Genomic DNA, 98,472 nt, shown 5'->3' on the forward strand with positions numbered 1-98,472 from the left:
ACGCCCGGTTACATTCCGAACCCGGAAGCTAAGCCTTACAGCGCCGATGGTACTGCAGGGGGGACCCTGTGGGAGAGTAGGACGCCGCCGAACAAATCATGAGAAAACCCCCGGCCGGGGATACCGGTTCGGGGGTTTTCTGCATTTCGGGGCGCTTGATTCGAGGAGCCCTCCGGGGGAGAGCCCCTCGAATTACAGACGTCCTGCCGTCTTCAGGGCCAGGTATGCATCTGCCAGTGCTGGTGCCAGTTCGTCCGGTGTCTCGTCGACGACCGTGACTCCATGACGGCGGAGCTGCTCGGCGGTGCGGTGGCGTTCGCTCTGGGCCTGTGCGGCGGCTGCAGCCTCGTACACCGCCTCGGTGTTTCCACGAGCCGTCGCCATGCGGGCGACATACGGATCCGCCACGGATGCCACCAGAATCGTGTGGCGTTGGGTGAGCTGAGAGAGGACGGGCAGCAGGCCTTCTTCTACTGGTGCCGCATCGAGGCTCGTTAGCAGGACGATCAGGGAGCGGCGGGGAGCCGTACGGAGAGCGGTGGCTGTGAGGCCTCGGGCGTCCAGTTCGACTAGTTCGGGTTCGAGTGTTGCCATTGCGTTGACAAGGGATGGGAGGACGTCGCGTGCCGTCCTGCCCTGGACGAGGGCGCGTACCCGGCGGTCGTATGCGAGCAGGTCTACGCGGTCGCCGGCGCGGGATGCGAGTGCCGCCAGGAGCAGGGCGGCGTCCATGGAGGCGTCGAGGCGTGGGGCGTCGCCCACGCGGCCTGCTGAGGTTCGGCCTGTGTCGAGGACGACGAGGATGTGGCGGTCGCGTTCGGGGCGCCAGGTGCGTACGGCGACCGTGGACTGGCGGGCCGTTGCGCGCCAGTCGATGGATCGGGTGTCGTCGCCAGGGACGTATTCGCGCAGGCTGTCGAATTCTGTTCCTTCGCCGCGTGTGAGCACGCTTGTGCGGCCGTCGAGTTCGCGTAGGCGGGCGAGTTTCGAGGGGAGGTGCTTGCGGCTGGTGAAGGGCGGCAGGACGCGTACCGTCCAGGGGACTTTGTGGGTGCCCTGGCGGGAGAACAGACCGAGGGGGCCGTAGGAGCGGACTGTCACGCGGTCCGCCTGGCGGTCGCCGCGGCGGGTGGGGCGTAGGCGGGTGGTGACGCGGCGGCGTTCGCCGGCGGGGATTGTGAGGCGGTGGCGGGAGGCTGCCACCTCGGTGCCGGGCTCCCAGCTGCTCGGCGGCCAGGCATCGCGCAGGCGGGCCCGGAGGAGGCGGTGGGACGGGTTGGTGACCGTGAGGGTTACGTCCGCGGTCTCGCCCAGGCGTGCGGTCGTGTCGCCGGAGCGGGTCAGGCCGAGGCGTCGTACCGGTGCTGCGAGGGCGAAGTCGCAGGCGCAGGCCACGGCCAGGGGGGCGTTCACGGCGAGGATGCCCGTCCAGCTGGGGTCCCAGATGCCGACGGGGAGGGAGCCCAGAGCCGCGAGGAGCGCGGCACGTCCGGTGAGCGCCATCAGCGGGGGACGGGGACGTGGGCGAGGATCGCGTTGATGACGGAGTCGGCCGTGACGCCTTCCATCTCTGCCTCGGGGCGGAGTTGTACGCGGTGGCGGAGGGTGGGGAGGGCCAAGGCCTTGACGTCGTCGGGAATGACGTAGTCGCGGCCCGTGAGCCATGCCCACGCGCGCGAGGTGGCCAGGAGGGCGGTGGCGCCGCGTGGGGAGACGCCTAGGGTGAGGGACGGGGACTCACGGGTGGCTCGGCAGATGTCGACCACGTAGGCCGTGATTTCGGGGGAGATCGTGGTCTTGGCGACTGCGGCGCGGGCGGCTTCCAGATCGGCGGGGCCTGCGACCGGGCGCAGGCCGGCGGCGTGGAGGTCGCGTGGGTTGAAGCCCTCGGCGTGGCGGGTGAGGACGTTGATCTCGTCCTGGCGGGAGGGGAGAGGGATCGTCAGTTTGAGGAGGAAGCGGTCCAGTTGGGCTTCGGGCAGGGGGTACGTGCCCTCGTACTCGACGGGGTTCTGCGTCGCGGCGACCAGGAACGGGTCCGGGAGGGGGCGCGGGGTGCCGTCGACCGTGACCTGGCGTTCCTCCATGGCTTCCAGGAGGGACGACTGGGTCTTCGGCGGGGTGCGGTTGATCTCGTCCGCGAGGAGGAGGTTGGTGAAGACCGGGCCCTGCTGGAAGGAGAACTCGGCGGTGTGGGTGTCGTAGACCAGGGAGCCTGTCACATCGCTCGGCATCAGGTCGGGAGTGAACTGGACGCGCTTGGTCTCCAGTTCGAGTGCGGATGCGAGGGCGCGGACGAGCAACGTTTTGGCGACCCCAGGGACTCCTTCAAGTAGTACGTGTCCGCGGCAGAGGAGGGCGACGACGAGGCCGGTCACGGCGGGATCCTGGCCGACCACGGCTTTGGCGATCTCGGCGCGCAGGGCTTCCAGGGAGGCGCGGGCCTTGCCCGGGTCCCCGGTGTACCCGGCGTTGTCAGTGGTCGGGTCCATCATGGACGGCGTACCTCTCTTTCGAGGGCGTCGAGTTGGTCGGCGAGGGCGATGAGGGCCGCGTCGTCGCCGGGCGGCGGGCCGAAGAGGAGCGCGTGCAGGGATTGTCCGTCGCCATGCAGGTGGGCGGACAACGCGGGGAGCAGGGCCTCGGGCGCGTGCGCCTGGGCGACGGGGACGCCTACGAGGGGGGCGAGGCGGGTGCGGGTGGTGGAGCGAAGAGCGGTGGCCGCGCGGTCGCGGGCGTTCGCCTTGCGGTAGAGGCGGGCGCGGCCTTCGACGGTTTCGGAGGCGCGGATCGCCACGGGGAGTCTTTCGGGCACGAGGGGGCCCAGTCGGCGTGCCCGCCACAGGGCGGCGAGGGCTGCCGCGATGAAGAGCTGCAGTGTGCCCCAGAGCCAGCCGGCGGGGAGCAGGTCGAAGAGGCCCTTTTCGTCGTCGGTGGCTGCGGTGTCGGAGAGCGAGGGGAGGTACCAGACCAAATGGGGGCGGGAGCCGAGGAGTTGGAGGGCGAGCGAGGCGTTGCCATGCTTGTCGAGACGGTCGTTGAAGAGGATGTCGGGCGCGCCGATGACGACGGTGTCGCCGTCCCCGGAGGTCTCCGGGATGCGCAGCAGGGTGGCGAGGCGCTGGCTGGGGTAGCACTCGTCGGCGTCGAGGTGTGTGGTGGTGTACCGGATTCCGCCCGTGTCGGCGCTGCCCGCGCGCCGGGCGTCGGCCAGCGCGCACTTGGGGGAGAGCGTCGAGTCGAAGCTGGTCGCGGGGTCCGAGGTGACGCCGGGGGCGAGCCTTTCGACGGACCAGCTGCCGGGGGCGACGAGCATGGTGCGTCCGCCGGAGCCGTCGACCGCCGAGTGCAGTCGGGTCTGTTGACGGTGCGTCAACCGGTCCGGGACGGCGACCAGGAGGGTGGTGTCGGGGGCTGCTGCGGCGCGCGCCTCGTCCAGGGTGGTGACCACACGCGTGGACACACCACGGTCGGCGAGGAGTTCGGCGACGGCGCGGCTGCCGTAGGGGTCGACGGATCGCGGGTCGAGTTCGCCGTGTCGGCTGTCGGAGCGGATCACGGCGATGGCGACGGCCCCGACCAGGAGAAGGACGACGGCGAGGACGATGCCTCGTGCACGGGTCCACACCTGGCGTGCGGTGGGCGAGGCCGAGGTGGACGGGAGCATGGCCTCCGTGGTCATTCGGCGGCTCCCTGGCGGGCGTTGTGGGCCGTGCTGGGGGTACTGCTCGCGAGCTGCGGTTTGGTGCGCTCGAGCTCTCGGTCGAGTTCGGCGATGCGGCGATACGACTGCTCGGTCGCCCTGCGGCCGCCGTACGTCACGTCGTCGAAGTCGCGGGCCGCGGTGCGCAGTCGGTCCGTGTGGGAGGGGAGTGCGCGGCCCGCTTCTGCGGCGGCCTCGTCCGCGGTGCGGCCGGGGCGGACGTCGAGAAGTGCGCGCTCCTCGAGGGAGCGGACGATGGCGCGCATGTGTTCCTGGACGGCCTGGTTCCAGTGGCCCTGGGCTGCGTGTGCCTCGGCGGCCGCGCGGTGTTCGGCGGCGCTGCGGGGACGGTCGTCGAACAGGGCCGCGGACGAGGTGGGTTGGCGGCGGGGTGTGCCCAGGCGCCACCAGAGTGCGCCGAGTACTGCGAGGACGGCCAGGATGACGACGACGAGGCCGAGTGTCCCCCCGGGTGTCGCGGCCGCGGCTGAGCCGAACAGTTTGTCCACCCAGTCCCAGAATGCGTTCAGGGCGCGTTCCAGCCAGCTGGGGTCGTTCTCGTGGTACATGCGCTTGGACAGCTCGCGGCGGGCTGCTTCCCGCGCTGGATCACGCGGGATCGTCACCGGCGGCTCGTCGCCGGAGCGCGCCAGCGACAGTACGGATGTGTCGCCGACGCGCAGGAGGGCCCGTACGGCAGATTCGGCAGCGTGCGGCAATCCCGGCACCGCTGTCAGAACTCCCCCCGTTGTGCTCACCGCATCAGCCTCCGGAGCCGGCGCTGGTGCCGTAGCCCTGGACACCGGCGGCGCGGGCCAGTTCGAGATCGAGGGCCTCGCGGCGGATGCGCTGGTCGATGTAAAGGAGCACGGTGACGCCGGCATTGATCGGGAACGTGATCATGGAGCCGATCACCGAGCCGATGCCGCTGATGATGAGGAAGGTCCAACCGAGGTCGCCGCCACCGCTGTTCAGGAAGCCGGTGAAGCCCTCACCGCCGAACGCTGCGGCGAGGAAGGTGAAGGGGATGACGATGATCGCCGAGATGATGTTCGCGATGATTCCGGCGAGCAACTGGATACCGAAGACACGCCACCACGAACCGCGGACGAGCTTCGTGGACCGGCTCATCGACTTCACGACGCCCTGCTTTTCCAGCATCAGCGCCGGCGAGGCCAGGGAGAAGCGGATCATCAGCCACAGCGCGACGATGCCTGCACCGATGCCGCCCAGCACGGCGAGCGCGATGCCCGGGCCGGTGCTTCCGAACACGGCCACGAGGATGCCGGGCAGCACGCCCACGAGGATGATTCCGGCGGTGATGAGGGGGAGCAGGCAGATCAGGCCGAACAGCTTCACGACCTGAGGGCGGGAGTCGCGCCAGGCCTCGCCGGCCGTCACCGGCTTGCCGAGGACGGCGCGGCTGGTGACGGTGGTGAGCAGCGCGGTCGCGGCGACGGTGGCGATCAGGGTGATCACGGCGACGGCGCCGGAGCTGGCCATGACTTCGCCGAAGGCGCGGGCCAGTTCGCTCGCGGTGGCGCTCGGATCCTCGAGGGCCGCGGTGCTGGCGTCGTTCAGCACAAGGCCCTGCAGCAGGATGACGAGGACCTCCGTGACCACCGCGACGGTCAGGGAGATGCCCAGGACTGTGCGCCAGTACGTGCGCATGGTGGAGACGGCGCCGTCGAGGATCTCGCCCACGCCGAGCGGGCGGAGCGGGATGACACCGGGCTTGGCCGCGGGCGGGGGACCGCCCCAGGCGCCTCCCCAGCCGCCGTAGGGGCCGTAACCGCCATGTCCGCCGTATCCGCCGCCCTGGCCTCCGTAACCACCGGGGCCGCCAGGGGGTTGGCCACTGCCCCAGCCCGGGCCGGGCGGTGGGGGCGGCGGGGCCTGGCCGGGGCTCGGCGGGCCGGTGGGTGCGGACCACTGGCCGGCCGGCGGCTGCTCCTTGGACCACTTCGTGCCTGGGCCGTGCGGATCCGCACCCGGCTGGTCGGCGGGCTGCGCGGGGCCGGGCCGGTCGGCGGGTTCGGCAGGGCCGGACGCGCCGGGCTCCTGCCCGTCGGACGGGGCAGATCCGGGCGAGGCCCAGCCCGGAGTGTCTTTCATCGTCGCTCCTTCACGGTGCCCGTCCGCGGTCGCGGCGGCAGGTTGGCAGCCATCGTGCCATGGGGTGGTCGCCCAGGTACCGGCCGCGGTATGGGCAGCACACCTTCAATTGTCCGCCGGGTAAGGGGCAGACTGATCGCATGGCTGATCAGCACGCGCAATCCGGCGAGGACAGCAGGCCGACCGAGATACCGGCGATCCGCTGGGAGGAGCCACCCGAAGGCCCCGTACTGGTGCTTCTCGACCAGACGAGGCTGCCGGCAGAGGAGGTCGAACTGGTCTGTACGGACGCACCCGCCCTGGTGGATGCGATCCGGTCGCTCGCCGTGCGTGGGGCACCGCTGCTCGGCATCGCGGGAGCGTACGGCGTCGCGCTCGCCGCCGCGCGCGGCTTCGACGTGGACGACGCGGCAACTGCGCTGTCGGGGGCCCGGCCCACCGCGGTGAACCTTGCCGTCGGTGTGCGTCGGGCGCAGTCGGCCTACCGGGCCGAGTTCGCCAAGAACGGCGACCCCGAGCGGGCGGCAGCGGCGGCGTTGACCGCGGCGCGGGCGCTGCACAAGGAAGACGCCGAGGCCAGCGCTCGTATGGCCGAGCGTGGACTGGCACTGCTTGACGAGCTGTTGCCCGGCGGTGGGCACCGGATCCTCACGCACTGCAACACCGGGTCGCTGGTGTCGGGCGGTGAAGGGACGGCGTTCGCGGTGGCGCTCGCGGCGCACCGGACGGGCAGGCTGCGGCGGCTGTGGGTGGACGAAACGCGTCCGTTGCTGCAAGGCGCCCGCCTGACGGCTTATGAGGCGGCGCGCAGCGGCATGGCGTACACCTTGCTCACGGACAACGCGGCGGGCTCGCTCTTCGCGGCCGGCGAGGTGGATGCGGTGCTGATCGGGGCGGACCGCATCGCGGCCGACGGTTCGGTGGCGAACAAGGTGGGGAGCTATCCGCTCGCGGTGCTTGCGCGGTACCACCATGTGCCGTTCATCGTGGTGGCACCGGTGACGACGGTGGATTTGGACACTCCGGACGGGGCGTCCATCGAGGTCGAGCAGCGCCCTGGACATGAGGTGACCGAGGTCACGGCACCTCAGGTGCCGGTGGCGGGAGCGGAAGCAGGGGGCGGGGTTCCGGTGGCACCCCTGGGCACCCAGGCGTACAACCCGGCGTTCGACGTGACTCCGCCCGAGCTGGTGACGGCGATCGTCACGGAAGAGGGCGCCGTTTCGCCCGTGACGGCTGAGGCTCTTGCGGAGCTGTGTGCCAGGTCGCGCCAGGTGACGATTGGCTAAGGGATGATGTCGGCTCGATCGACGACAACGGCCCCTCCACCTGCGGCCATTCACGGGGCGAGGGGCCGTGATGTCCAACGGCGACATCATCGAGTGTTGTGGGCCAGGCCGAGGAGCTCGCCGTCCGCGCGTACGCTCCGGTCGCCCGTGGGTGACGGTGAGTGGACGATCACGCGAATCGGGCCGGACACGCCTTGAGGATCATCCGGGATGTACGGCTCCGCACCCCGACCCGTCATTCGAGGATCCCCAGTTCGGTGTCCGGACGGCAGAAGGCGCACGCCTCCAGTTGGGCGTCCGTCAGGGCCAGGCGGGCCTCGTGCGCGCTCACCGGGTGTGTCATGTAGGTGGTCATCGTGCAGTCGTCCAGGTGGACCGCGGCCTCCTGCGGGCCCGTCGGAGTTCGGCGCTGCTCGATCATGAACCCCGTCGTTGCCCGCTCGCTGCGGGTCAGCGCAGGCCCCGAGGCCGGCCGCGCTGCCGTCGGGGCTCGCGTTGACGGGCCAAGCTTGGCAGGGTTTCGGTTCTCGGCCACGGCGAGGGCGCGTCGTACGGTCTCGACCTGAAGGCGCAGGTACGTGACCACGGTCTCTTCCTCGGCGAGCTGGTTTTCGAGGTACCCCAGGATCGCCCGCAGGCGGGGAGGATCTGGGGGTAGCTCGCTCACATGTTCGATTCAAACACCACGGCTCTGCCCCGTCGAGGCAGGGGGTATGCGCTCGCGCCCGGCGCCCTGACTCAGGGGCAATGGAATGCACCGCTTGAGGGCTCCGGCGGACGCGAGCGCGTCTGAACAAGGGCGCCGGCGCTCGGTACTGTCGCGGCCCGGCGAAGAGCCGCAGGGCCGACCGAACGGTCAGCCGACCCCTACCCTGGGTAGCTGACATCCGTTACTGACATCGACGTCGCGGGACAGGGGCAGACAGTGACGGCCCAGTACGACTATCGTCACGGCCCAGTGACCATGCTCACCTGCACCTTCACCACTGTTATGAGAATGGGATGATGTCGTTTATGAAGGGACGAGTCCTTGTCGTCGACGACGACACCGCACTGGCCGAGATGCTCGGCATCGTGCTGCGTGGTGAAGGTTTTGAGCCGTCTTTTGTAGCCGACGGGGACAAGGCGCTGGCTGCGTTTCGGGAGGCCAAGCCTGATCTCGTGCTGCTCGATCTGATGCTGCCGGGGCGGGACGGTATCGAGGTGTGCCGGCTGATCAGGGCCGAGTCGGGTGTGCCGATCGTGATGCTCACGGCCAAGAGCGACACCGTCGATGTGGTGGTCGGGCTGGAGTCCGGGGCCGACGACTACATCGTGAAGCCGTTCAAGCCGAAGGAGCTTGTCGCCAGGATCCGGGCGCGGCTGAGGCGGTCGGAGGAGCCTGCACCGGAGCAGCTTGCCATCGGGGATCTGGTCATTGACGTGGCCGGTCACTCCGTCAAGCGGGACGGGCAGTCGATTGCGCTGACGCCGCTCGAGTTCGATCTGCTGGTGGCTCTTGCGCGCAAGCCCTGGCAGGTGTTCACGCGTGAGGTGCTGCTGGAGCAGGTGTGGGGTTACCGGCATGCTGCGGACACCCGACTTGTGAATGTTCACGTGCAGCGGTTGCGCTCCAAGGTCGAGAAGGACCCCGAGCGGCCGGAGATCGTGGTGACCGTGCGGGGTGTCGGTTATAAGGCAGGACCGAGCTGAGATGACTGGTGACAGTGCCGCTTCGGCGAACGGGTCGGCAGGGGCCCGCGCGGGGCGGCCTGTCGGCCGGAAGACGGCGGGTGGCCGCTGGGGGCGCCTGCTGGAGGGCGGGTTGCTGCAGGGCGGGGTCCAGGGCAGTCCGGTGCTGCGGTTGTTCATGCGCTGGGTGCGGCGGCCGCTGCTGCCCGTCATGCGGCTGTGGCGGCGGAATATTCAGCTCAAGGTCGTCGTCACGACCTTGTTGATGTCGCTGGGTGTTGTGCTGCTGCTCGGGTTCGTCGTGATCGGACAGGTGCGCAACGGGCTGCTGGACGCCAAGGTGAAGGCCTCGCAGAGCCAGGCCACGGGCGGCTTCGCGGTCGCCAAGCAGAAGGCCGACGAAGCGGCCGCCGGGACCAGCGACGACGGCATCACGGTGGACGGCCGTCCCTCGCAGAACGTCATCCAGTGGATGAGTGACCTCGTGTCCTCGCTGTCCAGCGGCGGCCAGGGCGCCTTCGACGTGGTGACCCTGCCGGCGGGCGAGGACAGCGGCGGCGGGCGTGGACCGCGTGCCTCCGGGGACGTCGACCCCTCCGCCAGTGTCCCCGAGGACCTGCGCGCGCAGATCAACGAAAGCACGGCGGCCGCCCAGAGCTACACCCGCATCATCTACAGCAACGACAAGGACTCCCAGCCCGCGCTGGTCATCGGCAAGCAGGTCAACGACCCCAACGGCGACCCGTACCAGCTCTACTACCTCTTCCCGCTCACGCAGGAGGAGAAGTCGCTGAGTCTGGTCAAGGGCACGCTCGCGACCGCCGGACTCTTCGTCGTCGTACTCCTCGGGGCCATCGCCTGGCTCGTGGTGCGGCAGGTCGTCACGCCCGTGCGGATGGCTGCCGGGATCGCCGAGCGGCTGTCCGCCGGGCGGCTGCAGGAACGTATGAAGGTCACCGGCGAGGACGACATCGCGCGGCTCGGCGAGGCCTTCAACAAGATGGCGCAGAACCTGCAGCTGAAGATCCAGCAACTGGAGGACCTGTCGCGGATGCAGCGGCGGTTCGTGTCGGACGTGTCGCACGAGCTGCGGACGCCGCTGACGACCGTACGCATGGCCGCGGACGTCATCCACGAGGCGCGCGAGGACTTCGACCCGATCACCGCGCGGTCGGCGGAGCTCCTTGCCGACCAGCTGGACCGGTTCGAGTCGCTGCTCGCTGACCTGCTGGAGATCAGCCGGTTCGACGCGGGCGCGGCGGCGCTGGAGGCGGAGCCGATAGACCTCAGGGAGGTCGTACGGCGGGTCGTCAGCGGGGCCGAGCCGCTCGCCGAGCGCAAGGGCACACACATACGCGTGCTCGGCGACCAGCAGCCCGTCGTCGCCGAGGCGGATGCCCGGCGTGTGGAGCGGGTGCTGCGCAACCTGGTCGTCAACGCCGTGGAGCACGGCGAGGGCAAGGACGTCGTCGTCAAGCTCGCCGCGGCGGGCGGGGCGGTCGCGGTCGCCGTGCGCGACTACGGTGTCGGGCTCAAGCCCGGCGAGGCCACGCGCGTGTTCAGCCGCTTCTGGCGGGCCGACCCGGCACGCGCGCGCACCACGGGCGGTACGGGCCTCGGGCTCTCCATCGCTCTGGAGGACGCGCGGCTGCACGGCGGCTGGCTGCAGGCGTGGGGCGAGCCGGGCGGCGGTTCGCAGTTCCGGCTGACGCTGCCGCGGACCGCGGACGAGCCGCTGCGGGGCTCGCCGATACCGCTGGAGCCCAAGGACTCGCGGCGCAACCGTGGACTCAATGACGCCGGGCTGCCGCGCGGAGGCGGGGAGAAGGTCGCCACCGTGCCCGCACAGCCGGCGGGGGACCAGATACCGCAGATAGCCCAGAGGCTGAACGGTGCGACCCCCACCGCCGACCCGACGGCGCTGCCCGGCAGCGGCGCGCGCGTCGTGCCGCGGCCCACCTCGGGCGCGTGGCGACAGGACGAGACGCCCACCGAGGGCGGGGCGGGGAGCGGGACCTCGAGCCCGGAGACCGGGTCGGAGGACTCGAACAAGCATGGGGAGGCATTTCGTGGGCGCTGACCGCGAGGGGTGCGCGCGGCGCAGACCGGTGCGCGCGGCGGCGTACGGCGCATGTGGTGTCGTACTGCTGGCAGGGTGCGCCTCGATGCCCGACAGCGGAGATCTGCGCGGCGTCGACTCCACTCCGCGCCAGGACACCCAGGTGCGGGTCTTCGCCATGCCGCCCCGGGAGGACGCCCAGCCCACCGAGATCGTGTCGGGCTTCCTGGAGGCGCTGACCAGCGACGACCCGAACTACTCGACAGCCCGTCAGTATCTGACGGGTACGGCGTCGAAGACGTGGAAGCCGGGGCTGGCCACCACGGTCCTCGCGGACGGACCGGGCACCGAGCAGGACCACTCGGGCGGTAGGGAGGACCCCGGCAACGTGTCCTTCACGCTGACCGGTGCCAGGGTCGCGCGAGTGGACGCGCAGCAGTCGTACGCGCCTGCCAGCGGGCACTACACCGCGCTGGTGCACCTCACGAAGGACAAGAAGACCAAGCAGTGGCGCATCGACAGCCTTCCGCAGGGCGTCGTCATGGGGAAGTCGGACTTCCAGCGCAACTACATGTCGGTCAACAAGTACTACTTCGCCTCGAACGCCGCGGCGGGTACGACGACCCAGACGGCGGCCGTCGCCGATCCCGTGTATGTGCGTCGGCGGGTGGACCCCATGACACAGATGGTGCGTTCCCTGCTCAACGGGCCCACGAACTGGCTCGATCCCGTGGTGCGGACGAGTTTTCCCACCGGTACGGCGCTGAAGAAGGGCGTCGCTCCGCTGACGCCCGACGACCAGAACAAACTGACCGTGCCGTTGAACGAGAGTGCCGCCCGGGTCGGGCAGACCCAATGCACCGAGATGGCGTCTCAGCTGCTGTTCACGCTGCAGAACCTCACCCCGGCAGTGGACGAGGTCGAGCTGCAGTCCGGCAGCAAGCGGTTGTGCTCGCTCAACGAGGCCCGGGCCGACGATGCCGTAGCCCGAGGTTCGGTGGAGTCTCCCACCTACCTGTACTTCATCGACAGCAAGCACCGGCTCGTACGGATGGGCGTCCGCAACAGGGGCACCAGTGTCGAGCCGGTGCCCGGTGCGCTCGGCGAGGGCGCCAAGGAGCTGCGCTCGGTGGCCGTGTCGCGCGACGAGGACACCGCGGCCGGAGTCGCCGGCGAAGGCAGGGACCTGTACGTCGCGTCGCTGGTGTCGGGCGGTTCGCTCGGGGACCCCGTGCTGACCAGTCAGGGCAAGACGGCGCAGGACCGGCTGACGGCACCCAGCTGGGACGCCCACGGCGACCTCTGGGTCGCCGACCGCAACCCCGACGACCCCCGGCTGCTCCTGCTGGAAGAGGGCAAGGGCGAGCCGCTGGTGGTGCGGACTCCGGGCCTGGACGGCCGCGTCCAGGAGGTGCGGGTGGCCGCCGACGGGGTGCGGGTGGCACTCGTGGTGGCGAAGGGCGACAAGACGTCCCTGCTCATCGGGCGGATCGAGCGGCGGCAGGAGTCGGGTGAGGACCGGCCGACCGTGTCGGTGCTGGAACTGCGGTCCGCGACACCGGAGTTGGAGGACGTCACGACCATGTCATGGGCCGGGGACAGCCGGCTCGTGGTGGTCGGGCGCGAGCAGGGCGGCGTACAGACCATGCGGTACGTCCAGGTCGACGGCTCCACGCCGGAGGGGCCGGCGCCCGCGGCGCTCAGCGGGGTCAAGGAGATCACCGCGGCCGAGTCCGACGGGCTGCCGCTGGTGGCCTACTCGGAGGACGGGATCGTACGGCTGCCGACCGGGGCCCAGTGGCAGAAGGTGGTCGCGGACGGGGTGGCGCCGGTCTATCCGGGGTGAGTCCCGGGCAGGTCCTTTTGTCCGGGTGAGCCCCGCGGACGAGTTGTCCACAGGGAGTCCTCCAGAGTTTTCCACAGGGGTGGCCGGCGGGCTCGGGCGTTGGCACAGTGGTGGGCATGCGGGGGTGGTGGCAGGACCTCACCGACCTGGTGCTGCCGGCCGAGTGCGGAGGCTGCGGGAGGCCTCGCACGGTGCTCTGCCCTGAGTGCCGTGCCGCCCTGAGCGGGGCCGCACCGAGCCGGGTGCGACCGGTGCCGGAGCCGTCCGGGCTGCCCGTGGTGCACGCGGCCGCCCGGTACGCCGACGAGGTGCGGGCCGTGCTGCTGGCCCACAAGGAACGGGGCGCACTGGCCCTCGCAGCACCGCTGGGCGGGGCCCTGGCGGGGGCTGTGCGGGCCGGGTTGCAGGACCCCCGGGCACTGGGCCACGGGGGTGTGTCGGCGGGGCTCAGGGACGCGCAGAGCCGCCCGGTTGCGGGCGGGGATGGGCCGGTGCTGCTTGTTCCCGTACCATCCGCGCGGGCGGCGGTCCGGGCGCGAGGACACGATCCGGCGCGCCGGATCGCGCTTGCCGCTGCGGGCGAGTTGCGGCGGTCCGGGATCGCGGCGCAGGTGCTCTCCGTGCTGCGCCAGCGACGCGCCGTGGCCGACCAGGCGGGGCTCAACTCCCGGCAGCGGATGGACAATCTCGCGGGCGCGCTTGCGGTGGCACCCGGCGGGGCAAGGCTGCTTCATGGCGGACGGATCGTGCTCGTCGACGACCTGATGACGACCGGTGCGTCCCTGTCGGAGGCGGCTCGTGCCGTGCGGTCGGCGACCGCGGAGCAGGAGACGGGAGCGTACGGGAGGAGGGCAGAAGAGGGCGTCGCGTATCGGCGGATGTCGGGGCCGGAATCGTACGGCGAGCCAACTACGGCCGTGTACGCGGCAACTGCTCGGGAAGGCACAGAGGAACCGATGGCTGGATCAGCGGACGAAGGGACCGGCCGTATGCACGTCGTGCCGGGAACGGCGGGTGCGGGACGCGCCGGTGACCTGATCTGCGCAGCCGTGGTCGCAGCGTCGCCGGATGCGTTCGAAATAAACCGGAACTGACTGCGAACTTGCATCGTTGCAGGTAATGAGAGGGTCAATTCACCTGAACGGAGGTACGCCGCGGTAGAGGGTGACGACATCCGTCCAGGCGAGATATGTTCGGTTGTGAGGGAAAGGCGCAGGCCATACCCTCTCGTATCCGAATGCCGAGCTGCGGGTTTCTCACTATCACCCGCGCCGGTGGAGTGGAGATCTTGCCCGCGGGGGAGGAGGTGGAAGTCACCGAGTCCGAGGTTCCGGAGCACCGGAGCCTGGTGCAAAAGGGAGATGCTCCGCAGCGAGGCGGAGCGATCCGGGAACGGAGTTCTGCGTGGACATCGTCGTCAAGGGCCGCAAGACCGAGGTGCCCGAGCGGTTCCGCAAGCACGTGGCCGAGAAGCTGAAGCTGGAGAAGATCCAGAAGCTCGATGGCAAGGTGATCAGCCTCGACGTCGAGGTGTCCAAGGAGCCCAACCCCCGACAGGCCGACCGTTGCGACCGAGTGGAGATCACGCTCCGCTCCCGCGGTCCGGTGATCCGGGCGGAGGCAGCGGCCAGCGATCCGTACGCGGCGCTCGACCTGGCGGCGGAGAAGCTGGATGCCCGGCTGCGCAAGCAGCACGACAAGCGGTTCTCGCGGCGCGGCTCGCGCCGGATCTCGGCTGCCGAGGTCCCCGACCACGTCCCGGGCGCGGCGACACTCAACGGGAACGGCCACCCGGTCCACGAGGAAGAGCCGGACGGCGTACCCACCAAGAAGATCGGCTCGCTGGAAGTGAAGGGTGAAGGCCCCCTCATCGTCCGCGAGAAGACCCACGTCGCCTCCCCGATGACTCTCGACCAGGCCCTCTACGAGATGGAACTGGTCGGCCATGACTTCTATCTCTTCGTCGACTCCGAGACGAAGGAACCGAGTGTCGTCTACCGGCGGCACGCCTACGACTACGGCGTCATTCACCTCAGCACCGACCCGATGGTCGCGCAGGCGCAGTCTCCCGCGCCGGGCGGCACGCTGGGCGGCTGACGCACGCGACTGACGGATGAGCCTGTGCCCCTGGAGCGCCTGTGCGCCCCCAGGGGCACCGGTGTGCGGCCAGTTCGTGCCCTGCTCTGTCACCGCGTTGTCGTCCGGGCATGGAATCATGGCCGCAATGGCCCAACCGGTGGGCCGTTGCCTTGGGTTGGAGATGGCGCAGCACCACAGGCCACAGCCTTCAGGGGGAGGAACGATGGCGGACAGCTTCGGACCGATGCAGGACGGGGATGCCGACGGCGGCGTCGTCGGCATGGGCCCGGACGCGGGCACTCCACGCAAGGAGCCGATCAGAGTCCTTGTCGTGGACGACCACGCCCTCTTCCGCCGTGGCCTGGAGATCGTGCTCGCGGCCGAGGAGGACATCCAGGTCGTCGGGGAGGCCGGGGACGGCGCGGAGGCCGTCGACAAGGCCGCCGACCTGCTGCCGGACATCGTCCTGATGGACGTCCGGATGCCCAAGCGGGGCGGGATCGAGGCGTGCACCTCCATCAAGGAGGTCGCCCCCAGCGCGAAGATCATCATGCTGACGATCAGCGACGAGGAGGCCGACCTCTACGACGCGATCAAGGCGGGCGCGACCGGTTATCTCCTCAAGGAGATCTCCACGGACGAGGTGGCCACCGCCATTCGCGCCGTCGCCGACGGGCAGTCGCAGATCAGTCCTTCCATGGCGTCGAAGCTGCTCACCGAATTCAAGTCGATGATCCAGCGCACGGACGAGCGCCGGCTGGTGCCGGCGCCGCGGCTGACCGACCGCGAGCTGGAGGTCCTCAAGCTCGTCGCCACGGGAATGAACAACCGGGACATCGCCAAGGAGTTGTTCATCTCCGAGAACACCGTGAAGAACCACGTGCGCAACATCCTGGAGAAGCTGCAGCTGCACTCCAGGATGGAGGCCGTGGTGTACGCGATGCGGGAGAAGATCCTCGAGATCCGCTGAGCGCGACGTCGGTCAGCGGAGGGCGGCGATCAGTGCTCGGGTCACCTCCTTGGTGAGCGGTTCGTGCAGCTCCGGGGCGTCCACGCGCTCCACACGTACGCTCGTGCAGTTCACCCAGCTCGCCGCCTCGACCAGCGCCTCCGCCACGGCCGGGACGACCTTCGCGCCGTCCAGGGTGACCTGCTTGGCGACCAGGGTGCTGCCCTCGCGGGCCGGGTCCACACGGCCGACCAGGCGGCCGCCGGCGAGGACCGGCATCGCGAAGTAGCCGTAGACCCGCTTCGGCTTGGGGACGTAGGCCTCCAGGCGGTGGGTGAAGCCGAAGATCCGCTCCGTGCGCGCCCGCTCCCAGATCAGGGAGTCGAAGGGGGACAGCAGCGTGGTGCGGTGGCGGCCGCGCGGTGGCGTCTTTAGGGCCGCCGGGTCGGCCCAGGCCGGCTTGCCCCAACCCTCGACCGTCACCGGGACCAGGCCCGAGTCGGCGATCACCGCATCGACCTGTTCGCCCTTGAGGCGGTGGTAGTCGGCGATGTCCGCGCGTGTGCCGACGCCCAGGGACTGGCCCGCCAGGCGGACGAGACGGCGCAGGCACTCGGTGTCGTCCAGCTCGTCGTGCAGCAGCGCGTCCGGGATCGCGCGCTCGGCGAGGTCGTAGACCCGCTTCCAGCCGCGGCGCTCCACGCACACCACCTCGCCGTACATCAGCGCGCGCTCGACGGCGACCTTGGCGCCGGACCAGTCCCACCACTCGCTGGTGCGCTTCGCGCCGCCCAACTCGGTGGCCGTGAGCGGGCCTTCGGCGCGGAGCTGCTTGATGACCTGGTCGTAGGCGCCGTCGGGGAGCTCGTGGTTCCAGTGCGGGCGGCCTCGGTAGGCGCGGCGGCGGAAGGCGAAGTGCGGCCACTCCTCGACGGGCAGGATGCATGCCGCGTGGGACCAGTACTCGAAGGCGTGCGTCTCCGTCCAGTAGGCGTCCTCGACCGTCCTGCGTCCCACCGAGCCGAGGCGGGCGTACGGGATGAGCTCGTGGGAGCGGGCGAGGACCGAGATCGTGTCGAGCTGGACCGCGCCGAGGTGGCGCAGGACACCGCGGACACCGCCCTTGCGGTCGGGAGCGCCGAGGAAACCCTGGGCGCGGAGGGCGATGCGGCGGGCCTCGTCCGCCGAGAGGTCGGTGGTGGGACGCGGGGTCGTCATGGTCCGCACGATAGAACGTGCCACTGACAATGCGAGTTGACCTGCGGATTCGCAGTTAGGCGCCCGGAGTTGGGGCAGGAGCCGGAAGATACGGCGCCGTCGACGGCAGCTCCAGGTCCGAGGGCAGGAGCGAGCCCACCCAGCAGTCCCGCCGTACGCCCTTGTTGTTGATCGCGGAGCGCAGTGTGCCCTCGATGACGAAGCCCGCCCGCTCCGCCACGGCACGGGAGCCGTGGTTGCCCACCTCGGCGCGCCATTCGACGCGGTCGATCGACAGATGGATGAAGGCCCACCGCGAGGCGGCGAGGACGGCCTCGGTGGTGTAGCCGTGACCGCGGTGCTCCTTGGTGCCCCAGAAGCCGACCTCGGCCGAGCCCAGGGAACGCATGGTGAAGCTGAGCATGCCCACCAACTCCTCCCCTTCGGGGAGGAAGACGCCGAAGGTGAACATGGAGCCGGCCGCCCAGCCGTCGGGGACCAACTGCTCCGTGAAGCTCTGCGCGTGCTCGGGGAGATAGGGCGCGGGGATCGTCGTCCAGCGCTGGATGTCGGAGTCCTGGGCGGCGGCGTACACGGCGTCGGTGTCCTCGGGGCCGACCGTGCGCAGAAGGAGGCGGGCGGTCGTGAGCGTCACGGGTTCCATCGGCCGATTCTCCTTGGCATGTCGGACGGCACGCCATGTTTTTGCCGTGTGTGAGCGCGTGATCACAATTCGCGTAATTCGTCGGCGGTGTGCGGCACCATCCGCGGGGCCCGACCGTTGTCCCCTTTGAAGAAGATTTGAAGCGGTGTGCGAAGCAGTCGGTGGTCGTCGTCCCGGCAGGCCTCCCGGCTTGGCGGTGTCCTCGCATACGATGGCCGTTGCTCAGTAAGTCAAATGGAAACCGACCGTCCCAGGCCCGACCGGCAAGGAGACCAACCCCCGTGTCCGTCCTCTCGAAGATCATGCGTGCAGGCGAAGGCAAAATCCTGCGCAAGCTGCACCGCATCGCGGACCAGGTCAACTCCATCGAAGAGGACTTCGTCGACCTCTCCGACGCCGAGCTGCGGGCCCTCACCGATGAGTACAAGCAGCGCTACGCCGACGGCGAGAGTCTGGACGACCTGCTCCCCGAGGCGTTCGCCACCGTGCGCGAGGCGGCCAAGCGCGTCCTCGGACAGCGTCACTACGACGTCCAGATGATGGGTGGCGCGGCCCTGCACCTCGGTTATGTCGCCGAGATGAAGACCGGTGAGGGCAAGACCCTGGTCGGCACCCTGCCGGCGTATCTGAACGCCCTTTCCGGAGACGGCGTTCACCTCATCACGGTCAACGACTACCTGGCCGAGCGCGACTCCGAAATGATGGGCCGCGTCCACAAGTTCCTGGGTCTGAGCGTCGGCTGCATCCTCGCCAACATGACGCCGGCCGAGCGCCGCCAGCAGTACGAGTGCGACATCACGTACGGCACGAACAACGAGTTCGGCTTCGACTACCTCCGCGACAACATGGCGTGGTCGAAGGACGAACTGGTGCAGCGCGGCCACAACTTCGCCATCGTCGACGAGGTCGACTCCATCCTGGTCGACGAGGCCCGTACGCCGCTGATCATCTCCGGCCCGGCCGACCAGGCCACCAAGTGGTACGGCGACTTCGCCAAGCTGGTCACGCGCCTGAAGAAGGGCGAGGCGGGCAACCCGCTCAAGGGCGTCGAGGAGACCGGCGACTACGACGTAGACGAGAAGAAGCGCACGGTCGCCATCCACGAGTCCGGCGTCAGCAAGGTCGAGGACTGGCTGGGCATCGACAACCTCTACGAGTCGGTCAACACGCCGCTGGTGGGCTACCTGAACAACGCCATCAAGGCCAAGGAGCTCTTCAAGAAGGACAAGGACTACGTCGTCATCGACGGCGAAGTCATGATCGTCGACGAGCACACCGGCCGTATCCTCGCCGGCCGCCGCTACAACGAGGGCATGCACCAGGCGATCGAGGCGAAGGAAGGGGTGGACATCAAGGACGAGAACCAGACGCTCGCCACGATCACCCTGCAGAACTTCTTCCGCCTCTACGGCAAGCTCTCCGGCATGACCGGTACGGCGATGACCGAGGCCGCCGAGTTCCACCAGATCTACAAGCTCGGCGTCGTCCCGATCCCGACCAACAAGCCGATGATCCGCAAGGACCAGTCGGACCTGATCTACCGCACCGAGGTGGCCAAGTTCGAGGCGGTCGTCGACGACATCGCCGAGAAGCACGAGAAGGGCCAGCCGATCCTCGTCGGTACGACGTCGGTCGAGAAGTCCGAATACCTCTCGCAGCAGCTCTCCAAGCGCGGTATCCAGCACGAGGTGCTGAACGCGAAGCAGCACGACCGTGAGGCGACGATCGTCGCCCAGGCCGGCCGCAAGGGCGCCGTGACCGTGGCCACCAACATGGCCGGCCGTGGTACGGACATCAAGCTCGGCGGCAACCCCGACGACCTCGCCGAGGCCGAGCTGCGCCAGCGCGGCCTCGACCCCGAGGAGCACATCGAGGAGTGGGCCCAGTTCCTGCCCGCCGCCCTGGAGCGTGCCGAGAAGGCGGTGAAGGCGGAGTTCGAGGAGGTCAAGGACCTCGGCGGGCTCTACGTCCTGGGCACCGAGCGGCACGAGTCGCGCCGTATCGACAACCAGCTGCGCGGTCGTTCCGGCCGTCAGGGCGACCCCGGTGAGTCCCGCTTCTACCTCTCGCTCGGCGACGACCTGATGCGGCTCTTCAAGGCCCAGATGGTCGAGCGCGTGATGTCGATGGCGAACGTCCCGGACGATGTGCCGATCGAGAACAAGATGGTCACGCGCGCGATCGCGTCCGCCCAGTCGCAGGTCGAGCAGCAGAACTTCGAGACCCGCAAGAACGTGCTGAAGTACGACGAGGTCCTCAACCGCCAGCGCGAGGTCATCTACGGCGAGCGGCGCCGCGTCCTGGAGGGCGAGGACCTGCAGGAGCAGGTCGTGCACTTCATGGACGACACGATCGACGCGTACATCGCGGCGGAGACCGCCGAGGGCTTCGCGGAGGACTGGGACCTCGACCGGCTGTGGGGCGCCTTCAAGCAGCTGTACCCGGTGAAGATCACCATCGAGGAGCTGGAGGAGGCGGCCGGCGACCGGGCCGGTCTGACCGCCGAGTTCATCTCCGAGTCCATCAAGGACGACATCCACGAGCAGTACGAGTCCCGTGAGGCACAGCTCGGCTCCGAGATCATGCGTGAGCTGGAGCGCCGGGTCGTGCTGTCGGTCCTGGACCGCAAGTGGCGCGAGCACCTCTACGAGATGGACTACCTCCAGGAGGGCATCGGCCTGCGCGCGATGGCGCAGAAGGACCCGCTGGTCGAGTACCAGCGCGAGGGCTTCGACATGTTCACCGCCATGATGGAGGGCATCAAGGAGGAGTCCGTCGGCTACCTGTTCAACCTGGAGGTCCAGGTCGAGCAGCAGGTCGAGGAGGTCCCCGTCGAGGACGCCGAGCCGGTCGACCTGGGCAAGCAGGACGCGGTGCCGGCGCAGGCGGGTGCGCGTCCGGAGATCCGCGCCAAGGGGCTGGACGCCCCGCAGCGCCGGAACCTCCACTTCTCCGCGCCGACCGTGGACGGCGAGGGCGGCACCATCGAGGGCGACTTCGTGGGTGACGACGAGCCGGTGCGCTCCGAGGCCGACGGCCTCACGCGCGCGGAGCGGCGCAAGCAGTCCCGGAGCGGGCGCCGCCGCAAGAAGTAAGCGGCCGCGCGGAGGCACGTGACGGTGCCTGCGGCGCCCGTAGCGGATCGAAGGGCCGGGTCACCGAGGGTGGCCCGGCCCTTCGGCATGTGCGGCCGGGAAGCTAGTCGTCGGAGGGGCGTGGCGGGCGGGCGCCGCCCAGTTCCACCGCGGTGCAGCGCCAGCGGAGGTCGTGGCCGCGTTCCAGGCGGAAGGCCATGGCGCGCAGCTGGTCGCCGGCGCCGATGCGGGCGAAGGCCTCGACGGCTCCGGGGCGCGGGACGCAGTAGCCGATGTCGCGGACGACCGGGCGGGCGCCGCGGGTGCGCAGGGGCCCGCGCTCGGCGAGCCAGGCCAGTTCGTCGTAGGCCCGGCCCACGGTGTGCCGGAGCATCGAGTGGACGGGGCGCTGACCGCTCAGGACCGCGACCAGGAGGTCGGCGAAGACGTCGGTGGGGCGGGGCTGCGGGACGTGCGCGCGGGGCGTCTGAGAGGGAGCGGGCGGGCTGGTCCGGAGGTCGCCGGCGGCCCCGGCCGCCTGGGTCGGGACGACCGCACTCCGGGCGGTGACCACAGCCGCAGCACCCTCGGCCGAAGCGGCGGGAACCGTCGGCGGCCGGTTGTCGGCGGGCCTCGTGACCGTCGGGACCCCGCTGCCCCGGGACCCCGGCGGGCGGCCGCCGCCCGGAGCCCTGCGGGCCGGAGTGCCGCCCGGGGTGCGGGGCGGGGCACCGCCGGGGCGGCGGGAGTCGCGGCGGGCCGGAGGACGGCTGCTCGGCTGGTGCTGCGCCCTGGTCATGACCTTGTGCATCGCGTGTCCCCGTTCGGTCGGCCCGGCGATACCGGGCAGTAACTTGGCGATGGGGATCTTGTACGGGGCCGTGGGCAGGGGCGGCAAGCAAGCGAGGACCCGGGGCGGGGAGGCCGGAACGTTCACCTATCAGGTGGTGGAGTAGGCCTGTGACCTGGGGATCACGGGGGTGCCGCGGGTGAATTCCCGGGTCCGGGGTTGACGCCTCCGGGCCCCGGGGCAGGGACTCGAAAGGGGACGCCGCACGTATCCTGAAGGCCCTCCGGGAGCCGCGGCAGCGCCCCGGCCACCGACCACGAAAGCGGCCAGCCATGCGTGTCTACGTCCCCCTGACCCTCTCCGGTCTCGCCGAGGCGTACAAGACGGGAGAGCTGGGGACCGGGCCGCTCCTCGCGTACGCCGTCACGCCCGCGCTGCGCGAGTGGTACCTCTCCGACGACATCGAGGAGCTGGAGTACGCGGCCCTGAACCGCGCCGCCCTGGCCTCGCTGCGGCTGCTGGCCGCGGACCCCGGCGCGGTACGGCGCCGGGTCGTGGTCGCCGTCGACGTGCCCGACCGCGCGGCCACCGCCGACCCCGACCGGGGGCTCGACCCGGCCGCGCTCGGCGAGGTGCGGGTGACCGGGACCGTACGGCTGGGCAAGGCCGCCGCGGTGCACGTCGACCTCGACGACGCGGAGGCGGACGTGGCCGCCGCGGCCGGGGCGCTCGAGGCGGCGGACCGCGGGGACGACGACGCGCAGTTCCTGGTGGACGGGGCGGAGGACCACGAGCTGCTCTGGTACGCGACGCAGGAGATCCCCAACCTGGTCGGGCTTGAGGACTGAACCCGTGCCGCCCCTGCTCCTGCCCGCTCAATGTCCTGCTGACCTGCGGTTCTCTTGATTGTCAGTGGCGGCGGGTACGTTTTTGGCATGGGGAAGCAGACAGGGGCGCACATCGTCTGGGACTGGAACGGCACGCTGTTCCACGACAACGACGCGATCATCGGGGCGACGAACGCGGCGTTCGCCGAGCTGGGCCTGGCGCCGATCACGATGGAGCAGTACCGCACGCTGTACTGCGTGCCGGTGCCGAAGTTCTACGAGCGGCTGCTCGGGCGGCTGCCGACGGACGCCGAGTGGGAGGTCATGGACGAGACCTTCCACCGGTACTACGCCGAGCACCGGGTGATGTGCGGGCTCACCGCGGGAGCGACGGAACTGCTCGCGGGGTGGCGGTCGGCGGGGCGTAGCCAGTCGATCCTCAGCATGTACGTGCACGACGAACTCGTCCCGCTGGTGCGCGGGTTCGGGATAGAGGCGCACTTCATACGCGTCGACGGGCGGACCGGGCCGTCCGGCGGCAGCAAGGCCGAGCACATGGTGCGGCACCTCGCCTCGCTCGCCGGGGTGGATCCGGCTCGCACGGTGGTCATAGGCGACGCCGCCGACGACGCGGTGGCCGCGCAGCACGTGGGGGCGCGGGCCGTGCTGTACACCGGCGGGTCGCACGGCCGGGCCAGCCTCGAGGCGGTGGGCGTGCCGGTGGTGGACACGCTCGTGGAGGCGGTCGCCGAGGCGGAGCGGTTGGCTGCCTAGGCGGACTGTGCGGCTACGTCACCGGCGCCTTCGCCCTCAGCACCGTCAGGAACTCCCGCATCCACGCCGAGTGGTCCGGCCAGGCGCGGGACGAGACCAGGGTGCCGTCGACCACCGCCTCGGTGTCCTGGAAGCTGGCGCCGGCGGCCTGCATGTCCGGTTCCAGCGCGGGATACGCCGTGACGCGGCGGCCGCGGAGGCTGTCGATCGCGGCGGTGAGGAGGGGGCCGTGGCAGATCTGGGCGACGGGCTTGTCCGCGTCGAAGAAGGACTTGAGGATCTTGCGCAGTTCGGGGTCGTTGCGCAGGTACTCGGGGGCGCGGCCGCCGGGGATGACGAGGGCGGCGTACTGACCGGGGTCGACCTCGGCGAAGGCGAGGTCGGCGGGCCAGGTGTAGCCGGGCTTCTCGGTGTAGGTGTCGAAGCCGGGTTCGAAGTCGTGGACGACGAACTGGAGCTTTTTGCGGGCGGGGGCCGCGATATGGACGTCGTAGCCCTCCTCGCGGAGGCGCTGGTAGGGGTACAGGACCTCGAGTGACTCTGCTGCGTCGCCGGTGACGATGAGGATTTTCGCGGTCATTGCGGGCGGCTCCCCTCGGGCGGGCGTGCGCTGTCATGGGCAACGTGCCTCTTGTGGGGTGGCTTTGCCAAGAGGTCAGGTCGTTTTCGAGCAAAGGGGGATCAAATGGAGGACAGGATTCGTCCACCCGCACGACGGCGGGGTGCGTGCCCCTGTGCAGAGTGTCAAAGTTCCACCCCCGGATTTGTACACATACGGCTCATGACGGGTCCCCCGTACTGAGCGATAGCCTTGTGGCGTGATCAGCGCGATATCTCGCGGGGGCGCTGTTGCCCCTGCCCTGCGCCCGGTGAGCACGGACCACCTCCGTGACCGGGCGGCAGTCGCTGGTCTTCGCGGGCGGGACGGGGTCGCAAAGGCCCCGAGGACGCCGTACACACCCCGGAAGCGCACGTTGCGGAGAGCAGCGTCACACCCTGTGGGTGCGTCGGAAATGGCTGATAACCCCCCGCTCATCTCGCCTTGCGGCATAGCGTCGGAGCAGACCGGAGAACCCGGGCCGTGGCGACGAGCCGCAGGGGAAGAGACCGTACTTCCTTCTACGTCACGCAACGGCGCGCGACAGGAGCCAGAGGACAATGCAGACCAAGCTGGACGAAGCCAAGGCCGAGTTGCTCGAGAGGGCTGCTCGGGTAGCTGAGAACAGCCCGGTCGGGGGGCACCTACCGACTGGGACGACGGACGAGGGCACACCCGACCGGGACACCGTGCTCGCGTTCCTCCAGCGGTACTACCTGCACACCGCTCCGGAGGACCTCACCGGCCGCGACCCGGTCGACATCTTCGGAGCCGCTCTCTCCCACTATCGGCTGGCCGAGAACCGGCCACAGGGCACGGCCAACGTCCGGGTCCACACGCCCACGGTGGAGGAGAACGGGTGGACGTGCAGCCACTCCGTAGTCGAGGTCGTCACCGACGACATGCCCTTCCTCGTCGACTCCGTGACGAACGAGCTCACGCGGCAGGGACGCGGCATCCACGTCGTCATCCACCCGCAGATCGTCGTCCGCCGGGACGTCACCGGCAAGCTCATCGAGGTCCTCAGCGCCCAGTCGGGGGGCGAGCTCCCGCACGACGCGCACACCGAGTCCTGGATCCACGTAGAGATCGACCGCGAGACCGACCGCGGTGACCTCAAGCAGATCACCGCCGACCTGCTGCGTGTCCTGTCCGACGTCCGCGAGGCCGTCGAGGACTGGGACAAGATGCGGGACGCGGCGATCCGCATGGCCGACGAGCTCCCCCAGGAACCGGTCGCCACCGACCTGCGCGAGCAGGACATCGAGGAGGCCCGCGAGCTGCTGCGCTGGCTGGCCGCCGACCACTTCACCTTCCTCGGCTACCGCGAGTACCGCCTGCGCGACGACGACTCCCTGGCCGCTGTGCCCGGCACCGGCCTCGGCATCCTGCGCTCCGACCCGCACCACGCCGGCGACGAGAGCCACCCGGTCAGCCCGTCCTTCGAGCGGCTGCCAGCCGACGCGCGTGCCAAGGCGCGCGAGCACAAGCTCCTCGTCCTGACCAAGGCGAACAGCCGGGCCACCGTGCACCGGCCGTCGTACCTGGACTACATCGGAGTCAAGAAGTTCGACGAGCAGGGCAACGTCGTCGGTGAGCGGCGCTTCCTCGGTCTGTTCTCCTCCGCCGCGTACACCGAGTCCGTCCGCCGGGTTCCGGTCATCCGCCGCAAGGTCGAGGAGGTCCTGGAGCGCGCCGGCTTCTCGCCCAACAGCCACGACGGGCGCGACCTGCTGCAGATCCTCGAGACGTACCCGCGCGACGAGCTCTTCCAGACGCCCGCCGACGAGCTCGAGTCCATCGCCACCTCCGTCCTCTACCTGCAGGAGCGCAGGCGACTGCGCCTCTACCTGCGCCAGGACGAGTACGGCCGCTACTACTCCGCCCTCGTCTACCTCCCGCGCGACCGCTACACCACCGGCGTCCGCCTGAGGATCATCGACATCCTGAAGGAGGAACTGGGCGGCATCAGCGTCGACTTCACGGCCTGGAACACCGAGTCGATCCTGTCCCGGCTGCACTTCGTGGTCCGTGTCCCGCAGGGCACCGAGCTGCCGCAGCTGTCCGACGCCGACAAGGAGCGCATCGAGGCCCGTCTCGTCGAGGCCGCCCGCTCCTGGGCCGACGGCTTCGCCGAGGCGCTGAACGCCGAGTGCGGCGAGGAGCGCGCCGCCGAGCTGCTCCGCCGGTACGGCAACGCCTTCCCCGAGGGCTACAAGGCGGACCACACGCCGCGTTCCGCGGTCGCCGACCTCGTCCACCTGGAAGAGCTCAGCGAGGCACAGGCCCACGGCGGCAAGGACTTCTCCCTCAGCCTGTACGAGCCGGTGGGCGCCGCGCCCGAGGAACGCCGGTTCAAGATCTACCGCAAGGGCGACGCCGTCTCCCTGTCCGCGGTGCTGCCGGTGCTCAACCGGCTCGGCGTCGAGGTCATGGACGAGCGGCCGTACGAGCTGCGCTGCTCGGACCGCACCACCGCCTGGATCTACGACTTCGGCCTGCGCATGCCCAGGTCGCAGAACGGCGCCGGCGACTACCTCGGCGACGACGGCCGCGAGCGCTTCCAGGAGGCCTTCGCCGCCACCTGGACCGGCAAGGCGGAGAACGACGGCTTCAACGCCCTCGTGCTGAGCGCCGGGCTCGACTGGCGTCAGGCGACGGTGCTGCGGGCGTACGCGAAGTACCTGCGGCAGGCGGGCTCCACCTTCTCGCAGGACTACATGGAGGACACCCTCCGCAACAACGTCCACACCACGCGGCTGCTCGTCTCCCTGTTCGAGGCGCGGATGTCGCCGGACCGCCAGCGCGCGGGCCACGAGATCGTCGACGCCCTCCTCGAAGAGGTCGACGCGGCCCTCGACCAGGTCGCGAGCCTCGACGAGGACCGGATCCTGCGGTCCTTCCTCACCGTCATCAAGGCGACCCTCCGTACGAACTTCTTCCAGGAGGCGGCGGGCGGCAAGCCGCACGCGTACGTGTCCATGAAGTTCGACCCGCAGGCGATCCCCGATCTGCCGGCGCCGCGCCCGGCGTACGAGATCTGGGTCTACTCGCCGCGTGTCGAGGGTGTGCACCTGCGCTTCGGCAAGGTCGCGCGAGGAGGTCTGCGCTGGTCCGACCGGCGTGAGGACTTCCGGACCGAGATCCTCGGCCTGGTGAAGGCGCAGATGGTGAAGAACACCGTCATCGTGCCGGTCGGCGCCAAGGGCGGCTTCGTCGCCAAGCAGCTGCCCGACCCGGGCGTGGACCGGGAGGCGTGGCTGGCCGAGGGCATCGCCAGCTACAAGGTGTTCATCTCGGCGCTCCTCGACATCACCGACAACATGGTGGCCGGCGAGGTCGTCCCGCCCGCCGACGTCGTACGGCACGACGAGGACGACACCTACCTGGTCGTCGCCGCCGACAAGGGCACCGCGACCTTCTCCGACATCGCCAACGGCGTCGCGGAGTCGTACAACTTCTGGCTCGGCGACGCCTTCGCCTCCGGCGGCAGCGCGGGCTACGACCACAAGGGCATGGGCATCACGGCCCGTGGCGCCTGGGAGTCCGTCAAGCGGCACTTCCGGGAGCTGGGCGTGGACACCCAGACCGAGGACTTCACGGTCGTCGGCATCGGCGACATGTCCGGCGACGTGTTCGGCAACGGCATGCTGCTGAGCGAGCACATCCGCCTGGTCGCCGCCTTCGACCACCGGCACATCTTCATCGACCCGAACCCGGTCGCGGAGACCTCGTACGCCGAGCGCCGCCGCATCTTCGAGCTGCCGCGCTCGAGTTGGGCCGACTACAACACCGAGCTCATCTCGGCCGGCGGCGGCGTGTTCCCGCGTACCGCCAAGGCCATCCAGCTCAACTCGCACATCCGCGAGGCCCTCGGCATCGAGGGCAAGGTCTCCAAGATGACCCCGGCCGACCTGATGAAGGCCATCCTGCAGTCGCCGGTGGACCTGCTGTGGAACGGCGGCATCGGTACGTATGTGAAGGCCAGTACGGAGACGCAGGCGGACGTCGGCGACAAGGCCAACGACCCGATCCGCGTCGACGGCGCCGACCTGCGCGTCAGTGTGGTCGGCGAGGGCGGCAACCTGGGCCTGACCCAGCTCGGCCGGATCGAGTTCGCCCTGCACGGCGGCAAGATCAACACGGACGCCATCGACAACAGCGCGGGCGTGGACACCTCCGACCACGAGGTGAACATCAAGATTCTGCTCAACGGCCTGGTCGCCGACGGTGACATGACCGTCAAGCAGCGCAACAAGCTGCTGGCCGAGATGACCGACGAGGTCGGCCGTCTGGTCCTGCGCAACAACTACGCGCAGAACACGGCGATCGCCAACGCGCTGACCCAGTCCAAGGACATGCTCCACGCCCAGCAGCGGTTCATCCGCCACCTGGTGCGCGAGGGCCACCTAGACCGGGCCCTGGAGTTCCTGCCCACCGACCGCCAGATCCGCGAGCGCCTGGGCCAGGGCCAGGGTCTGACCGGCCCGGAGACGGCCGTCCTGCTGGCGTACACGAAGATCACGGTCGCCGACGAGCTCCTGCACACCTCGCTGCCCGACGACCCGTACCTGCGCACCCTGCTGCACGCGTACTTCCCGTCGGCGCTGAGCGAGCAGTTCTCCGACCGCATCGACGGCCACCCGCTGCGCCGCGAGATCACCACGACCGTGCTGGTCAACGACACGGTCAACACGGGCGGTACGACGTATCTGCACCGGCTGCGCGAGGAGACCGGCGCCTCGCTCGAGGAGATCGTCCGGGCGCAGACCGCTGCCCGCGCGATCTTCCGGTCGGCGCCGGTGTGGGACGCGGTGGAGGCCCTCGACAACCGGGTCGAGGCCGCCGTCCTGACCCGTATCCGCCTGCACTCGCGCCGCCTGGTCGAGCGCGGCACGCGCTGGCTGCTCAACAACCGGCCGCAGCCGCTGCAGCTCGCCGAGACGGTCGACTTCTTCGCCGAGCGCGTCGAGCAGGTCTGGCAGCAGCTGCCGAAGCTGCTGCGCGGCGCGGACCTCGAGTGGTGGCAGCAGATCTACGACGAGCTGACCGGCCCCGGCGTCCCGGACGAAGTCGCCACGCGTGTGGCCGGGTTCTCCTCCGCCTTCCCGGCGCTGGACATCGTCTCGGTGGCCGACCGCATGGGCCGGGACCCGATGGACGTCGCCGAGGTCTACTACGACCTCGCCGACCGGCTGCACATCACCCAGCTCATGGACCGCATCATCGAGCTGCCGCGCGCCGACCGCTGGCAGTCCATGGCCCGCGCCTCCATCCGCGAGGACCTGTACGCGGCCCACGCCGCGCTGACCGCCGACGTCCTGGCGGTGGGCAACGGCACCTCGACTCCCGAGCAGCGCTTCAAGGCGTGGGAGGAGAAGAACGCCGCGATCCTGGGCCGGGCGCGCACGACCCTGGAGGAGATCCAGGGCTCGGAGACGTTCGACCTGGCCAACCTGTCGGTGGCGATGCGGACGATGCGCACACTGCTGCGGACGCATTCGTGAGCAGGTAAGCACCACGACGACGAGGGCGCCCCGAGCAGAACAGCTCGGGGCGCCCTCGTCGTCGTGGGAACGTCAGGAGGCGACGGCCACCTTCGGCTTCGCCTTGGGCTTGACCTTGTCGGTCTTGTCGCCGGTGAAGGCCTCGTACTCCTTCATGACGTCCTCGGTCGGGCCGTCCATGCGCAGTTCGCCGCGCTCCAGCCACAGCACCCGCTCGCAGGTGTCGCGGATCGACTTGTTGTTGTGGCTGACCAGGAACACCGTGCCCGCGTGCTTGCGCAGCTCGCGGATGCGCTCCTCCGACCGCTTCTGGAAGGACCGGTCGCCGGTGGCGAGCGCCTCGTCGATGAGGAGTACGTCGTGGTCCTTGGCGGCGGCGATGGAGAAGCGGAGGCGGGCGCCCATGCCGGAGGAGTACGTCCGCATGGGGAGGGTGATGAAGTCGCCCTTCTCGTTGATGCCGGAGAAGTCGACGATGTCCTGGTAGCGCTCCTTGATCTCCTCGCGGGACATGCCCATGGCGAGGCCGCCGAGGAAGACGTTCTTCTCGCCGGTCAGGTCGCCCATCAGGGCCGCGTTGACGCCGAGGAGGGAGGGCTGGCCGTCGGTGTAGATGCTGCCGTTCTCCACCGGCAGCAGGCCCGCGACCGCCTTGAGCAGGGTCGACTTGCCGGAGCCGTTGGTGCCGATCAGGCCGACGGCCTCGCCCTTGTACGCCACGAAGGAGACGTTCTTGACTGCGTGCACCTTGCGCACGCCCGCCGCCTTCTCGGCCTGCCCCCGGCGCAGCATGCGGTTGAGCGCGGCGGTCGCGGAGCCGCGTCCGGCGCCGGTGCCGTTGACCCGGTAGACGATGTCGACGCCGTCGCAGACGACGGTGGGGATCAGCTCGCCGGGGACCGCGTCGGCGGGCTCGGGAAACCCGTCGGAGATCACGTCGGTGAACTCGTTGCTGTACTCGTCGTTGGTGTACTCAGCCACGGCCGTACGTCTCCTCAGCCTTCCAGAAGTAGATGAAGCCGCCGACGCCCGCGAGCAGGGCCCAGCCGGTCGCCGCCGCCCACACGTGCGGGGGCAGCTGGCTGGAGTGGAAGCTGTCGATCAGCGCGTAGCGCATGAGGTCGATGTAGACGGCTGCAGGGTTGGTCTGCAGGGCGATCGTCAGCCAGTGGGGCAGGTGGTCGCCCTTGGTCAGCTTGTCGATGCTCCACATCACACCCGAGACGTACATCCAGGTGCGCAGCACGAACGGCATCAGCTGGGCGATGTCGGGGGTCTTCGCGCCCATCCGCGCCATGACCAGCGAGACGCCGGCGTTGAACGTGAACTGCAGGACCAGGGCCGGGATCGCCAGCACCCAGGAGACCGCGACCGGTACGCCGAAGCAGAGCAGGATGACGATCAGTGCGGCCATCGAGAACAGCAGCTGCTGCAGCTGCTGGAGGCAGAAGGAGATCGGCAGTGCGGCCCGCGGGAAGTGCAGGGCCCGTACGAGGCCGAGGTTGCCGGAGATCGCGCGGGTGCCCGCCATGATCGAGCTCTGGGTGAACGTCCAGATGAAGACGCCCGTGACGAGGAACGGGATGTAGTCCGGAACGTGCCGCTTGGTGCCCAGCAGTACGCCGAAGATGAAGTAGTACACCGCCGCGTTCAGCAGCGGGGTCATGACCTGCCAGACCTGGCCGAGCTTCGCCTGGCTGTACTGCGCGGTGAGCTTGGCCGTGGCGAACGCCGTGATGAAGTGGCGCCGCTCCCACAGCTGGCGGACGTACTCCGGCAGCGTGGGACGGGCGCCGCTGACCGAGAGGCCGTGGCGGGCGGCGAGGGCCGCGAGGTCGTCGTCGGCCGGGGCCGGCGACGGGGGCGGTGTGTGGAGGACCTGGCTCACATCCGCTGCTTTCGCTCGGGGGAGGGGGGTGCTGGCGTCCGGCCCGTCGGCCGGCCGGTCCTTTGCCCCACGTTTCCTTACGCTTCTCTTCACGTTCTCTTACGTCGGGACGGGACCGTATCGTCGCAACGTGAGCGTAGGCCGTTTCGGCGTCGGAACGCAACCGTTTCGTCGTGACGTCTTCCGCGGGGTGAGACCGTTTCGTTGTGGCGCGGTGCGTAGGGACGGGACCGTATCGTCGCAACGCCCTATGCTGGTCCGCATGACGACGAACGCCGACGGGCCCCAGACGCGTCCGCGCCGCCGGACCCCGGCCGGGGCGGCCGTACTCCGGGAGGATGTGACGGAAGCCATCCGGGCGGCCGTCTTCGAGGAGCTCGCGGCCGTCGGCTATGCGCGGATGTCCATCGAGGGGATCGCGCGCCGGGCGGGCGTCGGCAAGACCGCGGTGTACCGGCGGTGGAAGTCCAAGCTGCACCTGGTGCTCGACGTCGTCTCGGCGATCGCGGTGATGGGCCTGCCGACGCCCGACACGGGCTCCCTGGAGGGCGACCTGCGCCTGCTGTACGAGGTGACGTCGCGCGCGCTGCGCCACCCGGTGGCCTCGCAGATCATCCCGGATCTGCAGGCCGAGGCGGCCCGCAACCCCGAGATCGCCGAGGCCATGCAGAAGACCCTGCGGGAGGGGCAGGAGGGTGTCGCAAGCAAGATCATCTTGGCGGCGGAGCAGCGGGGCGAAGTCCGTGCGGGGCTCGACGAGGAACTGGCCCTGGACCTGATCTCCGGCCCCCTCTACTGGCGTTCGGTGGTGATCCGCAGCCCGAAGCTGCCGAAGGGGTACCTGCCCGCCCTGGCCCGTGCCACCGCGGAGGCCCTCAAGGCGCTGTGAGTATGCTGCGGTCCCCGGCCGCCGGCGGCCGAAGGTACGTCGCCGCGCGTGCGGTGACCGGAGTTGAGGCGGAACTGCCGTGAGAGTCGTGATCGCCGAGGACAACGCCCTGTTGCGTGAGGGGCTCGTCCTGCTGCTGACGTCCGCCGGACACGAGGTCGTGGCCGTCGCCGGCACCGGCCCCGAGGTGCTCCCCGCCCTCCTGGAACACCGCCCCGACGCCGCCGTCCTCGATGTGCGCATGCCGCCCGGCTTCCGGGACGAGGGCCTGCGCGCGGCCCTGGAGGCACGCGCACAGATCCCCGGGCTGCCGGTGCTGGTGCTCTCGCAGTACGTCGAGGAGTCGTACGCCGCCGAGCTGTTGACCGGGGGTGCGAACGGGCTGGGCTATCTGCTCAAGGACCGGGTCGGCCGGGTCGACGAGTTCCTCGACGCGCTGGAGCGGGTCGCTGCCGGCGGTACGGCGCTGGACCCCGAGGTCGTCACCGAGCTCCTCACCCGCCGCAAGGACTCCCCGCTCGACTCGCTCACGCCCCGCGAGAGCGAGGTGCTGAAGCTGATGGCCGAGGGGCACGACAACGCGACGATCGCCAAGACGCTCGTCGTCACCGAGCGGGCGGTGCACAAGCACATCGGCAACGTCTTCCTCAAGCTGGGCCTGCCGCCGAGCGACAGCGGCCACCGGCGGGTGCTGGCCGTGCTGACGTATCTGAACAACCAGTAGCCGAGGCGTTGTTCGCGGTCAGCGGGCGTCCGGTGCGGCGCGCAGGGCGAGGAGTTCGGGAGCGAGCACCTCGATCCGGCCGCCCTCGGCCGGCCCGATCAGGCCGTCGCGGCGGAGGCGGGACAGGGCGCGGTTGACCGTGACGCGGGTGACGCCCAGCAGGTCGGCGAGTTCGTGCTGCCCGCCGGGCAGGCGCGCGCGCCCGTCGGCCGCCGCCTCCAGCAGCCAGGCCGCGAGCCGTGCCTCGCACGGCAGTGTGACCGCGTCCGTCAGGCGTTGCTGCTGGGCGCGGGCCTGGGCGGCGAGGAGGTGCAGCACATGCGCGCGTACGGCGGCCGAGTCGTCCAGCAGCGCCATGAACCGGGGGCGCGGTACGGCCCGAACGGTGCACGGCGTGAGTGCGGTGAACGTCGCCGTGTGGCCCGCCCGGTCGAGCAGCGCGACCTTGTCCAGGGCGCAGGGTCCGTTCCAGGTGCCGAACCGCACCACGCGACCGCCCGCCGTAGTGGCCGACGCCGCCGTGGAGCCGTCCAGGAGCACGAGCAGGTGGTCGGCGGGGGTGCCCTGGGTGCGGAGCAGTTCTCCGGTGTCGTAGCGGCGGGGGACGGATGCCTGCCACAGGTGCTTCAGGCCGGTGTCCGGCAGCGCGGAGAAGAGGGGGACGTCGCGCAGCCGCCGCCAGTCGGGTCCGCCGCTCATGCCGCTGCCTCCCCACCGGCCGCCCGTCTGTATCGGCCGATACAGCACCGGAGGCCGAGCCGAGCCTAGTCTCGCGACCGTCACCTCAGGCAGAGCTGGCGCAAGCGACGAAAGGGACTGCCCGTGCTCGTAGTCGAGTTGGCCTTCACTTCCTCCCCCGAGCGCCTCGCCGCCCGCCCCGCCCACCGCGAGATCCTCGCCCGGCTGCACGCCGAAGGTGAGCTGGTCGCCGCAGGACCCTGGGTCGAGGACGACGGCGCCCTCCTGGTGTTCGCCGTGGACCGCGGCCGACTGGAGGACATCATGGACGCCGACCCGTACTACCGGCGCACGCCCGGCGTCGAGGTGCGCTCGGTGCGCGCGTGGACGCCGATCGTGGGGGTGCTTCAGCGGTCCTGAGTGTGCAACTGCCGGGTGAGGTGGGCCAGTTCGGCCGTACGAAGCACCCGCCCGCCGAAGCCGGGAAGCGGCACATGCAGCGGCTCGGTCCACCGCCCGGGAATCGCGCCGACGCCGTACACGGCTCCCGCGAGTCCGCCGGTCACCGCGGCGACGGTGTCGGTGTCACCGCCGAGGTCGACCGCGGCACGGACGGCGGTCTCGTACGAGGAGGTGGTGCGCAGGGCCCAGACGGCGGAGGCGAGGCAGGGCCAGACGGCTCCGTTGAACTCTGTGGCAAGGTCGGGGTGCCAGTCGAGGGCGAGCACGCGTGCGTAGCGCACGCGGTGATCGGAGTGGACCGCCGCGAGCGTGTCCGGGAGGGCGGCGATCGGGTCGCCCCCGGTCAGAGCCACCCGCACCAACTCGTGGAAGACGGCGGTGCCTTCCCAGGCGGCCCGGTCCCCGTGGGTGAGGGCGGCGATGCGGCGGGCTGCGTCCATCGTGGACTCGCGGCCCGTGCCCGCGAAGTACACGGCCGAGGTGGCTGCCCGCATCAACGCCCCGTTCCCCGCCGCCCGTTGGCTGGTCTGGAAGTGCAGGGCCGCTGCCAGGTCCCATGGGTCGCCGCTGCTCAGGACCGCCTCCGTCTGGAGGCCGATGTCCTTCGGGTCGGCCGCCGCCCAGCGCTGGAACCGGCGGAAGACGTCCGGGAGTTCGAGGCGACCGTGCTCCGCCAGTGACTCGCCGAGCAGGACCGCCATCTGCGTGTCGTCCGTCGCCTCACCGGGGGCCCAGCCGCCGCCCCCGCACATCTCGCCGCCCGCGCCCGGTTCGGGAAAGCGGGCGGAGAAGGCGCCCTCGGGCCCGAACTCGAACGGTGCGCCCAAGGCGTCGCCGACGGCGGAGCCGATGACGGTGCCGAGGGCGCGGTCGAGACGGCTGGGCGGTACGGGGTCGTCCATCCACGCAGGCTAATCGCGTGCCGCCTCCGGATGCAGCCGTACCCAGCCCTGCCAGGCGGAGGTGATCATGTCCTGGACGTCGTGCTTGGCCTTCCAGGCCAGTTCGGTGGCGGCGCGGTCGGCGGAGGCGACGACGCGGGCCGGGTCGCCGGGGCGGCGGGGGGTGACCGTCGGGGGGCGGTCGTAGCCGGTGATGGCGTTGATGTGGTCGATCATCTCGCGGACGGAGACGCCTTCCCCGCGGCCGATGTTGAGGGTGAGGCTGCGGCCGGGGGAGGACTGGAGCGCGCGGGCGGCCGCTACGTGGGCCTCGGCCAGGTCGACGACGTGGATGTAGTCCCGTACGCAGGTACCGTCCGGGGTCTCGTAGTCGTCGCCGAAGATGCGCGGGGGAGCGTTCTCGGTGAGCTTCTCGAAGACCATGGGGACGATGTTGAAGACGCCGACGTCCGCGAGTTCGGGGGCCGCCGCGCCCGCCACGTTGAAGTAGCGGAGGGAGGCGGTGGCCAGGCCCGTCGCCCGGCCCGTCGCCCGGACCAGCCACTCGCCGGCCAGCTTCGTCTCGCCGTACGGGGACATGGGGGCACAGGGGGTTTCCTCCGTCACCAGGTCCACGTCCGGCATGCCGTACACCGCGGCGGAGGAGGAGAACACGAAGGACGGGACACCGGCCGCCGTCACGGCCTCCAGGAGGACGCGCAGGCCCTCGACGTTCTCCCGGTAGTAGTGCAGGGGCAGGTCCATCGACTCGCCCACCTGCTTCTTCGCCGCCAGGTGCACGACTCCGGTGACGCCGTGGTCCGCCAGCGCGCGCCCGACCCGCTCGCCGTCCAGCGTCGAACCGACCACCAGCGGCACGCCTTCCGGCACGCGCTCGGCGATGCCGGTCGAGAGGTCGTCGTACACCACGGCCCGCTCGCCCGCCTCGGTCATCGCCCGTACGACATGCGCCCCGATGTAACCGGCGCCGCCGGTGATCAGCCAGGTCATGTGCGGCCGTCCCCTCGTCCGTGGGCGTCATGGCCCGTGTCCCGCGTATCAGTGAAGCAGGCCGGAGTGTCATACGGGGACTACGGGAGTAACTCCCTGTGAATCGGGTGACACGCAGGGTACTCGCTCCGGGGGTGGGGTCGCCGTCGAGCGCCACAGGCGGGCGAAGGACAGGACGGCCGCTGTCGCCAGCAGGCCGTTGCGTACGAGCATCAGCGTGCAGCCCGCCCAGGTGCAGGCCATGACCTGGCCGTACAGGACCGGGTAGGCGACGGCGCTGACCGCGGTCGCCGCCAGGACCAGTGCCGTCACCGGGCGCTGCACCGTGTGCCGCGAGGTCAGGCACACGGCGGCCAGGCCCAGCAGCCAGATCATGTACTGGGGGCTGATCACCCGGCTGGTGACGGTGAAGAGCAGTACCGCGCTGAGCGCCGCGTCGTACGGCGTCGCGGGCGTCCAGTGCCGGGCCCGGAGGCGCCACAGGAGCAGCAGCCCGAAGGCGACCGCCGTGAGCGCGAGGGACATGTGCGCGACGGTCCGGACGTGCGGGCCCGTGAACTCGAAGGCGCCGTACTGGTAGTGGACCTTCCCGGGCCAGCCGGCGTGCGTCGCGAAGGCAAGCACCGTGCCGCCGAGCGACTCGATCTGCACGCCCCGGCCGTCCTGTTGGCGCAGGAAGCCGAAGGGGTTGGCGAACAGCGCCGCCAGCACCCCGAGCGAGACGGCTCCCGTGCCGGCGGCCCACGCCCACGCCGAACGTGTCGCACGTCCCCTCGGGGTGCCCAGCAGCACCAGTGCCGGCCACACCTTCACCAGCGCACCCAGCGCCGCGAACGCCCCGCACGCGCGCGTGGAGCGCGACAACGTCAACAGGGAGATGACGGCGAGGGCCGTGACCTGCACGTCGTAGCGGGCGAGCGGGACGTTCAGGAGGAGCGGGAGGCCGAGTGTCCAGTAGGCGGCGCCGCGCAGACTGCCCGCGCGGGCCAGCACCAGCGTGATCGCCGCGTCGGAGGCCAATGTGAGGGTGACGAACGCCTGGAAGTACGTCAGGCCCGGCAGCAGCGCCGGTGACAGCAGCACCGGACCGGCGCCCGGCGGGTACTGCCACAGCGGGTCGTGCGCAGGGAAGGCGCCGTGCGCGAGGACGCCGTACCAGTGGTGGTACAGGCGCCACACCTCCCGCGCGACCGCGCCTCCGCCCAGCCGGATGAGGTCGTCGTGAGCGAGCAGCCACAGCATGGCGGCGCGGGTGATCAGCCAGACGGCGGCGAGGGTGAGCAGGCGGTGCTTCCTGACGGCATTCATCACGGCGGATCGTAAGCCGGGCGAATGGTGTGTCGGTGCCAATGCACCGTCAATCGTCGGTAAGAGCTTGCCAACAGCACAAAATCAGCCGGGTGGAGAGCAAGCGCGCGAGCGTGGTGGCTGTGGCGGTGCCCGTCGCCGTCATGCTCGCGATCGGGCTCTGGGGGCTCGACCGCGGCGGCATGTGGGGCGACGAGAGCGTCACCTTCCTGGTGGGGCGGCGCACGGTGCCGCAGATCTGGCAGCTGCTGCACGGCATGGACGCGGTGCACGGCCTGTACTACCTGCTCATGCACGTCGTGCTCGCCGTCCACCCCGGCGAGGTCGTCCTGCGCCTCCCGTCGGTGTGCGGGGCGGCCGCGACGGCCGGCCTGGTCGCCGCGCTCGGCATCCGACTGGCCCGCCCCCGGGTCGGCCTGTGGGCCGGTCTCCTCTACGCCGTCACACCGCTGACCGGCCACTATGCGCAGGAGGGACGGTCGTACGCCCTCGTCGCGGCGGGTGCGGCGGGGGCAACGCTGCTGCTGGTGCGGGAGTTGGCGAAGCCGAGGTCGTGGTGGCCGTACGGATGCGTCGTCGCCGTGACCTGCCTGCTGCACGAACTGGCGGTGCTGGTGCTGTGCGCGCACGCGGTGACACTGGCGCTTGCGCGGGTGTCGAAGGCCGTTTGGTGCGGGTGGGGGCGTGCGGTGGGGGTGGTCGGGGTTGTCCTGCTGCCGTTGGTGTGGGTGTCGCAGGGGCAGTCGGGGCAGGTGGGGTGGTTGGTGGCGCCGGGGTGGGAGCAGGTCGGCGGGCTGGTGCGGAACTTCGCCGTGGGGCCTACGGGGGTGGTGTTCTGGGTGGCTGTCCTGCTGATGGTGGTGGGGGTCCGGGCTGGGCGACTGGCCGCGGTCACGGTTCCGTTGCTCGTGGTGCCGCCGGGGGTGTTGATGGCCGTGTCGCAGGTCCGGCCGCTCTATCACGAGCGGTATGTGCTGTACGCGTTGGCGGGGGCGGCGTTGTTGACCGCCGCCGGGACCGAGTGGGTGGCCGGGGTCGTGGCGCGCCTGCGGCCAGGTGGTCGCCTCGTCCCCTCCGCCGGCGTCCTGGTCATCACCCTCGCCTTCCTCCAGCACCTCCCCCTCTACCGCCACGACCGCTCCCCGGCCGACCGGCCCGAGAACCTCGCCGTCGTCTCCGCGCTCGCCGCCCGTGAGATCCGACCCGGCGATCCCGTGCTGTTCGTACCGTCGGTCTGGCGGCTCGCCGCGTTGACGTATCCGAAGGGCTTCCGGAAGGGGCGGGACATCGCGCTCGGGGAGTCAGGGCCCCGTTCCGGAACTCTGAGCGGGCGTGAGACCACGCCCCGGCGGCTGAAGCGTGAGCTCGCCGGTGTGGACCGTGTCTGGGTCGTCGCCCAGTCGGGAGTCCTGCGCTCGCGCCCGGTGAATCCGACCGAGCGAGTCAAACTCGCCGTCGTGGAAGGGCAGTTCGTCCCGCAGCAGAAGTACGTCAGCGGCCGCGTGGCCCTGCAGCTCTACGTTCGCCGTGCGTCTACGAACCCTCCGCGGACGCCGACGCCGCCGCCGCGTCCAGCGCGGTCGTGAGCTCGTCGAGCCGGGCCCGCAGCGCACGGATCTCGTCCACGTCGAAGCTGGTCGCCGCCACGATCCGGCGCGGCACCTGAAGCGCGCGCTCGCGCAGGGCCATGCCCTCCTCGGTGAGCCGTACCTCCACCGAGCGCTCGTCGCGCGCGCTGCGCTCACGCCGTACCAGACCGGCCGTCTCCAGGCGCTTGAGCAGCGGGGAGAGCGTGCCGGAGTCGAGGCGGAGGTGTTCGCCCAGCTTCTTGACCGGCAGGTCGCCGTGCTCCCACAGCACCAGCATCACCAGGTACTGCGGGTACGTGAGCCCGAGGTCCTTGAGGATCACGCGGTAGACGCCGCCGAAGGCGCGCGAGGCGGCGTTCAGGGAGAAGCAGATCTGCTGGTCGAGGCGGAGCCAGTCGGTCGTGGGCGGTGTCTGGGCGGGGGTCGGTGTCGGGGTCGGCGAGGTGCTCATGCCTTCAGGATAGCTCTTGCGAGCCATTTAGTTGTGCGCAATTGAATTGTGTGCTCTACTTGTGGTCGTGAGGCGGCCGCGAGAGAGCCGCCGGAGCACTGTGACTCGAGAGGGATGGTTTTCCATGGACGCGCTCTACACCGCTGTCGCCACCGCCACCCACGGCCGTGACGGTCGCGCCGTTTCCAACGACGGCAAGATCGACCTGAAGCTGGCCCCGCCGGTGGAGCTGGGCGGCAACGGGGAGGGCACCAACCCGGAGCAGCTCTTCGCCGCCGGTTACGCCGCCTGCTTCGGCAGCGCCCTCGGCCTCGTCGGCCGCCAGGCCAAGGTCGACGTCACCGACGCCGCCGTCACCGCCGAGGTCGGCATAGGCAAGCAGGGCGAGGGCTTCGGCCTCAAGGTCACCCTCCGCGTCGAGCTGCCGGACACCGTGGACGAGGCCACCGGCCGCAAGCTCGTCGAGACCGCCCACCAGGTCTGCCCCTACTCCAACGCCACCCGCGGCAACATCGAGGTCGACCTCGTCATCGAGTAACCCCCACGGGAGAGCCGACCCGCGCCAGCACCTCCCCCGTCTGCCGGCTCCACGCCACCACGACAGCCTCCGGCGGCACCGCCTGATTCCGCGTCAGCAGGAGCCAGCGCGCGTGGTAGCGGCGGACGAGGGCCTCGCGCTCGGCGCGGGTCGTGCCCGGCGCGAAGTAGCCACGGACCTCGGCGGCCCGGCGTCTGCGCTCCTGCTCGTCCAGGGCGGGGTCGGGCCAGATGGGCGCGGCGAGGTTCGGCCCGTATCCGGCGATGAGGTGACTGGCGGTGTACCCGTCGGTGAGCACGACGTCGCCGGGCCGGACGTACCCCATCGCCCAGTCGTACGTCGGCCAGTCCGGCGGCTGGTCGAGCCCCACCGGCACCACCGCCCCGCCCTGCACGGTGAAGAAGCCGACGCACGCCCAGACAAGGGCCATCGCGCCCAGCGCCTTCCTGAACCACCCCCACGGCCGGGGCGCCGCCAGCTCCACGGCCAGCGCGAACTGCAGCGGCACCAGCGCGGCCCACAGCGCCCTCGCGTACATGTAGTGCCCGCTCACCCAGCCGTACGCCACCACCGCGCTCTCCAGCGCGAACATCAGCACCAGCGGGTCCCGCCCGGCCGAGCCCCGGGCGCGCCACCACAGTGCGGGCGCCCCGATCAGGGCCAGCCAGGAGTTCCCGGCGAGGTGCTCGTAGAGCCGCTCGTGCATCCGGTCCATGCCGGTGTCGCCGGACAGCGACAGCACGTCGTAGTACGGCCATACGACGGCGACCACCAGCGCGGCCGCTCCCGTGAGCCCCCACCGGGCCGCCACCGGCCGCCGCCACCCCCGCTGCCGCGCCGCGACGATGCCCACCGCCCCCACCACCGCCGACACGGCCGTGACCGGATGGATGAGCAGGATCAGGCCGTACAGGGCGCCGATCCCGGCGTACCCCCACCAGCCTTCGAGCCCGCTCGGACCGACGTACCGAACGGGCTTCGAGCTCGCGCACGCGCGCGTGCCCGTCAGCCCCCAGGCCCAGAAGGTCAGTCCGATCGCGAACGCGGACGGATAGCTGATGTTCGTCGTCATCGACATCAGCCCGAGGTAGCCGCTCCACAGGATCCGTTCGGTGCCCCACAGCAGCGTCATCGCGGGCAGGGCGAGGACCGGCGCCCACGGGCGTGGGGTGAGGGTGCGGACGAAGCGGCCGATGCCCGTCAGCAGGACGACCAGGTGCAGCGGGCCCGCGAGTCTCAGCACCTCCCAGCCGGACAGTCCCGTCAGCCGTGCGAAGACGGCCTGGGCGACGGCGTACGGCCCGTAGTACGGGCTGCCCGCGCCCGGCAGGGCCGCCATCGAGTGGGCGGGGTGGAGCAGGTTCGCCTTGAGCCGCTCGATCACCGCCGCGTGCTGGCCGGTGTCGCAGCACAGCGGGATCCGCCAGAACGCCAGCGTCATCATCAGCCAGAACAGACCGCCGAAGACCTGGTACGGGGTGGGCTGCCAGGCACGGCCGCCGCGCAGGGCCGTCGCGCCGGGCGCGGTCCGCCGGACCAGGAGACCGGCGCTCACCGGACGGTCGGCAGGGGGAGGGTCTTGGGCATGGCCCGTATGTTTCCCTCCGGGAGCGCCGGATCGACGGAGCGTCACCTCATCGAGTGAGCCCGTTCAGTGGCCGGGGACGGCAGCAGCGGCGACGGTGCGGGCTGCGGGAGTTCCTCGCCCAGCATCACGGTCCGTACGACGCGCTCGGCGGCCCGTCCGTCGTCGAACTCGCAGAACCGCTCCCGGAAGGCGGCCCGAAGCCCCGCCGACTCCTCGTCCTGCCAGGTCCCCGAGGCGAACAGCCACGCCAACTCCCGGTAGGAGCGCGACACATGACCCGGTGCCTCGGCGGTGATGTCGAAGTAGGCGCCCCGGCTCGCCGCGTACGCGCCCCAGTCGTCGGCGTGGATCACGATCGGCCGGTCCAGGTTGGCGTAGTCGAACATCAGGGCCGAGTAGTCGGTGACCAGCACGTCGGAGGCGAGCATCACGTCCTCGACGTGCGGCTCGTCCGTCGCGTCGATCAGCACACCGCGCGCGTGCAGATCCGCAAGCCCGAGCCCGCGCGCCGTACCGGTCGCGAGTGAGGGATGCAGGCGTACGACGAGGGTGTGGCCGGCGCCGAGATCCACGGCGAAGCGGGCCAGGTCGATCCGGTCGACATGCCCGCCGCGGCGGTACTCGCGGCGGGTCGGGGCGTACAGCACCACCTTGTTGCCGTGCGGGACGCCGAGCCGCGCGCGGACGGCCGCGGCGCGTTCCGCGGAGGGTGCGACCAGCACGTCGTTGCGCGGGCTGCCCGTCCGCAGTGACGTGAAGTGACAGGGGTACGCCCGCTCCCACACCAGCTCGGAGTGCCGGTTGGCGACCAGGCTCAGGTCCCAGCGGTCAGCGCGGTGCAGCATCTTCGGCACGCTGAAGCCGTGCCGGGCGCCGGGTTTGGCCAGCAGGTCGGCGCCCATGTACTTGAGCGGGGTGCCCTGGTGGGTCTGGACGTGGACGCTGCCGGGGCGTTTGGCCAGCGTGCCGGGCCAGTTGACGTTGTTCACCCAGTACGTGGCCCGCGCCACGAGCGCGTGGTAGCGCCGGGAGCCCGGGGTCACGTGGTCCAGCCCGTCCGGCAGCGAGTCCAGCGCGTCCTCCCGCACCACCCACACCCCGCGGATGTGCGGGGCGAGTTCGCGGGCCTTGGCGTGGATCGCGGCCGGGTCGCCGTGCACGCCCGCGTGGTGGCCGGCCGAGTAGACGGCGAGGTGCGGGTCGAGGGGCAGCCTCGACAGGGCCGCGTATCCGCCCTGCCGGGCGGCGCTCGACGCCTTGCCGACCGTACGGCGCTTGCCGGCCCCGGCGATCCTGCGCAGCCCGCGCGCCCCGCGCAGTGCCGCGAACGAGGCATACGGCGAGGTCGCCAGCAGCCGCATCTCGGTGCCCCGTTCGCCGTCCGGCGGTGTGAAGCCCTCCGGACAGTGGCGGCGGTGGAAGGAGCGCATCTCGCGGTAGAAGTCGGGGCGGTCCGCCGCGGTCACGCGGTCCTCGCGGGCGATGACGAACAGCATGTGGTCCAGGGCCCGTTCGAAGAGAAGGGGCCGCGCCCAGGCGAGGTCGTCGCGCTCCTCGAGGAACGCGAACAGGCCCTCGTACTGGGGAAAGATGTCGAAGTGCCGGCGCCCCGGCGTCTTGGTGATCGCGCCCTGCCGGCGCTGCCGGTACTCGACGCCGATGCGGTTCAGACAGGCGATGCTCTGCGCCAGCACCATCGACCGGTAGGTGACGGGCGCGTCCTCGTACAGGCCCGGCGCGTACTGCAGGCCGTGCTCCTGGAAGAAGGCGCGCCGGTACGCCTTGTTCCAGGCGACCAGGAACAGATGGACGTACTGCGGGCTCTCACGGAGGCTGAAGACGTCCTGGGCCGCGGCGGCCAGCAGGGTGGAGGCGTCGCTGGGGCCGCCCCGGCCCCACCAGTGGGTGCGGACGTGGTCGAAGACCAGGATGTCCGGGTCCTCGGCCGTCTTCAGCCGCTCGGCCACGGCGCCCAGCAGACCCGGCGTGTAGTGGTCGTCGCTGTCGAGGAAGAGGACGTAGTCGCCGCGCGCGTGCTCCAGGCCGGCGTTGCGGGCCCGGCCCAGGCCGACGTTCTCGGGCAGGTGCAGCACCCGCACCCGCGCGTCGCGCTCCGCGTACTCGTCGAGGATGGCGCCGCAGCCGTCGGGCGAGAGGTCGTCGACGGCGATCACCTCGAAGTCGGGATACGACTGTCCGAGCACCGAGTCGATGCACTCGCGCAGGAAGCCCTGCACCTTGAAGACGGGGACGATGATGCTGAAGCGGGGCACTGCTGAGCTCAGCTCCTTACGAGGGTGGAGGCAGCGGGGGCCGGGACGCGCTCCGCGAGCGGGATCACGGGCGGGATCGACTCGGGCGGCTCGCCCAGCAGCACCCGGCGTACGACGCGTTCGGCGGCGCGTCCGTCGTCGAACTGGCAGAAGCGCTCCCGGAAGGCGGCCCGCGCGGCCCCGGACTCCGGCCCGCGGTAGGAGCCGTCGCGGAACACGCGCGCCAGCTCCTGAGGTGTGCGGGCCACGGGGCCCGGCGGGTGCTCCGGCAGGTCGAAGTAGACGCCCCGGGTCTCCCGGTAGACGTCCCAGTCGTCGATGTAGACCACGACGGGCCGGTCCAGGTTGGCGTAGTCGAACATGATCGACGAGTAGTCGGTGATCAGCGCGTCGGCGGCCAGGCACACGTCCTCGGAGGAGCGGTGCGCGGTCACGTCGATGATCCGCCCGGTGCTCTTCGCCCTGCCCTGGTCGTAGAAGTAGTGGGCGCGCAGCAGGACGACGACGTCCTCGCCGGCCTCCTCGCAGAAGGCCTCCAGGTCCAGGCCCGTCTCGAAACCGGTGTGGTAGTCGCGGTGGGTGGGCGCGTACAGGACGGCCGTCTTGTCCTCGGGAATGCCCAACTCCCGCCTGATACGGGCGACATCGTCCGCCGTGGCCGTGTAGTAGACGTCGTTGCGCGGATAGCCGTACTCGAGGGTCTCGTGCGCGGCGGGGAAGGCGCGCTCCCACATCTGAGTCGAGTGCCGGTTGGAGCTGAGGTTGTAGTCCCAGCGGTCGACGCGGGCCAGCAGCTTGGCGAAGCTGCCGGTCGCGGACGCCACCACCGGGTACGTCGCCTGGTCGACGCCCATCTTCTTCAGCGGGGTGCCGTGCTGGGTCGACAGATGGACGCTGCCCTTGCGCTTGACGACGGCGTCCGCGAAGTTGGCGTTGTTCACGAGGTACTTGGCGCGCGCCAGCACCTCCCAGTACTCGGCGCTGCCGATGACCGCGTACTCGATGTCCTTCGGCACGGTGTGCGCCTGGTCCGGCTCGACCAGGAACACCGAGCGCAGATGCGGGGCGAGTTCGCGCGCCTTGGCGTGGATCGCGGCCGGGTTGCAGGCGTAGCCGCGGCCCCAATAGGCGCAGTACACCACCAGGTTGGGGTCCAGCGGGCGGCGCAGGTCGCGGGCGTAGCGCATTCGGGTGCGCAGCATGCGGCGGCGGGGGAGGCGCTCGGTCACCTTGGCCGCCGACTGGTTGGCGCCGCGCAGCGTGCGGAAGGCCGTGTACGCCCCGCTCGCCAGCAGGCGGTGCTGGACGCCGAGGCTGCCGCCCGGCGTCCCGTAGCCCGCGGGGCGGTGGCGGCGGTAGAGCCTGCTCGCCCGGCGGAAGAAGGCCCGGCGCTTGGCCGGCAGGCGCCGGGCGTGCGCGGCCGTCTTCAGCACGGCGGAGAAGAGCTGCTCGAACAGCGGGCCCAACCGGTCGGGGGCGAGCCCCTGTTCGGCAGCCCGGGTCAGCACCAGGTCGGTCTGCGAGAGGAGTTCGAGGTGGTGCTCGCCGGGCAGGCTGAGCCGGTTGCCCTGCCGGCGCACCAGATGCCGTACGACGACCTGGCGCAGCACCGCGACCTTCTCGGCCTTCAGGGTGACCAGGCCGCCGAAGCCGACGTCCGTGAAGTGGCCGTCGGGGAAGGCGATCCGGTGCTCGGCGAGGAAGAGCCTGCGGTAGGCCGCGCTCCACGCCGGGAGCTGTACGCCGGTCAGCTGGGGCACCTGGTCGGGGGAGAAGGCCGCGTCCGGCGTCTTCGGCAGCTGCAGCGTGGTCGGGTTGGTCGGCTCGCCCTCCCACCAGGGGGTGCGTTCGTGCTCGGCGTACAGGACGTCGATGTCGCCGGTGTCGGCCAGCCGGGCGTCCAGCGCCGACAGCGCGCCCGGGACGAGGACGTCGTCGCCGTCGAGGAACAGCACATACGCGCCGGTCGCCGCCCGCATCCCGGCGTTGCGCGCCCCGGCCAGGCCGGCCGACGGGGGCGAGTGCACCGGGGCCACTCTGGAGTCCCGCCCGGCACACCCGGCGACGACGTGCGACGCGGGCGCGTCGGGGGCGTCGCAGACCGGGATCAGCTCGAAGTCGCCGAAGGACTGCGCGAGAACGGAGTCCAGCGCCTGGGACAGCCGGCCTGCCACCCCATGGGACGGGACGATGATGCTGAAGCGGGGCATTCTGCTCTTTCTGTCGATGTTCCTGCGGGGCCCGGGTTGCGTCTCAGTCGACGCGGCGGCGTCCGGGCCGCCCCGCGGGACGCCAGGTGGACGGCCGGCTCGGTGTGGGCCGCGACGGACTGGAGGGCATGCGAACTCCCCGGAGTGAGAACGGCGTTCAGAGGGTGTCGGTGACGGTCAGGGGGCCGGTGGGTTGCGGCACGGTGGCTTGCGGGGAGCGCGAAAGGGTCGCGGATGGGGGTCCCCCCGCTTGAGCGGATTCGAGAGTGGGGGAGGACGGCACGGGGTGGCGCTGGTCGAGGGGGATCACCGACGGGAGGCCGGTCTCGCCCAGCACCACATGGCGTACGACCCGTTCGGCGGCGCGTCCGTCGTCGTACGCGCAGAAGCGCTCGCGGAAGGCGGACCGCAGCTGCGTGGAGCGGGAGCCGCGCCAGTGGCCGGTGGCGAAGATGTCGATCAGCTCGTCCTCGCTGCGGGCGACCGCGCCCGGCGGGAAGGAGCGCAGGTCGAAGTAGGTGCCGCGGGCCGCCTCGTACGCCTCCCAGTCCTCGGCGTGCACCACGATCGGCCGGTCGAGGTTGGCGTAGTCGAACATCAGGGACGAGTAGTCGGTGACCAACGCGTCCGAGGCGAGGGCGAGTTGCTCGATGCTCGGGTGGCCGGTGACGTCGATGACGCGTGGTCCGTGCGGGACGGGGCCGTGGGTGCGGGCCAGGACGACGAACCGGGGGCCCAGGCGGTGCAGGACGCGTTCCAGGTCCAGGGGCGAGAGCTGGGTGCGGCGGTAGTCGCGGTGGGTGGGCGCGTAGAGGATCGCGACGGTGTCCTGCGGGATGCCCAGGGAGTCGCGGACGCGGGTCACGTCCGCCGAAGTCGCCTTCTGGAACGCGTCGTTGCGCGGACTGCCGTATTCGAGCGTGGTGTAGCAGCCCGGGTGGACCCGCTCCCAGGTGAGGGTGGAGTGGCGGTTCGCCGAGAGCACGTAGTCCCACTTGTCGACGCCGCGCAGGAGCTGTTCGAAGTCCAGGCCCCTTGCTGCGGCGGGGCGTTCCTGGAGGTCGAGGCCCATGTGCCCCAGCGGGGTGCCCTGCTGGGTCTGGATCAGGACTTGGCCGCGGCGCTTGACCAGGCGGGGCTCGAAGTCGGTGTTGTTGACGAGGTACTTGGAGCGGGCGAGGGCGGTCCAGTAGGCCGCCGTGTCCGGGCGGGCGAGCCACGCCGTGCGGATGTGCGGGACGAGGGTGCGGAAGGCCTCCTCCAGGGCGGCCGGGTTGCAGCCGCGGCCGTCGTGCGCGGTGAAGACGGCGCGGTCCGAGCGCAGGGGCAGGCGCAGCTGGACGCGGTAGTGCAGGCGGAGGGCCAACGCCCGCACGGTGCGCAGGAGTTTGACGGCGAGCTTGGCCGTGCGGCGGTGCCCGGCGGCCGTCAACTGCAGGGTGCGGTACGTGCGGTGCAGGCCCCAGCGGACCAGGGTGTGGCGCAGGCGGGAGCGCAGCGGGACGGGGTGGCCGGGGACGCGGTAACGGCGATAGTGGGAGCGGGCCCTGCGCATGAACTCGGCGCGCGAGCCGCGCGGCAGCCGGTCCCGCCGCGCGAACACCTTCGTCAGGTGGTCGACCATGCGGCGGAACAACACCGGCCGCCAGCGAGTGAGTTCGGGGCGCGCGTCGACGAACGCGAAGACACGGTCGTACTGCTCGAAGAGGTCGAAGTGCTTGCGGCTGGTGGTGCCGAGGATGTTGCCCTGGCGGCGCTGGCGGTAGTGGACGCACACCCGGTCCAGGGTCGTGATCGACTCGGCGGCCATCAGGACCGGGAAGGTCCACGGCGTGTCCTCGTAGTAGCCGGGCGGGAAGGCGAAGCCCTCGCGCTCGACGAACTCCCGCCGGTAGGCCTTGTTCCAGGCCACCATCAGCAGCTGCAGCAGGCCCGGGCGGTCCTCCAGGCGGAAGGGTGCCGGGCCCTGCTCGGCGAGCTGGACGGCGACCACGTTGCGGACGGTCTCGCCCGACCAGTACGTGCGCGCGTAGTCGTAGACGATCACGTCCGGCTCGCCGGTCTCCTTCAAGCGGTCGGCGATCGAGCGCAGTGCGTGCGGGGTCAGGGTGTCGTCGCCGTCGAGGAAGACCAGGTAGTCGCCGGTCGCCTGCTCCATGCCGGCGTTGCGGGCGCGGCCCAGGCCCTGGTTCTCGGCCAGGTGCAGGGGGCGGACGCGCGGGTCGCGGGCCGCGAACTCGTCGATGATCGCGCCGGATCCGTCCGGCGAGCAGTCGTCGACCGCGATCACCTCGAGATCGGGATACGACTGCGACAGCACCGATTCCAGACACTCGTGCAGATACGCCTGAACCTTGTACGCGGGGACAATGACACTGAACCTGGGCAAGGGACATCCATGGGTCGGTGCGACGACAGGGCCTTGCCCGGGAACGGCCGATGGAGTGACTTGGTTACGCTGAGTGCGGCATACGGGGGATCGTGGGTGAACGGAAGGGGGCGGGACCGTAACGTCCCGCCCCCTCACGCCGGTTGTCGTACAGGCCCGGCGGTTACTTCACCGCGCCCGCCATCACACCGGACACGAACTGCCGCTGGAACGCGAAGAACACGACCAGCGGGATCACCATCGAGATGAACGCGCCGGGTGCCAGGACGTCGATGTTGTTGCCGAACTGCCGTACCTGCTGCTGCAGTGCGACCGTCAGCGGCTGCGACGAGGAGTCCGAGAACACCAGCGCGACCAGCATGTCGTTCCACACCCACAGGAACTGGAAGATGCCCAGCGAGGCGATCGCCGGTGCGCCGAGGGGGAGTACGACGGTGAGGAACAGGCGGGTCTCGCCGGCGCCGTCCAGCCGTGCCGCCTCCAGGAGTTCACGCGGGATCTCCGCGAAGAAGTTGCGCAACAGGAAGATGGCGAACGGCAGTCCGAAGCCGACGTGGAAGAGGACCACGCCGATGATGTCGCCGAAGATCCCGATCTTGCCGAAGAGATCGGCGAGCGGGATCAGGGCGACCTGGACGGGCACGACGAGCAGCGCGACCACGACCAGGAACCACCAGTCGCGGCCCTTGAAGTCCATCCAGGCGAAGGCGTATCCGGCCATCGCGCCGATGAACACCACCAGCAGCGTGGCCGGGACCGTGATCCAGATGGTGTTGAACAGGGAGTGGGTGATCGTGTCGTTCTCGAGGAGCGACTTGTAGCTCTTGGCGGTCAGCTGGCTCGGCGCACTGAGCGCCTTCCACCAGCCCGAGGTGGCGATGTCGGTCGGGTCGCGGAAGGAGGAGACCAGCAGGCCGAAGGTCGGCACCAGCCAGAACACCGCGACCAGGAGCAGGAAGACGCGCAGGATCCCGCCGCCCGCCCAGCTCGCCACCCTGGCGGCGAAGGAGCGCTTGGCGTGCACGGTCGTGTCGAGGGTGGTCACCGCTGACGCTCCCTTCGCAGACGGCGGATGTTGACCCACATCACCGGCAGCACGAGCAGCAGCAGGAGCACGCCGATCGCGCTGCCGACGCCCTCGTTGCCGCCGCCGCCGAAGGACGACAGGAACAGTTGCAGCGCCAGGACGTTGGCCTCGTCCTGACTGGGCTGCGGGGCGATGATGTAGACCAGGTCGAAGATCTTCATCACGTTGATCATCAGCGTGATGAGGACGACGACCAGGACCGGTGCGAGAAGGGGCACGGTGATCCTTCGGAACACCTGCCACTCGTTGGCGCCGTCCACCCGGGCCGCCTCCAGGAGGTTGCGGTCCACGCCCGCGAGGCCCGCCGCGATCAGCACCATCGCGAAGCCCGCCCACATCCACACGTACGCGCCGATGATGGCCGGGGTGACGAGGGTCGGGCCGAGCCATGCGATACCGGCGTACGGCGCCGAGAAGTTCGAGGCGGGCAGGCGGAGTTGGGCCCCGTCGGCCGACGCGGGCAGGGTGAAGACGCCGTCGGCCCCACTCTTGGCGGAGGCGACCACCTTGCCGTTCTTCACCGCCTCCACCTTGACGTCCTTGAGTGCCTTCTCGCCGGGGTCGACCTTGCCCTTGATCCCGCCGCCGCCCAGCTTGAAGTCCAGCCAGACGGTGCCGGTGATGCCGGAGCCGCTCGCCGTCTTCGCGTTCTCGGGGCTGCCGGGGAGCTTGTCGGGCGCGATGCCGACCAGGGGGAGCAGGGCCGGGGTGCCCGCGTGCACGGTGCCGGTGGTCGTGAACGATCCGCCGCCGGACGGCTTGAGATCGCTGACCGCCGCGTTCGGGCGGGCATTGGGATAGACGGACGACGACACGAACGTGTCATGGATCGACTTGGCGACCGCGTTCGCGGCGCCCAGGTTCGGGTCCTGCTCGTAGACGAGACGGAAGATGATGCCCGCGGCGAGCATCGAGATCGCCATCGGCATGAAGACGATCAGCTTGAACGCCGTTCCCCAGCGCACCCGTTCGGTCAGCACGGCGAAGATCAGACCGAGCGCGGTGACGATCGCCGGCGCGACGGCGACCCAGATCGCGGTGTTGCGTACGGCGGTCAGGGTGGCGTCGTTGGTGAAGATGTCGTGGTAGTTGTCCAGCCCCACGAAGCCCGAGCCGTCGGCGTCGTAGAGGCTGCGCCAGATCGAGTACCCGATCGGGTAGACCACGAGCGCCCCGAGGAGCACGAGCGCGGGCAGCAGGAACAGCACCGCCACCCACAGCCGCGTCCCCGTGATGCTCTTGCCCGGTTCGGCGGCGGGCGCCGGCAGTGCGCCGGCGCCCCCCGTCGATTTCGCCACGGACGTCATGACCCGTCAGCTCGAGCCGTACGCCTTGGCCGCGTCGGCCTCCAGTTTCTTCTGGGTACCGGCGATGTCCTTCGGGTTCGCCAGGAAGTCCTGCAGGTCCTTCCACTCGCCGACGCCGGCGGTGCCGCCGAAGGCCGCGGGTGCCTGGTCGGACATGTCGAAGCGGAAGTTGTCGCCGGCCGCGAGGAGCGCTCCGGCGATCGTGCGGGTGATGGCGTCCTTGTACTTGCTCTGGTCCATCTCCTTGTTCGGCGAGAGCATGCCGCCCTGCGCCGCCCAGATCTCGGCCGCGTCGGTCGAGGCGAGGAAGGTCAGCAGCGCCTGGGCGCCCTTGCCGTCCTTCAGCGCCACGGCGACGTCGCCGCCGCTGACCACGGGCGACTGGCTGCCGACCGACGGGAACGGGAAGACCTTCGCGTCCGTGCCCAGCTTCGCCTTGGTGTCGCCGTTGATGTTGGCGGCCACGAAGTCGCCCTCGAAGACCATCCCGGCCGGGGTGGTGCCGGAGAAGGTCTGCGTGACCGACTTCGGGAACTCCGTGTTCAGCGCGCCCTTGTTGCCGCCCGCGATCAGATCGTTCTTGCCCCACAGCTCGGCGAGCGTGGTGAGCGCCTTGGTCACCGACGGGTCCGTCCACTTGATCTTGTGCGCGGCCAGCTGGTCGTACTTGTCCGGGCCGGCCTGCGCGAGATAGACGTTCTCGAACCAGTCGGTGAGCGTCCAGCCGTCCGCGCCGCCGATCGAGACGGCCGGGGTGCCGGCGTCGGACAGCGTCTGCGCGGTGGTGAGGAAGTCCTTCCAGGTCTTCGGCGGGGTCTGGATGCCGGCCGCGTCGAAGGCCGCGGTGTTGTACCAGACCAGGGACTTGTTGGCGGCCTTGGCGTAGACGCCGTACTGCTTGCCCTTCCAGGCGCCCAGGTCCACCCAGCCCTTGGAGAAGTTCTTGTCCAGCTGCGCCTTGGCCTCCGTGCCGAGGGGCTTGAGCCAGCCCTTGTCCGCGAACTGGTGCAGCACGCCGACCTGCGGGAGGAACGCGACGTCCGGCGGCTTGCCGCCCTCGATCTTGGTACCGAGGAAGGTGGAGGTGTTGTTGCCGGTCGGTACGAAGTTGATCTTGGCGCCGGTGCGCTTCTTGAACTCGTCCATGACCTTCATGAAGTTCGCCTGTTCGGCGCCGGTCCAGACGGCTGCCACCTCCAGCGTCTGGCCGTTGAGCTTGGGGAGCGTGACGGTGCCCGCGCTCTCGGAGCTGCCGCCTCCCCCGCCGTTGTCCTTGTTGTCGTCGCCGCTGCATCCGGTGAGCGCCAGTGCGAGCGCTCCCGCGAGGAGGGCGGCTGCGGTTTTGGCGGCCCTGCGTGACCGGTTCTTGCTGCTCGTGCTGCGCATCACTGCCCCGTTCTTCGATCTTCGTCGAACGTCGAGCGCTGTCCCGTGTGATCTGGTCTACGCCCGTGGGGTGGGGTCGGCAAGTGCGCGTCCTGTGTCAACCGGGGGATCGTGACCCCCTCGTGACGGTTGCCGCCGGCGGCTGGGCCGACATGCGGGTGCGTGGGGGTGCGCGGCCCTGGGGGCTGTGCCCCCAGCCCCCCTTCGGCCCGAAAGGCCTCGTCCTCAAACGCTGGACGGGCTGTAGTGCCGAGCGGCACTACAGCAGCGACGGAACCTCGGACGCCGACACTTCCCGTGCAGCCCGCTCCAGCGCGCTGGCCAGCAGGGCCAAGTCCGTCGGGCCGTTGCCCAGTTCGCGGACCGGTCGGCGGGTCGGCGGGTCGCCCATCCGCTGCCAGTCCAGGGGGACGACCGTGGGGCGGAGCGTTGCCGTGCGGGGGATGCGGCCCGTGACGCGGCCGCCCTGGAAGGGGGTTGCCCGGCCGTCGGACCAGGTCAGGCGGCCGCGGCCCGCAGCGGGGTCGTCCGGGGCGGTGCCGGGGGCTTCGAGGGTGGCCCGGAGGGTGGCCGCCCGGGCCGGTTCGGTGTCCGCCGTACGGCCACCCGGGGCGGTCGCGGCCACCAAGTGGACGCCGAGTCGCTCGCCCTCGCGGGCCACCGCCTCCAGCGCCCGCATGACGGAACCCGCCGCGGGCCGGCCGGGTGAGCCGAGCGCGGGGGAGACCAGGGCGTCCAGGTCGTCCACCACCACGACGAGGCGGGGCAGCGGCGGTGCCGCCTCGGTCTGCCGACGCGCGGCCCCCGGACGCAGCCGCATCGTCGAGCTGGGCGGGGTGTCCAGGTCGCCCGTACCGTTCGTTCCGGTCGCCCGCTGGGCCACGATCCGGCCCGACAACTCCCGTCCCGTGTGCCACTCGGTGAACACGGAGCGGCCCAGCAGCTCGGCCCGCCGCTTCAGCTCGGCGCTCAGGGACTGGGCGAACTCCCGCATACGGACGGGGTCGTTGGCGGTGAGATGGGTCGTCACATGCGGGACGTCCGTGCAGACGCGCAGCCCCTCGCCGTGTCCGCCACCCGCACCCACGCTGTCCCGGCCGTCCATCAGGACTATGCCCAGCCGGTCGGGGCGCTCGGCCGCGGCCAGCGAGGCGACCACGGCCCGCAGCAGCTCCGTACGGCCGCTGCCCGCCGGGCCCTCGATCAGCAGGTGCGGTCCGTCGGCCGCGAGGTCCGCGCAGACCGGGCCGCGCGGGCCCGCCCCGAGCACGGCCCAGGCCCGGCCGCCGAGCGACTGTGTGTCGTCCGCCGCGTCCGCCCAACGCGCCATCAGCGACGCCGGGGTGGCCCGCGCCAGCCCCAACTCGTCCAGCAGCCTTGCGGCTTGGGGCAAGGGCGCGGACACGCGCGCGTGCCGTTCACCGGTGGCACCGTCCACCCGCAGCGGGGCCAGCGCCCGGGCGAACCGCTCGGCCCAGGGCAGGGAGACGGCATCCACCGCGGCCACGGTGCCGGGGCCCATGGGGCCGGCGTGCGGAGGTGGTGCGGCGGCGCTCGGGGCAGCCGTGGCTGTGGTTGCGGGGGTGGGGATGGGCGTGGTGCGGGTGGTGTGGGAGTCGATCGCTTGCGCAGGGCCCGTGGGTCCGGCATGTCCCGCGGGGCGGGCCGGGTCAGCCGTCCCCGGCACCGGGCCCGCGGCCCCGTCCCCGGACGTCCTCGCCCGCGCCACCCGCATCAGCCGCAGCGCCGTCGCCACGTCGCCGCTCAGCAGAGCGACCGCACCGCACTCCCGGAACGCCGGGGCCACCGCGCACGCCGCCTCGTACGTCTCCGTCACCGGCGACGCGGGCGAGGCGGATGCCGTCTCGGCGAGGCAGACGACGTGTATCCCGGCCCGCGGTCCCTCCAGCGCCAGCCGCGCCACCGCCCTGCGCACGTCCGCGCCTCCGGGATCGCCGTCGACGACGACCACGGTGTACGGCCCGGCGAAGCCGTCCGTCTCCTCCGTGCCGTCGTCGTCACGGGCCCAGGAGGGTCGGCGGGCAGCGGCGCGTGCCTGGCTCCGCCCGGCGGACGTGAGGGCCGGCGGGCGCGCTCCGCTCCTTGTGTCCGCCTGGTGGTCCTCCAGGCGGCGCACGAGTTCGTCCGTACGGGCCGTGGCCTGTTCGCGGTCGTAGGCGAGCAGGAGGCGGCAGTCCTGGCCGTGGCCCGGGCGCAGATGGGGGAGCCAGCCCAGCCAGGACCACTCGGCGGTGCGCTCCTCCAGGGGGCGGGAGCGGTCCGCGGTGATCAGGACCATCTCCAGGGTCTCGGGGGAGTGCAGGGCCGCGAGCTGAGCCACCACCGCGCGGGCCAGCCCGGACAGCCGGGTGCGGGGGCCGGCCAGGCCCAGTGCCCCGGCCTCGCGCAGGTCCGCGGTGACCGGCACCGCGGGCAGCAGTCCGGAGCCGTCGGGCGCCGCCCGGTCAGCCGTGCCGAGCCGGACCGTGAGCGCCTCCGGGTGGCCCGGGCCGCGCTCCCACAGCCGCGGGCCCGGTCCGAGCGCGGTCAGCAGCAGCGCCGCCGGGTCCGGCCAGGCCTCGGGGAGCTGCGGGCCGGTGAGCGGCGCGGGTCCCGCCGCCGTCTCCGGGGCGTCGTCCTCGTCGTACGCGTCATGCTCGGTCGCGGCCTGCTCGCCGCGCGCGCCGGCCAGCCGCCGTGCCCATGCCGTGAGCCCGCCGCGCCTGCGCAGGCCCGGTGGTACGTCGGTGCCGCGCAGCGGGGTTCCCTTGCGGCGGCCCGCTCCGGGGGCGTCCGCGTCCTCCGGTGCGGACGTGTCCCATACGACCGCGCCGAAGTGGCCCGCGTGGGTCTCGTCCCCCCGCTCGAGCGAAGCCGAGAGTGGGGGAGTGTCGCCGCTCGCTGCGGACGCTCCTGTGACGCTGCTCTCGATCCGCGGCGCCCCGCCCTGCTCGGGCACCAGCGGGGGTTCCGCGGAGCCGTGTCCCTGGGCGGCCGGCACGCCGCGCGAGGGTGTGGCGGTGCTGTCGCCGCCGTCGGCCACGCGCGCGTGGGACGTCGGCTCCGGTGTCGTGGCGCCGCTCGTGGGGGCCGTCGGAGTCCCGTCGGCTGCCCCGGCCTCGCGCTCGCCGCCGGAGGTCACCCGCACATGTCCCTCACCGTCCGGAGCCGTCGCCACCCGGGCGCCCGGTCCTCCGGCGGGGGCGACCCGCAGGGCCGACTCGCCGATCCGCAGCAGCGCGCCCGGGGCGAAGCGCACCGGGCGCTTGCCCAGGCGGGTGCCGTCCAGGGTCGTGCCGTTCGTGGAGTCCAGGTCGGCGACCGAGACCTGGCCGTCGGCGGTCACCGTCACCGCGCAGTGCAGACGGGAGACGTCCGGGTCGTCGAGCGGGACGTCGGCGTCGGCGGAGCGGCCGATGCGGATCTCGCCGCCGTGCAGCAGGTGGACGCCGCCCGCGTCCGGGCCCGCGATCACCTGCAGCTGGGTCGGGGCGTCGTCCAGCTCCGGATGGGGCTCGGGCTCGGCCGGGGCGCCCAGCGAGAGCACGGCGCCGTCGATCAGCGGGGGCTCGCCCAGGGTGCAGCGGCGGTCGTCCAGGCGCTCGGCGCCCACGTACAGCACCACCGCACCGCCCGAGGCGGCCGCACCCGCGTCACCCGCGACCGCCGAGGCCAGTGCCGACGCCACCGCGGCCAGGGCCGTACCGGCGGGCGCCGTGACCAGCACGTCGCAGCTCGCGGTGCGGGCCCGCGCGCGGTCGGGCGGGCCCAGCGGGTCTACGACGGTCAGCCGGATCTGCATCGCCGTCAGCGGTCCCTTCTGCGCGGGCGCGGACCGGGGCCCGTCTGATGGATCTCCGCGGCGTCGCGACGCCCGGCACGAACGCCGCTCCTGCTTCCGCGGAGATCCATCAGACGGGCCCCTCTCCCCACCCCACACGAGCACATCGGCCAGTACGAAATGCATCCTCGCACCTGCCACTGACAACACGCCCATGCTGCGGTCCCAAGTGATCTTGATTGGTCACCTCTGCCCCTAAAAGTGCCTGACCAGTGGCGCACCGACGATCACTTGAGATCGGTCACGTCCGGACCCTGGCAACCGGCCGACCGGGTCGAGCGTCTTTCCTTCGAACGCGTACGGGAATCGGTACGTAAGAGGCACAGAAAGACGACAGCCTGCCGCTTCGGGCGGCGGCACTACAGTGGGTCGGAACAGTGTGTCGGAAACACAGGCAAGCAGCAGGGAGCACATGACGTGCGGCCGGTAGGCAGCAAGTACCTGCTCGAGGAGCCGCTCGGACGCGGCGCCACGGGCACCGTCTGGCGGGCCCGCCAGCGAGAGACCGCGGGGGCCGAGGCCGCCGTGCCCGGTCAGCCCGGCGAGACCGTCGCGATCAAGGTCCTCAAGGAAGAGCTGGCGAACGACGCCGACATCGTGATGCGCTTCCTCAGGGAGCGCTCCGTCCTGCTGCGCCTGACCCACCCGAACATCGTCCGGGTCCGCGACCTGGTCGTCGAGGGTGATCTGCTGGCGCTGGTCATGGACCTCGTCGAGGGCCCCGACCTGCACCGCTACCTGCGCGAGAACGGCCCCTTCACGCCCGTCGCCGCCGCCCTGCTCACCGCCCAGATCGCCGACGCGCTCGCCGCCAGCCACGCCGACGGCGTGGTGCACCGCGACCTGAAGCCGGCCAACGTCCTGCTCGCGCAGCAGGGCGGCCAGATGCACCCGATGCTCACCGACTTCGGCATCGCGCGCCTGGCCGACTCCCCGGGCCTGACCCGCACCCATGAATTCGTCGGCACGCCCGCGTACGTGGCGCCGGAGTCCGCCGAGGGCCGTCCGCAGACCTCCGCCGTCGACATCTACGGCGCCGGCATCCTGATGTACGAGCTGGTCACCGGCCGTCCCCCGTTCGGCGGCGGATCCGCCCTCGAGGTCCTGCACCAGCACCTCAGCGCCGAGCCGCGCCGCCCCTCGACGGTCCCCGATCCGCTGTGGACGGTCATAGAGCGCTGCCTGCGCAAGAACCCGGACGAGCGGCCCAGCGCCGAGAACCTCGCGCGCGGGCTGCGCGTCGTCGCCGAAGGCGTCGGTGTGCACGCCAACTCCGCGCAGATCGCCGCCGCCGAGAGCGTCGGTGCCCTGCTGGTCCCCGACCCGACCCCGGCCGCGGTCCCCGGCTCGGCCGACCCCACGCAGGTGCTGCCGCACGGGGCGGGCGGCTACGACCCGAACGCCGCGACCAACGTCATGCCGCACACCGGCCGCCCGGGTCCGGTCGGCGCCGCCGACCCCACCGCCGTACTCCCGAACACCGGGGCGGCCGACCCGACCGCGGTCATGCCGCCGATGCCGCAGGGACAGCCGGGACAGCAGCCCGAGCAGCCGCACCCCTGGCAGAACCAGCTGCGCGCCGCCCGCGACCGCAACGAGCAGACGCAGGTCCAGCAGTACCTCGACCCGAACGAGGACCCGCTGCGCCGCCGCCCCCAGCGGCAGGTGGCCCGCCCGCAGCAGCAGCCGCGCCCCCAGCAGCAGCGACCGCCCCAGCGGCGACCGCAGCAGCAGGGCTACGGCTACCCGCAGCAGCAACAGCCTCAGCAGTACGCCCCGCAACAGCCCCAGCAGCCCCAGCGGTACGCGCCCCCGCAGCAGCCCCAGCAGCCCGCGCGCGAGCCCCGGCAGCCGCGGCAGCGCAGCGCCAACCCGATGAAGATCCCCGGGCTCGGCTGCCTGAAGGGATGCCTGTTCACGATCGTCATCCTGTTCGTCGCGGGCTGGCTGGTCTGGGAGCTGAGCCCGCTCCAGGAGTGGATCGGCACGACCAAGAGCTACTGGCAGCAGCTGACCGACATGTTCGACACCGTGACCGGATGGATCGGGAAACTGGGCGATCTGGCCGGCAGCGGAGGCAACTGAGCCACGAGCTTGGTGATTTGTCGACACCTGGCGGGTGATTTCCGTCTCCGGAGTGAAGGTTGGCTCTTCGGACGCGTAGTTTTAGCGATTAACACGCGTCGGTAGGAGCAGTCTTGGCACGGAAGATCGGCAGCCGGTACACCGCGAACCAGATCCTGGGGCGGGGCAGCGCCGGCACGGTGTGGCTGGGCGAGGGGCCGGAGGGGCCCGTCGCCATCAAGCTGCTGCGCGAGGATCTCGCGTCCGACCAGGAACTCGTCGGACGTTTCGTGCAGGAGCGCACCGCGCTGCTCGGCCTGGAACACCCGAACGTCGTCTCCGTACGCGACCTGGTGGTCGACGGCAACGACCTCGCGCTCGTCATGGACCTCGTACGGGGCACCGACCTGCGCACCCGGCTCGACCGCGAGCGGCGGCTCGCACCCGCCGCGGCGGTGGCGATAGTCGCGGACGTCGCGGACGGCCTCGCGGCCGCGCATGCGGCGGGGGTCGTGCACCGCGACGTGAAGCCGGAGAACGTGCTCCTCGACATGCAGGGACCGCTCGGCCCCGGCGGCTCGCACCCGGCCCTGCTGACCGACTTCGGCGTGGCCAAGCTCATCGACTCCCCGCGCCGCACGCGCGCGACGAAGATCATCGGTACGCCGGACTACCTGGCCCCGGAGATCGTGGAGGGTCTGCCCCCGCGCGCGGCCGTCGACATCTACGCCCTCGCGACCGTCCTGTACGAGCTGCTGGCGGGCTTCACCCCCTTCGGCGGCGGCCACCCGGGCGCGGTCCTGCGCCGCCACGTCACGGAGACGGTGGTGCCCCTGCCGGGCATCCCGGACGAGCTTTGGCAGCTGCTCGTGCAGTGCCTGGCCAAGGCCCCGGCCTCCCGGCTGCGGGCCTCGGAGCTGGGCGTACGGCTGCGGGAGCTGCTGCCGCTGGTCGCGGGGATGCCGCCGCTGGACGTGGACGAGCCGGACGCGGAGCCGACGGAGGAGTCGGAGACGGCACCCGGCGAGGCCGCGGCGCCGGCCCGCGAGCAGGTACGGCGCGGCGCGGTGCCCCTGGTGCCGGGGGCGAAGCCGGCCGACTCCAACCGCGACACCCATACGTCGATGAGGGTGCCGGCCCCCGACGAGCTGGCCGGCGGCGCACGCGGCACGGCCCGGGCACCGCGGGCGACGGGCGCCCCGAGGCCCGGCTCCGCCCGCCACCGCGCGGTGACGCGCCGCCGCCGGGTGGTCCTGGGCACGGCCGCGGCGCTGCTCGTGGCCGCGGTCGGCGTGGGCACATGGCTGGCGACCTCGGACGACGACGCGGGAGCGACCCCCCAGGACACCCGGCACTCGGCACCGGCGTCCCCGTGACCGGTCCAGGGGCCCCCACCCCTGGACCCCGGTTGCAGCCCGGCGCGGCGGCCCGGCGCTCCCCACTTGGCGGAGCCGTTACGCTGGAGGGCGTGGCAGTCGTCGATGTATCCGAAGAGCTCAAGTCCCTCTCCTCGACCATGGAGTCGATCGAGGCCGTTCTGGACCTCGACAGGCTGAGGGCAGACATCGCCGTGCTCGAGGAGCAGGCGGCCGCGCCGTCCCTGTGGGACAACCCGGACGAGGCGCAGAAGATCACCAGCAAGCTGAGCCATCTGCAGGCCGAGGTCAGGAAGGCCGAGGCGCTGCGCGGGCGGATCGACGATCTCGCCGTGCTCTTCGAGATGGCCGAGGAGGAGGACGACCCGGACACCCGCGCCGAGGCCGAGTCCGAGCTCGCCGCCGTCCGCAAGGCGCTGGACGAGATGGAGGTCCGGACGCTGCTGAGCGGTGAGTACGACGCCCGTGAGGCGCTCGTCAACATCCGCGCCGAGGCCGGCGGCGTCGACGCCGCCGACTTCGCCGAGAAGCTGCAGCGGATGTACCTGCGCTGGGCGGAGCAGAAGGGCTACAAGACCGAGGTCTACGAGACGTCGTACGCCGAAGAGGCCGGCATCAAGTCGACCACCTTCGCCGTGCAGGTGCCGTACGCCTACGGGACGCTCTCCGTCGAGCAGGGCACCCACCGGCTGGTGCGGATCTCGCCCTTCGACAACCAGGGGCGCCGCCAGACCTCCTTCGCGGGTGTCGAGGTGCTCCCCGTGGTCGAGCAGACCGACCACATCGAGATCGACGAGTCCGAGCTGCGGGTGGACGTGTACCGGTCGTCCGGCCCCGGCGGCCAGGGCGTGAACACCACCGACTCCGCGGTGCGCCTCACCCACCTCCCCACCGGCATCGTCGTGTCCTGTCAGAACGAGCGGTCGCAGATCCAGAACAAGGCCACCGCGATGAACGTGCTCCAGGCCAAGCTGCTCGAGCGGCGCCGCCAGGAGGAGCAGGCCAAGATGGACGCCCTCAAGGGCGACGGCGGCAACTCCTGGGGCAACCAGATGCGTTCGTACGTCCTGCACCCGTACCAGATGGTCAAGGACCTGCGCACCGAGTTCGAAGTCGGCAACCCCGAGGCCGTGTTCAACGGCGAGATCGACGGGTTCCTCGAGGCCGGAATTCGCTGGCGCAAGCAGCAGGAGAAGTAGCCGACGGGAGTTACTTTGTCGACATGACAACTGCCGCCCACCGGGCGGCAGTTGTCGTTTGTCTGGGTTTTACATCACACTCACAGGTTCCAATCCCCGGTAAACAAGGCGCAAGTGGACATTGCACGCGCAATGGCCTTGACGTTGCTTTGAAAAATGGGAAGGGTAAAGCGTGGCATGCGTATCTCTGGGGCGCATGTGAACCGGGGGAACTTGCAGCGCAGCCACCCCCGTTGATCACGGCCCCCGAGCGCCGCCTCAATGACGATGAGCTACTGGGGGTAGCAACCACATGACGAAGAAGACGCGGATCCGCGTCGCGCGCCTCGCCGCCGGCGCCGTGATCGCCGCGGGTGCCTCGCTGACCGCCGCCGGTGCCGCTTCCGCGCTGGACATCGGCGTGAGCGTGGACGACAGCGGCGTCGGCGTGAACGTCGACACCGGCCTCGGTGACGACCCGACCGACCCGCCCACCGGCCTGCCGACGGACCCGACCGAGCCGACCGGCCTGCCGACGGACCCGCCGACCACCCAGGACCCGACGGACCCGACGGAGCCCACGGAGGAGCCGACCGAGCCCACCGAGGACCCGACGGACCCGACCACCGCGCCGACCGACCCGGGCAACGGGAACGGCAACGGCGGCGGCAATGGGAACGGCAACGGGAACAACGGCGGCGGCAACAGCAACACCAACCCCGACGGCGGTTCCAACGACTCCGCGCAGGAGGAGGGCTCCTCGGCCCTCACCGACACCGGCTCCTCGTCCGACACCTCGGCCCAGGGCAGCGGTGCGCAGCTCGCCGAGACCGGTGCCGGTCAGACCGCGTTCCTGCTGGTCGGTGCCGCGACGATGATCGCCGGCGGTATCGGCTTCCGGATCCTGCCGCGCCTGGTGAGCGGCCGTGGCGGTGCGGCTGCCTGACGGTGGCCGTCCGCGCACGGAGCGTGTGTGACGACGTACGACGAGGGGCCCGGAGCGTGCATCGCTCCGGGCCCCTCGGGCGTCCTGTGCGCCTGTGTGACGCGCCCTAGGCGGTCTGGTGCGCCAGTAGCGCGACCGCTGCGATCAGCACCGCAAGCAGTGCGATCAGTGCCATGGGGTTGAGCCCCGCGAAGAAGTTCTCCTGCTGCAGCCGCTCGCGGTTCGCACGGCACACAGGGCACCGGCCCTCGCTCACGGGCGCCGCGCAGTTCGCGCACACCAGCCGGTCGTACGTCATGCGCTCGCCCTCCTAGCCCTACGGTTCCACCCGGAGAACGCTCGTGGGTGGGTGAACGTTCCCCTCTCTACTGTGCCAGGTTCCTCCGGAGGGTGCGCGGGGGTCGCTCCCAGGGGGTACGTGGGGGTTGTCACGCGGCTGCGGGCCGGTGGGGGCTGGGCGCGCCCCGCGGCGGAGCCGCTGGTGATGCAGCCCTGCGCCCCTTGGGGAGGTGCACAAAACGCACATCAAGTACGCAACCCCTGCCGGAGCCTGCGGTTGCACACCGGACTCGCGTATGGTCACGCTCATCTACCCCCGGCGACCCGTGGTGCATCCGTGATCCGATTCGACAACGTCTCCAAGGTCTACCCCAAGCAGACCCGCCCTGCACTCAGGGATGTCTCCCTGGAAGTGGAGAAGGGCGAGTTCGTGTTTCTCGTGGGGTCCTCGGGCTCCGGAAAGTCCACCTTCCTGCGGCTCATCCTCCGCGAGGAGCGGTGCAGCCACGGTCAGGTGCACGTCCTGGGCAAGGACCTCGCACGCCTCTCCAACTGGAAGGTGCCGCAGATGCGGCGCCAGTTGGGGACGGTGTTCCAGGACTTCCGGCTCCTGCCCAACAAGACGGTGGCGGAGAACGTCGCCTTCGCGCAGGAGGTCATCGGCAAGTCGAAGGGCGAGATCCGCAAGTCCGTTCCCCAGGTGCTCGATCTCGTCGGGCTGGGTGGGAAAGAGGACCGGATGCCCGGCGAGTTGTCCGGTGGTGAGCAGCAGCGCGTGGCCATCGCGCGCGCCTTCGTCAACCGGCCCAAACTGCTCATCGCGGACGAGCCCACCGGCAACCTCGACCCGCAGACCTCTGTCGGCATCATGAAGCTGCTCGACCGGATCAACAGAACCGGTACGACCGTCGTGATGGCGACGCACGACCAGAACATCGTGGACCAGATGCGCAAGCGCGTCATCGAGCTGGAGAAGGGCCGCCTCGTCCGCGACCAGGCACGCGGCGTCTACGGCTACCAGCACTGACCGCCACGTCCACGGAAAGGCTCAACCAGTCGCCATGCGCGCACAGTTCGTACTCTCCGAGATCGGTGTCGGTCTCCGCCGCAACCTGACGATGACCTTCGCGGTCATCGTCTCCGTCGCCCTGTCGCTCGCCCTGTTCGGTGGGTCGCTCCTCATGAGCGACCAGGTCACCACCATGAAGGGCTACTGGTACGACAAGGTCAACGTCTCGATCTTCCTCTGCAACAAGAGCGACGCCGAGTCGGACCCCAACTGCGCCAAGGGCGCGGTCACCGAGGACCAGAAGAAGGACATCCTCGGCGACCTGAAGAAGATGACGGTCGTCCAGACGATCACCTACGAGTCCCAGGACGCGGCGTACAAGCACTACAAGGAGCAGTTCGGCGACTCCCCGCTGGCCAGTTCCCTCACGCCGGACCAGATGCAGGAGTCGTACCGGATCAAGCTGAAGGACCCGCAGAAGTACCAGGTCATCGCGACCGCCTTCGACGGGCGTGACGGCGTGCAGTCCGTGCAGGACCAGAAGGGCATTCTTGACAACCTCTTCGGGCTGCTCAACGGCATGAACTGGGCCGCGCGGGCCGTGATGGCGCTCATGCTCGTCGTCGCGCTGATGCTGATCGTCAACACCGTGCGTGTCTCCGCGTTCAGCCGTCGTCGCGAGACCGGGATCATGCGGCTGGTCGGCGCCTCCGGGTTCTACATCCAGGCGCCGTTCATCGCGGAGGCCGCGGTCGCCGGCCTCATCGGCGGGACCGTCGCCTGCGGGTTCCTGGTGATCGCGCGGTACTTCATCATCGACCACGGTCTGGCCCTGTCGCAGAAGCTGAACCTGATCAACTTCATCGGCTGGGACGCGGTGCTGACCAAGCTGCCGCTCATCCTCGCGACGAGTCTGCTGATGCCCGCGCTGGCCGCCTTCTTCGCGCTGCGCAAGTACCTGAAGGTGTGACGCATGCCAAGAGGGCCGTACGGTCAACCGGCCGTACGGCCCTTCGCGTTGTCCTAGACTCACCGGCATGTCAGGTCGTGACCTGTTCTGCCAGCCCCGCCGCATCCGCCGCGGGGCCGCCCTGACATTGGTCTTCGCGAGCGTGCTCGTCGCCGCCGCCGCGACCGGCTCCTTTCCCGAGAGCGACCGGAAATCCGTGTCCGGAGCCGCCCGTTCGGCCGTCCCCGCCGGTCATCACGAGGACGTCGCCAAGGCGGCCGAGGAGGCCATGGCGAACGGCAAGTCCCCCATGGAGGCCGCCGAGCGCGCCGTAAGCCGCAGCGGGGACCGCTGGGGCGCCGTCTACTCCGAGGGCGAGTACCAGGAGTTCGAGGAGGCCCTCGACGGCCAGTACACCGGCGTCGGCCTGTGGGCCCGGCGGGAGCGGGACGGCCGTATCGAGGTGACCAGGGTGCAGTCCGGGTCGCCCGCCGCGACCGCCGGGATCCGCAAGGGCGACCGGCTGCGCAGCATCGACGGCCGGAAGGTCGACGGGCAGCCCGTCACCGAGGTCGTGTCCCTACTGCGCGGCGACGCCACCGACGCGGCCGCCGGCACGGAGGTCGAGCTCGGCCTGCAGCGCGGCACGCGCGCGTGGACCGAGACCCTGCGCCGGGCCCGTCTGTCCACCGACTCGGTCACTGTTCGAAAACTCGCCGACGGTGTCACCGTCATCAGGATCGCCGCGTTCACCAAGGGCGTCGGCGACGTCGTCCGCACCGCCGTGCGGCAGGCCCCGGTCGGCACCGGCATCATCCTCGACCTGCGCGGCAACTCCGGCGGCCTGGTCACCGAGGCCGTCACCGCCGCCTCCGCCTTCCTCGACGGCGGCCTCGTCGCCACGTACGACGTCGACGGCGCACAGCGCGCCCTGCACGCCGACTCCGGCGGCGACACCACCAGACCCCTGGTCGCGCTCGTCGACGGCGGGACGATGAGCGCGGCCGAGCTGCTCACCGGCGCCCTGCAGGACCGCGGCCGCGCGGTCGTCGTGGGCTCCCGCACCTTCGGCAAGGGCTCGGTCCAGATGCCGAGCCGGCTGCCCGGCGGCTCCGTCGCCGAACTGACCGTCGGGCACTACCGCACCCCCTCCGGCCACACCGTGGACGGCCGGGGCATCACGCCCGACCTGGACGTCGAGCAGGCCGACCAGCAGGCCACCGTCGCGCGGGCCGAGACGGTCCTCAGCGGACTCGGCGACGCCGACTAGGGGCCGACCGGACCGATCGACCCGGATTAAGGGCTGGCCCCGACACCCCTCCGTAGTGCGAAAATGGACGGCACTATGAGCAAGGGAATGTACGTACCGAAGGAGTCCCAGCCCAAGCAGGGCGGGGCGGCCGCGAAGGCCAGGGACGGCGAGAAGGGCGGCAAGCGCAAGATCGTCGCCCAGAACAAGAAGGCCCGGCACGACTACGCGATCGTCGACACCTACGAGGCCGGGCTCGTGCTGACCGGCACCGAGGTCAAGTCGCTGCGCGAGGGACGGACCTCGCTGACCGACGGCTTCGTCCAGATCGACCGGGGTGAGGCGTGGCTGCACAACGCCCACATCCCGGAGTATCACCAGGGCAGCTGGACCAACCACTCCGCGCGCCGCAAGCGGAAGCTGCTGCTGCACCGCGAGGAGATCGACAAGCTGGAGTCGAAGGCGCAGGAGACGGGTCACACGATCGTGCCCCTCGCCCTGTACTTCAGGGACGGCCGGGCGAAGGCCGAGATCGCGCTCGCGCGAGGCAAGAAGGAGTACGACAAGCGCCAGACCCTGCGGGAGAAGCAGGACCGGCGGGAGTCGGACCGGGCGATCGCGGCGGCGAAGCGGAAGCAGCGGGGCGCGTAGCCGGTCGGCCGCGGGGAATACGGTGGCATCGGCGTGCGTTGGTCACGTACGATGGCACCAACACCGGACGAAGGCCCGGTGTGCGCATTGAAAACAAAACATGGGGATGATCGGTTTCGACAGCGGCTGTCGAAGCAGGGGAAGCGTGTCGAGGAAGCGGCAATGATCTCGTAAACCATATGTCGCAAAAAATAATCGCCAATTCCAAGAGCGATTCTCCCGAGCTTTTCGCTCTCGCTGCCTGATCAGGTAGTGATCGAATAGCTCCTTAATGGGAGTGTCAGCCCGGGGGTGTTCCCGACCCGGATCCTGGCATCAGCTAGGGGACTAAACCTTGATCCCGGTCACGGGGTGAAGAGGGAAACCAAACAGTGACTGGGCCCGTCGGCGACTTGTTCGCGTGATCGCCGGGGCCGAGAAAATCTCAGCGAACTGCACACGGAGAAGCCCTGATTCCGCACCGTTGGACGCGGGTTCGATTCCCGCCATCTCCACGAGGTGAAGGTGGGGTCTGGGGGAATGACCCCCAGACCCCCATCCCATGTCGAAGAGCCTCTGACCTACCCAGGTCAGAGGCTCTTTTTGTGGTGCCGGGCCACATATTCGGGGGTCGTTCACGCTTCTACGGTCCCTCCCCATGACCCAGACCAGAGCCGCACGTCACATCACCGTCCTCGCGACCCTGCTGGTCGCCCTGTTCGCCGCCCTCCTCACCCCCGGCAGGGCGGCCGCCGCCTCCCTCCAGGAGGTGACCGGATTCGGTACGAACCCCGGGGCGCTCCGTATGTTCCGGTACGTCCCCGACGGGCTGCCCGCCGGCCGTCCGGTCGTCGTCGCGCTGCATGGATGCACCCAGGACGCCGCCGGATACGGCAACGGCAGCGGGTGGATCCAGCTCGCCGACCGGTGGGGGTTCTCCGTGGTGCTGCCGCAGCAGACCACCGCCAACAACGCCTCGTCCTGCTTCGACTGGTTCCAGAGCGGTGACATCGCGCGCGGACAGGGCGAGGCCGCCAGCGTCGCGCAGATGGTGGACCGCCAGCTCGCCGACGTCGGCGGGGACGCCTCGCGGGTGTATGTCACCGGGCTGTCCGCGGGCGGTGGCATGACCGCCGTGATGATGGCGGACTACCCGGAGAAGTTCGCCGCGGGCGGCGTCGTCGCCGGGCTGCCGTACGGATGCGCGCAGGCCGCCGGGTCGCCGTATGTGTGCATGTACGTCGGTGCCACGCAGTCGGCGAAGCAGTGGGGCGACCGGGTGCGCGCCGCCCGGCCCGGCTACACCGGCCCCTGGCCCACCCTCACCGTCTTCCAGGGCAGCGCCGACTACACCGTGAAGCCCGTCAACATGACCGACCTGATGAAGCAGTGGACCGATGTGCACGGCGCCGACCAGACGGCGGACGTGAGCGACACCGTCGCCGGGTATCCGCACCAGGTCTTCAGGGACGCCGGCGGGAACGCCGTGGTCGAGACGTACAGCATCACCGGCATGGGGCACGGGCAGCCCGTCGACCCCGGCAGTGGCACCGCCCAGTGCGGGACTGCCGGGGCCTACATCCTCGACGTGAACCTGTGCGCCGCCTACCGGCTCGGGCTCGCCTGGGGCCTCACCTCAGGCTGAACTCCGACAGGCGCAGGCCCTTCGACAGGACCAGGTAGACGTCCGTACGGCCCTTCGCCGCGCCCGACAGCTTCGCGGTCACCGTCGTGTAGTCGTACGGCGATGCCGTGCCCGGGAAGCTCGCGGTGCCGGCGAGGGGGCCGGTCGGGGAGCCGAGCCGGACCTCGACCGTGCCGGGTGACGTTCCGGCGGCCCGGGCGCTGAACTCCTGGGCGCCCTTGCCCAGTTGCGTGTCCGCGAACTTCAGCCACGCGCCGTCGGACGACGACGACACCGCCGTACCGCTCGCCTTGGACTCGTCGACCAGGCCGACGGCCGAGTAGTCGTCGAAGGTCTCGGCGTGTGTCACCCGGGACAGGTCGCGCGGCGGGATCGTCTCGCCCTTCACCTGCCAGGCCGTACGGGCCCGGATGTCAGTGGAGGAGGAGCCGACCAGGACGTCGTAAGTGCCGCTCTCCACCGTCCACTTGGCGCGGGTGACGTCCCAGTGCGCCAGGTCGGACTGCCGCACCTCCAGTCGGACCGTCCTCGTCTCGCCCGGCCTCAGCGACACCCGCTGGAAGGACTTCAGCTGCTTCAGCGGCTGCTTGTCGCGGGAGGTGCGCTGGTGGGTGTAGAGCTGGACGACCTCGGCGCCGGTACGGCTGCCGGTGTTGGTGACCGCGACCTCGTAGCCGTCGCCCGTGCGTCTCAACCCGCCGTAGCGGAAGGAGGTGTACGACAGGCCGTAGCCGAACGGGTAGAGCGCCTGCCCCTTGAAGTACTGGTATGTGCGGTCCGACTTGATGATGTCGTAGTCGAGGATCGACGGCAGGTCGGAGTCGGAGCGGTACCAGGTCTGGGTGAGGCGGCCCGACGGGTTCGCGTCGCCGTAGAGGAGGTCGGCGAGGGCGTTGCCGGTCTCCTGGCCCGCGTGGGTGGTCCACAGGAGGGCCGGGACCTCCTTCTGGAGCGAGCCGAGGGTGGTCGGGTAGCTGTTCTCGACGATCACCACCGTGTTCGGGTTGGCCTTGCGCACCGCCCTGACCAGGGACTCCTGGGCGGGAGCGAGGGCCATGTCGGTGCGGTCGTGGGCCTCGCGGCCGTTGATCGACGGGTCGGAGCCGACCACGACCACAGCCGTGTCCTTGCCCTTCACCGCGGCCACCGCCTCGTCGACACCGCTGCGGACGACGTCCTTCGTGTAGTGGGCGGCCTGGTCCTTCGACACCAGACCGAGCGTGCCGTCCGTGCCGGTCGGGCCGAGGTAGACCGGGTTCGACCACCAGGACTCGGCCGTCTCGTAGCCGGCGTAGCGCAGGAGGTACGTGCCGTCGGTCTGCTCCTCCAGCTTGAACTGCTGCTGGACGAACCAACCGTTCGGCTGTGCCTGGTCGTTGACGAAGTTCGACCAGTTGTAGCCGACGTACTTGCCGTTGGCCGCCGAGCGCAGGGTGACGATTCCGGAGCCCCAGTCGAACACGTCGAACTGGGTTGTCGTGCCCGTGTCCGCCGACTCCTTCAGCGCGGCGCCCGCGTCCCCCGTGCCCGCCGTCACGTACTTGCCGGTCGCCGCGTCCTTCAGCGCGATCCGGTCCACGCCTTCGCTGCTCGCGACGGACGTGCCGAGCTTCGCCGCGATGCCCTGCGCGGGCGTCACTGCGTACGGCAGGCTCCCCGAGTACCAGTCGGTGTACAGGGTGTCGGCGAGCGGGCCGACCACGGCAACGTCCTTCGCGGTCTTCTTGAGCGGCAGCGCGCCCGACTGGTTCTTCAGCAGTACGGCCGCCTCGGTCGCCGACCTGCGGGCCAGCGCGCGGTGCGCCGGGCTGTCGATGACGGAGGCGTCGATGGAGCCGTACCTGCCGCCGCCCGGGTCGAACTCGCCGAGCCGGACGCGGACGCTCAGAACGTCAGCGGCGGCCTTGTCGACGTCCGACTCCTGCAACAGGCCGGTGGACAGCGCCGACTTGATCGCGGTGGTCGTCGGGGCGGAGTCCGTGTCGTTGTCGGTGAAGCTGTCGATGCCCGCCTTCAGCGCCGCCGCGTCGGCCTCCGTCTGGGTGCCGTAGTACTTCTGGCTGCCGACCAGGTTGCCGGGCGCGAACGCGTCCGTCACGTTGAGCAGCCGCTGCGAGGTCCAGGTGCGGACGGTGTCGTCGAGCGCCGGATTCACCGTGTTCGGGCGGCCGTTGACGAGGTTGTAGGACGACATCACGCCGGTCGCCGCGTCCGCCTCGATCGCCGGTTTGAAGGCCTGCTCGTCGTACTCCTTCAGGACGCGCGGGCGCAGTTCGGAGGAAGTGGTGTCGCGGCCCGCCTCGTTGTTGTTGGCCAGGAAGTGCTTGATGGTCGGGGCCGTCTTCAGGTGGTCCGGATCGCCGCCGGTCAGGCCCGTGCCGTACGCCGTGGAGATCGAGCCCGTGAGGTACGGGTCCTCGGAGTAGCCCTCCTCGTTGCGGCCCCAGCGCGGGTCGCGCAGCAGGTTGACCACGGGCGCCCAGAGGTTCAGGCCCCAGCCGGCCGGGCGGGTCTGCTGGAAGCCCCGTGCCTCGTCGCCGACCGCCGAGCCGACCTGCCGGATCAGGGACGGGTCCCAGGTGGAGGCCAGCCCGACGGCCTGCGGGAAGACCGTCGCCTTCCCGAGCCAGGCCACTCCGTGCAGCGCCTCGGTGCCGGTGCGGAAGGACTGGATGCCGAGGCGGGGGATCGCCGGCTCGTACTGGTGCAGCAGGGAGATCTTCTCGGCGAGGGTGAGGCGCGAGAGCAGGTCAAGGACTCGGGCGTCCACGGAGAGGCTCGGGTCGCGGAAGGGGTAGGCCGGCTCGTCGGCGTGGGCGGGGACGGTGGCGCCGAGTCCGGCGACGAGGGCCAGGGCCACGATGTACGTGGATCTGCGTCTGATGCGTGCGGGTCTCTTGCCTTTCATGTCACGGCTCCTTCAAGTAGGGCCTTGCACAAGGGGGACGGGCAGGTGTTCAGGCGTCGCGCGGTGCCGTGCTGGCCCGCTCCGTCATCCGGGGCGGCAGCAGCGTCGCCTCCGGTACGGCGGTGCCGCCCAGCTTCTTCATCAGCAGCTGCACGGCCCGTTCGCCCACCTCGGCCGAGGGCAGGGCGACGGCGGTGACGGGGACGCGGACGGTCTCGGCGAGTTCGTCGGGACAGATGGCGGTGACGGAGAGGTCGCCGGGGACCCGCAGCCCGAGCTGCTCGAAGGCGTCGATCAGCGGCTCCAGGATCGCCTCGTTGTGGACGACGACCCCGGTCAAAGCGGGCTGTTCGCGCAGCAGTTGCTCGGCGACCAGCCGGGCGGCCCCCGGCGAGGCCTCGCACGGGTGGACGGATGAGGACAGCCCGCTGCGGTCGGCGGCGGCCGTGAAGCCCTGCACCACCCGCTGGGCGAACGCCGTCCCGCGCACATAGACCTCCGGCGGGGACCCCACCAACGCCACCACCCGGTGCCCCAGCCGCGCCAGATGCTCCACACACGCCTCGCCGGCCGCCTTGAAGTCCAGGTCGATGCAGGTCAGCCCGTCCGACCCGGCCGGGAAACCGATCATCACCGACGGCCGGTCCAGCGAGCGCAGCAACGGCAGCCGGGCATCGTGCAGTTGGACGTCCATCACGATCAGCGCGTCCACCAGCGCGGTGTCGGCGACCCGGCGCAGTCCGTCCTCGCCCTCCTCCTGGGTGAGGAGCAGCACGTCATGGTCGTACCGGCGCGCGGTCGTCACGACGGACACCGCGAACTGCATGACCACCGGGACGTGGATGCCGGCCCGTAAGGGGACCACCAGCGCCAGGACGTTCGACCGACTGCTGGCCAGGGCGCGGGCGCCCGCGTGCGGGCGGTAGCCCAGTTCGAGGATGGCGGCCTCGACCCGCTGCCGGGTCTCCTCGGAGATCGGGCGCTTGCCGCTGAGCGCGTAGGACACGGTGCTGGGGGAGACCCCGGCGTACCGCGCCACATCCGTGATCTTCACCATCAGCCCAGCTCCAGCGAGAGGAACCCGGTCCCGGCCTGCGCCCGCACGGTCCGCTCCCCGGCCGTCAGGCTCCACTCGGCCACCGGATCACTGCACGAGGCCCGCAGGGTGTCCCCTTCGCGTACGACGGTGAAGCTCACGTCCCCGACCGGCACCGTCACCTGCGCGCCGCGCTCAAGGCCGTACGCCCGCAGGGTCACCCCGTCGGCATGGTCGTAGTCGGGCCGGTCGTGCACAGCCCCCACCGGGATCACGGCACCCGGCCGCACCAGCAGCGGCACGCTCAGGAAGCCGTGGCGTTCGCGCACCCAGCGCGGCCCGGTCACCGTCCGTCCGCTGAGGAAGTGGGTCCAGGTGCCCTCGGGCACGTAGTAGTCGACGTCCCCCTCGTCGCTGAAGACCGGCGCCACCAGCAGATCCGGCCCCAGCATGTACTGCCGCTCCAGATGCGCGCACCCGGGGTCGTCCGGGAACTCCAGCACCATCGCCCGCATCATCGGCACACCCTCGGCGTGGGCGGTGCGCGCGGCCTCGTAGAGGTAGGGCATGAGGTTGAGCTTCAGCCGGGTGAACTGCCGCAGCACGTCGACGGATTCCTCGTCGAAGAGCCAGGGGACGCGGTACGAGGAGCTGCCGTGCAGGCGGCTGTGCGAGGACAGCAGGCCGAAGGCGAGCCACCGCTTGAACAGGGCGGGGGTCGGGGTGCCTTCGAAGCCGCCGATGTCGTGGCTCCAGTAGCCGAAACCGGACAGACCGAGGGAGAGGCCGCCGCGCAGCGACTCGGCCATCGACTCGTACGTCGCCTCGCAGTCACCGCCCCAGTGCACCGGGAACCGCTGGCTTCCCGTGGTCGCCGAGCGTGCGAAGAGGACGGCCTCGCCCTCGCCGCGGTGTTTGCGCAGCACGTCGAAGACGGTGCGGTTGTAGAGGTACGTGTAGTAGTTGTGCATCCGCTCCGGGTCGGAGCCGTCGGACCAGGTGACGTCCACCGGCACCCGTTCGCCGAAGTCGGTCTTGAAGCAGTCGACGCCCTGCGCGAGCAGCGCCTCCAGCTTGGCGGCGTACCAGTCGCGGGCGGCCGGGCTGGTGAAGTCGACCAGCGCCATGCCCGGCTGCCACATGTCCCACTGCCAGACGCTGCCGTCCGGCCGCTTCAGCAGGTGGCCGAGGGCCTTGCCCTCCGCGAAGAGCGGGGAGCGCTGGGCGATGTACGGGTTGATCCACACACAGACGCGCAGACCGCGGTCGCGCAGCCGGGTCAGCATGCCCTCCGGGTCGGGGAAGACCCGAGGGTCCCACTGGAAGTCGCACCAGTTGAACTCGCGCATCCAGAAGCAGTCGAAGTGGAAGACGGAGAGCGGGAGTTCGCGCTCCCGCATGCCCTCGATGAAGGAGGTCACCGTCTCCTCGTCGTACGACGTCGTGAAGGACGTCGACAGCCACAGGCCGAAGGACCAGGCGGGCGGGAGCGCCGGGCGGCCGGTGAGGGCCGTGTACTTGCGGAGGATCTCCTTGGGGGAGGGTCCGTAGATGACGTAGTACGTCAACTCCTGTGTCTCGGCGCTGAACTGGACCCTCGAGACCGCTTCCGAGCCGACCTCGAAGGAGACCTTGCCGGGGTGGTCGACGAAGACGCCGTAGCCGGCGTCCGTCAGATAGAACGGGACGTTCTTGTAGGCCTGTTCGGTCGCCGTGCCGCCGTCGGCGTTCCAGATGTCGACGACCTGGCCGTTCTTGACGAGGGGGCCGAAGCGCTCACCCAGGCCGTAGACGGAGGTACCTACGCCGAGGTTGAGCTGTTCGCGCAGGTAGTGGGCCCGGGTGGCGGTGTCCCGCATGATGCCCATGCCCTTGGGGCCGCTGGAGGTGAGCGTGTGGCCGTGGGCGAGGAAGTCCACGTGCCAGGTGCCGGTGCGGGCCACCCGGACGGACAGGGCGCCGGAGGTCAGGGTCGCGTGCTCCTCGTCGTGCTCCGTGTGAGCCGCGAACTCCTCCTGCTGTACGTCGAATTCGGGTCCGCGCGGCTGCTCCCCCTCGAAGTGCGTGAAGGTGACGCCGATGACGTCGGGCATCGGGGTGTGCGTGCTGATCGTCACGACCGGTCCCTTCAGCAGGTCGCCGCGGTGGCGGATGGGCTGGGTCGGCGCATGGATCTCCAGCGAGCCGTCCGCTGCGGTGACATCGAGGACCTCGACGGGGTGGGCCGCGGTGACGCCCTCGCGCAGCAGCCAGTAACCATCGGTGAACTTCACGTGGGGGGTCCTTACTTCACAGCACCCACGGCGATGCCGCGGGTGAGGGTCCGTTGGAAGACGAGGAAGAACACGATCGCGGGGAGTACGCCGAGGAGGGCCGCCGCGTTGGTCATCGTGGCGTCCATCAGGCGCTGGCCCTGGAGGACGCCGAGGGCCACCGACACCGTCTGGTTGTCGTTGGAGATCAGCATGACCAGGGGGAGCAGGAACTCGTTCCAGGTCCAGATGAAGAAGAAGACGAGCAGGACGCCGATCGTCGGGCGGCTCACCGGGACGACGATCCGCCACAGGACCTGCCACTTGTTCGCGCCGTCGATCCGGGCCGCCTCGATGATCTCGCGGGGGAACTGGCCCAGGACGGACGAGAGCAGATACGTGCCGAAGGCCGCCTGGATCACCGTGAAGACGATGATCACGCTCAACCTGGTGTCGTACAGGCCGACTTGCTTGCTCAGGTAGTAGACCGGGTAGACCAGCGCCTCCTGCGGAAGCATGTTCGCGAGGACGAAGAAGGCGAGCACCCAGGTGCGGCCCTTGATCCTTCCGATGCCGATCGCGTATGCGTTGAGGACGGAGAGGATTGCGGCGAGGACCGCCACCGAGCCGCTGATCAGGACCGAGTTGAAGAGTTTCTGGCCGTAGTCCACCCGCTGCCAGAAGTCCTTCAGGCCGTCCAGGTAGAGGCCGTCGGGGAGGCTGAGCGGGCCGTTCTGGGAGTACTCGGCCGGGGACTTGATCGCGTTGACCGTGACGATCAGGAACGGGACCACCATGAAGAGGGCCGCTATGCACAGGGCGATCAGCACCGGGTACCGGCGCAGGGTGGTGGTCATGCGCGGTCACCCTCTTCTGCTCTGGTCTGGAGTTTCAGGAGGATCAGCGAGAGGGCCAGGATGATCACGGTGAGGACCGTGGAGATCGCGGCGCCATAGCCCACCTGCGTCTTCTCGAAGAACGTGGAGAAGGAGAAGTAGGACGGGACGTCCGTCGCACCGCCCGGGCCGCCCTTGGTCAGCACGTACACCGCGCCGAACACCTTGAGCGCGGCGATCGTGCACCAGGTCAGGACGACGTAGATCTCCGGGCGGATCTGCGGCAGCGTGATGTGCCAGAAGCGCCGCCACCAGCCGGCGCCGTCCAGCTCGGCCGCCTCGTACAGCTGCGGGTCGACGCGTTGCAGACCTGCCATGAAGACGACCAGCGGGAAGCCGATCTGGACCCAGACCATGACCCCCATGACGCTGTACAGCGCGATGTCAGGGTCGCCCAGCCAGTCCTGCTGCCAGGAACTCAACCCCACTGCCTTCAACAGCTCGTTGAGGGAGCCGTTGTCGGGGGCGAGGATCCAGCTCCAGACGATGCCCGCGACCGCGATCGGCAGGACCTGCGGGAGGTAGAAGCAGGCGCGGAGCACCGCCGCCCACCTCGACCCGAAGTGCTTGCCGATGTAGTCGAACAGCGCGGCGGCCAGGACGAGACCGATCATCGTCGGTACGGCGGCCATGGCGACGACCATGAACAGGCTGTGCCGGAAGGACGCCCAGAACTCCGAATCGTCCATCAGCTCGCGGTAGTTGGCGAGGCCCGTCCACTCGGGGCTGCCGATGCCCTGCCACTCGGTGAAGCTCACGCCCGTGTTCATCAGGAACGGGACGACGATGACCGCCGTGAAGGCGAGGACGCCGGGGAGCAGGAAGAGGGCGTACGAGTCGCGGGTACGGGGGTGGCGGGCGCCGGAGTCCTGCTGCTTGCCGGCGGCCCGCGTGCCCCGTTCGACGGTGACCGTCATTGCTTCGGCGCGCCCTTGTCGTACGCCTGCTGGAGGGCGCTGAGGTAGGCGTCCGGTTTCTCGTTGCCCGTCATCAGCTTCTGGGTCTCGGAGACGAGGACGTCGTAGAAGCCGTTGACCGGCCAGTCCGGGTAGAAGGCCAGGCCGTCACGGCCGCTGAGGGTGTTGAAGTTGGAGATGAGCTGCTTGGACTTCGGGTCGGTGATGGCGCTCGGGTCGGCGGCGACCGGGATGCCGCCCTTGTTGCCGAGCAGGTTCTGGATCTTCTTCGACATGGTGATGTCGATGAAGTCGTAGGCGAGGTCCTTGTTCTTGGCGTTCTTGGGGACCACCCAGAGGTTGCCGCCGGAGCCGAGGGTCAGGTCGGAGCCGGGCCAAAGGGCCGAGTCCCAGTCGAACTTGGCCTCCGACTGGAAGCGGCCGTACCACCAGCTGCCGGAGAACAGGATCGGGGCCTTGCCCTGGATGAAGGAGACGCCCGCGTCCTCGGCCTTGGTGCTGGTGGACTTCTTGCTGATGTAGCCCTTCTTCACCCAGTCGGCGAAGGTGTCCGCCGCGTACGTCCAGGCCGCGTCGTGGAAGTCCGTCCTGCCCTTGTACAGCTCGTATTTGTCGACCCAGGAGCGGTCGGCCCTGGAGAGGGCGAGCTGGTAGAGGTACTGCTGGGCCATGTACTCGGCGCCGGCGTTGGCGAGCGGGGTGACGCCCTTGGCGGTGAACTTGCCCATGGCGGCGGTCAGTTCGTCGAACGTCTTCGGCTCGGTGATCCCGTACTTCTTGAAGAGGTCCTTGTTGTAGTAGACCATCGTGTACTCGGCGTAGTTGGTCACGCCGTACCACTTGCCGGAGCCCATGACGCCGTCGGTGTCGTACATGCTGGTCGTGCGGACGCCCGCGCTGAGCTTCTTGTCCCAGCCGCGCTTGGTGGCCTCGGCGGTCAGATCGGTGAGCAGGCCCTGTTTGGCGAGTGTGCCCGCGGTGGCGTTGCCCTTGTTGTACTCCATGAGGTCGGGCACGTCCGAGGAGTTGAGGATCATGGGCGCCGTCTTCTGGATCTGTTCGAAGCCCTTCTCCTCGAACTTCACCTTCACGCCCGGATGCTTCGCCTCGAACTCCTTGATCGCCGCGTTCCAGGCCACGCCCATCGCGCTGTCGGAGCCTTCGTAGTGCCAGAGCTCCAGCGTCTTGGCGTCGGCGGTCCCGCTGCCCGAGCCGCCGCAGGCGGTCAGGAGCAGCGCTCCGCCGAGAATCCCGGCCGTGACCGCAATCACACGCCTTCGTACCGTCAACATCCAGTGCCTCCGGGGGAGTCGGATGGGTATCGGGGCGTCACGCAGCGTTACTCCGTAGATCGATTCATCGAATCGATTCGATGCATGACGTCGAAGCGCTTCGACGGGCGAAGGTAGGTGCCGGCTGTGAGCGCGTCAATGGATCGGACGGGAATTGCTGTTCGGAACTGTCGGAATCCGGTGGGCGAGCGCGATCATCAGCGCCGCCGCGGCCGCCGTCACCGGCACCCCGAAGCCGGCCACCGGGGAGAGGTGGTCCACCATCCAGCCGCCGGTCGCGGAGCCGCAGGCGATGCCGCCGAGCAGGCCGGTCACCGCGAGGGTCATGCCCTCGTTCAGGCGGCCCTCGGGGGTGCGCCGCTGCACCAGCGTCATGGCCGTGACCATCGTCGGGGCGGTCGCCATCCCGGCGATCAGCAGTGCGAGGGCCAGCAGCAGAAGGGAGCCGGTGAGGGAGGCCGCGAGCAGGGGCAGGGTCATCAGCGTCGTCATCGCCGCGAGACACCACGGCAGCCGGGCGGCCGCGGGACCGCTCGGCCGCAGCGCCCCGTACAGCAGACCCGCCACGCACGAACCCGCCGCCTGCAGCGCGAGGACGACGCCCGCCGCCGAGCGGTGGCCCTGCGCGTCCGCGAAGGCGATCGTGACGACCTCCATGGAGCCGAAGACGGCGCCCATGGCCAGGCAGACGGTGAGCAGTGGCGGCATGCCGGGTGCACGGACGGGGGTTTTGGCGCGGGCGTGCTTGCGCACCGGCGGTTCGGTCGAGCGTTGCGCGGCGAACAGCAGCACGCCCGTGAGCAGCAGGACCGCCCCGACCAGCGTGCCCGCCTCCGGGAAGAACGTCGCGCACAGGAAGGCCGCGAGCACCGGGCCCAGCATGAAGCACAGCTCGTCCGCCGCCTGCTCGAAGGAGTTCGCGGTGTGCAGCGCTGACTCGTCGCCCTTCAGCAGATGGGCCCAGCGGGCGCGGGACATGCCGCCGGTGTTGGGGGTCGTCGCGGTGGCGGCGTACGACGCGAAGAGGGTCCAGACCGGGGCGTCGAAGCGCACGCACAGCAGCAGGGCGAGGGAGCCGAGGGCCGCGATCACCGTGGCGGGCACGGCGATCCGGGCCTGGCCGTGCCGGTCGACGAGCCGCGCGGTCCACGGGGCGACCAGCGCGGTCGCCGCGAGGCCGGTCGCGGTGACGGCGCCGGCGAGGGCGTACGAGCCGTGCGCACCGGCGATCATCACGACCGCGCTCACGCTGAACATGCCCATCGGAAGCCGGGCCAGCAGGTTCCCGGCGGTGAAGGCACGGGCGCCGGGGGTGGCGAAGAGACGGCGGTAGGGGCCGGGCGGCCGGTGGCGGAAGCGGGGAGTGAAGTCGACGGCGACCAGGGAGTCCCCGGTGACGGTGTACAGAGGTGTCTTCGGCGGGGTCGGTTGCGGCATGGGCAACACCGTCGCCCGTAACCGATCAAGGGGTCCAACACCTTGTTCGTGCCGATTGACGCACCCCCGTTGTGAATGGGTGCGCGGTAAATACGCGCGCCCATTCACGCATCTCCGCTGTAGGTTCGCCGGATGCCCGCGCCCAGTCACCTCGACCCCCGCCTTCTGCGCGCCTTCGTCACCGTCGCCGAGGAGCTGCACTTCACGCGTGCCGCCGCCCGGCTCTACGTCGCCCAGCAGGCGCTCAGCCGGGACGTGCGGCGGCTGGAGCGGGAGTTGGGTGCCGAGCTGTTCCTGCGCAGCACCCGTCAGGTGACGCTGACGGCCGACGGCGAGCGGCTGCTGCCGTATGCGCGCCGGGCGCTTCAGGCGCAGGACGAGCTGCTCGCCGCGTTCGGCCAGGCCCGGCCCCTGCTGGTCGACCTGAACTCCCCGGGGCTGGCCACCGGGCGCCGCGTCCTGCACCGGGCGCGTGAACTCGCCCCCGAGCACGAGCTGATGGCCCGCTACGAGAGCGGGCTGACGGGCGCGGCGGAGGAGCTGCTGGCCGGGCGGCTCGACGCGTCGTTCGGGCGGTTCGCGGGGCTGGACGCCGCGCTGCGGGCCCGGCTGGACCACCAGCCCGTCCGCTACGAGCCGATGGCGGTCGTGCTGCCCGAGGACCACCGGCTGGCCTCGCTGCCGGCGGTGCCGCTCGCCGCGCTGGCGGGGGAGGCGGTGTACGCGGGGGCCGGGAATCCGCGCACACCGGAGTGGACAGATCTGGCGAGGCGCCTGTTCGGCGGACGCGGTATCGAGATCGCGCCGCCCGCGCCGCTCGCCGTCGGCGACGAGGAGTTCCAGCGGATCATGGCCAAGATGCGGAACCCGATCCTCGCCGTGGTGGATTTTCCGGCCATGCCCGGCACGGTCCTGAGGCCCTTGATCGATCCGGTTCCTTTGTCACCCGTGTCGCTGGTGTGGCGGAAGGGGCTGGTGCATCCCGGATTCGATGCGCTTCGACGCGCGGCGGCCGCAATCGCCGTCGAGGAGGGATGGCTGGAGCGGTCCTCCGATGGATGGATTCCGGCCATTGACGCGGACATGATTCGGGCCCGCAACTGACACGTGGCCAACACAGAACCTCCGTGTGCGCTACATTCGTGGCTCGAGCACGGTGTGGTAAGGGGGGCGCTCGGAGCCGGTGGGGGCCGGGTTCGGTCGACGTGTGCTCGGGTCGTGTGCGCACCCGGAACTGTCCCGTGGGGGGATGTGCGTGCGCGTGAAAAAGTGGCGGGAAGACGCCCAACCGGAATGGCCCCAGGCGCCATCGGGGTTCCAGGCCGTTTCGACGACGGGGGAAGCCGAGGGGCGGGAGACCACCCAGTCGTTTCCGGACACCAGACGAAGCGGAGTCCTGCGTGAGGGCTTCGGCGGAGCCTCTCGTGGGGGCTTCGGCGATGCCGAGGAGACGCAGGTTCTGAACAGCGGGTCTCGCGACCCCTGGGACGCATCGACCGACCCGGCTCACGAGCACGACCCGCACGAGGTGACCGTCCAGCTCGACGCCGTCAGCCTGCAGCGGGACCTGCGCATGGGCCGGGCCGAGGGCGGGCCGGCCGGTGGTGCGGACGGCTCCGACGGGCCGGTGTTCGTCGACGAGTCGGGCCGCCGCAGCCGCCGCTTCCGCAGATTCGGTATCGCCGTCGGCCTCGCCTGCGCGGTCTACGCCGTCGTCATCGTCATGACCCTGCTGTCCGGCAGTTCCGACGCGCCCTGGCTGCCCGTGCCGGGGCAGAAGGACGACAAGCCGGCCGGGCAGGTCGAGCCCTCCTCGCTGCCCGCGGAGTCGGCGCAGCCCTCCGGCAGCGCCGGCGTCTCGCCCGGTTCGTCGCCGAGTGCCGGTGACGGCACCAGCGCGTCGCCGGACGCGAGCGGCACCGCTTCCGGCGCGTCCACCGGCTCCGCCGGATCGGGCGCGTCCACCGCCCCCGGGCCGACGGCGACCAAGTCGTCGTCGAAGCCGGGCACCGGCGCGGTCGACCCGGAGCCGACGGCCACGTCGGACCCGACGACGCCCGCCTCACCCGACCCCAGCCCCAGCGGCAGCACGGTCGCGCCGACCGAGTCGCCGGTCGGAGACGGCGTCGGCACCGGCTCCGGCACGGTGGCCGACGGTCTGAGCAACCCCTCGCCCATCGCCGAGGAACGGGGTATGCCCGTCGCCTCGTCCGTACCGTCCCCGGAGTACACCCTCTGATGGCATCCCGCACCCGCCGTCACGGGCCCGCGACCGGAGCCCGTGGCGGCTCCCCGCGTCGCCGTCTGCCCATGCGTCTGCTGCTGCCCATGCTCGTGCTCGTCGCCCTGGTGGCGATGCTGATGCTGCGCGGGTACGTGCACAGCGAGATCCTGGCCGACCACCGCATCCAGCCCGAGGCCTCCGCCGACAAGGTGCCGGAGAAGATCCTGGACGGCGGCCCGGTCATCGACACCCGCAGCGGCAAGACCACCAGCCTGAAGGTGCCCGACCACCACCTGGTCCTCACCTTCGACGACGGTCCCGACCCGACCTGGACCCCCAAGGTCCTGGACGTACTGGAGAAGCACCACGCGCACGCGGTCTTCTTCGTCACGGGCACGATGACCTCCCGCTATCCGGACCTGGTCAGGCGGATGGTGGACGAGGGCCACGAGGTGGGCCTGCACACCTTCAACCACCCGGACCTCTCCTACCAGTCGAAGAAGCGGATCGACTGGGAGCTGTCCCAGAACCAGCTCGCGCTCAGCGGCGCGGCCGGCATCCGCACCTCGCTCTTCCGCCCGCCGTACTCCTCCTTCGCCGACGCGATGGACAACAAGTCCTGGCCGGTGACGGAGTACATCGGCACCCGGGGCTACATCACCGTCGTCAACAACACCGACAGCGAGGACTGGCAGAAGCCCGGCGTCGACCGGATCATCCGCAACGCCACCCCGCACGGCGGCAAGGGCGCCATCGTCCTGATGCACGACTCCGGCGGCGACCGCCACCAGACGGTCCAGGCACTCGACCGGTTCCTGCCCCAACTCCAGGAGCAGGGATACGAGTTCGACAACCTCACCGAGGCCCTGAACGCGCCGAGCGCGCACACCGGGGTCGCCGGCGTCGACCTGTGGAAGGGCAAGGCGTGGATCTTCCTGGTCCGGGCCTCGGACGACATCACGGGTGTCATGGTCGCGGGCCTCGCGATCATCGGCGGCCTGGTCATCGGCCGCTTCGTGCTGATGCTCCTGCTGTCGGGAGCGCATGCGCGAAGGGTGCGGCGCCGGGACTTCAGCTGGGGTCCGCCGGTGACGGAGCCGGTGTCGGTGCTCGTGCCCGCGTACAACGAGGCCAAATGCATTGAAAACACGGTCCGTTCACTGATGGCGAGCGAGCACCCCATCGAGGTGATCGTCATCGACGACGGCTCGAGCGACGGCACGGCGCGGATCGTCGAGGCGATGGGCCTGCCGAACGTACGCGTGGTGCGCCAGCTGAACGCGGGCAAGCCCGCCGCCCTCAACCGCGGTCTGGCGAACGCCCGTTACGACATCATCGTGATGATGGACGGCGACACCGTCTTCGAACCGGCGACGGTACGGGAGCTGGTGCAGCCGTTCGGCGACCCGCGCGTGGGCGCCGTCGCCGGCAACGCCAAGGTCGGCAACCGGGATTCGCTGATCGGCGCCTGGCAGCACATCGAGTACGTGATGGGCTTCAACCTCGACCGCCGGATGTACGACATCCTGCGCTGCATGCCCACGATCCCGGGGGCCGTCGGAGCCTTCCGCCGCACGGCCCTGGAACGGGTCGGCGGAATGAGCGACGACACGCTCGCCGAGGACACCGACATCACCATGGCCATGCACCGGGACGGCTGGCGGGTGGTGTACGCCGAGAAGGCGAGGGCCTGGACCGAGGCCCCGGAGACCGTCCAGCAGCTCTGGTCCCAGCGCTACCGCTGGTCGTACGGCACCATGCAGGCGATCTGGAAGCACCGCCGGGCGATCGTGGAGAAGGGCCCGTCGGGCCGCTTCGGCCGCGTGGGCCTGCCACTGGTGTCGCTGTTCATGGTGCTGGCCCCGCTGCTCGCCCCGCTCATCGACGTATTCCTGATCTACGGCGTCGTGTTCGGCCCGACGCAGAAGACGATCGTGGCCTGGCTCGGCGTACTGGCGATCCAGGCCGTGTGCGCTGCGTACGCCTTCCGCCTCGACCGCGAACGCATGACCCACCTCATCTCGCTGCCCCTGCAGCAGATCCTCTACCGCCAGCTCATGTACGTCGTACTGCTCCAGTCCTGGATCACGGCACTCACCGGCGGCCGCCTGCGCTGGCAGAAGCTGCGGCGCACGGGAGTCGTCGGGGCGCCGGGAGGCGCGGTCCCGCGTCAGCGGAACCACCGGAGCAGCAGTGATCGGAGGCCCGTGGCATGACCCACGGATACACGACCGGGCAGCAGTTCTACGGGGTCCCGCAGCAGCCGGCGGCCGAGCCGAAGCCTGCGCCTGCTCCCGCGGCTGCGCCGAAGAAGCCGGGCCGCGACCGCTACCTGGACATGCTGCGCTCGATCGCGCTCGTCCGCGTGGTCGTCTACCACCTGTTCGGCTGGGCATGGCTGACGGTCCTGTTCCCCTCCATGGGCGTGATGTTCGCGCTGGCGGGCTCGCTGATGGCGCGCTCGCTGAACCGTCCGGCGCTGAGCGTGATCAGGGGACGGGTACGCCGACTGCTGCCTCCGCTCTGGGCGTTCAGCGCGGTGGCGCTGGCGCTGATGTTCGCGGGCGGCTGGAACCCGGTGAAGGACCCGGACCACGGCGGCACCTGGGGCATCGTCGACCTGATCAACTACGTCATCCCGATCGGCGCCCCGCCCTTCCCCTGGCACATCGGCTCCAAGTCGGGCCTGCTGGAGGACACTTGGGCGGTACAGGCGTGCGGACCGCTGTGGTACCTGCGGGCGTACCTGTGGTTCGTGGTGGCGTCGCCTCTGCTGCTGTGGGCGTTCCGCCGTATGCCGTGGGCGACGCTCCTCGCCCCGCTGGGCCTGACGGCGATCGTCGGCACGGGCCTGGTGTCGATCCCCGGCGAGACCGGCAACGCGGTCAGCGACTTCGCGGTGTACGGCGGCTGCTGGGTGCTGGGCTTCGCACACCACGAGGGGGTGCTGCAGCGGATCCCGCGCTATGTCGCCGTCTCGTGCTCGGCGCTGCTGATGGCGTTCGGCCTGTGGTGGGCGTCGGGCCATCTGGGCCCGGACGGCTGGGACCTGAACGACATCCCGCTCGCCCAGGCGACCTGGTCGTTCGGTTTCGTGGTGATCCTTCTCCAGTACTCGCCGTCGTGGCAGGAACTGCCGGGCCGCCTGGCGAAGTGGGACAAGCTGGTGACGCTCTCCAACAACCGCGCGGTCACCATCTACCTCTGGCACAACATGCTGATCATGGCGACGGTCCCGATCATCGACCAGGCGTACAACCTGCCGTTCATGCAGAGCGACCGCGCGGTCTCGGCACTCGACTCGACGTACATGCTCTGGATGTTCTTCCTGGTCTGGCCGCTGATCGGCGTGACGATCCTGGCGTTCGGCTGGATCGAGGACATCGCGGCCAAGCGGAGCCCGAGGCTTTGGCCGGACGGGGCGAGGAAGGCCGGAGGACGTCGGAAGGCGTGACGGGTTGATGTGAGCTCGGTGCAGCCCGGCTGTCGCTCGCTAAGATGCGCGAGGCACGACGGGGGCAGGAGAACACATTGAGACAGGTGCCGAGCACAGAAGCGTCCGAGAGGGCGCCCCACCGGGCGACCCCGGTGTTCGGGCTGATCACTCCCGAGGACTGGTACCGCATTGCGCTGCAGCCGCAGGACCGCCGTGAGGCGTCGGTGAGCGCACTGATCAAGCGGCAGTTCGCCGGCCTGGACGACCAGCCCGTCCTGCGCCGGAAGGCGGAGGAACAACTGCGTGGCACCGCGCAGGCAGGGGTCGAGCAGGGCGGGGTGGTGCTGTACCTGTCGTTCCTCGAAGTGGGCGGCATCCCGCTGTCCGCCTCGCTGCTCGTCTCCCATCTGCAGCAGAAGTTCGACGGCCTCGACGCCGTCGCCGCGCTCGCCGGCTCGGGCGAGGTCGGCCTGGTCACGCTGCCCGCGGCAGGGCGGGCGGCCCGGCTGCTGCGGCGGCAGCGCACCAAGCAGTCACGGAAACTGGGCTCCGAGTTCGAGGACACCGTCGTCGAGTACTTCGTACCGGTGCCGGACCGCGACGAGGTGCTGATGCTGACGTTCAGCACACCGCTGGAACCGATCGCGGACGCCATGGTGGGACTGTTCGACGCCGTGGCCGAAACCCTGCGCTGGCAGCGCCCGGACGAGGAGACGAAGGGGGAGCAGGAGTGAGCAACGAGGGGAAGCTCAAGGTCTCCACGGACGATCTGCACACGGCCGGGATCGGTCTGCGGACCGTCGCGACCGAGCTCGAAGGGCTCGACAAGCTCATGGACGCCTACGACCGCCGCACCGTCGGGCACCAGAAACTGCACGAGCGGCTGCAGGACTTCTCGGACGGCTGGGACGACAACCGCAAGAAGATGATCGAGGAGATCCAGGGGCTCGGGACCCTCGCCCACGAGGCGGGCAAGGCTTACAAGGAAGTCGACACCGCGCTGTACAACGCGCTCGTGGGCAAGGGGCAGAAGAAGTGACCAGGCCCGCGGACCACCGGTGGGAGGTACTGGGGGAGAGCAGCGACCCGGTGCCCGGCGACGTCCACGACATGCAGGCGCTCTCGCGCCGGTTCGAACTCACCGCGAAGACCATCTCCGACACCGCCGCGGCGCTGCGCCGGCTGGGGAACCTGGAGAGCTGGGACTCGAAGGCGGGCCGTGCCTTCGCCGAGAAGGCGACCGACACGGCGAAGACGGTGAGCAAGGCGCACGACCGCTACGCCGACGCCGGATCCGCCCTGAAGACGTACTACACCGAGCTCGAAACCATCCAGGGCGAGGCCGACAAGCTGCTGCAGCAGGCGGAGACGAAGGCCGGCGATCTGACGACGGCCAAGTCCAAGGCCGACCACCCGCCCAAGGACACCGACGACGCCGGGCAGAAGAAGCTCGACAAGAGCGTGACCGACCTCCAGGACGGGCTGGACGGACTGCGCGGACAGCTCTCCTCGCTGAAGACCCGCCACAAGGACGCGGGCGACAAGGCGGCCCGCGCCATCCACGACACGACGGAGAGCGACGGCCTCAACGACTCGTGGCTGGACGACCTGCGCGACACCCTGAACGCCGTCGCCGACATCGCGGGAGCCGTCGCCGCGGTCTGCGGAGTGCTCTCCCTGCTGGTCGGCTGGATCCCAGTGATCGGACAGGCCCTGGCCGGTGTGCTCGGCACCATCGCCCTGGTGGCGACGGCCGTCTCGCTGGTCTGCCACCTCCTGCTAGCCATCAACGGCGACGGTTCCTGGGGCGATGTCGCGATGGACGTCCTCGGCCTTGCGACCTTCGGCATCGGACGCGTCTTCTCCTCGGGGGCCAAGCTCGCCGCCACGGTCGGACGCAGCAGGGTCTGGACCGCCGCGACACAGTACGTCCGCGGCTGGAACCCGGGAATGTCCTCCGCGGCCCGGCGCGTGCTCGTCGAGTCGATGGTCGGAGCGCGGGCCGGAGCCACGCCCGCCGCGGTCCTGCCCGATGTGTCGGCGGCGGCCGCCTTCCGGGGGCTGCGCGGCTCCTTCGTGGACGACCTCGGCACCATCCGCGGCAACTGGCGGGACCTCTTCAAGTTCGGGGACAACCTGTCCGCGGTCCGGGACGCGTACACCGCGGCCGGACCGCGCGGTCTGGCCAGCATGTACGTCGGGCCCGGCATGGTCGACGAACTCGGCCGGATCAAGAACATCGACCCGTCCGACCTGGGCTTCATCGGTACGCCGGACGCCTTCAAGCAGGCCATGACGTACAACTCGCTCGCCCTCGGTGGCACCGGGACGGGTGCGGCGTCCGACACCAACAGCTTCATCGGGCTGTTCGGCGGCGACTCGGAGCCCGATGTCACCGGCTCCGACGCGTCCCTGGCCGGGAGGTGAGCGGCGACATGGAATCCACCGCGGACTGGACCGAATGCCGGGTGGCGCTGCCCGCCCTGCAGAACTGGCTGGTCCTGGACCTGGCGACCGAGGACCCCGAGGCCTGGGCCCGCGCCCTCGCCGACGAGCACCTCGACAGCGGGGCCCGAGCCGAGTGGCGTGAGGCCTTCGCCGCGGATCTGCTCTGGTACTGGGGCGCGGCGCGGCGGCAGGGCGCCCTGTGCGCGGCCCTGCTGGCGCCGGCCGACGGCGCGGTCATGGCCAGCTACACCGTGCGGGAGCTGAAGGTTCCGCCGGAGTCCTTGAGCGTGGCGGCGTTCCGGGCCGAGGCGGCGTGGGCGGAGGGGCCGTTCTTCGGAGAGCAGGACCTCGACGAGGTGGACCTCCCGCTCGGACCGGCACTGCGCGTCCACCGACTGGAGCCCACGGCCCCCGACTCCGACAGCGGCGGCGTCCTGGAGGGGGTGGCCCACTACGTCCTGCCGAGCCATCACCCCACGGCGCTGGAATGCCGGCTCCTGTGGTCGACGCTGGGATTCGGCGAGGAACTGGAGAAGGTCGCGGACGAATTGGCGCAGTCACTCAGGCTGACGTGAAGCCAGCCCGAGCCGCTCCCGGGGGATCATGGCCAGCGGCATCCAGCTGAACCCGACGGCGAACACGGCGACGAGGGTCGTGACCCCCTTGGGGAGAATCCACCCCAGCTGGGCCACGACCACCGCGAGGACCAGCACGTACACATCGAAGGCCAGCAGGGCGAGCAGCTTCCACCCGGCCGCACCGGCGCCGACCCTCGGGGTCTCCTCGGACCCCTTCACCATGCCGAACACCACCACCGGCAGCACGAGCCCGGTGACCCCGCCGAGCGCGATCCCCCCGATCACCAGGGCGTTTTGTCCGTCATCGGGGACCACCGAGGACAGCGGCGCCGCGTCGGCGGCGTCGAGGAGAAGCGCCACCGCCGCGAAGGCGCCGAGCACCGTGGTCGCCAGAACGACGATCAACCCCAGGGCAAAAGCGATATTCCCGGCAAGGGAACGCTGCACCTTCGAGCGCTCGGGCCTCGACTCGGCGGACATGGGCTCTCCCATTCCTGTGTGGGGTCCGGTAGAGGATAACGGGGGCGTGTCCCCGCAACGCTGAAGCACAGTCCCGTGACACGTCCGGCACAGTCCGGAGGGCTACGTTCCGGCGTTCATGACGGGAATCGCGTACAGCCGTAAGTTCACGGCCGCCCTGCTGGTCCTCACCCTCGGTGCCGGCGCGAGCGTGGGGCTTCTGACGCCCGCGTTCGCCGCAACCCCGGCCTCCTCCTGCACCACCCCCACCTTCCCCCGGTCCACCACGGCCACCGCCGGCACCAACCCCCGCCACGTCCTCACCGCCGACCTCGACGGCGACGGCGACACGGACGTCGTGGCCGCCAACCTCGACGGGAACTCCGTCACCGTCCTGCTCAACAGCGGCGACGGATCATTCGCGGCCGCCACCACCTACACCACCGACTCCCTCCCCGTCGCCGTCGGCTCCGGTGACGTCGACGGCGACGGGACGGCCGACCTCCTGGTCTCCTCGCTCAACGGGGACTCCGTCGCCGTATATAGGGGAGGGAGTGAGCAGCTGTCGCTGCTGACCACCCTCACCGCCGACGGTGCCTACGACGCCTCCGTCGCCGATCTCGACGACGACGGCACCGCGGACATCGCCGTCGCCGCCGGCGGGGCCGGGCAGGTAGTCACCTTCACAGGGAGCTGCTCGTAGGGGCGAGCTGTTCGTAACGTACCGGCGCAAGACCTCTCATCCGGCCTGCGGGCCGGGTGAGAGCAAAGTTCCTTTCCGGTCACCCAGTGCCACAGCCCGGAAACTCTGCCTCCCTACCTTCGGGACTCATACCGCTCAGCACCCCGAGTACCACCGAGCCCCGGAGCACCGTGGAGGCGTCATGACAGCCCCTAGCACAGCCCCCGCATCCAGCAGGGGAGGCCACTGGATCCAGCAGTGGGATCCCGAGGACGAGAACTTCTGGAAGGAGACCGGAGAGAAGGTCGCCAAGCGGAACCTCTTCTTCTCCGTCCTCTCCGAGCACATCGGGTTCTCGATCTGGACCCTGTGGTCCGTGCTGGTGCTCTTCATGGGCCCGGAGTACGGGCTCACCCCGGCCGACAAGTTCCTTCTGACGTCCATGGTGACGCTGGTCGGCGCCGTCGTCCGCGTCCCCTACACCTTCGCCGTCGCCATCTTCGGCGGTCGGAACTGGACGATCATCTCGGCCAGTCTGCTGCTCATCCCGACGGTCGCCGCCTTCGCGGTGATGAAGCCGGGGACCTCCTTCTCCACCTTCCTGGTGGTCGGCCTGCTGGCCGGCATCGGCGGCGGCAACTTCGCCTCCTCGATGACCAACATCAACGCCTTCTTCCCGCTGAAGAAGAAGGGGTGGGCGCTCGGCCTCAACGCCGGCGGCGGCAACATCGGTGTCCCGGTCATCCAGCTGATCGCACTCGCGATCATCGGCGCGAGCGGCGGCCCCCGGGTGCTGCTCGGCATCTACATCCCGCTGATCGTCGTCGCCGCCGTCCTCGCCGCGCTCTACATGGACAACCTCGCGTCCGTGAAGAACGACACCGGTGCCGCCAAGGACGCCGCGAAGGACGCGCACACCTGGATCATGTCGTTCCTCTACATCGGGACGTTCGGATCGTTCATCGGCTACGCCTTCGCGTTCGGCCAGGTGCTCCAGGTCCAGTTCGGGCGTACGCCGCTGCAGGCCGCGTACCTCACCTTCATCGGCCCGCTGCTCGGCTCGCTGATCCGTCCGCTGGGCGGCTGGCTCGCCGACAAGTACGGCGGCGCGAAGATCACCCTCTACAACTACATCGGCATGGCCGTCGCTACCGGTGTCCTGGTCCTCGCCAGCATGCAGAAGTCGCTGCCGCTGTTCGTCTCCGTCTTCGTGGTCCTGTTCATCCTGAGCGGACTCGGAAACGGCTCGACGTTCAAGATGATCCCCGGCATCTTCCAGGCCAAGGCCGTCGCCGAGGGACTCGAGGGTGAGGAGGCCGCCTCCTACGGCCGCCGTCTCTCCGGTGCCTCCATGGGCCTCATCGGTGCGGTGGGCGCGCTCGGCGGTGTCGGCATCAACCTGGCCTTCCGCCAGTCCTTCCTCACCAACGGCTCCGGCACCGGCGCCTTCGTCACCTTCCTCGTCTACTACGCCCTCTGTTTCGGAGTGACCTGGGCCGTATACCTTCGCCGCTCGGCCTCCGTGACCAAGACCACGGCTGCCGCAGAGGCAAAGCCCCAGCTCAGCTACGCCGAGGTGTGACGTAACACCAGTGACATCAAGCCGAACCGAGCCTGTCACGGACCGTTGACAGGCTCGTTCGGCATGTGGGTACCGCCGTGCCTCATGTACAACGACTCGAGTTCGGGACGAGAGCCATGTACGACGAACAGCAGCGACCAGACCCGGGCCGACACGGCCCCCTAGCCGGATTCACCGTGGGCGTGACCGCCGCCCGTCGGGCCGACGAACTGGGCGCGCTGCTGCAGCGACGGGGAGCCGCCGTCCTGCATGCACCCGCCCTGCGCATCGTGCCGCTCGCCGACGACAGCGAACTGCTGGCGGCGACGAAGGACCTGATCGACCAGGCACCGGACGTCGTGGTGGCCACCACCGCGATCGGCTTCCGGGGGTGGGTCGAGGCCGCCGACGGGTGGGGGCTCGGCGAGCCGCTGCTCGACCGGCTGCGCCAGGTGGAGCTGCTCGCGCGCGGGCCCAAGGTCAAGGGCGCGATACGGGCCGCCGGGCTGACCGAGGAGTGGTCGCCGTCGAGCGAGTCCATGGCCGAGGTGCTCGACCGGCTGCTCGAGGAGGGCGTCGAGGGGCGCCGTATCGCCGTCCAGCTGCACGGCGAGCCGCTGCCCGGGTTCGTGGAGTCGCTGCGGGCCGCCGGCGGGGAGGTCGTCGGGGTGCCGGTGTACCGGTGGATGCCGCCGGAGGACATCGGGCCGGTGGACCGGCTGCTGGACGCAGCGGTCTCGCGGGGCCTTGACGCGATCACCTTCACCAGCGCGCCCGCCGCGGCGTCCCTGCTGAACCGGGCCGAGGAGCGCGGGCTGCTGCCCGAGCTGCTCGCCGCCCTCCACCACGACGTGTTGCCCGCCTGCGTCGGGCCGGTCACCGCGCTGCCGTTGCAGGCGCACGGCGTGGACACGGTCCAGCCGGAGCGGTTCCGGCTCGGACCGCTCGTACAGCTGCTCTGCCAGGAACTTCCGGGCCGGGCGCGCTCCTTGCCCATCGCCGGGCACCGGGTCGAGATCCGCGGCCATGCGGTCCTCGTCGACGGCGACCTCAAGCCCGTACCGCCCGCCGGGATGTCGCTGCTGCGCGCGCTGTCCCGGCGGCCGGGATGGGTGGTGGCACGGGCGGAGCTGCTGCGTGCACTGCCGGGTGCCGGCCGCGACGAGCACGCGGTGGAGACCGCGATGGCCCGGCTGCGGACGGCACTCGGGGCGCCGAAGCTGATCCAGACGGTGGTCAAGAGGGGCTACCGACTGGCCTTGGACCCCGCCGCGGACGCCAAGTACGCGGACGCCTGACGGCCGCGGCCGTACAGCACCAGCGCCCGGGCCAGGCACACCAGCGCCACCGTCGACAGCAGCGCTCGTACGACATTCCACGCCACCCACGGATCCTCGAAGTGCTCCCGGGCCGCCGACGGATCCGTGGCCGTGGCCAGGTCGTTGTTGAGCGGGATGTTGAAGACGACCGTGGTCAGGAAGCCGAGCGCGTACGCCGCGAGGGCCGCCCACACCCACCACCGGTACGGCTGCCCGCGCAGCTGCCACGCGGACACCGCCGTCAGCAGCAGCGCGCCGATGAAGCTGAGGAAGAACACCGGGTTCTGGATCACGTCGTTGATGTCCTGCATGACCTCGACGTAGACCCGGTCGTCGCTGCGGGCCAGCGCCGGCATGATGCAGCAGGCGAAGACGTAGTAGACCCCGGCGATCAGGCCCATGGCGACCGTGGCCGCCCCCAGTACGAATCCCGTGCTCTTGCTGTGGGTTGTCATGCCTTCCAGTCAACGGACGCCGCCCCGCCCGGAACATCGCCGAGAAGCGCACCCGCATAAGCGGCCGTCCACCCCCGACCTGTACCGCCGGTACGAGGTCTTCCGGCCGCGCGAGCGGGCAGGCACTGTAAGAGGGAACGGTTCCCCAGCACCTGGTAACCCCTAGGCGGTGACAGGCACATGGCACTGGGTACGGCCACGGCCCCCTACGAGCTGCGGTTCGACGCCGGGCGGATCTGCCTGGATCTCCTCGCGACCACGCATCCCGAGGAACGGTTCGACTCCCTCGAGGTGCTGTCCGCCTGGATCGTGCGGGCCGGGCTGGTGCCCGCGGGTACGTCGCTGGCGCACGCCGACGCGTCGTGGCTGGTCGGGTTCCGCGAGCTGCGGGGGCAGGTCGGGCAGTTGGTGCACGGCGGGCTCACGGCCGTCCTCAGGCCCTCGTACGACATCGCCCTCGCCCGCGTGAACGAGACCGCCCAGGTCGCACCTCCCGCCCCGCGTGCCGTGCGCGGAGCGGACGGGGCGCTCGTGCGGGAGCTGGACGGGCCGCCCCAGTGCGCGGCGCTGCTCGGGGCCATCGCCAGGGACGCCGTGGAGCTCCTCACCGACCCGGTCGCGCGGGCGGGTCTGCGGCAGTGCGAAGGGGACAACTGCCCGATCGTTTACGTGGATTCGTCCCGGGGACGCAGGAGGCGCTGGTGCTCCAGTGAGGTCTGTGGGAACCGTGAAAGAGTCGCCCGGCACCGACGTAGGGCCGCTCTGGCGAGAGCCTGACGTCCGGTATGCGGCTTCTGTGAACCGACTGTCGAAGTGATTTCGATTACACACCGTTTACCTCACCCGCCACTCGGGAAGCGGTTGCGATCTCGCCAATGTGGCGGAAATGTAAAGATCGCACGGGGGGAATGTGCACCCATGTCCCCCTCGTCACGTCACCCCGAAGAAAACTGTCACCTCACTTTGAACATGACCCAGCCCACATCCGTACCCGTGGACGAGCGACCGACTGGGGGAACCCCCGGACATCGGAGGTGGGCGTGCGCAAGGATTCCGTCGTGGCCAATGAACGTGGATCGAGGGCCCGACATCGCATGTCCCAGCCCTCGGAACCGGATGAGGAGCTGATGCGTGCTCTGTATCGAGAGCACGCCGGACCCCTCCTTGCGTACGTACTCCGGCTGGTCGCCGGAGACCGACAGCGAGCCGAGGACGTGGTCCAGGAGACGCTTATCCGTGCCTGGAAGAACGCCGGTCAGCTCAATCGAGCGACCGGATCGGTACGCCCCTGGCTGGTGACGGTCGCGCGCCGCATCGTCATCGACGGCCACCGCAGCCGGCAGGCCCGGCCGCAGGAGGTCGATCCGTCGCCGCTGGAGGTCATCCCCGCGGAGGACGAGATCGACAAGGCGCTGTGGCTGATGACGCTGTCTGACGCGCTCGACGACCTGACCCCGGCCCACCGGGAGGTGCTCGTCGAGACGTACTTCAAGGGGCGTACCGTCAACGAGGCGGCCGAGACCCTGGGCATTCCCAGTGGCACGGTGCGGTCTCGGGTGTTCTATGCCCTGCGGTCGATGAAGCTGGCGCTGGAGGAGCGGGGGGTGACGGCGTGATGAGTGTTTACGGGGGAAACCAGGGATTCGGCACAGGTGGGTCGGGTATGTCTGGACCCATGATGGGATCACCGGGCCCGAGCGAGCACGAGACGGTCGGCGCCTACGCTCTCGGCATCCTTGACGACGCCGAAGCGACCCGCTTCGAGATGCACCTCGCCACCTGCGAATGGTGCGCCCAGCAGCTCGACGAGCTGGCCGGGATGGAACCGATGCTGGCCGCACTGGCGGACCTGCCCGGTTCCGGTACGCCCGCGATCGGTGAGTCCCTGTCCGCCAGGCCCAGCCCGCGCCTCGCGGAGAAGCTGGTCGACGAGGTCGCCGAGCGGCGCGCCATGAAGCGGCGCAAGGGCTTCTACCTGGTGGCGGCCGCGGCCGCGCTGATCATCGGCGGTCCGCTGACCGTCATGGCGGTGAACGGCGGCAGCGACTCCGGCGGCCAGACCGCCACCCCGCTGGCGGCCGGCGCCAAGGCGGCCTTCGGCACGATCGACGACAAGGTGACGGCGACCGACTCCTCCACCAAGGTCAAGGCGACCGTGGCGATGGAGCAGAAGGACTGGGGCACCTGGGGCGTCGTCGAGCTCAGCAACGTCAAGGGCCCGCTGAAGTGCTCGCTCATCGCGGTGGGCAAGAACGGCGAGCGCGAGACGATGTCGACCTGGGCGGTCCCGAAGTGGGGCTACGGCATCCCGAACGGCAAGACCGCGGAGTCCAAGGAGCCCCTCTACGCCCAGGGCGGCGCGGCCTTCAAGCCCAATGAGATCGACCACTTCGAGGTCATGACCTTCGAGGGCAAGAAGCTCGTAGAGGTAGAGGCGTAGCTTTCGTAGCTTTGCCGGGTCCCCTTCGCGTACGGTTGACGGCTGCCCAGCACGTCAGAAGGGGGCCCGGTGGCCGCTCAGGCTCAACAATCTGCGGTCGGCTCGGTTCGCGACGTACATGATTCTGTACGGGACCGGGAGATCAGCGTCGAACAGGAACATCTGGACCGGGTGTACCGGCGCCTCGAGGAGAAGATCCACGAGGCGGAGTTCCTGATGAACGACGCGGCCAAGCGAGGTCAGGTCGGCACGCCCGGCGCGCTCGCCGAGCGGGACGCACAGGTCTTCCGGGCCGGCGTCCATCTCAACCGGCTCAACAACGAGTTCGAGGACTTCCTCTTCGGCCGGATCGACCTCCTCCTCGGCAAGGACGGCAAGAAGGGGCCGGACGGCGCCTACACGGCCGTGGAGGCTGCTGAGGGTGCGGTGCGGGACGACAACACCGCCGACATCGCCGAGACCCTGCACATCGGCCGCATCGGTGTCCTGGACTCCGAGTACGCCCCGCTGGTCATCGACTGGCGGGCGCCCGCGGCCGCCCCCTTCTACCGCTCCACCCCGGTCGATCCGGGACGGGTCGTGCGCCGCCGGGTCATCCGGTCCAAGGGGCGCAGGGTGCTGGGCGTCGAGGACGACCTGATGCGCCCCGAGCTCACGGCCTTCCTCGACGGCGACGAGCTGCCCGTCATCGGCGACGGCGCTCTGATGGCCGCCCTCGGCCAGGCCCGCAGCCACACCATGCGGGACATCGTCGCCTCCATCCAGGCCGAACAGGACCTGGTCATCCGCGCTCCTGCCGCGTCCGTGACCTACGTCGAGGGCGGTCCGGGGACGGGCAAGACCGCCGTGGCTCTGCACCGGGCGGCGTATCTGCTGTACCAGGACCGGCGGCGTTACGCGGGCGGCATCCTCATCGTCTCCCCGACGCCCCTCCTCGTCGCGTACACCGAGGGCGTGCTGCCCTCGCTGGGCGAGGAGGGCCAGGTCGCCATCCGCGCGATCGGCTCACTCGTCGACGGGGCGGAGGCCACGCTCTACGACTCTCCGGCCACCGCCCGCGCCAAGGGCTCGTACCGCATGCTCAAGGTGCTGCGGAAGGCGGCGCGGGGCGCGCTGGAGCTGAACGGCTCGCCGCAGCGGCTGCGCGTCGTCGCCTTCGGACGCCGGCTGGAGCTGGAGGCCGACGCGCTGGAACGTATCCGCCGCAACGCCCTCGGCGGCACGGCCCCGGTCAATCTGCTGCGCCCGCGTGCCCGCAAGCTGCTCCTCGACGCCGTCTGGGAGCAGTCCGGCGCCGCCACCCGCCACACCGACCCGGAGCTCGCCGCCGAGCTGCGGTCCTCGTTCGACGAGGACATCACCTCCGAGGACAGTTTCATCGAGTTCCTGAACGCCTGGTGGCCCGAGCTCACCCCGAAGGCCGTCCTGGAGGCCATGGCCGACGAGCGGCGTCTCGGCCGCTGGGCCCGCCGGATCCTCAACCCCGGCGAGGTCCGCCGCGTCGCCCGCTCGCTGCGCCGCGACGGCCACTCCGTGCACGACATCGCCATGCTCGACGAGCTCCAGTCGATCCTCGGCACCCCGGCCCGCCCGAAGAAGAAGCGCGAGCTGGACCCGCTCGACCAGCTGACCGGCCTCGAGGAACTGATGCCGGTCCGCGAGGAGTCGCAGCGCGAGCGCGCCGAGCGGCTCGCCCAGGAGCGCACCGAGTACGCCCACGTCATCGTCGACGAGGCCCAGGACCTCACCCCGATGCAGTGGCGCATGGTCGGCCGCCGCGGCCGGCACGCCACCTGGACCGTCGTCGGCGACCCGGCCCAGTCCTCCTGGTCCGACCCCGACGAGGCGGCCGAGGCGAGGGACGAGGCCCTGGGCACCCGCCCCCGCCGCCGCTTCCAGCTGACCGTGAACTACCGCAACCCGGCGGAGATCGCCGAACTGGCGGCGAAGATCCTCGCCCTCGCCATGCCCGGCTCCGAGTCCCCGTCGGCCGTACGGTCGACCGGCGTCGAGCCACGCTTCACCGACGTACGGGACTCCCTCGCGAAGACCGTCCGCGAGGAGGCCGCCCGCCTCCTCGACCGGGTCGACGGCACCGTCGGCGTCGTCGTCGCCATGCAGCGCCGCGAGGAGGCCGCCCGCTGGCTCGCCGGGCTCGGCGACCGGGTGGTGGCGCTCGGCAGCCTGGAGGCGAAGGGCCTGGAGTACGACGCGACGGTCGTCGTCTCGCCGGCGGAGATCGCGGACGAGTCCCCGGCCGGTCTGCGGGTGCTGTACGTCGCCCTCACGCGGGCGACCCAGCAGCTGACGATCGTCTCGGCGGACCGTGACGAACCGGACGCGAACGGAGTGCCCGACCTGCTCAGGGATTAGAAGCGGATGAACTCTCGGTACGGGAATGGCCTTACGGGATCCGTTTGTTAGCCTGGGTGTGGCACCGGCCCGATCCAAGCCCCCGGGCCCAACCTTCGTCGCTACGAGCGACCACTTGCCGCGAGGCGAGCATGGCGGGTCGGTGCCACTGACCTGCAAGAGGTCCGCGTCCTCCATGGCGCGGACCTCTTTTTGCTGTGAACAAAACGATCGCAATCCAAGGCAGCTAACGCCTACTCGGCAGTAGGTGCGACCATCGGACGGCATACCAGCGTCAAAGGTGGCTGCGTCTTCCCGGGGGATGACCCCCGGACCCCCAGCAGAAGAGCAGGTCGGCGGGGAATGACCGGCGCGGACACCGCGCAGCGAACCTGAGTGAAAGCAGAGGAAGTCGGCCATGGCAACGGCGCCCAGCGTCTCCTACTCGATGACGGTCCGGCTGGAGGTGCCCGCGAGCGGAACCGCGGTCTCCCAGCTCACCACGGCCGTCGAGTCCCACGGAGGCTCGGTCACCGGCCTCGACGTCACCGCCTCCGGGCACGAGAAGCTCCGTATCGACGTCACCATCGCGGCCACCTCGACCGCGCACGCCGACGAGATCGTCGAGCAGCTCCGCCACATCGAGGGCGTCACGCTCGGCAAGGTCTCCGACCGTACGTTCCTCATGCACCTCGGCGGCAAGATCGAGATGCAGTCCAAGCACCCCATCCGCAACCGTGACGACCTGTCCATGGTCTACACGCCGGGTGTGGCCCGGGTCTGCATGGCGATCGCCGAGAACCCCGAGGACGCCCGCCGCCTCACCATCAAGCGCAACTCCGTTGCGGTCGTGACGGACGGCTCCGCGGTGCTGGGCCTCGGCAACATCGGCCCGAAGGCCGCACTGCCGGTCATGGAGGGCAAGGCGGCCCTCTTCAAGCGGTTCGCCGGCATCGACGCCTGGCCGCTGTGCCTCGACACCCAGGACACCGACGCGATCGTCGAGATCGTGAAGGCGATCGCCCCGGGCTTCGCCGGCATCAACCTGGAGGACATCTCCGCGCCCCGCTGCTTCGAGATCGAGGCGCGGCTGCGTGAGGCCCTCGACATCCCCGTCTTCCACGACGACCAGCACGGCACCGCGATCGTCGTCCTCGCCGCCCTGAAGAACGCACTTCGCGTCACCGGCAAGGCAATTGAGAACATCCGGGTCGTCATGTCCGGTGCCGGCGCGGCCGGTACGGCCATCCTCAAGCTGCTGCTCGCCGCGGGCGTCAAGAACGCCGTCGTCGCCGACATCCACGGCGTCGTGCACGCCGGCCGCGAGGACCTGCGCGAGGCCGCCGCCGACTCGCCGCTGCGCTGGATCGCCGACAACACCAACCCCGAGGGCCTGACCGGCACGCTGAAGGAAGCCGTTCGCGGAGCCGACGTCTTCATCGGCGTGTCGGCGCCCAACGTGCTGGACGGCGACGACGTGGCGGCCATGGCGGAGGGCGCGATCGTGTTCGCGCTCGCGAACCCCGACCCCGAGGTCGACCCGGCAATCGCCCGTCAGACGGCGGCCGTTGTGGCCACCGGCCGCTCCGACTTCCCGAACCAGATCAACAACGTGCTGGTCTTCCCGGGCGTCTTCCGCGGCCTGTTGGACGCGCAGTCCCGCACGGTCAACACCGACATGATGCTGGCCGCCGCGACCGCCCTCTCGGACGTGGTGACCGAGGACGAGCTGAACCCGAACTACATCATCCCGAGCGTCTTCAACGACAAGGTCGCGGGCGCGGTGGCCGGTGCGGTGCGCGAGGCGGCAAAGGCGGCGACGGCCTCGTAGGGCCATTCTCGGGGCCGTGTGCGTAGGCTGTGAGTATCGCCACGGCAAGGCCTTGCATCGGCGCGTCGTGGAACCGGGCCCTCCTGGCCGACGTTTATCGTGTCGGCCAGGCTCAGACCCTCTCTTCGTGTGACTCCCAAGGGTGTTCTCACGACTCCTACGGGTGCCGGATTGGCTTTCGCGCCGCAGGTAGGGGCAGGATGCGTCCCTGGGCGCGAGGGTCCGACGACGGACCCGGGTCCGGGGCCTCTCGGAGGAACCTGGCAGCATCGACTTCGCTGTGCCCAATATGCGGCTCCGCCGCGTGGCACGCCTCAACGGCAAGAAGAACACGGGAGTAACAACATGAACCGCAGTGAGCTGGTGGCCGCGCTGGCCGACCGCGCCGAGGTGACCCGCAAGGACGCCGACGCCGTTCTGGCCGCGTTCGCCGAGACCGTCGGTGAGATCGTCGCCAAGGGCGACGAGAAGGTCACCATTCCCGGCTTCCTGACCTTCGAGCGCACCCACCGTGCCGCTCGCACCGCGCGCAACCCGCAGACCGGCGACCCCATCCAGATCCCCGCCGGCTACAGCGTCAAGGTTTCGGCGGGCTCCAAGCTGAAGGAAGCCGCCAAGGGCAAGTAAGCCTGACGGTACGTCGGGGACGACGTACGAGGCTCAGCAACAACGCGAATGGGGCGGCACCCGGACTTCCGGGTGCCGCCCCATCGTCGTACGCGATGAAGGGTTGTCCGAGCGCCTTGCGTCAGCCGAGCGCTTTGCCCGGCAGTTCGACCTTGGCCCCGAGCTCCATGAGCTTCTCCATGCTGTGTCCATCCGGGGGATGACCCCCGGACCCCCAGCCGGAAGCGGTGTTGCCCTGGGCCGAAGCCAGGGGGCAGAGGTCAGCCGAGCGCTTTGCCCGGCAGTTCGACCTTGGCCCCGAGCTCCATGAGCTTCTCCATGCTGTGTCCATCCGGGGGATGACCCCCGGACCCCC

The 98,472-nt window shown here is 70.4% G+C and carries 77 protein-coding genes, 1 rRNA gene and 1 other RNA gene; 44 read left to right on the forward strand and 35 right to left on the reverse strand.

All coding sequences use genetic code 11. The features are described from left to right. Positions 1-93 (forward strand): 5S ribosomal RNA (gene rrf, locus ABZ880_RS34065); the annotation flags it as partial. Between the two features lie 99 nt (positions 94-192). Here the strand turns inward: rrf and ABZ880_RS34070 are convergent. The 5 genes from ABZ880_RS34070 to ABZ880_RS34090 are packed head-to-tail and all read right to left on the reverse strand — an operon-like array spanning position 193 to position 5,818. Next, a complete protein-coding gene (locus tag ABZ880_RS34070) occupies positions 193-1,503 on the reverse strand; it encodes a DUF58 domain-containing protein (protein WP_361270911.1) in 1,311 nt (436 codons plus the stop codon). Next, entirely contained in the window at positions 1,503-2,492 is a 990-nt protein-coding gene (locus ABZ880_RS34075; RefSeq protein ID WP_361271329.1) for a MoxR family ATPase, read from the reverse strand. The genes ABZ880_RS34070 and ABZ880_RS34075 overlap by 1 nt, the downstream gene beginning before the upstream one ends. Next, positions 2,492-3,682 carry a DUF4350 domain-containing protein gene (locus ABZ880_RS34080; RefSeq protein ID WP_361270914.1) on the reverse strand — a complete coding sequence of 397 codons (1,191 nt, stop codon included), beginning with the start codon at positions 3,680-3,682 and terminating at the stop codon, positions 2,492-2,494. The genes ABZ880_RS34075 and ABZ880_RS34080 overlap by 1 nt, the downstream gene beginning before the upstream one ends. After that, the gene (locus tag ABZ880_RS34085) at positions 3,679-4,461 is read right to left on the reverse strand and encodes a DUF4129 domain-containing protein (protein WP_361270917.1); all 783 of its coding nucleotides are present in this window, start codon (positions 4,459-4,461) and stop codon (positions 3,679-3,681) included. The genes ABZ880_RS34080 and ABZ880_RS34085 overlap by 4 nt, the downstream gene beginning before the upstream one ends. 4 nt (positions 4,462-4,465) lie before the next feature. After that, complete coding sequence (locus tag ABZ880_RS34090) at positions 4,466-5,818, reverse strand: hypothetical protein (RefSeq protein ID WP_361270920.1); 1,353 nt, start codon at positions 5,816-5,818, stop codon at positions 4,466-4,468. 140 nt (positions 5,819-5,958) lie between these two features. Between ABZ880_RS34090 and mtnA the strand changes: the two genes are divergently transcribed. Next, the gene (mtnA, locus tag ABZ880_RS34095) at positions 5,959-7,107 is read left to right on the forward strand and encodes an S-methyl-5-thioribose-1-phosphate isomerase (protein WP_361270923.1); all 1,149 of its coding nucleotides are present in this window, start codon (positions 5,959-5,961) and stop codon (positions 7,105-7,107) included. A gap of 235 nt (positions 7,108-7,342) precedes the next feature. Here mtnA and ABZ880_RS34100 read toward each other — a convergent pair whose 3' ends face one another. Then, positions 7,343-7,774, reverse strand: coding sequence for a DUF6233 domain-containing protein (locus tag ABZ880_RS34100; RefSeq protein WP_361270925.1), 432 nt, complete (start codon positions 7,772-7,774; stop codon positions 7,343-7,345). A gap of 335 nt (positions 7,775-8,109) precedes the next feature. On the opposite strand from ABZ880_RS34100, the gene mtrA reads away from it, so the two are divergent. The 6 genes from mtrA (at position 8,110) to ABZ880_RS34130 (ending at position 15,732) form a co-directional block, all read left to right on the forward strand. After that, complete coding sequence (gene mtrA / locus ABZ880_RS34105; protein ID WP_187283109.1) at positions 8,110-8,799, forward strand: two-component system response regulator MtrA; 690 nt, start codon at positions 8,110-8,112, stop codon at positions 8,797-8,799. 1 nt (position 8,800) lies between these two features. Beyond that, entirely contained in the window at positions 8,801-10,858 is a 2,058-nt protein-coding gene (mtrB, locus tag ABZ880_RS34110; RefSeq protein WP_361270927.1) for an MtrAB system histidine kinase MtrB, read from the forward strand. Then, complete coding sequence (locus tag ABZ880_RS34115) at positions 10,848-12,683, forward strand: LpqB family beta-propeller domain-containing protein (RefSeq protein WP_361270928.1); 1,836 nt, start codon at positions 10,848-10,850, stop codon at positions 12,681-12,683. The genes mtrB and ABZ880_RS34115 overlap by 11 nt, the downstream gene beginning before the upstream one ends. A gap of 116 nt (positions 12,684-12,799) precedes the next feature. Continuing rightward, complete coding sequence (locus ABZ880_RS34120) at positions 12,800-13,777, forward strand: ComF family protein (RefSeq protein WP_361270931.1); 978 nt, start codon at positions 12,800-12,802, stop codon at positions 13,775-13,777. Between the two features lie 310 nt (positions 13,778-14,087). Next, positions 14,088-14,780 carry a ribosome-associated translation inhibitor RaiA gene (gene raiA, locus ABZ880_RS34125; RefSeq protein WP_361270933.1) on the forward strand — a complete coding sequence of 231 codons (693 nt, stop codon included), beginning with the start codon at positions 14,088-14,090 and terminating at the stop codon, positions 14,778-14,780. Between the two features lie 205 nt (positions 14,781-14,985). Next, entirely contained in the window at positions 14,986-15,732 is a 747-nt protein-coding gene (locus ABZ880_RS34130; RefSeq protein ID WP_361270936.1) for a response regulator transcription factor, read from the forward strand. Positions 15,733-15,744: 12 nt separating this feature from the next. On the opposite strand, the gene ABZ880_RS34135 is transcribed toward ABZ880_RS34130, so the two are convergent. Both ABZ880_RS34135 and ABZ880_RS34140 read right to left on the reverse strand, forming a co-directional pair. Beyond that, on the reverse strand, positions 15,745-16,929 hold the full coding sequence (locus ABZ880_RS34135; RefSeq protein WP_361270940.1) for a crosslink repair DNA glycosylase YcaQ family protein: 1,185 nt from the start codon (positions 16,927-16,929) through the stop codon (positions 15,745-15,747). Positions 16,930-16,984: 55 nt separating this feature from the next. Continuing rightward, the gene (locus tag ABZ880_RS34140; RefSeq protein ID WP_361270946.1) at positions 16,985-17,572 is read right to left on the reverse strand and encodes a GNAT family N-acetyltransferase; all 588 of its coding nucleotides are present in this window, start codon (positions 17,570-17,572) and stop codon (positions 16,985-16,987) included. Positions 17,573-17,853: 281 nt separating this feature from the next. On the opposite strand from ABZ880_RS34140, the gene secA reads away from it, so the two are divergent. Further along, positions 17,854-20,667 carry a preprotein translocase subunit SecA gene (gene secA, locus ABZ880_RS34145; protein WP_361270949.1) on the forward strand — a complete coding sequence of 938 codons (2,814 nt, stop codon included), beginning with the start codon at positions 17,854-17,856 and terminating at the stop codon, positions 20,665-20,667. A 103-nt stretch (positions 20,668-20,770) separates the two neighbouring features. Here the strand turns inward: secA and ABZ880_RS34150 are convergent, their stop codons facing one another. Further along, positions 20,771-21,457 carry an Rv3235 family protein gene (locus tag ABZ880_RS34150; RefSeq protein WP_361271332.1) on the reverse strand — a complete coding sequence of 229 codons (687 nt, stop codon included), beginning with the start codon at positions 21,455-21,457 and terminating at the stop codon, positions 20,771-20,773. Between the two features lie 311 nt (positions 21,458-21,768). Here ABZ880_RS34150 and ABZ880_RS34155 point away from each other — a divergent pair, with 311 nt between their 5' ends. Together ABZ880_RS34155 and ABZ880_RS34160 are read left to right on the forward strand one after the other, a co-directional pair. Beyond that, positions 21,769-22,284, forward strand: coding sequence for a hypothetical protein (locus ABZ880_RS34155; protein ID WP_361270952.1), 516 nt, complete (start codon positions 21,769-21,771; stop codon positions 22,282-22,284). A gap of 87 nt (positions 22,285-22,371) precedes the next feature. After that, entirely contained in the window at positions 22,372-23,037 is a 666-nt protein-coding gene (locus ABZ880_RS34160) for an HAD hydrolase-like protein (protein WP_361270955.1), read from the forward strand. 13 nt (positions 23,038-23,050) lie between these two features. Here the strand turns inward: ABZ880_RS34160 and ABZ880_RS34165 are convergent, their stop codons facing one another. Next, positions 23,051-23,617 carry a DJ-1/PfpI family protein gene (locus ABZ880_RS34165; protein WP_361270958.1) on the reverse strand — a complete coding sequence of 189 codons (567 nt, stop codon included), beginning with the start codon at positions 23,615-23,617 and terminating at the stop codon, positions 23,051-23,053. Between the two features lie 578 nt (positions 23,618-24,195). On the opposite strand from ABZ880_RS34165, the gene ABZ880_RS34170 reads away from it, so the two are divergent. Further along, the gene (locus ABZ880_RS34170; protein ID WP_361270961.1) at positions 24,196-29,142 is read left to right on the forward strand and encodes an NAD-glutamate dehydrogenase; all 4,947 of its coding nucleotides are present in this window, start codon (positions 24,196-24,198) and stop codon (positions 29,140-29,142) included. A gap of 72 nt (positions 29,143-29,214) precedes the next feature. Here the strand turns inward: ABZ880_RS34170 and ABZ880_RS34175 are convergent, their stop codons facing one another. After that, positions 29,215-30,075 carry an ABC transporter ATP-binding protein gene (locus tag ABZ880_RS34175; RefSeq protein ID WP_361271335.1) on the reverse strand — a complete coding sequence of 287 codons (861 nt, stop codon included), beginning with the start codon at positions 30,073-30,075 and terminating at the stop codon, positions 29,215-29,217. Between the two features lie 40 nt (positions 30,076-30,115). After that, on the reverse strand, positions 30,116-31,030 hold the full coding sequence (locus ABZ880_RS34180) for an ABC transporter permease (protein WP_361270964.1): 915 nt from the start codon (positions 31,028-31,030) through the stop codon (positions 30,116-30,118). A gap of 262 nt (positions 31,031-31,292) precedes the next feature. Between ABZ880_RS34180 and ABZ880_RS34185 the strand changes: the two genes are divergently transcribed. Together ABZ880_RS34185 and ABZ880_RS34190 are read left to right on the forward strand one after the other, a co-directional pair. After that, on the forward strand, positions 31,293-31,919 hold the full coding sequence (locus tag ABZ880_RS34185) for a TetR/AcrR family transcriptional regulator (protein ID WP_361270967.1): 627 nt from the start codon (positions 31,293-31,295) through the stop codon (positions 31,917-31,919). Between the two features lie 79 nt (positions 31,920-31,998). Beyond that, positions 31,999-32,643, forward strand: a complete 645-nt coding sequence (locus ABZ880_RS34190) for a response regulator transcription factor (RefSeq protein ID WP_361270969.1) — start codon at positions 31,999-32,001, stop codon at positions 32,641-32,643. 18 nt (positions 32,644-32,661) lie between these two features. Here the strand turns inward: ABZ880_RS34190 and ABZ880_RS34195 are convergent, their stop codons facing one another. Next, on the reverse strand, positions 32,662-33,342 hold the full coding sequence (locus ABZ880_RS34195) for a Crp/Fnr family transcriptional regulator (protein WP_361270971.1): 681 nt from the start codon (positions 33,340-33,342) through the stop codon (positions 32,662-32,664). A gap of 123 nt (positions 33,343-33,465) precedes the next feature. Between ABZ880_RS34195 and ABZ880_RS34200 the strand changes: the two genes are divergently transcribed. Next, positions 33,466-33,741 carry a YciI family protein gene (locus ABZ880_RS34200; protein ID WP_361270974.1) on the forward strand — a complete coding sequence of 92 codons (276 nt, stop codon included), beginning with the start codon at positions 33,466-33,468 and terminating at the stop codon, positions 33,739-33,741. Here ABZ880_RS34200 and ABZ880_RS34205 read toward each other — a convergent pair. The 3 genes from ABZ880_RS34205 to ABZ880_RS34215 form a co-directional block, all read right to left on the reverse strand. Further along, entirely contained in the window at positions 33,729-34,685 is a 957-nt protein-coding gene (locus ABZ880_RS34205) for an ADP-ribosylglycohydrolase family protein (protein ID WP_361270978.1), read from the reverse strand. The genes ABZ880_RS34200 and ABZ880_RS34205 overlap by 13 nt on opposite strands. 9 nt (positions 34,686-34,694) lie before the next feature. Continuing rightward, on the reverse strand, positions 34,695-35,675 hold the full coding sequence (gene galE, locus ABZ880_RS34210) for a UDP-glucose 4-epimerase GalE (RefSeq protein ID WP_361270981.1): 981 nt from the start codon (positions 35,673-35,675) through the stop codon (positions 34,695-34,697). Between the two features lie 69 nt (positions 35,676-35,744). Beyond that, positions 35,745-36,983 (reverse strand): glycosyltransferase 87 family protein, encoded by a 1,239-nt coding sequence (locus ABZ880_RS34215; RefSeq protein WP_361270984.1) that lies wholly within the window; start codon positions 36,981-36,983, stop codon positions 35,745-35,747. A gap of 92 nt (positions 36,984-37,075) precedes the next feature. On the opposite strand from ABZ880_RS34215, the gene ABZ880_RS34220 reads away from it, so the two are divergent. After that, a complete protein-coding gene (locus ABZ880_RS34220; RefSeq protein WP_361270986.1) occupies positions 37,076-38,569 on the forward strand; it encodes a glycosyltransferase family 39 protein in 1,494 nt (497 codons plus the stop codon). On the opposite strand, the gene ABZ880_RS34225 is transcribed toward ABZ880_RS34220, so the two are convergent. After that, positions 38,517-39,023, reverse strand: coding sequence for a MarR family transcriptional regulator (locus ABZ880_RS34225; RefSeq protein WP_361270989.1), 507 nt, complete (start codon positions 39,021-39,023; stop codon positions 38,517-38,519). The two genes, ABZ880_RS34220 and ABZ880_RS34225, sit on opposite strands and share 53 nt — an antisense overlap. A 124-nt stretch (positions 39,024-39,147) precedes the next feature. Between ABZ880_RS34225 and ABZ880_RS34230 the strand changes: the two genes are divergently transcribed. After that, positions 39,148-39,561 (forward strand): organic hydroperoxide resistance protein, encoded by a 414-nt coding sequence (locus ABZ880_RS34230; RefSeq protein ID WP_361270992.1) that lies wholly within the window; start codon positions 39,148-39,150, stop codon positions 39,559-39,561. On the opposite strand, the gene ABZ880_RS34235 is transcribed toward ABZ880_RS34230, so the two are convergent. From ABZ880_RS34235 to ABZ880_RS34270, 8 genes are all read right to left on the reverse strand, one after another. Continuing rightward, a complete protein-coding gene (locus ABZ880_RS34235; protein ID WP_361270995.1) occupies positions 39,551-41,116 on the reverse strand; it encodes a hypothetical protein in 1,566 nt (521 codons plus the stop codon). The two genes, ABZ880_RS34230 and ABZ880_RS34235, sit on opposite strands and share 11 nt — an antisense overlap. Positions 41,117-41,190: 74 nt before the next feature. Beyond that, positions 41,191-43,422: a bifunctional glycosyltransferase family 2 protein/CDP-glycerol:glycerophosphate glycerophosphotransferase gene (locus tag ABZ880_RS34240; protein WP_361270998.1), complete on the reverse strand. Its 2,232-nt coding sequence runs from the start codon at positions 43,420-43,422 to the stop codon at positions 41,191-41,193. 8 nt (positions 43,423-43,430) lie between these two features. Then, a complete protein-coding gene (locus tag ABZ880_RS34245; RefSeq protein WP_361271000.1) occupies positions 43,431-45,632 on the reverse strand; it encodes a CDP-glycerol glycerophosphotransferase family protein in 2,202 nt (733 codons plus the stop codon). 157 nt (positions 45,633-45,789) lie between these two features. After that, positions 45,790-48,021 carry a bifunctional glycosyltransferase family 2 protein/CDP-glycerol:glycerophosphate glycerophosphotransferase gene (locus tag ABZ880_RS34250; RefSeq protein ID WP_361271002.1) on the reverse strand — a complete coding sequence of 744 codons (2,232 nt, stop codon included), beginning with the start codon at positions 48,019-48,021 and terminating at the stop codon, positions 45,790-45,792. A 163-nt stretch (positions 48,022-48,184) separates the two neighbouring features. Then, positions 48,185-49,066, reverse strand: a complete 882-nt coding sequence (locus ABZ880_RS34255; RefSeq protein WP_361271005.1) for a carbohydrate ABC transporter permease — start codon at positions 49,064-49,066, stop codon at positions 48,185-48,187. Then, on the reverse strand, positions 49,063-50,415 hold the full coding sequence (locus tag ABZ880_RS34260) for a sugar ABC transporter permease (protein ID WP_361271008.1): 1,353 nt from the start codon (positions 50,413-50,415) through the stop codon (positions 49,063-49,065). Before ABZ880_RS34260 ends, ABZ880_RS34255 begins: the two co-directional genes overlap by 4 nt. A 6-nt stretch (positions 50,416-50,421) precedes the next feature. Further along, complete coding sequence (locus ABZ880_RS34265; RefSeq protein WP_361271011.1) at positions 50,422-51,801, reverse strand: ABC transporter substrate-binding protein; 1,380 nt, start codon at positions 51,799-51,801, stop codon at positions 50,422-50,424. Between the two features lie 259 nt (positions 51,802-52,060). After that, positions 52,061-55,603: an FHA domain-containing protein gene (locus ABZ880_RS34270; RefSeq protein ID WP_361271014.1), complete on the reverse strand. Its 3,543-nt coding sequence runs from the start codon at positions 55,601-55,603 to the stop codon at positions 52,061-52,063. A gap of 456 nt (positions 55,604-56,059) precedes the next feature. On the opposite strand from ABZ880_RS34270, the gene ABZ880_RS34275 reads away from it, so the two are divergent. The 4 genes from ABZ880_RS34275 to ABZ880_RS34290 all read left to right on the forward strand — a co-directional run bounded on the left by ABZ880_RS34275 (position 56,060) and on the right by ABZ880_RS34290 (position 61,206). Then, complete coding sequence (locus tag ABZ880_RS34275) at positions 56,060-57,727, forward strand: serine/threonine-protein kinase (RefSeq protein ID WP_361271017.1); 1,668 nt, start codon at positions 56,060-56,062, stop codon at positions 57,725-57,727. Positions 57,728-57,840: 113 nt separating this feature from the next. Next, a complete protein-coding gene (locus ABZ880_RS34280) occupies positions 57,841-59,082 on the forward strand; it encodes a serine/threonine-protein kinase (RefSeq protein WP_361271019.1) in 1,242 nt (413 codons plus the stop codon). A 92-nt stretch (positions 59,083-59,174) separates the two neighbouring features. After that, positions 59,175-60,281 carry a peptide chain release factor 2 gene (prfB, locus tag ABZ880_RS34285; protein WP_361271022.1) on the forward strand — a complete coding sequence of 369 codons (1,107 nt, stop codon included), beginning with the start codon at positions 59,175-59,177 and terminating at the stop codon, positions 60,279-60,281. 292 nt (positions 60,282-60,573) lie between these two features. Next, on the forward strand, positions 60,574-61,206 hold the full coding sequence (locus ABZ880_RS34290) for a hypothetical protein (RefSeq protein ID WP_361271025.1): 633 nt from the start codon (positions 60,574-60,576) through the stop codon (positions 61,204-61,206). A 106-nt stretch (positions 61,207-61,312) separates the two neighbouring features. Here the strand turns inward: ABZ880_RS34290 and ABZ880_RS34295 are convergent, their stop codons facing one another. Then, positions 61,313-61,504 carry a hypothetical protein gene (locus ABZ880_RS34295; protein ID WP_016438128.1) on the reverse strand — a complete coding sequence of 64 codons (192 nt, stop codon included), beginning with the start codon at positions 61,502-61,504 and terminating at the stop codon, positions 61,313-61,315. 318 nt (positions 61,505-61,822) lie between these two features. Here ABZ880_RS34295 and ftsE point away from each other — a divergent pair, with 318 nt between their 5' ends. From ftsE to ABZ880_RS34325, 6 genes are all read left to right on the forward strand, one after another. Continuing rightward, positions 61,823-62,512: a cell division ATP-binding protein FtsE gene (gene ftsE, locus ABZ880_RS34300; RefSeq protein ID WP_030943440.1), complete on the forward strand. Its 690-nt coding sequence runs from the start codon at positions 61,823-61,825 to the stop codon at positions 62,510-62,512. Between the two features lie 34 nt (positions 62,513-62,546). Beyond that, complete coding sequence (ftsX, locus tag ABZ880_RS34305; RefSeq protein ID WP_361271029.1) at positions 62,547-63,464, forward strand: permease-like cell division protein FtsX; 918 nt, start codon at positions 62,547-62,549, stop codon at positions 63,462-63,464. 67 nt (positions 63,465-63,531) lie between these two features. After that, entirely contained in the window at positions 63,532-64,713 is a 1,182-nt protein-coding gene (locus ABZ880_RS34310; RefSeq protein ID WP_361271032.1) for a S41 family peptidase, read from the forward strand. Positions 64,714-64,800: 87 nt separating this feature from the next. Next, on the forward strand, positions 64,801-65,343 hold the full coding sequence (gene smpB, locus ABZ880_RS34315) for an SsrA-binding protein SmpB (protein WP_030943448.1): 543 nt from the start codon (positions 64,801-64,803) through the stop codon (positions 65,341-65,343). A 102-nt stretch (positions 65,344-65,445) separates the two neighbouring features. Next, positions 65,446-65,840, forward strand: a transfer-messenger RNA (tmRNA) gene (gene ssrA / locus ABZ880_RS34320). Between the two features lie 140 nt (positions 65,841-65,980). Further along, positions 65,981-66,967 carry a PHB depolymerase family esterase gene (locus tag ABZ880_RS34325; protein ID WP_361271035.1) on the forward strand — a complete coding sequence of 329 codons (987 nt, stop codon included), beginning with the start codon at positions 65,981-65,983 and terminating at the stop codon, positions 66,965-66,967. On the opposite strand, the gene ABZ880_RS34330 is transcribed toward ABZ880_RS34325, so the two are convergent. From ABZ880_RS34330 to ABZ880_RS34360, 7 genes are all read right to left on the reverse strand, one after another. Further along, positions 66,954-69,875, reverse strand: a complete 2,922-nt coding sequence (locus ABZ880_RS34330) for a glycoside hydrolase family 3 C-terminal domain-containing protein (RefSeq protein ID WP_361271038.1) — start codon at positions 69,873-69,875, stop codon at positions 66,954-66,956. The two genes, ABZ880_RS34325 and ABZ880_RS34330, sit on opposite strands and share 14 nt — an antisense overlap. A gap of 49 nt (positions 69,876-69,924) precedes the next feature. Further along, positions 69,925-70,932, reverse strand: a complete 1,008-nt coding sequence (locus ABZ880_RS34335) for a LacI family DNA-binding transcriptional regulator (protein WP_361271040.1) — start codon at positions 70,930-70,932, stop codon at positions 69,925-69,927. Continuing rightward, positions 70,932-73,184: an alpha-xylosidase gene (yicI, locus tag ABZ880_RS34340; protein WP_361271043.1), complete on the reverse strand. Its 2,253-nt coding sequence runs from the start codon at positions 73,182-73,184 to the stop codon at positions 70,932-70,934. Before yicI ends, ABZ880_RS34335 begins: the two co-directional genes overlap by 1 nt. 11 nt (positions 73,185-73,195) lie before the next feature. Beyond that, positions 73,196-74,020, reverse strand: a complete 825-nt coding sequence (locus ABZ880_RS34345) for a carbohydrate ABC transporter permease (RefSeq protein WP_361271045.1) — start codon at positions 74,018-74,020, stop codon at positions 73,196-73,198. Beyond that, a complete protein-coding gene (locus ABZ880_RS34350) occupies positions 74,017-74,976 on the reverse strand; it encodes a sugar ABC transporter permease (protein ID WP_361271047.1) in 960 nt (319 codons plus the stop codon). The genes ABZ880_RS34345 and ABZ880_RS34350 overlap by 4 nt, the downstream gene beginning before the upstream one ends. Beyond that, entirely contained in the window at positions 74,973-76,268 is a 1,296-nt protein-coding gene (locus ABZ880_RS34355) for an extracellular solute-binding protein (RefSeq protein WP_361271050.1), read from the reverse strand. Before ABZ880_RS34355 ends, ABZ880_RS34350 begins: the two co-directional genes overlap by 4 nt. Positions 76,269-76,403: 135 nt before the next feature. Further along, the gene (locus ABZ880_RS34360) at positions 76,404-77,705 is read right to left on the reverse strand and encodes an MFS transporter (RefSeq protein ID WP_361271053.1); all 1,302 of its coding nucleotides are present in this window, start codon (positions 77,703-77,705) and stop codon (positions 76,404-76,406) included. A 132-nt stretch (positions 77,706-77,837) separates the two neighbouring features. Between ABZ880_RS34360 and ABZ880_RS34365 the strand changes: the two genes are divergently transcribed. From ABZ880_RS34365 to ABZ880_RS34400, 8 genes are all read left to right on the forward strand, one after another. Beyond that, a complete protein-coding gene (locus ABZ880_RS34365; RefSeq protein WP_361271056.1) occupies positions 77,838-78,809 on the forward strand; it encodes a LysR family transcriptional regulator in 972 nt (323 codons plus the stop codon). Positions 78,810-79,233: 424 nt separating this feature from the next. Next, positions 79,234-79,944 (forward strand): hypothetical protein, encoded by a 711-nt coding sequence (locus tag ABZ880_RS34370; RefSeq protein ID WP_361271059.1) that lies wholly within the window; start codon positions 79,234-79,236, stop codon positions 79,942-79,944. After that, positions 79,944-82,145, forward strand: a complete 2,202-nt coding sequence (locus tag ABZ880_RS34375) for a glycosyltransferase (protein ID WP_361271062.1) — start codon at positions 79,944-79,946, stop codon at positions 82,143-82,145. The genes ABZ880_RS34370 and ABZ880_RS34375 overlap by 1 nt, the downstream gene beginning before the upstream one ends. Continuing rightward, entirely contained in the window at positions 82,142-83,383 is a 1,242-nt protein-coding gene (locus ABZ880_RS34380; protein ID WP_361271066.1) for an acyltransferase, read from the forward strand. Before ABZ880_RS34375 ends, ABZ880_RS34380 begins: the two co-directional genes overlap by 4 nt. Before the next feature lie 86 nt (positions 83,384-83,469). Then, positions 83,470-84,099 (forward strand): hypothetical protein, encoded by a 630-nt coding sequence (locus ABZ880_RS34385; RefSeq protein ID WP_361271069.1) that lies wholly within the window; start codon positions 83,470-83,472, stop codon positions 84,097-84,099. Further along, complete coding sequence (locus ABZ880_RS34390) at positions 84,096-84,404, forward strand: hypothetical protein (protein ID WP_361271071.1); 309 nt, start codon at positions 84,096-84,098, stop codon at positions 84,402-84,404. Before ABZ880_RS34385 ends, ABZ880_RS34390 begins: the two co-directional genes overlap by 4 nt. After that, positions 84,401-85,792: a hypothetical protein gene (locus ABZ880_RS34395; RefSeq protein ID WP_361271074.1), complete on the forward strand. Its 1,392-nt coding sequence runs from the start codon at positions 84,401-84,403 to the stop codon at positions 85,790-85,792. Before ABZ880_RS34390 ends, ABZ880_RS34395 begins: the two co-directional genes overlap by 4 nt. Before the next feature lie 8 nt (positions 85,793-85,800). Next, positions 85,801-86,388, forward strand: coding sequence for a hypothetical protein (locus ABZ880_RS34400; protein ID WP_361271076.1), 588 nt, complete (start codon positions 85,801-85,803; stop codon positions 86,386-86,388). On the opposite strand, the gene ABZ880_RS34405 is transcribed toward ABZ880_RS34400, so the two are convergent. Next, positions 86,371-86,871, reverse strand: coding sequence for a hypothetical protein (locus ABZ880_RS34405; protein ID WP_361271078.1), 501 nt, complete (start codon positions 86,869-86,871; stop codon positions 86,371-86,373). The genes ABZ880_RS34400 and ABZ880_RS34405 overlap by 18 nt on opposite strands. A 118-nt stretch (positions 86,872-86,989) precedes the next feature. Between ABZ880_RS34405 and ABZ880_RS34410 the strand changes: the two genes are divergently transcribed. The 3 genes from ABZ880_RS34410 to ABZ880_RS34420 all read left to right on the forward strand — a co-directional run bounded on the left by ABZ880_RS34410 (position 86,990) and on the right by ABZ880_RS34420 (position 90,391). Next, a complete protein-coding gene (locus ABZ880_RS34410; RefSeq protein WP_361271080.1) occupies positions 86,990-87,553 on the forward strand; it encodes a VCBS repeat-containing protein in 564 nt (187 codons plus the stop codon). A gap of 181 nt (positions 87,554-87,734) precedes the next feature. Beyond that, positions 87,735-89,114, forward strand: a complete 1,380-nt coding sequence (locus ABZ880_RS34415) for a nitrate/nitrite transporter (protein ID WP_361271083.1) — start codon at positions 87,735-87,737, stop codon at positions 89,112-89,114. A gap of 116 nt (positions 89,115-89,230) precedes the next feature. Then, positions 89,231-90,391, forward strand: a complete 1,161-nt coding sequence (locus tag ABZ880_RS34420) for a uroporphyrinogen-III synthase (protein ID WP_361271086.1) — start codon at positions 89,231-89,233, stop codon at positions 90,389-90,391. On the opposite strand, the gene ABZ880_RS34425 is transcribed toward ABZ880_RS34420, so the two are convergent. Continuing rightward, positions 90,340-90,867, reverse strand: a complete 528-nt coding sequence (locus tag ABZ880_RS34425) for an anthrone oxygenase family protein (protein ID WP_361271089.1) — start codon at positions 90,865-90,867, stop codon at positions 90,340-90,342. The two genes, ABZ880_RS34420 and ABZ880_RS34425, sit on opposite strands and share 52 nt — an antisense overlap. Before the next feature lie 180 nt (positions 90,868-91,047). Between ABZ880_RS34425 and ABZ880_RS34430 the strand changes: the two genes are divergently transcribed. The 6 genes from ABZ880_RS34430 to ABZ880_RS34455 all read left to right on the forward strand — a co-directional run bounded on the left by ABZ880_RS34430 (position 91,048) and on the right by ABZ880_RS34455 (position 98,117). Further along, positions 91,048-91,644 (forward strand): ABATE domain-containing protein, encoded by a 597-nt coding sequence (locus ABZ880_RS34430; protein ID WP_361271092.1) that lies wholly within the window; start codon positions 91,048-91,050, stop codon positions 91,642-91,644. A 317-nt stretch (positions 91,645-91,961) separates the two neighbouring features. After that, on the forward strand, positions 91,962-92,483 hold the full coding sequence (locus tag ABZ880_RS34435; RefSeq protein WP_010039908.1) for a sigma-70 family RNA polymerase sigma factor: 522 nt from the start codon (positions 91,962-91,964) through the stop codon (positions 92,481-92,483). Between the two features lie 47 nt (positions 92,484-92,530). Then, complete coding sequence (locus ABZ880_RS34440) at positions 92,531-93,307, forward strand: zf-HC2 domain-containing protein (protein ID WP_361271094.1); 777 nt, start codon at positions 92,531-92,533, stop codon at positions 93,305-93,307. A 69-nt stretch (positions 93,308-93,376) separates the two neighbouring features. Next, positions 93,377-95,680: a UvrD-helicase domain-containing protein gene (locus tag ABZ880_RS34445; protein ID WP_361271097.1), complete on the forward strand. Its 2,304-nt coding sequence runs from the start codon at positions 93,377-93,379 to the stop codon at positions 95,678-95,680. A gap of 397 nt (positions 95,681-96,077) precedes the next feature. Beyond that, on the forward strand, positions 96,078-97,490 hold the full coding sequence (locus ABZ880_RS34450; RefSeq protein WP_361271099.1) for an NAD-dependent malic enzyme: 1,413 nt from the start codon (positions 96,078-96,080) through the stop codon (positions 97,488-97,490). 345 nt (positions 97,491-97,835) lie between these two features. Next, complete coding sequence (locus tag ABZ880_RS34455) at positions 97,836-98,117, forward strand: HU family DNA-binding protein (protein WP_007382399.1); 282 nt, start codon at positions 97,836-97,838, stop codon at positions 98,115-98,117. The last annotated feature ends 355 nt before the right edge of the window (positions 98,118-98,472 follow it).

Source organism: Streptomyces sp. NPDC047043 (genome assembly GCF_040644055.1).
Classification (GTDB): Bacteria; Actinomycetota; Actinomycetes; order Streptomycetales; family Streptomycetaceae; genus Streptomyces.

Bases quoted from the DNA above. Each gene is read 5' to 3' on its own strand.
- ABZ880_RS34070 (WP_361270911.1), bottom strand. From the start codon at position 1,503: ATGGCGCTCACCGGACGTGCCGCGCTCCTCGCGGCTCTGGGCTCCCTC.
- ABZ880_RS34075 (WP_361271329.1), bottom strand. From the start codon at position 2,492: ATGGACCCGACCACTGACAACGCCGGGTACACCGGGGACCCGGGCAAG.
- ABZ880_RS34080 (WP_361270914.1), bottom strand. From the start codon at position 3,682: ATGACCACGGAGGCCATGCTCCCGTCCACCTCGGCCTCGCCCACCGCA.
- ABZ880_RS34090 (WP_361270920.1), bottom strand. From the start codon at position 5,818: ATGAAAGACACTCCGGGCTGGGCCTCGCCCGGATCTGCCCCGTCCGAC.
- mtnA (WP_361270923.1), top strand. From the start codon at position 5,959: ATGGCTGATCAGCACGCGCAATCCGGCGAGGACAGCAGGCCGACCGAG.
- mtrA (WP_187283109.1), top strand. From the start codon at position 8,110: ATGATGTCGTTTATGAAGGGACGAGTCCTTGTCGTCGACGACGACACC.
- mtrB (WP_361270927.1), top strand. From the start codon at position 8,801: ATGACTGGTGACAGTGCCGCTTCGGCGAACGGGTCGGCAGGGGCCCGC.
- ABZ880_RS34120 (WP_361270931.1), top strand. From the start codon at position 12,800: ATGCGGGGGTGGTGGCAGGACCTCACCGACCTGGTGCTGCCGGCCGAG.
- ABZ880_RS34130 (WP_361270936.1), top strand. From the start codon at position 14,986: ATGGCGGACAGCTTCGGACCGATGCAGGACGGGGATGCCGACGGCGGC.
- ABZ880_RS34135 (WP_361270940.1), bottom strand. From the start codon at position 16,929: ATGACGACCCCGCGTCCCACCACCGACCTCTCGGCGGACGAGGCCCGC.
- ABZ880_RS34140 (WP_361270946.1), bottom strand. From the start codon at position 17,572: ATGGAACCCGTGACGCTCACGACCGCCCGCCTCCTTCTGCGCACGGTC.
- ABZ880_RS34150 (WP_361271332.1), bottom strand. From the start codon at position 21,457: ATGCACAAGGTCATGACCAGGGCGCAGCACCAGCCGAGCAGCCGTCCT.
- ABZ880_RS34155 (WP_361270952.1), top strand. From the start codon at position 21,769: ATGCGTGTCTACGTCCCCCTGACCCTCTCCGGTCTCGCCGAGGCGTAC.
- ABZ880_RS34160 (WP_361270955.1), top strand. From the start codon at position 22,372: ATGGGGAAGCAGACAGGGGCGCACATCGTCTGGGACTGGAACGGCACG.
- ABZ880_RS34165 (WP_361270958.1), bottom strand. From the start codon at position 23,617: ATGACCGCGAAAATCCTCATCGTCACCGGCGACGCAGCAGAGTCACTC.
- ABZ880_RS34170 (WP_361270961.1), top strand. From the start codon at position 24,196: ATGCAGACCAAGCTGGACGAAGCCAAGGCCGAGTTGCTCGAGAGGGCT.
- ABZ880_RS34185 (WP_361270967.1), top strand. From the start codon at position 31,293: ATGACGACGAACGCCGACGGGCCCCAGACGCGTCCGCGCCGCCGGACC.
- ABZ880_RS34195 (WP_361270971.1), bottom strand. From the start codon at position 33,342: ATGAGCGGCGGACCCGACTGGCGGCGGCTGCGCGACGTCCCCCTCTTC.
- ABZ880_RS34205 (WP_361270978.1), bottom strand. From the start codon at position 34,685: ATGGACGACCCCGTACCGCCCAGCCGTCTCGACCGCGCCCTCGGCACC.
- galE (WP_361270981.1), bottom strand. From the start codon at position 35,675: ATGACCTGGCTGATCACCGGCGGCGCCGGTTACATCGGGGCGCATGTC.
- ABZ880_RS34215 (WP_361270984.1), bottom strand. From the start codon at position 36,983: ATGAATGCCGTCAGGAAGCACCGCCTGCTCACCCTCGCCGCCGTCTGG.
- ABZ880_RS34225 (WP_361270989.1), bottom strand. From the start codon at position 39,023: ATGAGCACCTCGCCGACCCCGACACCGACCCCCGCCCAGACACCGCCC.
- ABZ880_RS34230 (WP_361270992.1), top strand. From the start codon at position 39,148: ATGGACGCGCTCTACACCGCTGTCGCCACCGCCACCCACGGCCGTGAC.
- ABZ880_RS34245 (WP_361271000.1), bottom strand. From the start codon at position 45,632: ATGCCCCGCTTCAGCATCATCGTCCCGTCCCATGGGGTGGCAGGCCGG.
- ABZ880_RS34260 (WP_361271008.1), bottom strand. From the start codon at position 50,415: ATGACGTCCGTGGCGAAATCGACGGGGGGCGCCGGCGCACTGCCGGCG.
- ABZ880_RS34265 (WP_361271011.1), bottom strand. From the start codon at position 51,801: ATGCGCAGCACGAGCAGCAAGAACCGGTCACGCAGGGCCGCCAAAACC.
- ABZ880_RS34270 (WP_361271014.1), bottom strand. From the start codon at position 55,603: ATGCAGATCCGGCTGACCGTCGTAGACCCGCTGGGCCCGCCCGACCGC.
- ABZ880_RS34290 (WP_361271025.1), top strand. From the start codon at position 60,574: ATGACGAAGAAGACGCGGATCCGCGTCGCGCGCCTCGCCGCCGGCGCC.
- ABZ880_RS34295 (WP_016438128.1), bottom strand. From the start codon at position 61,504: ATGACGTACGACCGGCTGGTGTGCGCGAACTGCGCGGCGCCCGTGAGC.
- ftsX (WP_361271029.1), top strand. From the start codon at position 62,547: ATGCGCGCACAGTTCGTACTCTCCGAGATCGGTGTCGGTCTCCGCCGC.
- ABZ880_RS34310 (WP_361271032.1), top strand. From the start codon at position 63,532: ATGTCAGGTCGTGACCTGTTCTGCCAGCCCCGCCGCATCCGCCGCGGG.
- smpB (WP_030943448.1), top strand. From the start codon at position 64,801: ATGTACGTACCGAAGGAGTCCCAGCCCAAGCAGGGCGGGGCGGCCGCG.
- ABZ880_RS34325 (WP_361271035.1), top strand. From the start codon at position 65,981: ATGACCCAGACCAGAGCCGCACGTCACATCACCGTCCTCGCGACCCTG.
- ABZ880_RS34330 (WP_361271038.1), bottom strand. From the start codon at position 69,875: ATGAAAGGCAAGAGACCCGCACGCATCAGACGCAGATCCACGTACATC.
- ABZ880_RS34335 (WP_361271040.1), bottom strand. From the start codon at position 70,932: ATGGTGAAGATCACGGATGTGGCGCGGTACGCCGGGGTCTCCCCCAGC.
- ABZ880_RS34345 (WP_361271045.1), bottom strand. From the start codon at position 74,020: ATGACCACCACCCTGCGCCGGTACCCGGTGCTGATCGCCCTGTGCATA.
- ABZ880_RS34350 (WP_361271047.1), bottom strand. From the start codon at position 74,976: ATGACGGTCACCGTCGAACGGGGCACGCGGGCCGCCGGCAAGCAGCAG.
- ABZ880_RS34355 (WP_361271050.1), bottom strand. From the start codon at position 76,268: ATGTTGACGGTACGAAGGCGTGTGATTGCGGTCACGGCCGGGATTCTC.
- ABZ880_RS34360 (WP_361271053.1), bottom strand. From the start codon at position 77,705: ATGCCGCAACCGACCCCGCCGAAGACACCTCTGTACACCGTCACCGGG.
- ABZ880_RS34365 (WP_361271056.1), top strand. From the start codon at position 77,838: ATGCCCGCGCCCAGTCACCTCGACCCCCGCCTTCTGCGCGCCTTCGTC.
- ABZ880_RS34375 (WP_361271062.1), top strand. From the start codon at position 79,944: ATGGCATCCCGCACCCGCCGTCACGGGCCCGCGACCGGAGCCCGTGGC.
- ABZ880_RS34380 (WP_361271066.1), top strand. From the start codon at position 82,142: ATGACCCACGGATACACGACCGGGCAGCAGTTCTACGGGGTCCCGCAG.
- ABZ880_RS34400 (WP_361271076.1), top strand. From the start codon at position 85,801: ATGGAATCCACCGCGGACTGGACCGAATGCCGGGTGGCGCTGCCCGCC.
- ABZ880_RS34405 (WP_361271078.1), bottom strand. From the start codon at position 86,871: ATGTCCGCCGAGTCGAGGCCCGAGCGCTCGAAGGTGCAGCGTTCCCTT.
- ABZ880_RS34410 (WP_361271080.1), top strand. From the start codon at position 86,990: ATGACGGGAATCGCGTACAGCCGTAAGTTCACGGCCGCCCTGCTGGTC.
- ABZ880_RS34415 (WP_361271083.1), top strand. From the start codon at position 87,735: ATGACAGCCCCTAGCACAGCCCCCGCATCCAGCAGGGGAGGCCACTGG.
- ABZ880_RS34420 (WP_361271086.1), top strand. From the start codon at position 89,231: ATGTACGACGAACAGCAGCGACCAGACCCGGGCCGACACGGCCCCCTA.
- ABZ880_RS34425 (WP_361271089.1), bottom strand. From the start codon at position 90,867: ATGACAACCCACAGCAAGAGCACGGGATTCGTACTGGGGGCGGCCACG.
- ABZ880_RS34430 (WP_361271092.1), top strand. From the start codon at position 91,048: ATGGCACTGGGTACGGCCACGGCCCCCTACGAGCTGCGGTTCGACGCC.
- ABZ880_RS34435 (WP_010039908.1), top strand. From the start codon at position 91,962: ATGTCCCAGCCCTCGGAACCGGATGAGGAGCTGATGCGTGCTCTGTAT.
- ABZ880_RS34440 (WP_361271094.1), top strand. From the start codon at position 92,531: ATGTCTGGACCCATGATGGGATCACCGGGCCCGAGCGAGCACGAGACG.
- ABZ880_RS34450 (WP_361271099.1), top strand. From the start codon at position 96,078: ATGGCAACGGCGCCCAGCGTCTCCTACTCGATGACGGTCCGGCTGGAG.
- ABZ880_RS34455 (WP_007382399.1), top strand. From the start codon at position 97,836: ATGAACCGCAGTGAGCTGGTGGCCGCGCTGGCCGACCGCGCCGAGGTG.